103 protein-coding genes, 1 tRNA gene and 3 pseudogenes (1 of these 107 running past the window's edge) are annotated in these 115343 nt (G+C 60.3%); 49 read left to right on the top strand and 58 right to left on the bottom strand.

What is annotated here, in order from left to right:
• On the top strand, nt 1–792 hold the 3' portion of the coding sequence (gbcB, locus tag JMV15_RS05130) for a glycine-betaine demethylase subunit GbcB (protein WP_014720237.1). 309 nt of this gene lie to the left of the window's left edge; only the last 792 of its 1101 coding nucleotides appear in the window; the start codon falls outside the window, past its left edge; the stop codon is at nt 790–792.
• A 585-nt stretch (nt 793–1377) separates the two neighbouring features.
• Here the strand turns inward: gbcB and JMV15_RS05125 are convergent.
• Together JMV15_RS05125 and JMV15_RS05120 are read right to left on the bottom strand one after the other, a co-directional pair.
• On the bottom strand, nt 1378–1578 hold the full coding sequence (locus JMV15_RS05125; protein WP_014720236.1) for a hypothetical protein: 201 nt from the start codon (nt 1576–1578) through the stop codon (nt 1378–1380).
• A gap of 193 nt (nt 1579–1771) precedes the next feature.
• Nucleotides 1772–2812, bottom strand: a complete 1041-nt coding sequence (locus tag JMV15_RS05120; RefSeq protein ID WP_014720235.1) for a threonine aldolase family protein — start codon at nt 2810–2812, stop codon at nt 1772–1774.
• A 90-nt stretch (nt 2813–2902) separates the two neighbouring features.
• Here JMV15_RS05120 and JMV15_RS05115 point away from each other — a divergent pair, with 90 nt between their 5' ends.
• The 8 genes from JMV15_RS05115 (at nt 2903) to fdhA (ending at nt 12861) form a co-directional block, all read left to right on the top strand.
• Nucleotides 2903–3631: a TraX family protein gene (locus JMV15_RS05115; RefSeq protein WP_038451785.1), complete on the top strand. Its 729-nt coding sequence runs from the start codon at nt 2903–2905 to the stop codon at nt 3629–3631.
• Nucleotides 3632–3867: 236 nt separating this feature from the next.
• Nucleotides 3868–5121, top strand: a complete 1254-nt coding sequence (gene glyA, locus JMV15_RS05110) for a serine hydroxymethyltransferase (protein ID WP_017738444.1) — start codon at nt 3868–3870, stop codon at nt 5119–5121.
• A gap of 22 nt (nt 5122–5143) precedes the next feature.
• A complete protein-coding gene (locus JMV15_RS05105) occupies nt 5144–6394 on the top strand; it encodes a sarcosine oxidase subunit beta (protein ID WP_003176546.1) in 1251 nt (416 codons plus the stop codon).
• Between the two features lie 15 nt (nt 6395–6409).
• Complete coding sequence (locus JMV15_RS05100) at nt 6410–6712, top strand: sarcosine oxidase subunit delta (protein ID WP_003194855.1); 303 nt, start codon at nt 6410–6412, stop codon at nt 6710–6712.
• A complete protein-coding gene (locus JMV15_RS05095) occupies nt 6709–9726 on the top strand; it encodes a sarcosine oxidase subunit alpha (protein ID WP_019817431.1) in 3018 nt (1005 codons plus the stop codon). The genes JMV15_RS05100 and JMV15_RS05095 overlap by 4 nt, the downstream gene beginning before the upstream one ends.
• Nucleotides 9727–9862: 136 nt before the next feature.
• On the top strand, nt 9863–10495 hold the full coding sequence (locus JMV15_RS05090) for a sarcosine oxidase subunit gamma (protein ID WP_014720232.1): 633 nt from the start codon (nt 9863–9865) through the stop codon (nt 10493–10495).
• 125 nt (nt 10496–10620) lie between these two features.
• Complete coding sequence (gene purU / locus JMV15_RS05085) at nt 10621–11478, top strand: formyltetrahydrofolate deformylase (protein ID WP_014720231.1); 858 nt, start codon at nt 10621–10623, stop codon at nt 11476–11478.
• 183 nt (nt 11479–11661) lie between these two features.
• Nucleotides 11662–12861 (top strand): formaldehyde dehydrogenase, glutathione-independent, encoded by a 1200-nt coding sequence (gene fdhA / locus JMV15_RS05080; protein ID WP_014720230.1) that lies wholly within the window; start codon nt 11662–11664, stop codon nt 12859–12861.
• A 195-nt stretch (nt 12862–13056) separates the two neighbouring features.
• Here the strand turns inward: fdhA and JMV15_RS05075 are convergent, their stop codons facing one another.
• The gene (locus tag JMV15_RS05075; protein ID WP_019817428.1) at nt 13057–13515 is read right to left on the bottom strand and encodes an anti-sigma factor domain-containing protein; all 459 of its coding nucleotides are present in this window, start codon (nt 13513–13515) and stop codon (nt 13057–13059) included.
• A 136-nt stretch (nt 13516–13651) separates the two neighbouring features.
• Here JMV15_RS05075 and JMV15_RS05070 point away from each other — a divergent pair, with 136 nt between their 5' ends.
• Nucleotides 13652–14224: a DUF2780 domain-containing protein gene (locus tag JMV15_RS05070; RefSeq protein ID WP_020302147.1), complete on the top strand. Its 573-nt coding sequence runs from the start codon at nt 13652–13654 to the stop codon at nt 14222–14224.
• A 173-nt stretch (nt 14225–14397) separates the two neighbouring features.
• Nucleotides 14398–14676, top strand: a complete 279-nt coding sequence (locus tag JMV15_RS05065; protein ID WP_133633502.1) for a hypothetical protein — start codon at nt 14398–14400, stop codon at nt 14674–14676.
• Nucleotides 14677–14709: 33 nt separating this feature from the next.
• Here JMV15_RS05065 and JMV15_RS05060 read toward each other — a convergent pair whose 3' ends face one another.
• On the bottom strand, nt 14710–15606 hold the full coding sequence (locus JMV15_RS05060) for an acyltransferase (protein WP_020302148.1): 897 nt from the start codon (nt 15604–15606) through the stop codon (nt 14710–14712).
• A gap of 171 nt (nt 15607–15777) precedes the next feature.
• On the opposite strand from JMV15_RS05060, the gene rloA2 reads away from it, so the two are divergent.
• From rloA2 to creD, 4 genes are read left to right on the top strand one after another with little or no spacing between them, the layout of a single operon-like run.
• The gene (gene rloA2, locus JMV15_RS05055) at nt 15778–16278 is read left to right on the top strand and encodes a retropepsin-like aspartic peptidase RloA2 (protein ID WP_038451777.1); all 501 of its coding nucleotides are present in this window, start codon (nt 15778–15780) and stop codon (nt 16276–16278) included.
• Between the two features lie 8 nt (nt 16279–16286).
• Nucleotides 16287–16955: a two-component system response regulator CreB gene (gene creB / locus JMV15_RS05050; protein WP_038451774.1), complete on the top strand. Its 669-nt coding sequence runs from the start codon at nt 16287–16289 to the stop codon at nt 16953–16955.
• The gene (gene creC, locus JMV15_RS05045) at nt 16955–18394 is read left to right on the top strand and encodes a two-component system sensor histidine kinase CreC (RefSeq protein WP_038451771.1); all 1440 of its coding nucleotides are present in this window, start codon (nt 16955–16957) and stop codon (nt 18392–18394) included. The genes creB and creC overlap by 1 nt, the downstream gene beginning before the upstream one ends.
• A 51-nt stretch (nt 18395–18445) precedes the next feature.
• Nucleotides 18446–19795, top strand: coding sequence for a cell envelope integrity protein CreD (creD, locus tag JMV15_RS05040; protein WP_014720223.1), 1350 nt, complete (start codon nt 18446–18448; stop codon nt 19793–19795).
• A 65-nt stretch (nt 19796–19860) separates the two neighbouring features.
• Here the strand turns inward: creD and JMV15_RS28265 are convergent.
• From JMV15_RS28265 to JMV15_RS05000, 9 genes and pseudogenes are all read right to left on the bottom strand, one after another.
• Nucleotides 19861–19950 (bottom strand): annotated as a pseudogene (locus JMV15_RS28265) (outer membrane lipoprotein carrier protein LolA); the annotation flags it as partial.
• Between the two features lie 22 nt (nt 19951–19972).
• Nucleotides 19973–20583: pseudogene (locus JMV15_RS05035) on the bottom strand (glutathione S-transferase).
• Nucleotides 20584–20744: 161 nt separating this feature from the next.
• Nucleotides 20745–20927: a hypothetical protein gene (locus JMV15_RS05030; RefSeq protein WP_014720221.1), complete on the bottom strand. Its 183-nt coding sequence runs from the start codon at nt 20925–20927 to the stop codon at nt 20745–20747.
• A complete protein-coding gene (locus JMV15_RS05025; protein WP_038451768.1) occupies nt 20924–22027 on the bottom strand; it encodes a PepSY-associated TM helix domain-containing protein in 1104 nt (367 codons plus the stop codon). The genes JMV15_RS05030 and JMV15_RS05025 overlap by 4 nt, the downstream gene beginning before the upstream one ends.
• A gap of 61 nt (nt 22028–22088) precedes the next feature.
• Nucleotides 22089–24518, bottom strand: coding sequence for a TonB-dependent siderophore receptor (locus JMV15_RS05020; RefSeq protein WP_014720219.1), 2430 nt, complete (start codon nt 24516–24518; stop codon nt 22089–22091).
• A gap of 207 nt (nt 24519–24725) precedes the next feature.
• Nucleotides 24726–25694 carry a FecR domain-containing protein gene (locus JMV15_RS05015; RefSeq protein WP_038451762.1) on the bottom strand — a complete coding sequence of 323 codons (969 nt, stop codon included), beginning with the start codon at nt 25692–25694 and terminating at the stop codon, nt 24726–24728.
• Entirely contained in the window at nt 25691–26209 is a 519-nt protein-coding gene (locus JMV15_RS05010) for an RNA polymerase sigma factor (RefSeq protein ID WP_019817419.1), read from the bottom strand. The genes JMV15_RS05015 and JMV15_RS05010 overlap by 4 nt, the downstream gene beginning before the upstream one ends.
• 154 nt (nt 26210–26363) lie before the next feature.
• On the bottom strand, nt 26364–27071 hold the full coding sequence (locus JMV15_RS05005; RefSeq protein ID WP_014720216.1) for a 3'-5' exonuclease: 708 nt from the start codon (nt 27069–27071) through the stop codon (nt 26364–26366).
• On the bottom strand, nt 27068–28990 hold the full coding sequence (locus JMV15_RS05000) for a putative nucleotidyltransferase substrate binding domain-containing protein (protein WP_038452263.1): 1923 nt from the start codon (nt 28988–28990) through the stop codon (nt 27068–27070). Before JMV15_RS05000 ends, JMV15_RS05005 begins: the two co-directional genes overlap by 4 nt.
• A 246-nt stretch (nt 28991–29236) precedes the next feature.
• On the opposite strand from JMV15_RS05000, the gene JMV15_RS04995 reads away from it, so the two are divergent.
• On the top strand, nt 29237–29683 hold the full coding sequence (locus JMV15_RS04995; RefSeq protein ID WP_019817416.1) for a response regulator: 447 nt from the start codon (nt 29237–29239) through the stop codon (nt 29681–29683).
• A gap of 159 nt (nt 29684–29842) precedes the next feature.
• On the opposite strand, the gene JMV15_RS04990 is transcribed toward JMV15_RS04995, so the two are convergent.
• On the bottom strand, nt 29843–32020 hold the full coding sequence (locus JMV15_RS04990; RefSeq protein ID WP_019817415.1) for a malate synthase G: 2178 nt from the start codon (nt 32018–32020) through the stop codon (nt 29843–29845).
• A 320-nt stretch (nt 32021–32340) separates the two neighbouring features.
• On the opposite strand from JMV15_RS04990, the gene JMV15_RS04985 reads away from it, so the two are divergent.
• A complete protein-coding gene (locus JMV15_RS04985) occupies nt 32341–32853 on the top strand; it encodes a glycine cleavage system protein R (protein ID WP_038451758.1) in 513 nt (170 codons plus the stop codon).
• 222 nt (nt 32854–33075) lie between these two features.
• On the opposite strand, the gene rarD is transcribed toward JMV15_RS04985, so the two are convergent.
• From rarD to JMV15_RS04960, 5 genes are all read right to left on the bottom strand, one after another.
• Nucleotides 33076–33960 (bottom strand): EamA family transporter RarD, encoded by an 885-nt coding sequence (gene rarD, locus JMV15_RS04980; RefSeq protein WP_032902317.1) that lies wholly within the window; start codon nt 33958–33960, stop codon nt 33076–33078.
• A 201-nt stretch (nt 33961–34161) separates the two neighbouring features.
• Complete coding sequence (locus tag JMV15_RS04975) at nt 34162–35136, bottom strand: serine/threonine protein kinase (RefSeq protein WP_003194811.1); 975 nt, start codon at nt 35134–35136, stop codon at nt 34162–34164.
• A gap of 161 nt (nt 35137–35297) precedes the next feature.
• On the bottom strand, nt 35298–37196 hold the full coding sequence (locus tag JMV15_RS04970; protein ID WP_038451756.1) for a PhoX family protein: 1899 nt from the start codon (nt 37194–37196) through the stop codon (nt 35298–35300).
• Nucleotides 37197–37275: 79 nt separating this feature from the next.
• Nucleotides 37276–38040: a TOBE domain-containing protein gene (locus JMV15_RS04965; RefSeq protein ID WP_038451753.1), complete on the bottom strand. Its 765-nt coding sequence runs from the start codon at nt 38038–38040 to the stop codon at nt 37276–37278.
• Between the two features lie 58 nt (nt 38041–38098).
• A complete protein-coding gene (locus JMV15_RS04960; protein WP_014720210.1) occupies nt 38099–38836 on the bottom strand; it encodes a ComF family protein in 738 nt (245 codons plus the stop codon).
• A gap of 92 nt (nt 38837–38928) precedes the next feature.
• Here JMV15_RS04960 and bioB point away from each other — a divergent pair, with 92 nt between their 5' ends.
• The 10 genes from bioB to JMV15_RS04910 all read left to right on the top strand — a co-directional run bounded on the left by bioB (nt 38929) and on the right by JMV15_RS04910 (nt 51355).
• Entirely contained in the window at nt 38929–39984 is a 1056-nt protein-coding gene (bioB, locus tag JMV15_RS04955) for a biotin synthase BioB (protein WP_014720209.1), read from the top strand.
• A 65-nt stretch (nt 39985–40049) separates the two neighbouring features.
• Complete coding sequence (gene bioF, locus JMV15_RS04950; RefSeq protein ID WP_014720208.1) at nt 40050–41231, top strand: 8-amino-7-oxononanoate synthase; 1182 nt, start codon at nt 40050–40052, stop codon at nt 41229–41231.
• Nucleotides 41224–41955, top strand: a complete 732-nt coding sequence (locus JMV15_RS04945; protein WP_014720207.1) for an alpha/beta fold hydrolase — start codon at nt 41224–41226, stop codon at nt 41953–41955. Before bioF ends, JMV15_RS04945 begins: the two co-directional genes overlap by 8 nt.
• A complete protein-coding gene (gene bioC, locus JMV15_RS04940; RefSeq protein ID WP_032902320.1) occupies nt 41948–42760 on the top strand; it encodes a malonyl-ACP O-methyltransferase BioC in 813 nt (270 codons plus the stop codon). Before JMV15_RS04945 ends, bioC begins: the two co-directional genes overlap by 8 nt.
• Nucleotides 42757–43437 carry a dethiobiotin synthase gene (bioD, locus tag JMV15_RS04935; protein ID WP_014720205.1) on the top strand — a complete coding sequence of 227 codons (681 nt, stop codon included), beginning with the start codon at nt 42757–42759 and terminating at the stop codon, nt 43435–43437. The genes bioC and bioD overlap by 4 nt, the downstream gene beginning before the upstream one ends.
• Before the next feature lie 106 nt (nt 43438–43543).
• On the top strand, nt 43544–43825 hold the full coding sequence (locus tag JMV15_RS04930; RefSeq protein WP_020302162.1) for a hypothetical protein: 282 nt from the start codon (nt 43544–43546) through the stop codon (nt 43823–43825).
• Between the two features lie 326 nt (nt 43826–44151).
• On the top strand, nt 44152–45957 hold the full coding sequence (locus JMV15_RS04925) for a phenylacyl-CoA dehydrogenase (protein WP_020302163.1): 1806 nt from the start codon (nt 44152–44154) through the stop codon (nt 45955–45957).
• Between the two features lie 220 nt (nt 45958–46177).
• Nucleotides 46178–47467 (top strand): GGDEF domain-containing protein, encoded by a 1290-nt coding sequence (locus tag JMV15_RS04920; protein WP_014720203.1) that lies wholly within the window; start codon nt 46178–46180, stop codon nt 47465–47467.
• A 90-nt stretch (nt 47468–47557) separates the two neighbouring features.
• Nucleotides 47558–49327 carry an acyl-CoA dehydrogenase C-terminal domain-containing protein gene (locus JMV15_RS04915; protein ID WP_014720202.1) on the top strand — a complete coding sequence of 590 codons (1770 nt, stop codon included), beginning with the start codon at nt 47558–47560 and terminating at the stop codon, nt 49325–49327.
• 249 nt (nt 49328–49576) lie between these two features.
• A complete protein-coding gene (locus JMV15_RS04910) occupies nt 49577–51355 on the top strand; it encodes an acyl-CoA dehydrogenase C-terminal domain-containing protein (RefSeq protein WP_014720201.1) in 1779 nt (592 codons plus the stop codon).
• A gap of 226 nt (nt 51356–51581) precedes the next feature.
• Here JMV15_RS04910 and JMV15_RS04905 read toward each other — a convergent pair whose 3' ends face one another.
• The gene (locus JMV15_RS04905) at nt 51582–52481 is read right to left on the bottom strand and encodes a LysR family transcriptional regulator (protein ID WP_014720200.1); all 900 of its coding nucleotides are present in this window, start codon (nt 52479–52481) and stop codon (nt 51582–51584) included.
• A 209-nt stretch (nt 52482–52690) separates the two neighbouring features.
• Between JMV15_RS04905 and JMV15_RS04900 the strand changes: the two genes are divergently transcribed.
• The 4 genes and pseudogenes from JMV15_RS04900 (at nt 52691) to JMV15_RS04885 (ending at nt 55097) form a co-directional block, all read left to right on the top strand.
• Nucleotides 52691–53953, top strand: coding sequence for an aspartate aminotransferase family protein (locus JMV15_RS04900; protein WP_014720199.1), 1263 nt, complete (start codon nt 52691–52693; stop codon nt 53951–53953).
• Between the two features lie 225 nt (nt 53954–54178).
• A pseudogene (locus JMV15_RS04895) lies at nt 54179–54544 on the top strand (type II toxin-antitoxin system RelE/ParE family toxin).
• Entirely contained in the window at nt 54528–54845 is a 318-nt protein-coding gene (locus JMV15_RS04890; protein WP_014720197.1) for a helix-turn-helix domain-containing protein, read from the top strand. Before JMV15_RS04895 ends, JMV15_RS04890 begins: the two are co-directional and overlap by 17 nt.
• Before the next feature lie 93 nt (nt 54846–54938).
• Entirely contained in the window at nt 54939–55097 is a 159-nt protein-coding gene (locus tag JMV15_RS04885) for a YqaE/Pmp3 family membrane protein (protein WP_003194776.1), read from the top strand.
• A 5-nt stretch (nt 55098–55102) separates the two neighbouring features.
• Here the strand turns inward: JMV15_RS04885 and pqqE are convergent, their stop codons facing one another.
• The 14 genes from pqqE to rpsU all read right to left on the bottom strand — a co-directional run bounded on the left by pqqE (nt 55103) and on the right by rpsU (nt 72629).
• A complete protein-coding gene (pqqE, locus tag JMV15_RS04880) occupies nt 55103–56233 on the bottom strand; it encodes a pyrroloquinoline quinone biosynthesis protein PqqE (protein ID WP_019817403.1) in 1131 nt (376 codons plus the stop codon).
• Nucleotides 56226–56501, bottom strand: coding sequence for a pyrroloquinoline quinone biosynthesis peptide chaperone PqqD (pqqD, locus tag JMV15_RS04875; protein WP_003194772.1), 276 nt, complete (start codon nt 56499–56501; stop codon nt 56226–56228). The genes pqqE and pqqD overlap by 8 nt, the downstream gene beginning before the upstream one ends.
• Nucleotides 56498–57250 carry a pyrroloquinoline-quinone synthase PqqC gene (gene pqqC / locus JMV15_RS04870; RefSeq protein ID WP_019817401.1) on the bottom strand — a complete coding sequence of 251 codons (753 nt, stop codon included), beginning with the start codon at nt 57248–57250 and terminating at the stop codon, nt 56498–56500. Before pqqC ends, pqqD begins: the two co-directional genes overlap by 4 nt.
• A gap of 11 nt (nt 57251–57261) precedes the next feature.
• Nucleotides 57262–58173, bottom strand: a complete 912-nt coding sequence (gene pqqB / locus JMV15_RS04865; protein WP_014720194.1) for a pyrroloquinoline quinone biosynthesis protein PqqB — start codon at nt 58171–58173, stop codon at nt 57262–57264.
• A gap of 71 nt (nt 58174–58244) precedes the next feature.
• Nucleotides 58245–58319, bottom strand: coding sequence for a pyrroloquinoline quinone precursor peptide PqqA (pqqA, locus tag JMV15_RS04860; RefSeq protein WP_003194766.1), 75 nt, complete (start codon nt 58317–58319; stop codon nt 58245–58247).
• A gap of 158 nt (nt 58320–58477) precedes the next feature.
• Nucleotides 58478–60853 carry a pyrroloquinoline quinone biosynthesis protein PqqF gene (pqqF, locus tag JMV15_RS04855; protein WP_081088267.1) on the bottom strand — a complete coding sequence of 792 codons (2376 nt, stop codon included), beginning with the start codon at nt 60851–60853 and terminating at the stop codon, nt 58478–58480.
• Between the two features lie 48 nt (nt 60854–60901).
• Nucleotides 60902–61696: a carbon-nitrogen hydrolase family protein gene (locus tag JMV15_RS04850; RefSeq protein WP_038451746.1), complete on the bottom strand. Its 795-nt coding sequence runs from the start codon at nt 61694–61696 to the stop codon at nt 60902–60904.
• 10 nt (nt 61697–61706) lie between these two features.
• Nucleotides 61707–63410: a flavin monoamine oxidase family protein gene (locus JMV15_RS04845; protein WP_014720191.1), complete on the bottom strand. Its 1704-nt coding sequence runs from the start codon at nt 63408–63410 to the stop codon at nt 61707–61709.
• A 147-nt stretch (nt 63411–63557) separates the two neighbouring features.
• Nucleotides 63558–64004: an Lrp/AsnC family transcriptional regulator gene (locus JMV15_RS04840; RefSeq protein WP_003194755.1), complete on the bottom strand. Its 447-nt coding sequence runs from the start codon at nt 64002–64004 to the stop codon at nt 63558–63560.
• 111 nt (nt 64005–64115) lie between these two features.
• Nucleotides 64116–64192, bottom strand: a tRNA-Ile gene (locus tag JMV15_RS04835).
• A 15-nt stretch (nt 64193–64207) separates the two neighbouring features.
• Nucleotides 64208–67951, bottom strand: coding sequence for a bifunctional diguanylate cyclase/phosphodiesterase (locus JMV15_RS04830; RefSeq protein WP_073454076.1), 3744 nt, complete (start codon nt 67949–67951; stop codon nt 64208–64210).
• 134 nt (nt 67952–68085) lie between these two features.
• Nucleotides 68086–69933, bottom strand: a complete 1848-nt coding sequence (gene rpoD, locus JMV15_RS04825) for an RNA polymerase sigma factor RpoD (protein ID WP_020302171.1) — start codon at nt 69931–69933, stop codon at nt 68086–68088.
• 67 nt (nt 69934–70000) lie between these two features.
• Nucleotides 70001–71971, bottom strand: coding sequence for a DNA primase (dnaG, locus tag JMV15_RS04820; protein WP_014720188.1), 1971 nt, complete (start codon nt 71969–71971; stop codon nt 70001–70003).
• 442 nt (nt 71972–72413) lie between these two features.
• A complete protein-coding gene (rpsU, locus tag JMV15_RS04815) occupies nt 72414–72629 on the bottom strand; it encodes a 30S ribosomal protein S21 (protein WP_002551877.1) in 216 nt (71 codons plus the stop codon).
• 203 nt (nt 72630–72832) lie between these two features.
• On the opposite strand from rpsU, the gene tsaD reads away from it, so the two are divergent.
• Complete coding sequence (gene tsaD, locus JMV15_RS04810; RefSeq protein ID WP_003194748.1) at nt 72833–73858, top strand: tRNA (adenosine(37)-N6)-threonylcarbamoyltransferase complex transferase subunit TsaD; 1026 nt, start codon at nt 72833–72835, stop codon at nt 73856–73858.
• Between the two features lie 31 nt (nt 73859–73889).
• Here tsaD and plsY read toward each other — a convergent pair whose 3' ends face one another.
• Nucleotides 73890–74459, bottom strand: a complete 570-nt coding sequence (gene plsY / locus JMV15_RS04805) for a glycerol-3-phosphate 1-O-acyltransferase PlsY (protein ID WP_014720187.1) — start codon at nt 74457–74459, stop codon at nt 73890–73892.
• Between the two features lie 74 nt (nt 74460–74533).
• Between plsY and folB the strand changes: the two genes are divergently transcribed.
• The gene (gene folB, locus JMV15_RS04800; RefSeq protein WP_014720186.1) at nt 74534–74887 is read left to right on the top strand and encodes a dihydroneopterin aldolase; all 354 of its coding nucleotides are present in this window, start codon (nt 74534–74536) and stop codon (nt 74885–74887) included.
• Nucleotides 74878–75396 (top strand): 2-amino-4-hydroxy-6-hydroxymethyldihydropteridine diphosphokinase, encoded by a 519-nt coding sequence (gene folK / locus JMV15_RS04795; protein ID WP_014720185.1) that lies wholly within the window; start codon nt 74878–74880, stop codon nt 75394–75396. The genes folB and folK overlap by 10 nt, the downstream gene beginning before the upstream one ends.
• A 72-nt stretch (nt 75397–75468) precedes the next feature.
• Here the strand turns inward: folK and JMV15_RS04790 are convergent, their stop codons facing one another.
• The 11 genes from JMV15_RS04790 to JMV15_RS04740 all read right to left on the bottom strand — a co-directional run bounded on the left by JMV15_RS04790 (nt 75469) and on the right by JMV15_RS04740 (nt 89678).
• A complete protein-coding gene (locus JMV15_RS04790) occupies nt 75469–76701 on the bottom strand; it encodes a multifunctional CCA addition/repair protein (protein ID WP_201491310.1) in 1233 nt (410 codons plus the stop codon).
• Between the two features lie 63 nt (nt 76702–76764).
• Nucleotides 76765–78330, bottom strand: a complete 1566-nt coding sequence (locus JMV15_RS04785; RefSeq protein WP_003194736.1) for a SpoVR family protein — start codon at nt 78328–78330, stop codon at nt 76765–76767.
• On the bottom strand, nt 78327–79598 hold the full coding sequence (locus JMV15_RS04780; RefSeq protein ID WP_003194735.1) for a YeaH/YhbH family protein: 1272 nt from the start codon (nt 79596–79598) through the stop codon (nt 78327–78329). The genes JMV15_RS04785 and JMV15_RS04780 overlap by 4 nt, the downstream gene beginning before the upstream one ends.
• Before the next feature lie 113 nt (nt 79599–79711).
• Complete coding sequence (locus JMV15_RS04775; RefSeq protein WP_003194732.1) at nt 79712–81634, bottom strand: PrkA family serine protein kinase; 1923 nt, start codon at nt 81632–81634, stop codon at nt 79712–79714.
• Between the two features lie 285 nt (nt 81635–81919).
• Nucleotides 81920–82249: a thiosulfate sulfurtransferase GlpE gene (glpE, locus tag JMV15_RS04770; protein WP_103451806.1), complete on the bottom strand. Its 330-nt coding sequence runs from the start codon at nt 82247–82249 to the stop codon at nt 81920–81922.
• 9 nt (nt 82250–82258) lie between these two features.
• Nucleotides 82259–83110, bottom strand: coding sequence for a symmetrical bis(5'-nucleosyl)-tetraphosphatase (locus JMV15_RS04765; protein ID WP_060766704.1), 852 nt, complete (start codon nt 83108–83110; stop codon nt 82259–82261).
• Complete coding sequence (gene apaG / locus JMV15_RS04760; RefSeq protein ID WP_003194726.1) at nt 83110–83490, bottom strand: Co2+/Mg2+ efflux protein ApaG; 381 nt, start codon at nt 83488–83490, stop codon at nt 83110–83112. The genes JMV15_RS04765 and apaG overlap by 1 nt, the downstream gene beginning before the upstream one ends.
• A gap of 237 nt (nt 83491–83727) precedes the next feature.
• Complete coding sequence (gene rsmA, locus JMV15_RS04755; RefSeq protein WP_020302176.1) at nt 83728–84540, bottom strand: 16S rRNA (adenine(1518)-N(6)/adenine(1519)-N(6))-dimethyltransferase RsmA; 813 nt, start codon at nt 84538–84540, stop codon at nt 83728–83730.
• On the bottom strand, nt 84537–85526 hold the full coding sequence (pdxA, locus tag JMV15_RS04750; protein WP_003194722.1) for a 4-hydroxythreonine-4-phosphate dehydrogenase PdxA: 990 nt from the start codon (nt 85524–85526) through the stop codon (nt 84537–84539). Before pdxA ends, rsmA begins: the two co-directional genes overlap by 4 nt.
• Entirely contained in the window at nt 85523–86857 is a 1335-nt protein-coding gene (locus JMV15_RS04745) for a peptidylprolyl isomerase (RefSeq protein ID WP_137271085.1), read from the bottom strand. Before JMV15_RS04745 ends, pdxA begins: the two co-directional genes overlap by 4 nt.
• A complete protein-coding gene (locus tag JMV15_RS04740; protein WP_014720178.1) occupies nt 86838–89678 on the bottom strand; it encodes an LPS-assembly protein LptD in 2841 nt (946 codons plus the stop codon). Before JMV15_RS04740 ends, JMV15_RS04745 begins: the two co-directional genes overlap by 20 nt.
• A gap of 130 nt (nt 89679–89808) precedes the next feature.
• Here JMV15_RS04740 and JMV15_RS04735 point away from each other — a divergent pair, with 130 nt between their 5' ends.
• Genes JMV15_RS04735 through JMV15_RS04725 form a run of 3 tightly spaced genes read left to right on the top strand, consistent with a single transcriptional unit; the run spans nt 89809 to nt 92274 of the window.
• On the top strand, nt 89809–90834 hold the full coding sequence (locus tag JMV15_RS04735; protein ID WP_014720177.1) for an aminoglycoside phosphotransferase family protein: 1026 nt from the start codon (nt 89809–89811) through the stop codon (nt 90832–90834).
• Nucleotides 90831–91505 carry an N-acetylmuramate alpha-1-phosphate uridylyltransferase MurU gene (gene murU, locus JMV15_RS04730; protein WP_034128818.1) on the top strand — a complete coding sequence of 225 codons (675 nt, stop codon included), beginning with the start codon at nt 90831–90833 and terminating at the stop codon, nt 91503–91505. Before JMV15_RS04735 ends, murU begins: the two co-directional genes overlap by 4 nt.
• A 1-nt stretch (nt 91506) precedes the next feature.
• A complete protein-coding gene (locus JMV15_RS04725) occupies nt 91507–92274 on the top strand; it encodes a TerB family tellurite resistance protein (protein ID WP_014720175.1) in 768 nt (255 codons plus the stop codon).
• Nucleotides 92275–92350: 76 nt separating this feature from the next.
• Here the strand turns inward: JMV15_RS04725 and JMV15_RS04720 are convergent, their stop codons facing one another.
• Nucleotides 92351–93322 (bottom strand): alpha/beta hydrolase family protein, encoded by a 972-nt coding sequence (locus tag JMV15_RS04720; protein ID WP_038451730.1) that lies wholly within the window; start codon nt 93320–93322, stop codon nt 92351–92353.
• A 213-nt stretch (nt 93323–93535) separates the two neighbouring features.
• Here JMV15_RS04720 and JMV15_RS04715 point away from each other — a divergent pair, with 213 nt between their 5' ends.
• The 4 genes from JMV15_RS04715 (at nt 93536) to trpE (ending at nt 97806) form a co-directional block, all read left to right on the top strand.
• The gene (locus JMV15_RS04715; protein ID WP_014720173.1) at nt 93536–94684 is read left to right on the top strand and encodes an iron-containing alcohol dehydrogenase; all 1149 of its coding nucleotides are present in this window, start codon (nt 93536–93538) and stop codon (nt 94682–94684) included.
• 84 nt (nt 94685–94768) lie between these two features.
• A complete protein-coding gene (rpe, locus tag JMV15_RS04710) occupies nt 94769–95443 on the top strand; it encodes a ribulose-phosphate 3-epimerase (RefSeq protein WP_003194703.1) in 675 nt (224 codons plus the stop codon).
• Nucleotides 95440–96258, top strand: a complete 819-nt coding sequence (locus JMV15_RS04705) for a phosphoglycolate phosphatase (protein ID WP_014720172.1) — start codon at nt 95440–95442, stop codon at nt 96256–96258. The genes rpe and JMV15_RS04705 overlap by 4 nt, the downstream gene beginning before the upstream one ends.
• A gap of 66 nt (nt 96259–96324) precedes the next feature.
• Nucleotides 96325–97806, top strand: a complete 1482-nt coding sequence (gene trpE, locus JMV15_RS04700; protein ID WP_019817793.1) for an anthranilate synthase component I — start codon at nt 96325–96327, stop codon at nt 97804–97806.
• A gap of 132 nt (nt 97807–97938) precedes the next feature.
• Here the strand turns inward: trpE and estP are convergent, their stop codons facing one another.
• Nucleotides 97939–99861: an esterase EstP gene (estP, locus tag JMV15_RS04695; RefSeq protein ID WP_069868794.1), complete on the bottom strand. Its 1923-nt coding sequence runs from the start codon at nt 99859–99861 to the stop codon at nt 97939–97941.
• 412 nt (nt 99862–100273) lie between these two features.
• Here estP and JMV15_RS04690 point away from each other — a divergent pair, with 412 nt between their 5' ends.
• The 4 genes from JMV15_RS04690 (at nt 100274) to JMV15_RS04675 (ending at nt 103598) form a co-directional block, all read left to right on the top strand.
• A complete protein-coding gene (locus tag JMV15_RS04690; RefSeq protein WP_014720169.1) occupies nt 100274–100867 on the top strand; it encodes an aminodeoxychorismate/anthranilate synthase component II in 594 nt (197 codons plus the stop codon).
• Nucleotides 100868–100876: 9 nt separating this feature from the next.
• A complete protein-coding gene (gene trpD / locus JMV15_RS04685) occupies nt 100877–101926 on the top strand; it encodes an anthranilate phosphoribosyltransferase (protein WP_003194694.1) in 1050 nt (349 codons plus the stop codon).
• The gene (trpC, locus tag JMV15_RS04680; RefSeq protein WP_201491309.1) at nt 101923–102759 is read left to right on the top strand and encodes an indole-3-glycerol phosphate synthase TrpC; all 837 of its coding nucleotides are present in this window, start codon (nt 101923–101925) and stop codon (nt 102757–102759) included. The genes trpD and trpC overlap by 4 nt, the downstream gene beginning before the upstream one ends.
• Before the next feature lie 143 nt (nt 102760–102902).
• Nucleotides 102903–103598, top strand: a complete 696-nt coding sequence (locus JMV15_RS04675; RefSeq protein ID WP_014720167.1) for a lipoate--protein ligase family protein — start codon at nt 102903–102905, stop codon at nt 103596–103598.
• On the opposite strand, the gene crp is transcribed toward JMV15_RS04675, so the two are convergent.
• On the bottom strand, nt 103595–104239 hold the full coding sequence (gene crp / locus JMV15_RS04670; protein WP_014720166.1) for a cAMP-activated global transcriptional regulator CRP: 645 nt from the start codon (nt 104237–104239) through the stop codon (nt 103595–103597). The two genes, JMV15_RS04675 and crp, sit on opposite strands and share 4 nt — an antisense overlap.
• A gap of 245 nt (nt 104240–104484) precedes the next feature.
• On the opposite strand from crp, the gene JMV15_RS04665 reads away from it, so the two are divergent.
• Nucleotides 104485–104907 (top strand): OsmC family protein, encoded by a 423-nt coding sequence (locus JMV15_RS04665; RefSeq protein ID WP_003194686.1) that lies wholly within the window; start codon nt 104485–104487, stop codon nt 104905–104907.
• A 46-nt stretch (nt 104908–104953) separates the two neighbouring features.
• On the opposite strand, the gene coq7 is transcribed toward JMV15_RS04665, so the two are convergent.
• The 6 genes from coq7 to hemJ all read right to left on the bottom strand — a co-directional run bounded on the left by coq7 (nt 104954) and on the right by hemJ (nt 109361).
• Nucleotides 104954–105601: a 2-polyprenyl-3-methyl-6-methoxy-1,4-benzoquinone monooxygenase gene (gene coq7 / locus JMV15_RS04660; RefSeq protein ID WP_014720165.1), complete on the bottom strand. Its 648-nt coding sequence runs from the start codon at nt 105599–105601 to the stop codon at nt 104954–104956.
• Nucleotides 105602–105686: 85 nt separating this feature from the next.
• Nucleotides 105687–106025, bottom strand: a complete 339-nt coding sequence (locus JMV15_RS04655) for a histidine triad nucleotide-binding protein (protein ID WP_003194682.1) — start codon at nt 106023–106025, stop codon at nt 105687–105689.
• A gap of 45 nt (nt 106026–106070) precedes the next feature.
• Nucleotides 106071–106859, bottom strand: a complete 789-nt coding sequence (locus tag JMV15_RS04650) for an SDR family NAD(P)-dependent oxidoreductase (RefSeq protein WP_003194680.1) — start codon at nt 106857–106859, stop codon at nt 106071–106073.
• A 61-nt stretch (nt 106860–106920) separates the two neighbouring features.
• The gene (locus JMV15_RS04645) at nt 106921–107877 is read right to left on the bottom strand and encodes a DUF805 domain-containing protein (RefSeq protein WP_032903899.1); all 957 of its coding nucleotides are present in this window, start codon (nt 107875–107877) and stop codon (nt 106921–106923) included.
• Nucleotides 107878–107945: 68 nt separating this feature from the next.
• Entirely contained in the window at nt 107946–108908 is a 963-nt protein-coding gene (locus JMV15_RS04640; protein ID WP_038451719.1) for an NAD(P)H-dependent flavin oxidoreductase, read from the bottom strand.
• A 24-nt stretch (nt 108909–108932) separates the two neighbouring features.
• Complete coding sequence (hemJ, locus tag JMV15_RS04635; RefSeq protein ID WP_003194674.1) at nt 108933–109361, bottom strand: protoporphyrinogen oxidase HemJ; 429 nt, start codon at nt 109359–109361, stop codon at nt 108933–108935.
• 134 nt (nt 109362–109495) lie between these two features.
• On the opposite strand from hemJ, the gene argC reads away from it, so the two are divergent.
• Entirely contained in the window at nt 109496–110530 is a 1035-nt protein-coding gene (argC, locus tag JMV15_RS04630) for an N-acetyl-gamma-glutamyl-phosphate reductase (protein WP_014720162.1), read from the top strand.
• Between the two features lie 165 nt (nt 110531–110695).
• A complete protein-coding gene (gene erpA, locus JMV15_RS04625) occupies nt 110696–111046 on the top strand; it encodes an iron-sulfur cluster insertion protein ErpA (RefSeq protein WP_003176443.1) in 351 nt (116 codons plus the stop codon).
• 65 nt (nt 111047–111111) lie between these two features.
• Here the strand turns inward: erpA and JMV15_RS04620 are convergent, their stop codons facing one another.
• Together JMV15_RS04620 and JMV15_RS04615 are read right to left on the bottom strand one after the other, a co-directional pair.
• Nucleotides 111112–112203 carry an anhydro-N-acetylmuramic acid kinase gene (locus JMV15_RS04620; protein ID WP_014720160.1) on the bottom strand — a complete coding sequence of 364 codons (1092 nt, stop codon included), beginning with the start codon at nt 112201–112203 and terminating at the stop codon, nt 111112–111114.
• Between the two features lie 3 nt (nt 112204–112206).
• On the bottom strand, nt 112207–113619 hold the full coding sequence (locus JMV15_RS04615; protein ID WP_014720159.1) for a peptidoglycan DD-metalloendopeptidase family protein: 1413 nt from the start codon (nt 113617–113619) through the stop codon (nt 112207–112209).
• Between the two features lie 209 nt (nt 113620–113828).
• Between JMV15_RS04615 and tyrS the strand changes: the two genes are divergently transcribed.
• Entirely contained in the window at nt 113829–115028 is a 1200-nt protein-coding gene (gene tyrS / locus JMV15_RS04610; RefSeq protein WP_058410095.1) for a tyrosine--tRNA ligase, read from the top strand.
• Between the two features lie 35 nt (nt 115029–115063).
• Here the strand turns inward: tyrS and JMV15_RS28260 are convergent.
• On the bottom strand, nt 115064–115343 hold a 280-nt coding region (locus JMV15_RS28260), incomplete at its 5' end, for a hypothetical protein (protein ID WP_235991931.1).

Genomic DNA, 115343 nt, shown 5'->3' with positions numbered 1-115343 from the left:
GGCCAGGAGTTGGCGGTGCACGGCCCGGTCGGGCTGTTCAATGCCATCGACTTCCCAAGCCCGAAAGTGCTGTACCTCAGCGGTGGCGTTGGGATCACGCCGGTGATGTCCATGGCGCGCTGGTTTTACGACACCAACGCGAACGTCGACATGACGTTTATCCACAGCGCCCGCTCGCCCAAGGACATCATCTATCACCGCGAGCTGGAGCACATGGCGTCGCGGATCGACAACTTCAGCCTGCACCTGATTTGCGAAAAACACGGCCTGGGCGAACCCTGGGCCGGGTATCGCGGCTATCTGAACCACAAGATGCTGGAGCTGATGGTGCCGGACTTCCTTGAGCGCGAAGTGTTCTGCTGCGGCCCTACGCCGTACATGAACGCGGTGAAGCGTTTGCTGGAAGTTGCCGGTTTCGACATGACCCGTTATCACGAGGAATCGTTTGGCGCGACGCCGCCCGAAGCCCGTGCCGATGCGGTGGAGCAGGCCGAGCAAGCGGCGGATGCGCCGGAGATCGACCTGGCAGACCTGCATCAAGTGGAATTTATCGCGTCCGGCAAAAGCATTCGCGTGGCACCGGGGGAAACGGTGCATGCCGCGGCGGCCAAGCTCGGCCTGCTGATCCCCAAGGCCTGCGGCATGGGCATCTGCGGTACGTGCAAGGTGATGAAACTGGGCGGCGAAGTGGAGATGGAGCACAACGGCGGGATTACCGAAGAAGACGAGGCTGAAGGCTACATCCTGTCGTGCTGCAGTGTGCCGAAGGGTGATGTACGCATCGAATTCTGATCTGCTCGTTCCCAACGCTCTGCGTGGTAACGCCGCCCAGGACGCTCCGCGTCCGGCCGCGTTGAGGGTGTGACGCGGAGCGTCACGGGGCTGCATTCCCACGCGGAGCGCGGGAACGATCTTCCCGGCAGCAGGCACATGCTCGTTCCCATGCTCTGCGTGGTAACGCCGCCCAGGACGCTCCGCGTCCCGCCGCATTGAGGGTGTGACGCGGAGCGTCACGGGCTGCATTCCCACGCGGAGCGCGGGAACGATCTTTCCGGCAGCAGGCACATGCTCGTTCCCACGCTCTGCGTGGTAACGCCACCTGGGACGCTCCGCGTCCCGCCGCAGTTGAGGGGTGACGCGGAGCGTCACGGGCTGCATTCCCACGCGGAGCGCGGGAACGATCTTCCCGGCAGCAGGCACATGCTCGTTCCCACGCTCTGCGTGGTAACGCCGCCCAGGACGCTCCGCGTCCGGCCGCACTGAGGGTGTGACGCGGAGCGTCACGGGCTGCATTCCCACGCGGAGCGCGGGAACGATCATGATTCAGCGTCGCGTCGCAGGCCATGAATCTGCGACGCGGCGCTTAGGCGTTAACAGTTATTGGGCATAGATATGAACAACGAAGTGCTGGCCTGAGTTTGTCAATTCGTAGGCTTTGTCGTAGATGGTCAACGTCCTTGAGGGCTCCTGAATGGTGTCCCCGATCTTGGCGTGTTTCCTGAACTCGTCCCAGTCTATGACCGTGGTGCTAGTGCCGCCGCCGCTTTGCAGTGTGTTGCCATTACTTTGATATTCCATGATAAAACTCTCCATTGATGTGCCTTTGCGGCCGATTATTCGGCTGGCGATGAAACCCGAAAGGCGGCAGTTATCGCTGCGTTTTCCTTGCGGGTAACAAGAGGCTAGACAATGAAAGCGAGCTACGTAGCGGTCGGAAATATCAAAAAACAGTCTCGGCAATCGGCCAGTACCAACTGGCCGAATTCGTACGTTAAGCGTTCATTACTTCCCGAATATCGGCAGCCAATTCCCTCACACGCTCTTCCTCGGTATCCCACGCACACATGAAGCGCGCACCGCCTTTGCCGATGAAGGTGTAGAAGCGCCAGCCCTTGGCGGTCAGCGCTGCAATCGCGGGTTCCGAGAGTTGCAGGAACACGCCGTTGGCCTGTACCGGGAACATCAATTCCACGCCGGGAATATCCGACACCAGGCTGCTGAGCAATTGCGCGCAATGGTTGGCGTGGCGTGCATGCTTGAGCCACGCGTCATTTTCCAGCAGGCCCACCCATGGCGCAGAAAGGAAGCGCATTTTCGACGCCAACTGACCGGCCTGTTTGCAGCGGTAGTCAAAGTCTTCAGCCAGTTTGTGATTGAAGAACAGGATGGCTTCACCTACCGCCATGCCGTTTTTGGTACCACCAAAGCACAGCACGTCGACGCCGGCTTTCCAGGTCAGGTCGGCCGGTGAGCAGCCCAGGAATGCACAGGCATTGGCGAAGCGTGCGCCGTCCATGTGCAGGTTCAGTCCCAGTTCCTTGCAGGTGGCGCTGATGGCGCGGATTTCTTCCGGGGTGTACACGCTGCCGACTTCGGTGGCCTGGGTCAGGGTCACGACGCGCGGCTTGGGATAATGGATATCCTGGCGCTTGAGGGCGATTTCGCGGATCGACTCCGGGGTCAGCTTGCCGTTCTCGGTACGGGCAACCAGCAGTTTGGAGCCGTTGGAGAAAAACTCCGGCGCGCCGCATTCGTCGGTTTCGACGTGGGCGGTTTCCGAGCAAATCACGCTATGGTAGCTCTGGCACAACGAGGACAGCGCCAGGGAGTTGGCAGCCGTACCGTTGAAGGCGAAGAACACCTCGCAGTCGGTCTCGAACAGATTGCGGAAACCGTCGGCGGCGCGGTGGGTCCATTCATCATCGCCGTAGGCGCGTTGATGGCCCTGGTTGGCTTGTTCCATGGCGGCCCAGGCTTCCGGGCAGATGCCGGAATAGTTGTCGCTGGCAAATTGTTGGCTCTTGTCGGTCATGGCCCGTTCCTGTGGTCGATGTTGGTGCGCACTTTACCCAAGATTGCCGGGGGCACGCACGCACTGTAAATGCAAAGTCGTTGGGGAATTATGCACGGTACTCACACCTTGCCTGTCGGACCTGTCCGAGATGGCGCTTTGGATCTGCTCAAGTGGCTGGCGCTGTTGAGTATGGTGCTCGATCATCTGCGCTATGTGGGGCTGAGCCTGGATGGGCTATACGTGCCGGGGCGTCTGGCGTTTCCATGGTTTTGCCTGGCGATTGCGGCCAATGTGCATCGTGTCCGTTACGTCCCAGTGACCGGCCATTGGCGCTACCTGGGTTGGTTGCTGTTGTTCAGCGTGATCAGCGAAGTGCCGTATCGGCTATTTATCGAGGACGCCGATACGTTGAATGTGCTGCCGACTTTGGTGTTAGGTTTGCTGGTTGCCCGAGGTTGGCAGCAAAAGGCGCTTTTTGATCGAGGATTAGCGCTGTTAGCGCTCAGTATCGCGGGGGCGTTTGCGACACATTTGATGTTCGGTTTTTTCGGTGTGTTGCTGCCTGTGGCGATGTTGCTGGTGTTCAGTCGCCCTTGGTATTTCAGTGTGCTTCCAGGCTTGGTTTGTGTTGCCGCCAACCAATGGCAGATTTTGCTGAATAGCGGCACACCGGTGGCGCTGTTGGGGTTGGCAACATGCCTGATTGCGCCATGGGTGGGTTTGGTCTTGTTGCGACATGCCAAAAATGTCTCGCCACCAGCGATGCGGCGTTGGGCCTATGCTTTATATCCACTGCATTTCTTGCTGCTGCTACTCATCCGCCTGATCATCGCCTAACCCCTGTGGGAGCTGGCTTGCCTGCGATGCACACACCTTGGTCTGCCAGTTGCACCGCAGCGATGCCATCGCAGGCAAGCCAGCTCCCACACAAGCGTTTGCACATTCTTGAGTCCATGTCGTAAACGCACCTTTGCGTGGCGTGCGCAGGCATTTGGCCCGCACGCGCCAGCCCTACCATCGCATCAAAGGGCCCTGCGAGGGCCTCAACAATACGAAAGGCTGGGAGAGACGCGATGTTCAGCAAACAAGACCAGATCCAGGGATATGACGACGCACTGCTGGCGGCGATGAATGCCGAGGAGCAGCGCCAGGAAGATCATATCGAGCTGATCGCGTCGGAGAACTACACCAGCAAGCGCGTGATGGAAGCTCAAGGCAGTGGCCTTACCAACAAATACGCCGAAGGCTACCCGGGCAAGCGCTACTACGGCGGCTGCGAACATGTGGACAAGGTCGAAGCCCTGGCCATCGAACGCGCCAAGCAGCTGTTCGGCGCCGATTACGCCAACGTGCAACCGCACTCCGGTTCCTCCGCCAACAGCGCCGTGTACCTGGCGCTGATCAATGCCGGCGACACCATCCTGGGCATGAGCCTGGCCCACGGCGGTCACCTGACCCACGGCGCCAAAGTGTCGTCCTCGGGCAAGCTGTACAACGCGGTGCAATACGGCATCAATACCGACACGGGCCTGATCGACTACGACGAAGTCGAGCGCCTGGCGGTCGAACACAAGCCGAAGATGGTCGTGGCAGGGTTCTCGGCCTACTCCAAGACCCTGGATTTCCCACGCTTCCGTCAGATCGCCGACAAGGTTGGCGCGCTGCTGTTCGTCGACATGGCCCACGTCGCCGGCCTGGTTGCCGCTGGCCTGTACCCGAACCCGCTGCCTTACGCCGACGTGGTCACCACCACCACCCACAAAACCCTGCGCGGTCCACGGGGCGGCCTGATCCTGGCCAAGGCCAACGAAGAAATCGAAAAGAAACTCAACGCTGCGGTATTCCCCGGCGCCCAGGGCGGCCCGCTGATGCACGTGATCGCCGGCAAGGCCGTGTGCTTCAAGGAAGCGCTCGAGCCCGGCTTCAAGGCGTACCAGCAGCAAGTGATCGATAACGCTCAGGCCATGGCCGAAGTGTTCATCAAGCGTGGCTACGATGTGGTCTCCGGCGGCACCGACAACCACCTGTTCCTGGTCAGCCTGATCCGCCAAGGCCTCACCGGCAAAGAGGCGGATGCCGCTCTGGGTCGCGCCCACATCACCGTCAACAAAAATGCGGTGCCCAATGACCCGCAGTCGCCGTTCGTGACCTCGGGCCTGCGCATCGGCACCCCGGCGGTGACCACCCGTGGCTTCAAAGTGCCGCAATGCATCGAGCTGGCCGGCTGGATCTGCGACATCCTCGACAACCTCGGCGACGCCGATGTCGAGGCCAACGTGGCCAAGCACGTGTCTGCCCTGTGCGCTGATTTCCCGGTTTATCGCTGAGCGCGGTTTTGGAGTAATGACTATGCAACGCTACTCAGGCTTCGGCCTCTTCAAGCACTCCCTCAGCCATCACGAAAACTGGCAGAAGATGTGGCGCACGCCGACCCCGAAAAAGGTCTACGACGTGGTCATCGTCGGCGGCGGCGGGCATGGTCTGGCGACCGCTTACTACCTGGCCAAGGAACACGGCATCACCAACGTGGCGGTGGTCGAGAAAGGCTGGCTGGGCGGCGGTAACACCGCGCGCAACACCACCATCGTGCGTTCCAACTACCTGTGGGACGAGTCGGCGCACCTGTACGAACACGCCATGAAACTCTGGGAAGGTTTGTCCCAGGACCTGAACTACAACGTGATGTTCTCCCAGCGTGGCGTGTACAACCTGTGCCACACCCTGCAGGACATCCGTGACTCCGAACGCCGCGTGAGCGCCAACCGCCTCAACGGTGTGGACGGCGAGCTGCTGAATGCCCAGCAAGTAGCCGACGAAATCCCGTATCTGGATTGCTCCAAGAACACCCGTTACCCCGTGCTCGGCGCCACCGTGCAACGTCGCGGCGGCGTGGCCCGTCACGATGCCGTGGCCTGGGGCTTTGCCCGTGCTGCCGATGCCTTGGGCGTGGACCTGATCCAGCAGACCGAAGTGATCGGGTTCCGCAAGGAAAACGGCGTGTGCATCGGCGTGGAAACCAACAAGGGCTTTATCGGCGCCAAGCGTGTCGGTGTGGTGACTGCCGGTAATTCCGGGCACATGGCTTCGCTGGCGGGCTTCCGCCTGCCGATCGAATCCCACCCGCTGCAAGCCCTGGTGTCGGAGCCGATCAAGCCGATTATCGACAGCGTGATCATGTCCAACGCCGTGCACGGTTACATCAGCCAATCCGACAAGGGCGACCTGGTGATCGGCGCCGGTATCGACGGCTACAACGGTTACGGCCAGCGCGGTTCGTACCCGGTGATCGAGCACACCATCCAGGCCATCGTCGAGATGTTCCCGGTGCTGTCACGGGTGCGCATGAACCGCCAGTGGGGCGGCATCGTCGACACCACGCCGGATGCCTGCCCGATCATCTCCAAGACCCCGGTACCGAACATGTTCTTCAACTGCGGTTGGGGTACGGGCGGCTTCAAGGCCACCCCAGGCTCAGGCAACGTGTTTGCCGCCAGCCTGGCCAAGGGTGAAATGCACCCACTGGCCGCACCTTTTTCCATCGACCGTTTCCACAACGGTGCGTTGATCGACGAACACGGCGCTGCGGCCGTCGCCCACTAACAGGAGAAATTCCCTATGTTGCATATCTTCTGTCCTCACTGTGGCGAACTGCGCTCCGAAGAGGAATTCCACGCGTCCGGCCAAGCGCACATCCCGCGCCCGCTAGACCCGAATGCCTGCACCGACGAGCAGTGGGGCGACTACATGTTCTTTCGCGATAACCCGCGCGGCCTGCACCACGAACTGTGGATCCATGCCGCCGGTTGCCGCCAGTATTTCAACGCCACCCGCGACACTGTGACCTACGAAATTCTTGAAACCTACAAGATCGGTGAGAAGCCTCAGTTCACCGCCAAGGCCTCTGGAGAGAAGGTATGAGCCAGATCAATCGCCTGTCCAACGGTGGCCGCATCGACCGTAATAAAGTCCTGACGTTTACGTTCAACGGTCAGAGCTACAAGGGCTTTGAAGGCGACACCCTGGCTGCCGCCCTGCTGGCCAACGGTGTCGACATCATTGGCCGCAGCTTCAAATATTCGCGCCCACGGGGCATCTTTGCCGCGGGCGCCGAAGAGCCGAACGCGGTGCTGCAGATCGGCGCCACCGAAGCCACGCAGATCCCCAACGTGCGCGCCACCCAACAGGCGCTGTACCAGGGCTTGGTTGCTACCAGCACCAACGGCTGGCCGAGCGTGAACAACGACATGATGGGGATTCTCGGCAAGGTCGGCGGCAAGCTGATGCCGCCGGGTTTCTACTACAAAACCTTCATGTACCCGCAATCGTTCTGGATGACCTACGAGAAGTACATCCGCAAGGCGGCGGGCCTTGGCCGCTCGCCCACCGAGAACGACCCGGACACCTACGACAACTTCAACCGTCATTGCGACGTGCTGGTCGTGGGCGCAGGCCCTGCGGGCCTTGCGGCTGCGCTGGCCGCTGCGCGCAGCGGTGCTCGGGTGATCATCGCCGACGAGCAGGAAGAGTTCGGTGGTTCGCTGCTCGATTCCCGCGAAAGCCTCGACGGCAAGCCCGCCACTGAATGGGTTGCCGGCGTCATTGCCGAATTGAAAGCCCTGCCGGACGTGGTGCTGCTGCCCCGCGCCACCGTCAACGGTTACCACGACCATAACTTCCTGACCATTCACGAGCGTCTCACCGACCATCTCGGTGACCGTGCGCCGATTGGCGTGGTGCGTCAGCGTATTCACCGCGTACGCGCCAAGCGTGTGGTGCTGGCCACCGGTGCGTGCGAGCGTCCGCTGGTGTACGGCAACAACGATGTGCCGGGCAATATGCTCGCGGGTGCGGTGTCTACCTACGTGCGTCGCTACGGCGTGGCACCGGGTAAAAAGCTGCTGCTGTCGACCAACAACGATCATGCCTACCGCGTTGCGCTGGATTGGTTCGATGCGGGCCTCACCGTTGTCGCGGTGGCCGATGCGCGCCACAACCCACGCGGGGCACTGGTTGAAGAAGCTCGCGCCAAAGGCATTCGCATCCTCACCGGCAGCGCCGTGATCGAGGCCCGTGGCAGTAAGCACGTGACCGGTGCCCGCGTGGCAGCCATCGACGTCAAGGCGCATAAAGTCACCAGCCCCGGCGAGTGGCTGGACTGCGACCTGGTCGCCAGCTCCGGCGGTTACAGCCCGGTGGTGCACCTGGCCTCGCACCTGGGCGGCAAACCGACCTGGCGTGAAGATATCCTCGGGTTTGTACCCGGCGAAGCACCGCAAAAACGCGTGTGCGTGGGCGGCATCAACGGTGTCTACGGCCTTGGCGATTCCCTCGCCGATGGCTTTGAAGGCGGCGTGCGTGCAGCCAGCGAAGCCGGTTTTGCCCCGGTTGAAGGCACGCTGCCAAAAGCCTTGAGCCGTCTGGAAGAACCGACCCTGGCGCTGTTCCAGGTGCCCCACGAAAAAGCTACCGCACGGGCGCCAAAGCAATTTGTCGACCTGCAAAACGACGTGACCGCCGCCGCCATCGAACTGGCCACCCGCGAAGGTTTCGAGTCGGTGGAGCACGTCAAACGCTACACCGCGCTGGGCTTCGGCACTGACCAGGGCAAGCTGGGTAACGTCAACGGCCTGGCCATCGCCGCCCGTTCGTTGAACGTGACCATCCCGCAGATGGGCACCACCATGTTCCGTCCCAACTACACGCCGGTGACGTTCGGCGCCGTAGCGGGCCGTCACTGTGGGCATATCTTCGAGCCGGTGCGCTACACCGCCCTGCAGGCCTGGCACGTGAAGAACGGCGCCGAGTTTGAGGACGTCGGCCAGTGGAAACGCCCATGGTATTTCCCACGCAACGGTGAAGACCTGCACGCCGCGGTGAAGCGCGAATGCCTGGCGGTGCGTGACAGCGTCGGCCTGCTGGACGCGTCCACCCTCGGCAAGATTGACATTCAGGGCCCGGATGCCCGCGAGTTCCTCAACCGTATCTACACCAACGCCTGGACCAAGCTCGACGTGGGCAAGGCGCGCTACGGCCTGATGTGCAAGGAAGACGGCATGGTGTTCGATGACGGCGTCACTGCCTGTCTGGCCGACAACCACTTCCTGATGACCACCACCACCGGCGGCGCCGCCCGCGTGCTGCAGTGGCTGGAAATCTACCAGCAGACCGAATGGCCGGACCTCAAGGTGTACTTCACCTCGGTCACCGACCATTGGGCAACCATGACCCTGTCGGGCCCCAACAGCCGCAAGCTGCTCAGTGAAGTCACCGACATCGACCTGGACAAGGACGGCTTCCCGTTCATGACTTGGAAGGAAGGCCTGGTGGGTGGCGTGCCGGCACGGGTGTTCCGTATCTCGTTTACCGGTGAGTTGTCGTATGAGGTCAACGTGCAGGCCGACTACGCCATGGGCGTGCTGGAAAAAATCGTCGAGGCCGGCAAACAGTACAACCTGACCCCGTACGGCACCGAGACCATGCACGTACTGCGCGCCGAGAAGGGCTTCATCATCGTCGGGCAAGACACCGACGGCTCGATGACCCCGGACGACCTGAACATGGGCTGGTGCGTTGGCCGGACCAAGCCGTTCTCGTGGATCGGCTGGCGCGGGATGAACCGTGAAGACTGCGTGCGTGAAGAGCGCAAGCAGTTGGTGGGGCTCAAGCCGATCGACCCGAACGTGTGGCTGCCGGAAGGCGCGCAGTTGGTGTTCGATCCGAAGCAGACGATTCCGATGAAGATGGTGGGTCACGTTACCTCAAGTTATGCGCATAACTCCCTGGGCTATTCGTTTGCCATGGGTGTGGTGAAGGGCGGCTTGAAGCGCATCGGTGAGCGAGTGTTCTCGCCGCAAGCGGATGGCAGCGTGATCGAAGCCGAGATTGTGTCTTCGGTGTTCTTTGACCCGAAAGGTGATCGGCAGAACGTCTGACACCTGATCGTTCCCACGCTCTGCGTGGGAATGCATTCCGGGGCGCTCTGCGCCCCAAGGGCGGACGCAGAGCGTCCATGGCGGCATTCCCACGCAGAGCGTGGGAACGATCAACAGAATTCAGGACAGGTGCTTTATGACAGCAGCCAATGTTTACCAACAACGCCCCACCACCGGCGCCAAGGCCGAGTCGTCGCTGCACCATGCCGACCTCGCCAGCCTGGTCGGCAAGGGCCGCAAGAATGCCGGCGTGACCGTGCGTGAAAAAAAACTCCTCGGCCATCTGACTATCCGTGGCGATGGCCACGACGCCGCCTTCGCCGCTGGCGTACACAAGGCCGTCGGCATTGAACTGCCCGGCCCGCTGAGTGTGGTCTTCAAAGGTGAAACCAGCCTTCAGTGGCTCGGCCCGGACGAGTGGCTGTTGATCGTGCCGAGCGGTGAAGAATTCGCCGCCGAACAGAACCTGCGTGCCGCCCTGGGCGACCTGCATATCCAGATCGTCAACGTCAGCGGCGGCCAGCAGATTCTTGAACTGAGCGGCCCTAACGTGCGCGATGTGCTGATGAAGTCCACCAGCTACGACGTACACCCCAACAACTTTCCGGTTGGCAAAGCCGTGGGTACGGTGTTCGCCAAGTCGCAACTGGTGATCCGTCATACGGCTGAAGACACCTGGGAACTGCTGATCCGCCGCAGCTTCTCGGATTACTGGTGGTTGTGGTTGCAGGATGCCTCGGCTGAGTTCGGCCTGAGCGTTGTCGCATGATGATCATTCCCACGCTCCGCGTGGGAATGCATACCGGGACGCCCCGCGTCCCAAAAGCGGACGCAGAGCGTCCATGGCGGCATTCCCACGCAAAGCGTGGGAACGATCAGCCTGAGGAGTGACCCATGAGCCGCGCACCCGATACATGGATTTTGACCGCCGACTGCCCAAGCGTGCTCGGCACGGTGGACGCGGTCACCCGCTACCTGTTCGAGCAGGGCTGTTACGTCACCGAGCACCATTCGTTCGATGACCGCCTTTCTGGCCGGTTTTTCATTCGTGTGGAGTTCCGCCAGCCCGACGGTTTCGACGAGCAAGCCTTTCGCGCAGGTCTGGCGACCCGTGGTGAAGCGTTTGGCATGATCTTCGAACTGACGGCGCCGAACTACCGGCCCAAAGTGGTGATCATGGTCTCCAAGGCCGATCACTGCCTGAACGACCTGCTGTATCGCCAGAGGATCGGCCAATTGTCGATGGACGTGGTCGCGGTGGTGTCCAACCACCCTGATCTCAAACCGTTGGCCGACTGGCACCAGATTCCCTACTACCATTTCCCACTGGACCCCAACGATAAACCGTCCCAGGAACGTCAGGTGTGGCAGGTGATTGAAGACACCGGCGCCGAATTGGTCATCCTTGCGCGCTACATGCAAGTGCTGTCACCAGAGCTGTGCCGCAAGCTGGACGGCAAGGCCATCAACATTCACCACTCGTTGCTGCCGGGCTTCAAGGGCGCCAAGCCCTATCACCAGGCGTACAACAAGGGCGTGAAATTGGTGGGCGCAACGGCGCATTACATCAACAACGATCTGGATGAAGGGCCGATCATCGCCCAAGGCGTGGAGGTGGTAGATCACAGCCACTATCCCGAAGATTTGATTGCCAAGGGGCGGGATATCGAAGGGCTCACATTGGCGCGAGCGGTGGGGTATCACATCGAGCGGCGGGTGTTCCTGAATGCCAATCGCACCGTCGTTCTCTAGATCGCTGTCGCAGGCAAGCCAGCTCCCACATTCCTGGATGTGTGAACCCGATCCACGGTGGGAGCTGGCTTGCCTGCGATGAGGCCCTTACAAGCAACACAAGAAACAGCATCTGTACCCGAGCACTTAACGCGCTGCCCCAAGGGCAACGCAGTTCCATAAAAACAACAGCGAGGTGAAAGCATGTCTGGTAATCGTGGTGTCGTGTATCTCGGCAACGGCAAGGTCGAAGTACAGAAAATCGACTATCCCAAAATGCAGGACCCGCGCGGCAGGAAGATTGAGCACGGCGTCATCCTGCGCGTGGTCTCCACCAACATCTGCGGCTCCGACCAACACATGGTGCGCGGCCGCACCACGGCCCAGACCGGCCTGGTGCTGGGGCATGAAATCACCGGTGAAGTGATCGAGAAGGGCAGCGACGTAGAGAACCTGAAAATCGGTGACCTGGTCTCCGTGCCGTTCAACGTTGCTTGCGGGCGCTGCCGCTCGTGCAAGGAACAACACACCGGCGTGTGCCTGACCGTCAACCCGGCCCGTGCCGGTGGTGCCTATGGCTACGTCGACATGGGCGACTGGACCGGTGGCCAGGCCGAGTACGTGCTGGTGCCGTACGCCGACTTCAACCTGCTGAAACTGCCGGATCGCGACAAGGCCATGGAGAAAATCCGTGACCTGACCTGCCTCTCCGACATCCTGCCCACCGGCTACCACGGCGCTGTTACTGCCGGCGTCGGCCCAGGCAGCACTGTCTATATCGCCGGTGCCGGCCCGGTGGGTCTGGCGGCTGCCGCCTCCGCTCGCTTGCTGGGTGCAGCGGTGGTGATCATCGGCGACGTCAACTCGATCCGTCTGGCCCACGCCAAGGCCCAGGGTTTTGAAGTGGTCGACCTGTCCACTGACACCCCGCTGCACGAACAGATCGCCGCGTTGCTCGGCGAGCCGGAGGTGGACTGCGCCGTGGACTGCGTGGGCTTTGAAGCACGCGGCCACGGCCACGACGGCGTCAAGGCCGAAGCCCCGGCCACGGTGCTCAACTCGCTGATGGGCGTGGTGCGCGTGGCGGGCAAGATCGGTATCCCAGGTCTGTACGTGACTGAAGATCCAGGTGCGGTCGATGCCGCCGCGAAAATGGGCAGCCTGAGCATCCGCTTTGGTCTGGGCTGGGCCAAATCCCACAGCTTCCATACCGGGCAGACGCCCGTGATGAAGTACAACCGTCAACTGATGCAGGCGATCATGTGGGACCGTATCAACATCGCCGAAATCGTCGGTGTGCAGGTGATCAGCCTGGATGATGCGCCACGCGGGTATGGCGAGTTCGATGCGGGTGTGCCGAAGAAGTTTGTGATTGATCCGCACAAGTTGTTCAGCGCTGCATAAGCATTGGCCAAATGAAAAGGGCGACCCATGGGTCGCCCTTATTCGTTGCCTGGAGCCAATTTTCAACGCACTGATGAGCCAATGTGGGAGCGGACTTGCCCGCGATAGCGGCTAATCAGTCGACATCTATGTCGCTGACCCACCGCAATCGCGGGCAAGCCCGCTCCCACAGTTTGAAACGAGTGTGCGGCCCGATCAGCGAGTGGCCAATGCACCCTGGTAGACGGTCGGGCCTGTTGGCTGCTTGCTCACCGAACCACCCTTGGTTTCCGAGCTCACCATCAATTCCACCGGCTTGCTGATGGTTTCCTGTTGGCGTGGGTTCAGGCCGATGATGCCTTTGCCATCCTCCGGCAACAGTCCAAGGGACACCGGTGTGCCGTCTTTGGGAATCGCCCAGAGTTCAAGGCTCTGGTCCGGTGCTGGTGCCGTGGAGGCAATCGGTTCTACTTCCAGGTAGTCCTTGTGGGCCATGATCTGTGCGGCCGGCTGTTGGGTCGTGGTCACCAATGTCGCCGCGGATTTGACGCTGTCCTGGGTGTAGAGCGCGCCGCCGATACCGGCAACCACCACCACGCAGGCGCCGATGAACAGGCGAGGGCGGCTCCAGAACGCAGGCTTGTGCTCAATCACTGGGGGTTGGATCGCAGTCATAAGTCTCTTCTCGACAAATTCTATAGTCAGTTCATGGACCCGCTTATCCTCGATGGGTTCCTGAGGGGCTCCGGAACAACCGACGGGTTACCCAGTCCAACGCCTGCTTTTACCCCTATACCCAGAGGTTGTTTCGATGAAGATTTCACGCGGTTTTGCCCTGTCCTGCCTGTTGACCGTGGCCGCTGGCCCGGTGTTCGCAGCAGGTTTCAGCCTTGGCGATGCAGCCAACGCCATTTCCGGCATGCAGGGTGGCAACAACAAGGCCGCTGCCGCCGCGCCTACGTCGGAGACGGCCGACCTGCTGACGGCCTTGACCTCGCAACTGAACATCACCCCCGAGCAAGCGGTGGGCGGCACGGGCGCCATGCTGGGCCTGGCCAAGAACAAACTCAGCGGCAACGACTTCTCGCAGTTGAGCAGCACTGTGCCGGGTCTCGACAAGTTGTCAGGTAATAACGCATTGGGCAGCCTCGGTGCCCTGAGCGGGATGCTCGGCCAAACCGGCGGCAGCAAGACCAGCGGCCTGGACGGCCTATTGGGCAATGTGAAAAGCACCAATGACTTGAACACCGCCTTCAGCGCCTTGGGCATGGACAGCGGCATGATCGGCCAGTTTGCCCCGGTAATCCTGAAATACCTCGGCGGCGAGGGCGCCAGCAGCTCCGTATTGGGCAAATTGGCTCAAGCCTGGGGAACCGGTAGCTAGTTACCTGCGCAAAGGTCGTTTTTATAACGAGCAAGACTGAAATGTCATACCGGTAAATATCACAAGGTTGTAGGGAACCGTAAGAAGCAAGACACCACAATAAAGGTACCTTCCAAGGTCTCGTTTACGACGATCTTGGAAGGTTTCATTAATGACCTATGAGTGGTGGCGTTTTGAATATCAACGGGACACAAACTCCAGACATCAAAAACTATTTCAGTCCGCCTCCTCTTTCACGCAGTGGCGCTGATGATCAAGCGTTGCGCTCGCGCCTGGAAGAGATGGGGATTCACTCTGACAGCTACACAGCATCGGCGAGTCGCTTCAAAAAAAATGTCGAAGATCTGTCGCCTGGGCTTCGTTCTATTGTGCTGGGTGGAATTGATAATGCTTGGTCAGCGACAGCTCTGTTCAACGGCCTTGCCCGAAAGCACGCTTTCCGCTGTCTATAGTCAGGTTTCGTAGCATCTTGCGGGGCCAGGCGGTCATCGTTGCTCCCCACTGTTTTCCAGCAGTTCGTGAATTCGACGGTCCTTTTCCCTCCAGAGCTGGTTGACCCAGTTCTGGAGGGTCTGGCGAAACGCCGGATCGTTCTCGTAATCCCCTTGCCACAACGCCGGGTCCAGCTCGCGGGTGCGGATATCCACGATCACCTTCGGCACCGCGCCGCTGATCAGGTCCCAGAACCCTGGAATCTTTTGTTGTGGGTAGGCCACGGTCACGTCGAGTACCGCGTCCAGCTGTTCACCCATTGCTGCCAGCACAAACGCCACGCCGCCTGCCTTGGGCTTGAGTAGTCGAGTAAAGGGTGAACTTTGCTGCGCACGCTTGGCCTCGCTGAACCGCGTGCCTTCCAGGTAATTGACCACCGTCACCGGCTGACGCTTGAACAGCTCGCAGGCCTCTTTGGTGATTTTCAGATCCTGCCCCGCCAGCTCCGGGTGCTTGGCCAGGAATGCCTTGGTGTAGCGCTTCATGAAGGGGTAATCCAGCGCCCACCAGGCCAGGCCGAGGAAGGGCACCCAGATCAGTTCTTTTTTCAGGAAGAACTTGAAGAACGGCGTGCGCCGGTTCAGCGCCTGGATCAGCGCCGGGATATCCACCCAGGATTGATGGTTGCTGATGACGAGGTAGGAGGTGTCCCTGCGCAGGTCCTCACCGCCGCGAATATCCCATTGGGTTGGAATGCACAGCGAGAAGATCAGCTTGTCGATCTCGGCCCAGGTCTCGGCGATCCACATCACCGCCCAGGACGCATAGTCACGCGAGCGGCCCGGCGCCACCAGCTTGAGCAAGGCGAAGACCATCAAGGGGCCGATCAGGATCAGCGTGTTGAGTAACAGCAGCAGTGTAACCAGACAGCCGGTGAGCAGGCGGCGCATAAGCAACTCTTGGAATTCTGTGGGCGGGCCATGATAAGCAAGGTGAGTCTAGAGGCCAAATCGCAAAATGCCGCACGAATGTTTCACACTGTGCGCGATATGCTCGCTCAGCCAACTAAGTGCCGTGTTTGCGGTCTAGACTCCGCCCACTTCTTTCGAGGAAATCCTGCCGTGAAATTACTCCTTGCTGCGTTCGCTCTGGTTGCCGTCCCTGTCATGGCGGCCGAGCCCACGCTCTACGGTCGCTACGAATACATCCAGTTGCCGGAGATCGGCGAAACCTTCAAGGCCAAGATGGACACCGGCGCGCTGACCGCCTCGCTGTCGGCCCGTGACATCGAAACCTTCACCCGTGATGGCGACGACTGGGTGCGCTTCCGCCTCGGCGGCAAGGACGCTGGCAACAAGGTCTACGAGCACAAGGTATCGCGCATCAGCAAGATCAAGAGCCGCGCCGACGAAGACGATGACAAGGACGAAGCCAGCGTGGCCAAGCGCCCGGTGATCGACCTTGAGATGTGCCTGGGCGACGTCAAGCGCACCGTCGAGGTCAACCTCACCGACCGCAGCAGCTTCAACTACCCGCTGCTGATCGGCGCCAAGGCCTTGCGTGAATTTGGCGCTGCGGTAAACCCGGCACGTCGCTACACTGCCGACAAACCGGACTGCTGATCGAACCCATGCCGCACATCCTGATTGTCGAAGACGAAGCGGCGATAGCCGACACGCTGATCTTTGCCCTGCAAGGCGAGGGCTTCACCACCACTTGGCTGACGCTCGGCCTGGCGGCGCTGGAGCATCAGCGCCAGACCCCGGCCGACCTGATCATTCTCGACATCGGCCTGCCGGACATCACCGGCTTTGAAACCTGCAAGCAATTGCGCCGCTTCAGTGAAGTGCCGGTGATGTTCCTCAGTGCGCGGGATGCGGAGATCGACCGGGTGGTGGGGTTGGAGATCGGTGCCGACGATTATGTGGTCAAGCCTTTCAGCCCGCGGGAAGTGGCGGCGCGGGTCAGGGCGATTCTCAAGCGGGTCGGCCCGGGTGTGGCGCCAACCCTGTTCCAAGTGGATCTGGAACGCATGCAGATTCTCTATCGCGGCCAACCCTTGAGCCTCACGCGGCATGAGTTCCGCCTGCTGCAAAGTCTGCTGGACCAACCCGAGCGCGTGTTCAGCCGCGAACAACTGCTGGATGCGGTGGGCGTACCCTTTGATGCCGGTTATGAGCGCAATATCGATAGCCATATCAAGAGTGTGCGCAGCAAACTCAGGAGCGTGGCGGCGGATGCCGAGCCGATCCAGACCCATCGTGGCCTTGGCTATAGCTACAGCCCGAGCCACAGCTGATGCGCCTTGGGCTGCGGATTTTCCTGGTGTATGCGCTGTTTATCGGCCTGACCGGCTACTTCGTGCTCAACACCGTGATGAAGGAAATCCGCCCCGGCGTGCGCCAGTCCACCGAAGAAACATTAGTGGACACCGCCAACCTGCTGGCTGAAATCCTGCGTGCAGACGTTAAAAACGGCACCCTCGGCCAGAGCCATTGGCCCGAATTGCTCAAGGCTTATGGCAGTCGCCAGCCAGGAGCGACGATCTGGGGCCTGCCGAAAAACCAGGTCAACCATCGCATCTACGTGACCGACGCCACAGGCAGGGTATTGCTCGACTCCAGCGGTGAAGCAGTCGGCCAGGACTATTCGAAATGGAACGACGTGTACCTGACCCTGCGCGGCGAATACGGTGCGCGCTCCACCCGCAGCGACGCAGACGACCCCACCTCATCGGTGATGCACGTGGGGGCGCCGATTCGTGACAACGGGCAGATCATCGGCGTGGTCACCGTAGCCAAGCCCAACAGCTCGTTGCAACCCTACGTGGATCGCACCGAGCGGCGCCTGCTGTGGTACGGCGCCGGGCTGGTCACCCTCGGGCTGCTGTTGGGCGCGCTATTGTCGTGGTGGCTGACGGCGGCCCTCAGACGCCTTACCGCCTATGCCGAAGCCGTGAGCGAGGGCCGCCGCGCCGAGTTGCCGCATTATCGCGGCGGCGAGCTCAAGCAGTTATCCACCGCCGTGGAACACATGCGCACGCAGCTGGAAGGCAAGGCTTACGTAGAGCGCTACGTGCATACGCTGACCCATGAATTGAAGAGCCCGCTGGCGGCGATTCGAGGTGCGGCGGAGCTGTTGCAGGGCGACATGAGCCGTGAGCAGCAGCAGCGGTTTGTCGGCAATATCGACAGCGAAAGTGCGCGCCTGCAACAGCTGATCGAGCGCCTGTTGAACCTGGCCCAGGTGGAACAGCGCCAAGGTCTGGAAGAGCAGTCGAGCATTTCTTTGGCAGCCCTGGTTGAGGATGTGTTGAAGGCTCAATGTGCGCGGGTCGAAGGCGCCGGCTTGCACGTCGAGCAGGCCATCGCTCCCGATGTGCGGGTATTTGGCGAACCTTTCCTGCTGCGCCAGGCCCTGGGCAACCTGCTCGACAACGCTCTGGATTTCACCCCACCCGGCGGCACGCTGAGGTTCAGCGCGCTGGTGCGGCATCACGAGGTGCAGGTCAGCCTGTTCAACCAGGCGCAGGCGATTCCCGACTACGCCTTGCCGCGCCTGAGCGAGCGTTTCTACTCGCTGCCGCGCCCGGCCAGCGGGCGCAAAAGTACGGGCCTGGGGCTCAACTTTGTCGAGGAGGTGATGAAGCTGCACGGCGGCTCGTTGCAGATCGGCAACGTACCGGGCGGCGTGCAAGCGGTACTGCATCTCCACACAGTCTCCACATTGCCCACATAAATCCCCCATACCGACTGGGCAGACTCTCCCCTTCAAAACAGGGAGAGACCCATGAACCGCAACCTGCTTTTCAAATTGGGCGCGATTGCGCTGCTGATCCTGCTGTTGCTGATTCCATTGTTGATGATCAACGGCATCATCAGCGACCGTCAGCAACTGCGCGACGGCGTACTGATGGACATTGCCCGCAGCTCAAGCTTTGCCCAGCGCCTCACCGGGCCGGTGATGGTGGTGCCGTTTCGCAAGACGGTGCGCGAGTGGAAGCTCAATGAGAAGCTCAACAAGCGCTACGAAGAAACCCGTGAAGAACGCGGTCGTCTGTATTTCCTGCCGGACCGTTTTGAGCTCGACGGCAAAGTGCAAACCGAACTGCGTGCGCGCGGCATTTACCAGGCGCGGCTGTTCCATGCCGACAACCGTATCAGCGGGCGTTTCGAGTTGCCGGCGCAGTTGGGGATCACCGAAGACTTTGCCGACTACCGCTTTGAGCCGGCGTTTCTGGCGGTGGGGATCAGCGATATTCGTGGTATTGAAAACGCGTTGAAGCTGGAACTGGGCGATCAGCGCCTGGAGTTCTCGCCGGGTTCGCAAGTGGACTGGCTGGGTGAGGGCGTACATGTGACGTTGCCTGCGCAAGACGGCAAGAAAGCGGCCGTGCTGGACTTCGCCTTCGACCTGCGCCTGCAAGGCACCGAACAACTGCAAGTGGTGCCCGTGGGCAAGACCAGCCAGGTATCACTGGCGTCCAACTGGCCGCACCCGAGTTTTATCGGCAACTTCCTGCCAGCTCAGCGTGAAGTTACCGACCAAGGCTTCAGCGCCAACTGGCAGACGTCCTTCTTCTCCACCAACCTGGAACAAGCCCTGCAGAACTGCCTGGACGGGCAGGGTTGTGACGACTTCAACAACCGCAGCTTCGGGGTGAATTTCATCGACCCGGTAGACCAATACCTCAAGAGCGACCGGGCGATCAAATACGCGCTGTTGTTTATCGCGCTGACCTTCGCTGGTTTCTTTCTGTTCGAAGTGCTCAAGAGTCTGGCGGTGCACCCGATTCAGTACGCCTTGGTGGGCGTGGCGCTGGCGTTCTTCTATCTGTTGCTGTTGTCGTTGTCCGAGCATCTGGGCTTTGCCCTGGCCTATCTGATATCGGCCAGCGCCTGTGTGGTGTTGATCGGCTTCTACGTGTGCCATGTGCTGCGCAGCGTCGCCCACGGCCTGGGGTTTTCGGCAGGGTTGGCGGCGTTGTATGGCTTGCTGTACGGCTTGCTCAGTGCCGAGGATTACGCACTGTTGATGGGCTCGCTGCTGCTGTTTGGCCTGCTGGGTACGGTGATGGTGCTGACGCGCAAACTGGATTGGTATGGGGTGGGCAAGCGTAAGGTGGGGGAAGTGCAATGATCGGGCTGCGCGAAGATCAGCGGATGAAAGCGAGGATGGTCAACTTCCTCAATCACACCGCCTCTCACTGTAGGAGCGAGCTTGCTCGCGAAGAACGCAAGGACCCCGCGTTTAACCAGATGACCTGCGTTATCGTTGACGATTTTCGCGAGCAAGCTCGCTCCTACAGGGGGCTGGTCAAACCGGGGGTTGGGTCTGCTGCATCGAAGCCCGCTGGCTGACTTCGGCGTACCAGGCGGCGAGCTTGGGAGTGTCCGAGCGCCACTGAATATCCGGGTGGCGAAAGTCGATATAGCCCAGGGCACAGGCCACGCTGATGGCGGCGACGTCGAAGTGGCTGGCCAGTTCGGCAATGGCGTCCCGCTCCAGCTCGGCGAGGGCGCGGCGGATCTTGTTGCGCTGCTCATCCAGCCAGGGAGCCCAGTGTTTTTCTGGCGGACGCATGGCAGTCTCGTAACGTAGCAGCACGGCGGCATCCATGATGCCGTCAGCCATCGAGGCCAGGGTCAGGCGCCGCGGGGGATCAGCGGGTTGCCGACATGCTGGTGGTCGAGGTAGTCGAGAATCACCCGGCTGTCGTGCAATACCGAACCGTCGGCCAGGCGCAGGGCCGGGATCTTGCCCACGGGGTTGCCTTGCAGCACTTCGGCATCCGGGTTGACCGGAGTGGGCAGGCACGCGTGCAGGGCCACACGATCCTGCTGGCCGGTCTCGATCAGCAGCACGCGCACTTTACGCACGAAGGGCGAAGCGGGGTTGTGGAACAAGGTCATGCTGGGGGCGGACATGGGCATTCCTCGAGGTGAAGTGTGGCTAGCCTAGAGGGTTGTGCGGTGCCTGGCGAGGGGCCGCGTTGTTTCTGCGGGCCTCATCGCAGGCAAGCCAGCTCCCACAATGGACTGTGTTCACAGGTCAAAATGTGGGAGCTGGCCTGCCTGCGATAGCGACCTCAGGCGCGCCGCTTAACCAACCCCCATACCCCCATCATTGCCGGTATCCCGAGCCCGATCCAACTCAACGAATCCCACCACCCATCGCCCAGCAACGCCGCAAACAACCCGGCGGCACTGAGCAGGCCGATCCCCAGCGGGATGGCAAAGACCTTCCAGACATTCGACTGCCGCGGCTTCATACCTTGGCCGCCTTGCGGCGTACGATCCATAAGTAAATGCCGCTCACCAGCACGATGATGGTCAACACATCCAGCACCGCCCACAGGACCTTCATTGGCATGCCGCCGTAATCACCGAAATGCAGGGGTTGGGACATGCCCATGGCATCCATGTACCACGGCCGTTCGGCGATGGCGGTGACGGCCAGGGTGCTGGCGTCGATCAGCACCGGGGTCAGCAAATGGGAGGTCAGGTGGGTGCTGCCCTTCATGAACACGGCGTAGTGATGTTCGCTGGAAAAACGCGTGCCGGGGAAGGCGATAAAGTCCGGTTCCATACCGGGCGCGGCCTTGGCCGCAATGTTCAACAGCTCCGTGGCGGGCGCGCGTTGGGTCAGCGGCGGGGCGTTCTTGTAAGGTTCGATCATGGCGCTGAGGCTGTCCTGGCGCCAGGCGGCGATGATCAGGTCGGCGCAGGCGCTGATCACGCCGGTTACCCCCACCACCAACGCCCAGGTCAAAGTGACCACGCCGATCAGGTTGTGCAGGTCGAGCCAGCGCAGGCGAGTGGACTTGTCCTGGCGCACCGTGGCGAACTTCAAGCGACGCATGAACGGCAGGTACAACACCGTGCCCGAGATAATCGCCAGCACAAACAGAAGGCCCATGAACGCCAGCAACAACTTGCCCGGCAACCCGGCAAACATATCCACATGCAGGCGCAGCAGGAACAGGGTCAGCCCGCCATTGGCTGCGGGGGTTTCCACTGCTTGGCCAGTGCGGGCGTCGAGCATGAAGGTGTGCGACGAATTCGGCTCAGTGCCGGCTGTGGCCGCCATGATCGCGATCACACCGTTCTTGTCGTCTTCGTCCCAGGCAAGGTACTGCATGGCCTCGCCGGGGCGATGGGCCTGGGCTTTAGCCACAAGCTGCTCAAGGTTGAGCCGGGGCGTATCGGCAGGCATCTGCGCCAGTTCGGGTTCATTGCCCAGCAGGTGGTCGATCTCGTGGTGAAACACCAACGGCAGGCCGGTGAGGGCGAGCAGCAGCAGGAATACGGTGCAGATCAGGCTGGTCCAGGTGTGGATGAAGGACCAGCGGCGGATGGTTTTGCTTTTCATTGTCGAGCCTTCAGATGCACCAAAGCCGCCCTTTGGGCGGCCTGGTGGTTAACTCAGCTGATTACCACTGGTAGGTGGCGCTGGCGACGACGCTGCGTTGGTCGCCGAAGTAGCAATAGGAGCCATCACAGGTGGAAATGTAGTCCTTGTTGAACAGGTTGGTCGCGTTCACTTTCACCGACGCGCCCTTGAGGCTGTTGTCCAGGCGGCCGAGGTCATAGTGCAGCGCGCCGTCGAAGACGGTGTAGGCGTTGGCCTTGCCGGCCCAGGTATTGGCCTGGTCGCCGTAGGTGTTGCCGGTGTAGCGGGCGCCGAAGCCGATACCGAAACCGTCGAGCGCGCCGGTGTGCCAGGTGTAGTCGGTCCACAAGGACGCTTGTTGGTTAGGCATCAGTTGCAGGCGGTTGCCTTTGAACTCGCCTTTTTGCACTTCGGATTTGGCCAACGTGTAGGCAGCGATCACTTTGAGGTTTTCGGTCACGTCAGATACGGCTTCCAGCTCCAGGCCTTTGACTTTCACTACGCCGGTCTGGTCGGTGACAGAAACACCACCGGACTGGAAGCTGCTGACCAGAACGTTCTTCTGGGTCAGGTCATACAGCGCGGCACTGAGTAGCGTGTTCGAACCCGGCGGTTGGTACTTGATCCCCAATTCCCACTGCTTGCCTTCGGTGGGCTTATAGGATTCTGTAGGAGAGGCGCTGGCGTTGCTCGCCGGCTGGAAAGATTCGGCGTAGGAGATATACGGTACGAAGCCCGAGTCGAACACATAGCTCAGTGCCGCGTTACCGCTGAAATTCTTGCTGCGGTCAGTATTGGTCGCGTCGTTTTTGTTGAGGTACGTAGTGCCTTGGTGCACCCAGTCTTCACGGCCACCCAGGGTCAAGCGCCAGTTATCAAGAGCCATCTGGTCTTGGACGTAGAGGCCGGTCTGGACGGTTTTCTGATTGTAGTCGTAGAAAGCGCCGGAGCGTGCGGGGCGTTCAACTGGCGTGGTGTTGACCGGGTTGAAGATGTTGACTCGTCCGGCCTGCCCGTAAATCGACAGGTACGAGGTATCGGTACGCTGGTGGTCAAGCCCGAGTAGAAGGGTGTGGGTGACGTCGCCGGTGGAGAAGTCGGCCTGAAAGTTGTTATCTACCGCCAATTGTCCGATGTTCTCGTCCACGTTGGTCGAAGAACGGTCCATATTGCCTTCGGCGTCGACCGGTGCCCAGGCAAAGGCGCCCACGGTCAATTGTTGGAACGACAATTCTGATTTGGTGTAACGCAGATTCTGTTTGAACTGCCAGGTATCGTTGAAGCGGTGCTCGAATGCGTAGCCGAGTGCGTAATAGGTACGGTCGTAGAACTCGTAGTCCGGATCGCCCAGGTTTTTATGATGCGAAACGTCACCCAGTGGCGACTTGATCTTGGTGCCGACTATCGGCAGGAACTGGCTGGTCGCCCCGGTATCGTCGCGGGTGAACTGCGACAGCAAGGTCAACTTGGTATCGGTGTCGATATTCCAGGTCAAGCTCGGTGCGATGTTGTACCGCTTGTTGTCAATGTGATCGACCTGGGTACCGGCATCGCGCACCACGCCGCCAACGCTGTAGAGAAACTGGCCCTCATCATCGATCTTGCCAGTGCTTTCGAAATTGATCTGGCGGTGGTTGTCACTGCCGTATTGCACCTGGATAGCACTGCTCTGTTCGGCGCTGGGACGGCGGCTGACCATGTCCAGCAAGCCACCAGGTGGAGTTTGACCATAAACCGATGAAGCCGGACCGCGCAGCAGGGCGAGGCGGTCGAGGTTCCAGGTTTCGGCTTTCGGGTTGGCGTACACGCCACGGGGCAGTGGCAGGCCATCGAGGAATTGCGTCGGCTCGAAGCCGCGTACGCGCATCCAGTCGTAACGGGTGTCGCTGCCGTAGCTGGCAGACACGATACCGGGCATGTATTTGACCGCATCGTCGAGGTTCTGCACGTTACGGTCCTGCATTTGCTCGCGGGTGGCTACCGAGATCGAGCGTGGTGCCTCGACCAGCGCAGTATCGGTTTTGGTGCCGGCGGCGGTGCGCTTTGCAACATATCCCTCCACCGGCCCCCAAGCGCTTTCATAGCTGCCTTGGCCGGTGATGTTGGTGGTCGGCAAGGCAACGACGCCCTCCGGGACCGGCATCAGGGTGTAAGTGCCCGCACTGCTCTGCTCCAACTGCAACCCCGTCCCCCGCAAGGCTTCCCGCAACGCGCCCTGCGCATCGAACTGGCCTTTGACCGGTGCCGAGGTCTTGCCGGCGGCGAGTGCGGGGTTGAGGGTCAGCGCCAGGCCGGCCTGGCTGGCGATCTGGTTCAGGGTGGTGGCCAGGGGCGCAGCGGGCAGGTTATAGGCGCGCACGCTGGAGGCTTGTTCGGCGGCGATCAGCGGGGTGCTGGCGAGCGGGGCGCTGAGGGCGATCGCCATGGCTAACAGGCTGGGGCGCAACAAGGTGTCTAGCGTGCGGGACATAAGGGCGGCTCCTGAATGGAAATATTTCTCAATTGCCTAGGTGCCGAGCGAGAATCGAAAAGTGATAGGGGTGAGTGAAAATATTTTTCGCAGGTGTGCTTGAGGGCCTCATCGCAGGCAAGCCAGCTCCTACAGTTGAAGGTGTTCGCAATTCGAAATGTGGGAGCTGGCTTGCCTGCGATAGCAATCGCCCAGGCGCTGCAGGACCTAAGGCTTACCCTTGACGGTCACCCACCACGGCGTGTGCTGCTCGATCTGCACCGGCAAAGTCGGCAACAGCGCATTCAATGCCAACGTGGTGTCATGCAGCGGGAAACTGCCGGTGATGCGCAGGTCGGCCACGTTGTTATCCACCCCCAGGTAGCCGGTGCGATAGCGCGCCAACTCCTCGATCACATCCCCCAGCCGAGCGTTGTCCACTACCAGCATGCCGCGCGTCCAGGCATCGGTGGCCGGGGTGACGGCCAGCAACGGGCCAAGGCCGTCGCTGCGCATCAGCACCTGCTGGCCCGCCTTGAACACCTGTTCGTGGTGCAACGCCTCGGGCTGGGCGGCCACGGCTGACTGCAACACACTCAGGCGCGTAGCGTCGTCTTCGCGCTTGACGATAAACCGAGTACCCAGCGCCCGCAGGCTGCCGTCGCGGGTTTGCACGTAGAAAGGGCGTGAATCGTCGTGGCCGGTTTCGACGAGAATTTCGCCTGCCTGCAACACGATCAAGCGGCGTGTTTCGTCGAAGCGCACATCAATGGCGCTGTGGGTGTTGAGGTTGATCCGCGTGCCGTCCGCCAGCTTCAGCGTGCGCTGTTCACCGGTGGCGGTGCGCTGGTCGGCCAGCCAATAGTGAATAGGCACGTAACGCTCACCGGCAAACAGCGCCAGGCCGCACATCAGCACGATACTGGCCAAGCCCCGGCCCAGTTTGCGCACGCGCTGGCGAATGCCGTGGCGCGACTGCAGCAGCGCCGCCCGAGCCGGGCCCGAGGCCACACTGAAACGCTGGTCGAGCATGCCCAACTGGCGCCAGGCGCGGGCGTGTTCCTCATCACTGGCCAGCCACTTGCTGAACTCTTCCTGTTCCACCGCGCTGCCGTCGCCCGAGTCGAGGGACAGCTGCCAGGCAATCGCGGCATCCAGCACGCGCGACGACACCGGTTTGGAGCCGATCGCGGTCACGACGGCTCGCCATACAGTGCGATGTAGCACTGGCGAATGCCCTGGGCCAGGTATTGGCGCACGCGGGGCACCGACACGCCCAGGCGCTGGGCGATTTCGGCATGGCCCAGGCCGTCGAGGCGGTTATAGAGGAACGCGGCGCGGGCCTTGCTCGACAGTTTGCCGAGCAGGCGGTCGATGGCCTTGAGGTCTTCGAGGATCAGTTGCTGGGCTTCCGGCGAAGGCTGTTCGCTTTCCGGGATCAGCATCAATTCGGTGAGGTAGGCCTGTTCCAGGGCCGCACGTCGGAAATAGTCGAACAGCAAACCCTTGGCGATGGCCACCAGGAACGCCCGCGGTTCGCGGGGCTCGCGCAACTCGTCACGGCCCAGCAGGCGCATGAAGGTGTCCTGGCTCAGGTCTTCGGCGCGGCTTGGGCACCCCACGTTGCGTCGCAGCCAAGCCAACAGCCAGCCACGGTGGTCGCGATATAACGCACCAACAAGCTCACTGCGTGGGGTCTGGACCGACGACAAGGCATCACCGAATAAACAAGAGGTTTAAACTAACGAGAATTATTCGCGATTGTCGCAGAGGCGTGGGGTGGGCGCAATTGGCGTCTGTCGGGTGATCGTTCCCACGCTCGGCGTGGGAATGCATCCCGCGATGCTCCGCGTCGGGCGCGAAGCGTTAAAGGGAAGGGGACTGTTTGCGCCGTTTCCATTGGGCCAAACGCTCTTGCAGCGTCTGGGGCGTGTCTATCTGTTGCTGCCGCGCACGGCTGAACAGGATCAGCATCAGCTCTGCCGTCGCCAGTGCATCGGCGCTGGCATGGTGGCGTTCGCCAGCCTGTAGCCTGAAGTGGTTGAGCCAATCATCCAGCCCGGCCTCGCGGATATGCGCCTCAGGGCACAACAGCGGAGCCAGGTCTGCCACATCCAGGAATGGATGGGCCAGGCGATACCCCAGGCTGTCCTTGAGCGCCCGGCACAGCATGTGTTGATCAAACGGCGCATGAAAAGCCAGCAGAGGGCTGTCGCCCACGAACGCCATGAAATCCAGCAACGCCTCGGCCGGGTCGCTGCCGGCGGCAATTGCACTGGGCCCCAACCCGTGGATCAGCACACTGGGGCTGAGCTTGGTGTCGGTGCGCTGCAGGGTGCGTTCGAACAGTTGGGAGAAATCCACCGCACCGTCTTCGATGACCACGGCGCCGATGGACAGCACCTGGTCGCGGTGAAGGTTCAGGCCGCTGGTTTCCAGGTCCACCACTACCCAGCGCTGGCTGCGCAATGGGCCGTTGCCCAGTTCGGCGGGCTTGGGTAAATGCTCCAGGCGCTGCTGTTGCGCAGCGTTGAGCCCGGGCTTTTTCGCGCGCAGCCAGCCAAACAAACTCATAGCTGATACCGCAAGCTCAGGCTGCTTTGCAGGCGTTGGGCCTGGCGCAGGGACTCACGCAGGATGCGCCGGTCCAGGTGGTTGAGGCTGTCGGGGTCGACGCGGTTGGAATAGGGCAGGTTCTCGCGGGTCTGCAATTGGTGCTGCTGCATGCGGGTCTGCTGGATAAAGTGGTAGGCCTCTTCATAGGCGGCGCCATCCAGGGGTTCGATCACGGCCTTATCCACCAACTGGCGCAGGCGTTCCAGGGTGTTGTTGGCGTGGATGCCATTGGCCAGGGCCAACAGGCGCGCGCCATCTACAAAAGGCGTAAGGCCCTGCACCTTGAGGTCGAGGGTGGCCTTTTCGCCATTTTTGCGGGTCAGCACGAACTCGCGAAAACGCCCTACCGGCGGGCGTCGTAGTAGCGCGTTTTCGGCCAGCATGCGTTGGAACAAGCGGTTATCCGCCACCTGATCGAGAATGCCCTGGCGCAGTTGCTCGCAACCGCGCTCTTCGCCCCACACCACGCGCAAGTCAAAATAGATGCTTGAGCCCAGCAGGTTTTCCGGCGTCGCCTCACGAATGAACGCGCCGAAGCGCCGCGCCCACTCCACGCGGGACAAGCACAGCTCGGGGTTGCCGGCCATGATATTGCCCTTGCACAGGCTGAAGCCGCACAGCGCCAGGCTTTGGTTGATGTGCTGCGCCAGCGGTAGCAAGAGCTCACGCCTGTCGGCGGCTTCGACGGCGTCCTTGGCCTCGAACAGGATGCCGTTGTCCTGGTCGGTGTACAGCGTTTGTTCGCGGCGGCCTTCGCTGCCAAAACACAGCCAACTGAAGGGCACGCCGGGGTCGCCTTTTTCCGCGAGGGTCAGCTCGATCACCCGGCACACGGTGTGGTCGTTGAGCAGCGTAATGATGTGGGTGATCTGGGTGGATGAGGCGCCATGGGCGAGCATGCGCTCCACCAACTGGCCGATTTCACCGCGAATCGCCACCAGGTTTTCCACCCGGGGCGCGTTGCGGATGGTGCGGGCCAGGTGCACCAGGTCCACACGCTGCAAGGAAAACAAGTCACGCTCGGAGACCACGCCACACAGGCGCTGGTCTTGCACCAGGCACACATGGGCGATATGCCGTTCGGTCATGGCGATGGCCGCGTCGAACGCGCTGTGCTCCGGGCTCAAGTAAAACGGCGCCTGGGTCATGTGCCCGGCAATGCTCTGGCTGAAGTCGCTGGTGCCATCGGCGACCACCTGGCGCAGATCGCGCAGGGTGAAGATGCCCAGGGGCGCCTTGTGTTCGTTGACGATCACAATGCTGCCGACTTGCTGTTCGTGCATCAAGGTCACCGCTTCGCGCAACGGTGTGTGCGGGCTGCAGGTGACCGGGTGGCGCATGGCCAATTCACCCAGGCGGGTATTCAAGGAATATTGGGTGCCGAGGGTTTCCACGGCTTTTTGCTGTACCTGCTGGTTGACCTGGTCGAGCAGGCTGCTGACCCCGCGCAAGGCGAAATCACGAAACGGGCTGGACAGGGCGAACAGCTTGATAAAGGCCGGTTTGTTCAATTGCAGGCAAAAGGTGTCTTCAGCGGCTTTGTGTTCTGTACGGGTCGCGCGCTCACCCAGCAAGGCGGCGAGGGGGAAGCATTCGCCGGTGGCGATTTCAAAGGTGGTGTCTGCCGAGTCTGGCCGCTCACCCACGACCCGCCCCTGCTTGACGATATAAAAGTGCTCGACCGGGCCGCCCGACGGTTTGAGGATGCTGTCGCCGGGGCCGTAGAAACGCAGTTGGCACTGTTCCACCAGGAAAGCCAGGTGCGCCTGTTCCATCTGGTTGAACGGCGGGAAGCGTTGCAGGAATTGCAGGGTGCCGTGGATGTTCTGCAACACAGCGGTTTTACCCGCCTGTGCGAATGCATCAGCTTTACTCATAACAGTGACCGCAGTGTTTTTGTCGTTATCGTGCTGCATGGTCGACTCCTGCGCAGTGGGTGCCCATTGGACGTAAGTCTAGGTCGAGGAATACCGCGCAAAACTAGGGAAAAACCTTACATGACAATCGTCCAAAACCCGTAGAAAGCCCACTAGGCAAACTTTCCGACGAAGTGCACATTGTTCGCCCTTCCGCAGATGTCTGACGAGTGTGCTGGGAGATTGATGAGAACTGCTGAGAAACGTATGTCCGACCACGATATTTTGAGTGATGCCGAGCGCGAGGCGCTGAGCGCCGTGATGCTGGAGCCCGATTTACCCCCCCAACGCGTTTTGATCGTGGACGACGACAAGGACGCGCGTGAATTGCTGGCGGAAATCCTTGGGCTCGATGGTATTCGCTGCATGACTGCCGAAAGTGGCGAGGCTGCGTGGGATTTGTTGAAGACGAGCAGTTCCATCGGTTTGCTGATCACCGACCTGCGCATGGCGCCCAGCAATGGCCTGGAATTGATCCGCCAGGTGCGTGAGTCCACCCGTGCGGCGTTGCCGATCATCATCATGTCTGGAGACGCGGAAGCGCCGGATGTGATTGATGCGATGCATTTGAGCGTGGTGGATTTCTTGCTCAAGCCGATTGATAGCGTGAAGTTGGCGAAGTTGGTAAAGCGGGAGTTGGGGATGGTGCCCTGAGTGTGGGGTGACTGGCCTGGCCTCTTCGCGGGTAAGCCCGGCTCCCACATTTGAAATGCATCCCCCTGTGGGAGCTGGCTTGCCTGCGATTCAGGCAACGCGGTCTAACTGACACACCTGATAAAAAAGCCCCGATCTTTCGATCAGGGCTTTTTTCCATTACAGGCCGTTCTTGGCCTTGAACTCCCGACGCCTGCGATGCAACACCGGCTCGGTATAGCCATTGGGCTGCTTGGTCCCTTCAATCACCAACTCCACCGCTGCCTGGAACGCGATGTTGCTGTCGAAGTCCGGAGCCAGTGGGCGGTACAACGCATCCCCGGCATTCTGGCGGTCCACCACCGGCGCCATGCGCTTGAGGCTGTCCATCACTTGAGCTTCGTTGACGATGCCGTGGCGCAGCCAGTTGGCGATGTGCTGGCTGGAAATGCGCAGGGTGGCGCGGTCTTCCATCAGGCCGACATCGTTGATGTCCGGCACCTTGGAGCAGCCCACACCCTGGTCGATCCAACGCACCACATAGCCGAGGATGCCCTGGGCGTTGTTGTCCAGTTCGTTGCGGATCTCTTCTTCGGACCAATCGGTGTTGCTGGCCAGAGGAATGGTGAGGATATCGTCCACCGAAGCGCGCTCGCGCTTGGCCAGTTCGGCCTGGCGGGCAAACACATCAACCTTGTGGTAGTGCAACGCATGCAGGGCCGCAGCGGTCGGCGACGGTACCCAGGCGGTGTTGGCACCGGCCAACGGGTGGGCGATTTTCTGCTCAAGCATCAAAGCCATCAGGTCGGGCATGGCCCACATGCCTTTACCGATTTGTGCACGCCCTTGCAGGCCGGTGCTCAGGCCGATATCGACGTTCCAGTTCTCATAGGCGCCGATCCATTTTTCCGCCTTCATGGCCGCCTTGCGCACCATCGCGCCGGCTTCCATGGAGGTGTGGATTTCATCACCAGTGCGGTCGAGGAAACCGGTGTTGATAAACACCACGCGCTCGCTGGCCGCCTTGATGCAGGCCTTGAGGTTGACCGTGGTGCGGCGCTCCTCGTCCATGATCCCGACCTTGAGGGTATTGCGCGCCAGGTTCAGCACCTCTTCGATGCGACCGAACAGTTCGTTGGTGAACGCGGCTTCTTCCGGGCCGTGCATCTTCGGTTTCACGATGTACACAGAACCGGTGCGGCTGTTCTTGCGGGTGTTGTTGCCGTTGAGGCTGTGGATCGCCGCCAGGCTGGTGATCAGGCCGTCGAGGATGCCTTCGGGTACTTCGTTGCCGTCTTTATCGAGGATCGCGTCGATGGTCATCAAGTGGCCAACGTTGCGCACGAACAACAGCGAACGGCCGTGCAGGGTCACGTCGCTGCCATCCACGCCGGTGTAGACGCGGTCAGGGTTCATGGTGCGGGTGAAGGTCTGGCCGCCCTTGGCCACTTCTTCGGCCAGGTCGCCCTTCATCAGGCCGAGCCAGTTGCGGTAGATCACCACTTTGTCATCGGCGTCGACGGCGGCCACAGAGTCTTCGCAGTCCATGATGGTGGTCAGCGCGGCTTCCATCAGCACGTCTTTGACGCCTGCGGCGTCGGTTTGGCCGACTGGGGTGCTGGCGTCGATCTGGATTTCGAAGTGCAGGCCATTGTGCTTGAGCAGGATCGCAATCGGCTCGGCCGCAGGGCCCTGGAAACCGATCAACTGGGCATCGTCACGCAGGCCGCTGTTGCTGCCGCCTTTGAGGCTGACGATCAGCTTGCCATCGACGATTTTGTAGCCGGTGGAATCGACATGGCTGCCGGCGCTGAGCGGTGCGGCCTCGTCGAGGAAAGCGCGGGCGAAGGCAATCACCTTGTCGCCACGCACTTTGTTATAGCCCTTGCCCTTCTCGGCGCCGTTGGCTTCGCTGATGGCGTCGGTGCCATAGAGCGCGTCGTACAGCGAGCCCCAGCGCGCATTCGAGGCATTGAGGGCGAAGCGGGCGTTCATCACCGGCACGACCAGCTGTGGGCCGGCCATGCGTGCGATCTCATCATCGACGTTTTGGGTCGAGGCCTCAAAGTCTGCGGCTTCTGGCAACAGGTAGCCGATGTCTTGCAGGAAGGCTTTGTAGGCCACCGGGTCATGGGCCTGGCCGGCGTGGGTCTGGTGCCAGGTATCGATCCGCGCCTGGAAGTCGTCGCGTTTGGCGAGTAGGGCTTTGTTCTTCGGGGCCAGGTCATGGATGACCTTGTCGGCACCGGCCCAGAACTGGTCGGCAGTGATGCCGGTACCGGGAATGGCTTCGTTGTTCACGAAGTCGAACAGGACTTTGGCGACCTGCAGGCCACCGACTTGAACGTGTTCAGTCATTGCTTGCCTCACTCTGCGGAGCTTATGCGCTTTATCAGATTTTCATTATGTAGTGCACGGTTTGGCATACTACATGATGACTTGCGGTTGTGAAAATTAGACTAAATACGTCGTTTAGCGACCCACTTTGGTCGTACGGTCACAGCGGAGAACCGGATGTTCTCAAAAAACTATTGGATTGTTCCAGATAAATATAAAAATGGTACACGATTTGTCTGGCGGAGCTGGCTTGCCTGCCATGGACGTTAACGATCACGCGTCCCTTCTGGATAAACGCGGCATGTCTATAATCGAGGATCAACCAACCGAGGGACTACGCCATGGACCATCTTGTACTCACTATTATCGCCGCCGACAAACCCGGCCTGGTTGAACGCATCGCGCAGAACATTGCCAGTCATGGTGGTAACTGGCTGGAAAGCCGCATGGCGCACATGGCCGGGCAGTTTGCCGGGATCCTGCGGGTGAGCGTGCCGAGCGAGCAGCGCCAGGCATTGGTGGGGGCATTGGAGGATTTATCCATCCATGGCATTCGCGTGTTGGTGGGTGAGGGCAGCAGCGGCCAGGCATCGGCGTCCAAGCCGATCCTGATGACCCTGGTGGGCAATGACCGCTCGGGCATCGTGCGTGAGATCACCGCGCTGCTGAGCCAGCAGGGCGTCAACCTGGAACGCCTGAGCACCGATGTGCGCCCGGCGCCCATGAGCGGTGATCCGCTGTTCAACGCCGAGGCGTTGTTGCAAGTGCCGGCCACGCTATCGCTGGAAACCCTGCAAGAGGCTTTGGAAACCTTGGCCGATGACTTGATGGTGGAGTTACGTCAGGAGGAATAACGATCCACAAGGTTATGCAGGGAAATCTTGCATGGGCCTGTGGATAACCTGTAGAGACCCGACGCCAGGCCACGCCCGCCGGCCTTCTGCGCAAGTTGAGCAAAAAACGAGCAGTTTCAAGGGCTTGTGCACAAATGGCGGGGATCAGGCTGTGGATAACCTTTGGGTGGAACGCTGCAAGCCACGAAAGCCGTGGCTTGCAGAGGTTTGTACGTTATTTGATCAGCGTTTACGCACGGTCAGCCAGGCATCCAGGCTGTACACCACCAACCCGGCCCAGATAAAGGCGAAGGCGACCAAGGTGCTCGGCGCCAGGTGTTCACCGAACAACAGCACGGCTTCGAGCAACACCAGCGTCGGCGCCACATACTGCAAAAAGCCCAGGGCGGTGTAGGGCAAGTGCCGTGCAGCGGCGTTGAAGCACACCAGGGGAATCAGCGTCACCGGGCCTGCGGCCACCAGCCACCAGGCCTCGGAGGTGCTCCAGAACGCCAGTTGCGCGCTGTGGGCGGTCGGGTTGAACAACAACCAGGCGACGGCAATGGGTACCAGCATCCAGGTTTCCACCACCAGCCCTGGCAGCGCCTTGACCGGCGCCTGCTTGCGGATCAAACCGTAGAAGCCGAACGTCAGCGCCAGCGCCAGCGACACCCACGGCAGGCTACCGACTTGCCACACCTGCTGCGCCACACCTATCGCTGCCAACCCCACCGCTACCCATTGCAAACGGCGCAAGCGCTCGCCGAGGATCAGCATGCCCAGCAGCACATTCACCAGCGGGTTGATGTAGTAACCCAGGCTCGCTTCAAGCATGCGCCCGGTGTTCACCGACCACACATAGGTCAGCCAGTTAGCGGCGATCAACGAACCGCTGAGGGCCAGGATCGCCAGGCGCTTGGGGTTGTCGCGCAGTTCGCGAAACCAGCCGGGATGTTTCCACACCATCAGCAACAGCCCACCGAACAGGGCCGACCACAACACGCGGTGCACGATGATCTCGGCGGCGGGCACGCTGGCGATGGCTTTGAAGTAGAGCGGGAACAGACCCCAGATGACATAGGCGCTCAGGCCCAGGATGTACCCCTTGCGGGGGTTGGCGGCTTGCATTGCAGAATCCTTGCTTAGGCAGCTAACAAAGCGCAATTGTAAGGATATTTGTCAGACAACGCTCGTTCCCACGCTCTGCGTGGTAACGCCGCCTTGGACGCTCTGCGTCTGCTCTTAAATCGTGACGCGGAGCGTCACAGCGCCCACGCAGAGCGTGGGGGCGAGCATGGACAGCCAGCTCCCACAGGAGGCAGGGCCAGGTCAGAAGAGCTTCAGCGGTTCTTCATTGAGCGCCGACAGTTGCTCGCGCAACGCCAGCACCTGGTCACCCCAATACCGTTCGCTGCCAAACCACGGAAAGCTATGGGGAAACGCCGGGTCGTCCCAGCGTCGTGCGAGCCAGGCACTGTAGTGCATCAAGCGCAGGGCGCGCAGCGGCTCGATCAGCGCCAGTTCGCGCGGGTCGAAGTCGTGGAATTCCTGATAGCCGTCCATCAGCTCCGAGAGCTGGCCGAGGCATTCCTGGCGGTCACCAGCCAGCATCATCCACAGGTCTTGCACCGCTGGGCCCATGCGGCAGTCATCCAGGTCGACGATATGGAACATCTCGTCGCGGCACATCATGTTGCCGGGGTGGCAGTCACCGTGCATACGGATGTTCTTGTGCGGCGTGGCCTTGTAAACCTCTTCCACACGCTTGAGCAGGTCGCGGGCCACGGACTCGTAGGCCGGCAACAGGCTTTTGGGAATGAAGTTGCCTTCAAGCAAGGTGGTGAGGGAGTCGTGACCGAAATTCTTCACCCCCAGGGCTTCGCGGTGTTCGAACGGGCGGGTGGAGCCCACCGCGTGCAAACGCCCCAGCAGTTGCCCGAGCCGGTAAAGCTGATCGAGGTTGCCTGGCTCCGGCGCGCGGCCGCCACGGCGGGGGAACAGGGTGAAGCGGAAACCTGCATGTTCGAACAGGCTCTCGCCGTTGTGGACCAAGGGGGCGACCACCGGTACATCGCACTCGGCCAGTTCGAAGGTGAAGCGGTGTTCTTCCAGGATCGCCTCGTTGGTCCAGCGCTGGGGGCGATAGAACTTGGCGATCAGCGGTTCGGCGTCTTCGATGCCCACTTGGTACACGCGGTTTTCGTAGCTGTTGAGCGCCAGAACCCGCGCGTCGCTGAGGAAACCGATGCTTTCGACGGCGTCGAGCACCAGGTCTGGGGTGAGTGTTTCAAACGGGTGGGCCATGCGAACTCCTGCGCGCAGCAGGGCGCCGCGTCCGGCCGGGTATGGTAACAGCATAGATAGCCGGTGGCTGTGCGGACGCCTTCGCAGGCAAGCCAGCTCCCACACTGGCATGTATTTACACATCGAAATGTGGGTGCTGGCTTGCCTGCGATAGCGGTCTATCAGGCGCCTACGATCCCGCCATCATCCCGCCGAATCGCCATCACCGAAGACCGGGGTTTGCCATTGGGCAGGTGTTCCGGCCAGGTCGAACCACCGGTTTCCCCTGGGTGCTGAATGCCCACGAACAAGGTTTTCTGGTCCGGCGAAAAGCTGATCCCCGTCACTTCACACGCCACCGGCCCCACCATGAAGCGACGGATTTCACCCGTGCTCGGGTCGGCGCACAGCATCTGGTTATTGCCCATGCCCGCAAAGTCGCCGGCGTTGCTGTAGTCGCCATCGGTCAGGATCCACAGGCGCCCGGCTTTGTCGAAGCCCAGGCCGTCGGGGCTGTTGAACATGTTTTGCGGGTTGATGTTGGACGAGCCGCCCTTGGGGTTACCGGCATGCACGCCGGGGTTGCCGGCCACCACGAACAGGTCCCAGGTGAAGTCCGTGGCACCGTGGTTATCGGCTTCGGCTTTCCAGCGCAGGATCTGGCCGTAGACGTTTTTCTCCCGTGGGTTGGGGCCGCCCACCGGCTGGCCCTCTTCGCCGCGCTTGGCGTTGTTGGTCAGGGTGCAATAGACCTGGCCATCGGTAGGGCTGACCACGATCCATTCCGGGCGGTCCATGCGTGTGGCTTTCACCACGCTGGCGGCCAGGCGCGCATGAATCAGCACCTCGGCCTGGTTAGCGAAACCGCTGCTGGCGTCAATGCCGTTTTTGCCATGGGTGAGTTCGACCCACTGGCCTTTGCCCTTGGGATGGTCGGCGTTGCCGTCGCCCGCGTCGAAGATCGCCACGTACAAGGTGCCGTGGTCGAGCAGGTCTTTGTTGGCCTTCGGGTTGTTGTGGTTGATCTGATCGCGGCTGACGAACTTGTAGATGAATTCACCGCGTTCATCGTCGCCCATGTACACCACGGCGCGGCCGTCACGGGTTTCGGCGAGGGCCGCGTTCTCGTGCTTGAAGCGGCCCAAGGCCGTGCGTTTTACCGGGGTGGATTGCGGATCGAACGGGTCGATTTCCACCACCCAACCATGGCGATTGAGTTCGTTGGGGTTCTTGGCCATATCAAAGCGCGGGTCGTGCTGATGCCAGTTAATGTCCTTGCTGGCGGCCACCACGCCGTAGCGCTTCTGCCCTGCGTCGAAGGTTTGCTGCGGGTTGCTGCTGCCGAAGCAGTCGGTGAAGTTTTCTTCGCAGGTCAGGTAGGTGCCCCACGGGGTCTTGCCGTTGGCGCAGTTCTGGAACGTGCCGAGGACTTTTTTGCCGGTCTTGTCGGCGGTGGTTTTCAGCCAGTCATGGCCGGCGGCAGGGCCACTCAAACGGATCGGCGAATTGCCGTGGATGCGCCGGTTGTAGCGTGAATCCTGGACGAATTGCCAGGTGTCGCCCTTGCGGCGTACTTCGATCACCGACACGCCTTCGCTGGCCAGCGCCTTGCGCACGTCTTCGGCCGATTGTGGCGCGCCGCCGTGGGCGTAGAGGTAGCGATAGTTGGTGTATTCGTTGTTGATCGCCATCAGCGCGCGGTTGTCGTCACCGGGGAATGGAAACAGGCTCATGCCGTCGTTGTTGTCGCCGAACTGTTGTTCCTGAGCCTTGGCGGTGCCATGGCCGGACGGGTCGAAAGCCGGGGCGTTCTTGTGCAGGGGCTGGCCCCAACTGATCAACACAGAAGCACTGTAGCCCGGTGGCAGGGTGATGGTGTCGCTGGTGGCGGCGGCGATGCTGGTGAACCCCAGCAACGGGCTGGCGGTAGCGGCATTCACGGCCAGGGCGCTGCGGCTCAGCAGGTTGCCGCCGAGGAACATCGCGGCGCCGCACAGGGCGCCTGCGCCGATAAAGCGACGGCGGGTCAGGCCCACCATCTGTTCAAGGTCGGTGGCTTGGTTTTCTTCTAATAGGCTCATCACAGGCTCCTTAAGGTTTTTGCAGACACCTTAAGCAGCGCTTGTGACCGAATTGTTGCAGCTTGAAGACGCGCGCCCGTTACACCGGGGTGCCAAGCAATACATGGCTGGGTGCAAACTGCACGCGGATCGGCTGGCCTTGCGCTGCATCAATGGCCTTGAGCGCGACGGGCGGCGCCAGCGCGCACAACACTTGGCCGTTGGGCAGGGCAATACGCACCTCGCTGGGGCCGTCTTCGGCGGCGAGAATGGTCTCGATCCTGCCTTGCAGGCAATTGTGTTCAAGTGTTTCAGCTTGCCCGTCCACCAGTAATTCAAGCCACCCGGCCTTGATCAGGGCCACTACTTCCACGCCGGTCTGCAGTTCCAGGCGCAGGGTGCTGTCGTGGGTGATCTGTGCGTCGAGGTGCAGGCCGCCGGCCAATTGCAGGCGGATCATGTCGTTGTGGCCATGGCTCTCTATGGTACTGACCTGGCCGTGCAATTGGTTGCGCGCGCTGGTGCGCAGCATCAAGCGGCCCAGCAGGTTGAAGTCGCTGGCCGCTTCGTCCGAGCCAAGGATCTCGGCCTGAAGCAATTGCAGGCGCTGATAAAGGCGCAGGACCCGTTCCCCTTCCTGCGTCAGTTTGGCGCCGCCACCGCCCTTGCCACCGACGCTGCGTTGCACCAGCGGTTTTTGCGCCAGGTTGTTCAGCTCATCAATGGCGTCCCAGGCGGCCTTGTAACTCAACCCGGCACTCTTGGCCGCACGGGTGATGGAGCCCTGCTCGGCGATATGCCCCAGCAAGGCAATACGCTGGGGGCGGCGGATGATGTGTTGGCTGAGAGGGCTGGGCACAGACATGGCAGATACGCTTGGGTGAGATGCGCCGACGTTGCCGCGCTGGCGCAGGGGAGTCAAGTCAGCTGCCGGGTTTGGGCGTACGGGCCAGGCAATACACGTCCACCTGGCGCGCGCCGGCGTTTATCAACAAGCGCGCCAGGCTGTGGGCGGTGGCGCCGGTGGTGAGGACGTCGTCTACCAGCGCCAGATGTTGCCCGGCAACCTGAATGCCGGGGGCCAGTGCGAAGGCGTTGAGCAGGTTGCGTTTGCGGGTCTTGGCATCGAGGTCTTGCTGCGCCACGGTTTCATGGGGGCGTAATAGCGCGTATTCATCAAAGGGAATGTCAAGGGCGTGACTGAGCCAGCGGGCCAGCATCAACGCTTGATTGAAGCCGCGTTCGCGCAGGCGTTTACGCGCCATGGGCACGGGCAGCAGGCAGTCGGGGCGCTCCAGTTCGGCGTTATCGAAGCGATGCTGCAAATGCTGCCCCAGCAGGCGCGCCAACAGATGCCCCAGCGGCCAACGCGCCTGATGCTTGAAGCGGCTGATCAGGGTGTCCACTGGAAAGCTATAGGTCCATGGCGCGATCACTTGGTGAAAGGCCGGAGGCTGTTTTTGGCACTGGCCGCAGATCAACCCATCCATGGGCAAGGGCAGTGCGCAGCGCTCGCATTGTTCCATCAGCCATGGCAATTCTGTTTCGCAGGCGTTGCACACGTCCTCGGCCGAGTCGGTGCACTCATCGCAAATCAAACAGGTCTGTATGCTTTTTAACCAGATGTAAACTTGGTGTTTGTGCTCAGGTTGACAGTGCATGAATCTTCCTTAAATATGCCGAGCATCCGTGTCGTGCCTGTGGGTATTGCCCTTCCCACAGCGCTTGCCAAAGCATAATCAAGGAATCGCCCATGAGCGCCAGCACCTCTGCCACCCTGCGTCACGATTGGTCTTTAGCTGAAGTCAAAGCCCTGTTCGTGCAGCCCTTCAACGACCTGTTGTTCCAGGCGCAGACCGTGCACCGCGCGCATTTCGACGCCAACCGCGTGCAGGTCTCGACCCTGCTGTCGATCAAGACCGGCGCCTGCCCGGAAGATTGCAAATATTGTCCGCAGTCGGGCCACTACAACACTGGCCTGGAAAAAGAGAAGTTGATGGAGGTGCAGAAGGTCCTCGAGGAGGCCGCTCGTGCCAAGGCCATCGGTTCGACGCGTTTCTGCATGGGCGCGGCATGGAAACATCCGTCGGCCAAAGACATGCCCTACGTGCTGGAAATGGTCAAAGGCGTGAAGGCCATGGGCCTGGAAACCTGCATGACCCTCGGACGCCTCGACCAGGACCAGACCGAAGCCCTGGCCCAGGCCGGCCTGGACTACTACAACCACAACCTCGACACCTCGCCGGAGTTCTACGGCTCGATCATCACCACCCGCACCTACAGCGAGCGCCTGCAAACCCTGGCCTATGTGCGTGATTCGGGGATGAAGATCTGCTCGGGCGGTATCCTCGGCATGGGCGAGTCCCTCGACGACCGTGCCAACTTGCTGATCCAACTGGCCAACCTGCCGGAGCATCCGGAGTCGGTGCCGATCAACATGCTGGTGAAGGTAGCGGGCACGCCGTTGGAAAACGCCGATGACATCGACCCCTTCGATTTCATCCGTATGCTGGCGGTGGCGCGCATCCTGATGCCGCAGTCCCATGTGCGCCTGTCGGCCGGCCGCGAAGCCATGAACGAGCAGATGCAGGCCCTGGCGTTTTTTGCCGGCGCCAACTCGATCTTCTACGGCGACAAACTGCTGACCACCGCTAACCCCCAGGCTGACAAGGACATGCAACTCTTCGCACGCCTGGGCATCCTGCCCGAAGCCCGTGAAGAGCATGCCGATGAAGTGCACCAGGCGGCGATCGAGCAGGCGTTGGTGGAGCAAAAGAGCAGCGAGCAGTTCTACAACGCTGTGGTGTAACCACCTTTGGAATGCATTCCAGCTCCTCCAGTGGATTGAGTTGAACCTGTTAAATCGAGGCCAGCATGTCTTTCGATCTCGCCGCGCGCCTCGCTGTTCGCCGTGCCGACCATCTTTACCGCCAGCGCCCCTTGCTGCAGAGCCCCCAAGGCCCGCATGTGGTGGTGGACGGGCAACCGTTGTTGGCCTTCTGCAATAACGATTACCTGGGCCTTGCCAATCACCCGCAAGTGATCGAAGCCTGGCGCGCCGGTGCGTCCCGCTGGGGCGTGGGCGGTGGCGCTTCGCATTTGGTGGTGGGCCACGCCACACCGCACCATGAGCTGGAAGAAGCTCTGGCTGACTTGACCGGTCGCCCGCGTGCCTTGCTGTTCACCACCGGCTACATGGCCAACCTTGGCGCGGTCACGGCGCTGGTGGGGCAGGGCGATACGGTATTGGAAGACCGGCTTAACCACGCGTCCTTGCTGGATGCTGGTTTGCTGTCCGGTGCGCGTTTCAACCGCTACCTGCATAACGACGCAGGCAGCCTGGCCAAGCGCCTGGAGAAAGCCACCGGCAATACCTTGGTGGTCACCGACGGTGTGTTCAGCATGGATGGCGACCTCGCCGACCTGCCCGCGCTGGCCCGTGAAACCCGGGCCAAAGGTGCCTGGCTGATGGTGGATGACGCCCATGGCTTCGGCCCGCTGGGCGCCAATGGCGGCGGTATCGTCGAGCATTTCGGCTTGAGCCAGGACGACGTGCCCGTGCTGGTTGGCACCTTGGGCAAAGCGTTCGGCACCGCCGGGGCCTTCGTGGCCGGCAGTGAGGACTTGATCGAGAGCCTGATCCAATTCGCCCGCCCGTATATCTACACCACCAGCCAACCACCGGCACTGGCCTGCGCCACCCTCAAAAGCCTGGAACTGCTGCGCAGCGAACATTGGCGACGCGAGCACCTCAACGCGTTGATCCGCCAGTTCCGTCATGGCGCCGAGCAGATCGGCCTGGGCTTGATGGACAGCTTTACGCCGATCCAACCGATCCTGATTGGCGACAGCGCCCGGGCACTGCGCCTGTCGCAGATGCTGCGCGAGCGTGGCTTGATGGTGACAGCCATTCGCCCACCGACCGTGCCCGCCGGCAGTGCCCGTCTACGGGTGACATTGACGGCGGCCCACAGCGAGGCGCAGGTGCAGCTATTGTTAGATGGGTTGCAAGCGTGTTTTCGCTTGTTAGACGCCTCGGAGCCCGGCCATGCGTAATCGACTGATATTGCTACCGGGCTGGGGCCTGGGTGTGTCCCCGCTGGAGCCGTTGGCCGCTGCGCTGCACGGCCTGAACGAGCATTTGCAGGTACAGATCGAACCCTTGCCGGCGCTGCAAGCCAGCGAACTCGGTGAATGGCTCGATGAACTCGATGCGACGCTGCCGGACAATGCCTGGCTCGGGGGCTGGTCGCTGGGCGGCATGCTCGCGTCCGAGTTGGCGGCGCGCCGTGGCGAGCGGTGCTGCGGCTTGCTGACCCTGGCGAGCAACCCGTGTTTCGTCGCCCATGACGGCTGGCCCCATGGGATGCCTGCTGAAACCTTCGATGCATTTCTGGCCGGCTGCCACGCCGACTCCCAGGTCACGCTCAAGCGTTTTGGGCTGTTGTGCGCCAAGGGTGCCGAAGACCCGCGCGGCTTGTCGCGGTTGTTGGTCAGCGGTGCGCCGAATACCTCCCCCAGCGTCTTGATGCCCGGCCTGGAGCTGCTGGCCCAACTGGATACGCGGGCGGCCTTGCAGGCTTTTCGCGGGCCGCAGTTGCACCTGTTTGCCGGCCTGGACGGGTTGGTGCCTGCCGAAGCCGCCAGTGATCTGCTGGCCTTGCTCCCCGATGTAGAAATCGGCCTGATTGAACAGGCCGGTCACGCGTTTCTTCTGGAAGACCCTCACGGAGTAGCCGGGGCTATCCAGGCTTTTTTGCATGAGTGTGTCGATGACTGACCTATCCCACCCGCCCTTGCCTGGGGGCTTGCCGGACAAGCGCCAGGTCGCAGCCTCGTTCTCCCGTGCGGCGGCCAGTTACGACAGCGTGGCCGAGTTGCAGCGTGCGGTCGGGCATGAACTGCTCAGCCGCTTGCCGCACGGCCTGGTGCCCCGGCGTTGGCTGGACATGGGCTGTGGCACGGGTTACTTCAGCCGCGTATTGGGCAAGCGTTTGCCCGGCAGCCAAGGTGTGGCGTTGGACATTGCCGAGGGCATGCTCAACCACGCGCGTCCGCTGGGCGGCGCCGCGCACTTTATAGCCGGTGATGCAGAACGCTTGCCGCTTGCAGCTGACAGCGTTGAGCTGCTCTTCTCCAGCCTCGCGGTACAGTGGTGTGCCCATTTTGATGCGGTGCTCAGCGAAGCCCGGCGCGTGCTGCGACCAGGTGGCGTGCTGGCCTTTGCCAGCCTGTGCGTAGGCACCCTGGATGAGTTGCGCGAGAGTTGGCGGGCGGCGGATGGCCTGGTCCACGTCAATCGCTTCCGCACCTTCGAGGCTTATCAGCAACTGTGTGCGGCCAGTGGTTTGCGCGTGATCAGCCTGGAGCGAAAGCCCCATGTGTTGCATTACCCGGATGTGCGCAGCCTGACCCATGAACTCAAGGCACTGGGCGCCCATAACCTCAACCCAGGCCGCCCGGGAGGGTTGACGGGCCGTGCGCGGATTGTCGCGCTGGTAGAGGCCTACGAGCAGTTCCGCCAGGCCCAGGGCCTGCCCGCCACGTACCAGGTGGTGTATGCCGTACTGGAGAAACCGTTATGAGCGCCGCTTACTTCATCACCGGTACAGACACCGATGTTGGCAAGACCACCATCGCCGCCGGCCTGTTGCATGCGGCCAGGCTTTGCGGCAAAAGCACGGCCGCCGGAAAGCCGGTGGCGTCGGGCTGCCAACTGACGGCCCAGGGCCTGCGCAATGCCGATGCGTTGGCGTTGCTGGCCGAGTGTTCCGTGCCGCTCAGTTATGCCGAGGTCAACCCGGTGGCCTTCGAGCCAGCTATCGCGCCGCATCTGGCGGCGCGCGAGGCGGGCGTCGGGCTCACGGTGCAATCGCTGCTCAAACCGATGCAGCAGATCTTGGCACGGGGCGCGGACTTCACCTTGATCGAAGGGGCAGGCGGTTGGCGCGTGCCCTTGGCCGACCAGGCCAACCTGTCGGACCTGGCCATGGCGCTCAAGCTGCCGGTGATCCTGGTGGTAGGCGTGCGCCTTGGGTGCATCAGCCACGCGTTGCTCACCGCCGAAGCCATCGCACGGGATGGCTTGCCGCTGGCGGGCTGGGTGGCAAATATCATCGACCCCAAGACCTCTCGTCTGGAAGAAAACCTCGCCACCCTGGCTGAGCGCCTGCCCGCGCCTTGCCTGGGGCGAGTGCCTAAACTCAAGCACGCCGGGGCTGCCGCTGTGGCGGAGTACTTGGAACTGGACCTGCTTGACTGATTTTGGCTATCACTAAGGCAATATGCCATTAGTGTTTTTGACGGGCCTTTTGCCAGGATGTCTGGTTCAATCGGGCTTCACGATTCTCTAAAGGCAGGCTTACGCCATGGACATCTCTGGAAGCAGCGCGTTTTATTCGGGCCTGAGCACTATTCAGACCGGGCAGAACCGCGTCGACCAGGCGGCCGGCAAGATTGCCAGCGCCGCGACCACCCAGCCTTCGGCCGCGCAAAGCGACCGTCTGCAAGCCAATGACCGCGCCCAAGCGTCCAACTCGGCGAGCAACATGGTGGAAATGGCCCAGGGCAAGTTTCAAGTCGAGCTGGGGGCGAAAGTCGCCAAGGCTTCGGACGAAATGCTCGGTACCTTGATCGATACCTACGCTTAACTTCTCTATCGCTTGCCCGCTCCTCTCTGTGGGAGCTGGCTTGCCTGCGATAGCATCAACGCATACTGCCTGATAGATACACCCTGGCGTCTGCATCGCAGGCAAGCCAGCTCCCACAGTCGTTCCGCGACATTCTGCTTTCCTTAAATCATGAGGCATCCCGCCGCAGGCCTCGCCGTGCCTGGCTGACCCGCGTCAAGACAAACGGCATCGGGCCGACGCTTGACAACCCTGGGTGGTAAACGTATGTTTCAAACACCTGTTTGACCGCCATAACAAATCCACGCGGTTGTTCATCCCAGTTACATCAGCAGAGGTTTATCGCTATGCCTGACTACAAGGCCCCCTTGCGTGATATTCGCTTCGTTCGTGACGAACTGCTCGGTTATGAAGCGCACTATCAGAGCCTGCCGGCTTGCCAGGACGCTACCCCGGACATGGTCGACGCCATCCTCGAAGAAGGCGCCAAGTTCTGTGAGCAAGTACTGGCACCGTTGAACCGCGTGGGCGACATCGAAGGGTGTACCTGGAGTGAGTCAGGCGTTAAGACCCCTGCGGGTTTCAAAGAGGCCTACAAACAATTCGTCGAAGGCGGCTGGCCAAGCCTGGCCCACGACGTGGAGCACGGTGGCCAAGGCCTGCCGGAATCCCTGGGCCTGGCTGTGAGTGAAATGGTCGGCGAAGCCAACTGGTCGTGGGGCATGTACCCTGGCCTGTCCCATGGCGCGATGAATACCATTTCCGAGCACGGCACTCCCGAGCAGCAAGACGCTTACCTGACCAAGCTGGTGTCGGGCGAATGGACCGGCACCATGTGCCTGACCGAGCCACACTGCGGCACCGACCTGGGCATGCTGCGCACCAAGGCCGAGCCTCAGGCTGACGGTTCCTACAAAGTCTCCGGTACCAAGATATTCATCTCGGCCGGCGAACACGACATGGCCGACAACATCGTCCACATCGTACTGGCCCGCCTGCCGGATGCACCGGCTGGCACCAAAGGCATCTCGCTGTTTATCGTGCCCAAGTTCCTGCCCAACGCCGATGGCTCGGTGGGCGAGCGCAACGCGGTCACCTGTGGTTCCCTGGAACACAAGATGGGCATCCACGGCAACGCCACCTGCGTGATGAACTTCGACGCGGCCACCGGTTTCCTGATCGGCCCGGCGAACAAAGGCCTGAACTGCATGTTCACCTTTATGAACACCGCTCGGCTGGGCACCGCGCTGCAAGGCCTGGCTCACGCCGAGATCGGCTTCCAGGGCGGCTTGAAATATGCGCGTGATCGCCTGCAAATGCGCTCCCTGACCGGCCCGAAAGCGCCAGATAAAGCCGCTGACCCGATCATCGTGCACCCTGACGTACGCCGCATGCTGCTGACCATGAAGGCCTTCGCCGAAGGTAACCGTGCGATGGTGTACTTCACTGCCAAGCAAGTGGACATCGTCAAGTACGGTACCGACGACGAAGCCAAGAAACAGGCGGATGCCCTGCTGGCCTTCATGACTCCGATCGCCAAGGCGTTCATGACCGAAGTCGGTTTTGAATCGGCCAACCATGGCGTGCAGATCTACGGTGGCCACGGCTTTATCGCTGAGTGGGGCATGGAGCAGAACGTTCGCGACAGCCGCATTTCGATGCTGTACGAGGGCACCACCGGTATCCAGGCGCTGGACTTGCTCGGCCGTAAAGTGCTGATGACCCAAGGCGAAGCGCTCAAGGGTTTCACCAAGATCGTGCACAAGTTCTGCCAGGCCAACGAAGGCAACGAAGCGGTTAAGGAGTTCGTGGCACCGCTGGCGGCACTGAATAAAGAGTGGGGCGAGTTGACCATGAAGGTCGGCATGGCCGCGATGAAAGACCGTGAAGAAGTCGGTGCTGCTTCGGTGGACTACCTGATGTACTCCGGCTACGCGTGCCTGGCGTACTTCTGGGCCGACATGGCACGCCTGGCCGCCGAGAAACTGGCCGCTGGCACCAGCGAAGAGGCGTTCTACACCGCCAAGTTGCAGACTGCGCGCTTCTACTTCCAGCGCATCCTGCCGCGTACCCGCACCCACGTGGCAACCATGCTGTCGGGCGCCAACAACCTGATGGACATGAAAGAAGAAGATTTCGGCCTGGCTTACTAAGCCTTACCGGATCCTTCTGAAAACCGCCGCCTCCTTCGGGACGCGGCGGTTTTTTTGTACGTGTGTAGGCGCGAGTCTAAAAAACCACAGCAATGCACTCAGGGATTGCGATGAGCTGCCGTTACAGTGATGGCAATGTGATACATGCCCGGTCGGTTGTGCTTAACTGACCGCCTAGAAGCACAGCGCCATTATTTGTTTGCGGGTCGGAGTTTTACCCTTGTCACGCGTGTCCGCTGTACGTTTCAGCCATTTCCTACCGTCGCTGCTGCTGTTGCTGGCCGGGCTCTCGGCTGCGTACGTCAAGGACCTCAGCGTCTTCTTCACCTCGCTGTTCAACGTACTGCCCACCCTGGTTCTGCTGCTCGGTGGCGCTTACTGCGCGGTGTATCGACGCCAACGTGAACTGTTCCTGATGGTCACGGTGTACGTCGCCTATTTCCTGCTGGACACCCAGACCGACTTCTACCGCGACAATGGCCGCGTGCGTGAAGACGCTGCGGTGGTGTTCCACCTGTGTTGCCTGCTGTTGCCCTTGCTGTTCAGCATTTATGCGCTGTGGCAGGAAAAAACCCATCTGTTTCGTGACTTCGTCGCCCGCTGCGCGGTGCTGCTGGCGGTGGGCAGTGTGGCGCTGGCCCTGGAACAAAGCTTCCCCCAGGCCTTGCTGGGCTGGCTAGCGGAGATTCGCTGGCCGATGCTGCATGGCGCCTGGATGAGCCTGATCCAACTCTCGTACCCAATGTTCCTGATCGGCTTTCTCACCCTGGCCGCTCAATACTGGTACCAGCCGCGCCCGCTACACGCCGCACAACTGGTGGGGCTGCTGGGCATGTTCTGGATGTTGCCGCAAACTTTCATCCTGCCGTTCACCCTCAACATCATGTGCAGCCAAGTGATGCTGATGATCGCTGCGGGCGTGGCGCACGAGGCGTATCAAATGGCGTTCCGTGATGAACTCACCGGCTTGCCGGGGCGCCGTGCCCTCAACGAGCGCATGCAGCGGCTAGGTCGCAACTATGTGCTGGCGATGAGCGACGTCGATCACTTCAAGCGTTTCAATGACACCCACGGCCACGACGTGGGCGACCAGGTGCTGCGCCTGGTGGCGAGCAAGTTGTCCAAGGTCAATGGAGGCGGGCGGGCCTACCGTTACGGCGGTGAAGAGTTTGCCGTGGTGTTTGCCGGCAAGACCCTGGATGAGTGCATGCCGCACCTGGAGGAGATCCGCGAGATCATCGCCAGCTACGACATCAAGTTGCGCAACCCGGACCGCCCCCAGGACGATCATCAAGGCCGCCAGCGCCGTGCGGGCAGCGGCGCGTCCAGTGTGTCGGTGACGGTAAGCATCGGCGTGGCCGAGCGCCAGGCCGAGCAACGCAGCCCCGACGAGGTGCTCAAATCCGCCGACCAGGCGCTTTACACCGCCAAGGGCGCGGGGCGTAACTGTGTGGTCGCAGCCGGGCAAACCCGCCGTGGCGCGGTGCGCATGGAGAGTGCTGCCGGTTGAGTAATGGCGCTGTATTCAGCAGCGCTACAGTGATTGTCCACGGCCATGGCCGGCAGTAGGTTAACCCTATCTGCTGCCGGAGACATTGCCATGCCTGAGTACAAAGCTCCCCTGCGCGACATGCGCTTTCTGATCGACAACGTATTCGATTTCCACGGCCACTACGCGGCCCTGGGCGCCACGGATGCCAGCCCGGACATGGTCAGTGCGATCCTCGAAGAAGGCGCCAAATTCTGCGAAAACGTACTCGCGCCGCTCAATCGCAGCGGCGATGAAGAGGGCTGCCATTTCGATAATGGCGTGGTGACCACGCCCAAAGGCTTCAAGCAAGCCTTTGCCCAGTATGTGGAAGGCGGCTGGCACGGCGTGGCGGCAGACCCAGCCTACGGTGGCCAGGGCCTGCCCCATTCCCTGGGCCTGGTGCTGAGCGAGATGATCGGTTCCAGCAACACCTCCTGGGGCATGTACCCTGGCCTGACCCACGGTGCCATGTCCGCCATCCACGCCCACGGCACCGACGAACAGAAAGCCACTTACCTGAGCAAACTCACCGCCGGCGAATGGACCGGCACCATGTGCCTGACCGAAGCCCACTGCGGCACCGACCTAGGCTTGATCAAGACCCGCGCCGTACCGCAGGCAGACGGCAGTTACGCGGTCACCGGCAGCAAGATCTTCATCTCGGCCGGCGAGCACGACATGAGCGCCAATATCATCCACCTGGTGCTGGCCAAACTGCCGGATGCGCCGGCGGGCACCAAGGGCATTTCGTTGTTTATCGTGCCCAAGTTCCATGCCGACTCCGGCGAGCGCAATGCGGTGCACTGCGGCTCCATCGAACACAAGATGGGCATCAAGGCCTCGGCCACCTGCGTGTTGAACTTCGATGGCGCCAAAGGCTATTTGATTGGCGAGGCGAACAAGGGCCTCAACTGCATGTTCACCATGATGAACCACGCACGCCTGGGCACCGGCATGCAGGGCCTGTGCAACGGCGAGGCGAGCTTCCAGGGCGCGATCAAATATGCCAACGACCGCCTGCAAATGCGTTCGCTCACCGGCGCCAAGGCTCCGGAGAAAGCTGCCGACCCGATCATCGTGCACGCCGATGTACGCCGCATGCTGCTGACCATGAAAGCCTTCAACGAGGGCAACCGCGCGTTGACCTATTTCACCGCGCAACTGCTCGATACCGCGCACCTGGGCCGCGACGCTGGCCAACGCCAGGAAGCCGAGGACCTGTTAGCCTTCCTCACGCCGATCTGTAAAGCCTTCATGACCGAAACCGGCCTGGAGGTGACCAACCACGGCATGCAGGTATTCGGTGGCCATGGCTATATTCGAGAGTGGGGCATGGAGCAACTGGCCCGTGACGCACGGATTGCGCCGATCTATGAAGGCACCAACGGCATCCAGGCCCTCGACCTGCTTGGGCGCAAGGTCCTGGGCAGCCAGGGCAAGTTGCTGCGTGGGTTTACCAAGATTGTGCATAAGTTCTGCGCGGTCAATGCCGAGCATGCGCAACTCAAGGCCCATGTGGCGCAACTCAATGAACTGAACCAGCAATGGGGCGAACTGACCCTGAAGGTCGGCACGGCAGCGATGAAAAACCCTGACGAAGTGGGCGCGGCGGCCATGGATTACCTGATGTACAGCGGTTACATCATCCTCGCCTACCTGTGGTTGCGTATGGCGATCGCGGCGCACGGCCACGACGACCAAGAGTTTGCCCAGGCGAAGCGTGCGACCTGCGACTTTTATTTCAAGCGCTTGTTGCCGCGTACGGCCATGCACCGTGCTGCGGTAGAGGCAGGGAGCGAATGCCTGATGAAATTACCAGCGCAGGCCTTCGCACTTTAGAGGTCACTGATTGCTCGGGGTCAAAATGTGGGAGCGGGCTTGCTCGCGAATGCGCTAGTACAGTCAAAGATGTAGCGACTGACACGCCGCATTCGCGAGCAAGCCCGTTCCCACAATGGTTTGTATGTGACTTATAAATACTTAATGGTCACGAATGGACCCTATGTGTCTGAAAAGTTGTTCGGGTACACTCGGGGTCTGTAAAACCGATCCTATCGAATTACTTTTCACGTTCTCACGAGGTTTGCCATGGCTGATTACAAAGCGCCGTTGCGTGATATGCGCTTCGTCCTCAACGAAGTGTTTGAGGTCGCTGATACTTGGGCCCAGTTACCGGCATTGGCAGACAGCGTTGACGCCGAAACCGTCGAAGCGATCCTGGAAGAGGCCGGCAAAGTCACCGCCAAATCCATTGCCCCGCTCAGCCGCGGCGGCGATGAGCAAGGCTGCCACTGGGCGGGCGGCGCCGTGACGACTCCCGACGGTTTTCCCCAGGCCTACAGCACCTACGCCGAAGGCGGCTGGGTAGGCGTGGGCGGCGACCCGACCTACGGCGGCATGGGCATGCCCAAGGCGGTGTCGGCGCAGGTTGAAGAGATGATCAACTCGTCGAGCCTGGCTTTCGGCCTGTACCCGATGTTGACCTCCGGTGCCTGTGTATCGATCAACACCCACGCCAGTGAAGAACTCAAGGCCACCTACCTGCCGAAGATGTATTCCGGTGAGTGGGCCGGTTCCATGTGCCTGACGGAAGCCCATGCCGGTACCGACCTGGGCATGATCCGCACCAAGGCCGAGCCTCAGGCGGACGGCTCCTACAAGGTCAGCGGCACCAAGATCTTCATCACCGGTGGCGAGCACGACCTCACCGAAAATATCATCCACCTGGTGCTGGCCAAACTGCCGGACGCACCGGCCGGGCCCAAGGGCATCTCGCTGTTCCTGGTGCCGAAGTTCCTGGTAAATGCCGATGGCAGCCTGGGCGCGCGTAACCCGGTGAATTGCGGCTCCATTGAACACAAGATGGGCATCCAGGCCTCCGCTACCTGTGTGATGAACTTCGACGAAGCCGTGGGTTACCTGGTCGGTGAGCCCAACCGTGGCTTGGCTGCGATGTTCACCATGATGAACTATGAGCGCCTGGGCGTCGGTATCCAGGGCTTGGCTTCTGGTGAGCGGTCCTATCAGAACGCGATTGAATATGCCCGCGACCGTCTGCAGAGCCGTTCCCCGCTGGGCGCGCAGGCCAAGGACAAGCCGGCAGACCCGATCATCGTGCATCCGGATGTCCGCCGCATGTTGCTGACCATGAAGGCGGCGAACGAAGGCGGCCGGGCGTTCTCCACCTACGTGGCGACGCAGTTGGACATCGCCAAGTTCAGCGACGATGCCCAGGCGCGCGAGCGTGCCGATAACCTGGTGGCGTTGCTGACGCCGGTGGCCAAGGCGTTCCTCACCGACCTGGGCCTGGAAACCACCGTACTTGGCCAGCAGGTGTTTGGTGGCCACGGTTACATCCGCGAGTGGGGCCAGGAGCAATTGGTGCGTGACGTGCGCATCACTCAGATCTACGAAGGCACCAACGGCATTCAGGCCCTGGATCTGATGGGCCGCAAGATCGTTGGCAGCGGCGGTGCGTTCTATACCTTGTTCGCTGATGAGATCCGCCAGTTCATCGCCGCATCGGGCCCTGAGTTGGCCGAATTCACCAAACCGCTAAGTGCGGCAGTGGATAACCTGGATGAGTTGACGGCCTGGGTGCTGGACCGCGCCAAGAGCAATGCCAATGAAATCGGTGCGGCCTCGGTGGAATACCTGCATGCGTTCGGCTACATGGCCTATGCCTATATGTGGGCGCGCATGGCCAAGGCGGCGTTGGGCAAAGAAGGCGAAGAGGATTTCTACGCCAGCAAACTGGGAACTGCGCGTTTCTACTTTGCCCGACTGTTGCCGCGTATCCACTCGTTGAGTGCATCGGTAAAAGCCGGCAGCGAATCACTGTTCCTGATGGATGAAGCCCTGTTTTAAGGGCGAGGAGGGCGTGTAAGCATTCTCTTACATGACGTGCTGCTAATCGTCCTCTATCGCCACATTGGATCCACGGCTAATCTACTTCACATGGACGTCGCGCAGGAAGCGCAAAGCAACAACACGGACACGTAGGATTCTGCCAGGACGGCGGAGTGAAATGGATGTCAGGGAAACAGTCTGCAAAGCCCCGCTTCGGCGGGGTTTTCTTTTGCCCGCGAAAAAGTCAGGCGGTTGTCGACGGGGCATTCATCACGTCTTCCAGCAGGGTGCGCAGCAACGCCACCGTCGCCTGCTGGCGTTGCACATCGCGGCATACCAATCCTACTTTCAGCGGTACCCTGGGCTCGCTCAAGGGTTTCCACAGCAGCGCCTTGCTGTTGTGTTCATCCTGGGACCGCCCAGGCAGCACGGTCGCCAAACGGGTGTGAGGCAGGCTGTCGAGAATGCCCACCATGGTATTGAGTTCCGCCTGCACTTGCGGACGCCGCCCGAGGTTGGACAGTTGGCCTTGCCAGATCTGCCGAACCTGAAACTCTTCCCCCAGCAGCAACATCGGTAATTCGGCGGCTTGTTTGAGCGAGACTTTCTTGAACTCGCGCAACGGATGATCTTCGGGTATCACCACCTTCAACTCGTCTTCATACAGCAACACGCCGTGCAGGCCCGGCTGACGGGGTGGCAGATAGCTGATGCCGATATCGAGTGAGCCATTGAGCAACCGCCGCTCAATCTCAAGCCCGGTCAGCTCGTAGATCTGCACCACCAGATGGGGCTGGGCCTTGCGCACGCGCTCAAGCATCTGCGGTACCAGGCTGGTGTGCACGGTTTGCAGCACGCCGATGGCCAGGGTGCGCATGGCCTGGCCCTTGAAGTTGCGCAGTGCCTCCACGGCTTGCTGCATCCCATCAATGAGCGGCAACGCGTGGTTGTATAAAGTGTGCGCCGCCAGCGTTGGCAGCAGACGCTTGCTGCTACGTTCGAACAGACTTACATCAAGGTTCTGTTCCAGTTGGCGAATCTGTTGCGACAACGCTGGCTGGGAGATCGACAGACGCTCCGCGGCACGGCCTACATGGCCTTCCTCATACACCGCGACGAAATAACGCAGTTGCTTGAAATCCATAAGGTTTGCTTATCGAAAAAGCTGGAAAATCGAAATGGCCGCTGGCCCCCGAGGCGCCTAGTCTAGCGCCTATTCGCAGGGCTTACAGGGCCGGATCGGACAATGAACAGCGTTTTTGTTGATAGCGTTTACATAGGCAACGCAAAAAATCTGAAGGCCTTATTGGCAGGCGGCATCGACCAAGGTCAGGTTGCCAACGGAGGTGAAGTGTGAACTTGTTCCGTCGCTTCGCGCCGAGTCTGGATGACCTGCTTGTGCATGCCCCGCGTGCAGAGGTTTCCAGCCAGTGCCTGATGCCCACTGTGGCGCGCCCGCCCCAGGTGTTTGTGCAGGGGCAGGGCTCCTGGCTTTCGGACGCTGACGACCGCGCCTATCTGGATTTCAGTCAAGGCGGTGGCGCCAACAGCCTGGGCCACAGTCCTCAGGCCGTGCGCGACGCCATTGCCGAACAGATGCATACCGTGATCAACCCTGGCCTGGGTTTGCACAACCGCGCGCAACTGGACCTCGTCGACCGTCTGTGCCACCACACCGGCAGTGATCAGGCCTACTTGCTCAACACGGGTGCCGAAGCCTGTGAAGCGGCCATCAAGTTGGCACGCAAGTGGGGCCAGCTGCATCGTGGCGGCGCTTACCACATCCTCACGGTAAGCAATGGCTGCCACGGCCGGAGCCTTGGGGCGATGTCGGCGTCGGCCATGGCCTGCGAAAACCGGTTCGAACCGCAGCTGCCAGGTTTCAGCCAGGTGCCGTTTAACGATCTGCCGGCCCTGCATGCAGCGGTCGATGCGCAGACCGTCGCCATCATGCTGGAGCCGATACAAAGCGGCGGCGGTGTCGTCCCTGCGACAGAACATTACCTCAAAGGCGTCGAACGCCTGTGCCGTGAGCTCGGGATCCTGCTGATCTTCGACGAAGTGCAAACCGGTATCGGCCGCTGCGGCAGCCTGCTCGCCGAACAGCAATACGGCGTGCGCGCCGACATCATTGCCCTGGGCAAAGGCCTGGGCGGCGGTGTGCCCTTGGCGGCGCTGGTGGCGCGTGGTAATGCCTGTTGCTTCGAACCGGGCGAGCTGGACGGTACACATCACGGCAATGCACTGATGGCATCTGCGGGTATCGCCGTACTCGACGCTCTATTGGAGAACGGCTTTCTCGAGCACCTACGTGAATCTGGCTTGTACCTGGCAGAAGGCCTTGCCCGGCTGGCCTACCGTTACGACCATGGGCCCTTGCGCGGCAACGGGCTGCTTTGGGGCCTGACACTGTCGGACGATTGCGCCGCAGCAGTGGTCAAGGCCGCGCTGCACGAAGGCCTGATTCTCACTGCCTCACAACCTGACTGCCTGCGCTTTACCCCTGCGCTGAACATCAGCAAAACCCACATCGACGAAATGCTGCTGCGGCTTGCCCGCGCCTTTTCTCGGGTGCGCACCGCTCAAGTGCAATGCCGCAAGGGCATCGCCGTTTGACCCCAGTTTCCTGAACCGTCTCGCGGCATACGCGGCGCCTCCAGCCTGATTCTTTTGGCTGGGGGCGTTTTTTTGTCTGGGTAATTTCTGGTGTGAAAACGTTGATTGAGCCTCCCTGGGAACAGTGGTTTCTTAGCGGACGTCGGCAAGGACCGTCGATGGGGCACAGCGTGCTCGACTTTTAATCTATACCACTGGGTGGTATGTTCTTGGGAAGGGACCTCCATGAAGCTCAGGTTGTTTAAAACACGGCGATTTGCCGAGGCGGCCAACAAAGCCTGGATCTGCGATTCGGAGTTGAGGGAGGCGTTTGGCGAAATGCTGAGGGGGCAGGCAGATAATCTGGGCGGTGGTGTCTGGAAAAAACGCCTCAATCAAAATCGACATCGTTCAATCATATTGGCCTAGGGTAGGCACTATTGGGTTTATCAGTTGCTGTTCGCGAAGAAGGATCAAGGCAACATTACGCAGAGCGAACTTGTTTGGTTTCGATCACTGGCCAAAACTTATGAAAGGTTAAACGAAGCACAGATTCAGCAAATGCTGGATCTCAAGGAGTTTGTGGAGATACATCATGACCAAGAAGTATAAAAGCGAGGCGTTTGAGTCCATTCACCAGTCAGCCAAGGCACTTCATGCTGTCGGCGCCATCAGCAAAACCACTCTGCGAGAATATGATGAGGCGTGCTTATCCATGCCAGACCAAATACCTGCCGAACAGATCAAGCAACTACGTGAAAGCAGCCATGTCAGCCAACCTGTGTTCGCCCGCTACCTGAACACCAGCGCGTCCACCGTCAAAAAATGGGAGTCGGGAGAGAAACGGCCTAGCGGCATGGCGCTCAAATTATTGAGCATCGTGCAAAAGCATGGCCTGCAGATTCTGGCCTGAGATGGCCCAATGCCAGAATCCACTGAACCCTCACGAACCGCCAAGGTCGATTAGCTACACGGCTCACACGAGCCGATTTTCTGGAGCTGACCCATGGACATCATTCGTATCATCATCGCCATTCTGCTGCCGCCATTGGGTGTGTTCCTACAAGTAGGTTTCGGCGGTGCCTTCTGGCTGAATATCCTGCTGACCCTGTGCGGTTACTTCCCGGGCATCATCCACGCGGTGTACATCATCGCCAAGCGTTGAGGCGCTCAGCCTTTTGCAATGAGCCTTGAGTTGCGCTCATTGCGAAAGGCCAGTTGCTCGATGGTCTGGGTGGCCTGTTCGGCTTCTTCCCGCGCCTGAAGGATGATGCCGTGCTGCTCGGATTTGCTGCATACCGGGTCGGCGTTGCTGGCGTCACCGGTGAGCATGAAGGCCTGGCAACGGCAGCCGCCGAAATCCTTTTCTTTTTCGTCGCATGATCGGCACGGCTCGGGCATCCAGTCGTAGCCACGAAAGCGATTGAAGCCAAACGAGTCGTACCAGATGTGCTGCATGCTGTGGTCGCGCACATTGGGAAACTGCACGGGCATTTGCCTCGCGCCGTGACAGGGCAGTGCGGTGCCGTCGGGTGTGACTGTCAGGAAGATGCTGCCCCAGCCATTCATGCAGGCTTTGGGGCGCTCCTCGTAATAATCCGGTGTCACGAAGATCAGCTTGCAGGGGTGGCCTTCGGCTTCCAGTTTGGCGCGGTATTCATTGGTGATCCGTTCGGCGCGCACCAACTGCTCGCGTGTGGGCAGCAAACCCACGCGATTGAGCTGTGCCCAGCCGTAGAACTGGCAAGTGGCGAGCTCGACGAAATCTGCTTCCAGCGCAATGCACAGCTCGATGATGCGGTCGATCTTGTCGATATTGTGCCGATGGGTGACGAAGTTCAGCACCATCGGGTAGCCGTGGGCTTTCACGGCTCGGGCCATTTCCAGTTTTTGCGCGAAGGCTTTTTTGGAGCCGGCCAGCAGGTTGTTCACCTGTTCGTCACTGGCCTGGAAGCTGATCTGGATATGGTCCAGGCCGGCTTTCTTGAAGTCGCTGATTTTTTGTTCGGTGAGGCCGATGCCAGAGGTGATCAGGTTGGTGTAGAAACCCAGCTTGCGAGCCTCGCCGATCAGTTCGGCCAAGTCCTGGCGCACCAGCGGCTCACCGCCGGAAAACCCCAGCTGCGCAGCACCCATTTCACGGGCTTCGCGAAATACCTTGATCCATTGTTCGGTGCTCAACTCCTTGCCCTGCTCGGCGAAATCCAGCGGGTTGGAGCAATACGGGCACTGCAACGGGCAGCGATAGGTCAGCTCGGCCAGCAGCCACAGCGGTAGGCCGATGGCTGGCTTTTCAGGCAAGGGTGATCCAGTGCTCAGCACGGGCGACCTCCATGAATTGCTCGATGTCGTCACCCAGCTCCGGTACGCCGGGGAACTGCTTGTCCAGCTCGGCAATGATGGCCGCCACGTCGCGCTCGCCGTCGATCAGGCCGCCGATCAATGCGGCGCTGTCGTTGAGCTTGATCATGCCTTCGGGGTAGAGCAACACGTGGCCTTTCTGTGCAGGCTCGTACTGGTAGCGATAGCCCTGGCGCCAGGTCGGTTTTTTGCTGCGATCAAAGCTCATAGGGTAATCCCTTTATGCCATACCCGCTGTTCGGTCACGCTGTGATACGGCGGGCGTTTGAGTTCGTAGGCCATGCTCATGGCGTCCAGCATGCTCCAGAGGATGTCCAGTTTGAACTGGAGAATGTCCAGCATGCGCTCCTGCCCCTCGCGGGTGGTGTAGTGCTGCAGGGTGATCGCCAAGCCGTGTTCCACATCGCGCCGGGCCTGGCCCAGGCGGGTGCGGAAGTACTCGTAACCGGCCGGGTCGATCCACGGGTAGTGCTGCGGCCAACTATCGAGGCGCGACTGGTGGATTTGCGGCGCGAACAGCTCGGTCAGCGAGCTGCTGGCGGCTTCCTGCCAGCTGGCGCGGCGGGCGAAGTTGACATAGGCGTCCACGGCGAAGCGTACGCCGGGCAGCACCAACTCTTGGGAGCGCAGTTGGTCGGGGTCCAGGCCCACAGCCTGGCCCAGGCGCAGCCAGGCTTCGATACCGCCGTCTTCACCGGGCGCGCCGTCGTGGTCGAGCAGGCGCTGGATCCATTCGCGACGGATTTCACGGTCTGGGCAGTTGGCCAGGATCGCCGCGTCTTTCAGCGGGATATTCACTTGATAGTAGAAGCGATTGGCGACCCAGCCCTGGATCTGCTCACGGCTGGCGCGGCCTTCGTACATCGCCACATGGTAGGGGTGATGGATATGGTAGAAGGCGCCCTTGGCGCGCAGGGCGGCTTCGAACTCAGCCTTGCTCAACGGTGTGTCGGTCATTTCGATCGCTCCTACAATTCAATGCTCATGCCGTCGTAAGCCACTTCGACATTGCGCCGCACCAGCTCCGCTCGCTCGGGGGAGTCTTCATCGAGGATCGGGTTGGTGTTGTTGATGTGGATAAGCACTTTGCGCTGTTTGGGCAGTTGCTCGAGCACTTCAAGCATGCCGCCGGGGCCGTTCTGTGCCAGGTGGCCCATCTCACGCCCGGTGCGGGTGCCGACGCCACGGCGCTGCATTTCATCGTCGTCCCACATCGTGCCGTCCACCAGCAGGCAGTCACTGCCGGCCATGATGTCCAGCAGCGGTGCGTCGACCTTGCCCAGGCCCGGGGCGTAGAACAATTTGCCGCCGGTGCGCAGGTCTTCGACGATCAGGCCAATGTTGTCACCGGGGTGCGGGTCGAAACGGTGCGGCGAATAGGGCGGTGCGGCGCTGCGCAACGGCAGCGGGGTGAAGCGCAGGTTGGGGCAGGCCGGGATGGTGAAGCTGGCGTCCAACTCGATGCGGTTCCAGGCCAGGCCACCGTTCCAGTGGGTCAGCATGGTGAACAACGGGAAACCGGTGCTCAGGTCTTCGTGGACCATGTCGGTGCACCACACCTGATGCGGGCAGCCTTCGCGCAGGCTCAGCAGGCCAGTGGTGTGGTCGATCTGGCTGTCCATCAGGATGATTGCGCTGATGCCGGTATCGCGCAGGGCGCGGCCCGGTTGCATGGGCGCAAAGCCCTGGAGTTGCGCGCGGATATCCGGCGAGGCATTGCAGAGCACCCAATTCACGCCATCGTCGGAGATCGCGATGGACGACTGGGTACGCGCGTGGGCCCGCAGGCTGCCATCGCGAAAACCTGCGCAGTTCACGCAGTTGCAGTTCCACTGCGGGAAGCCACCGCCGGCGGCGGAACCTAGAATCTGGACAAACATGATCGCTCCATCAAGCACAGCTCAAAACAAAAACGCCCCGGGCGAACCGAGGCGTTGTATCACTCAGCCAATCAACGGCTGGCGAAGTACATGGTGACTTCGAAACCAATACGCAGATCAGTGTAAGCAGGTTTGGACCAGGTCATATTCTTACTCCTATCAAGGGATGGGACGTTCACTACCAAGTAATACATATAGTCCACCTCCTGTTGGAGATGTTCAGATATTGCTGCGCAATGTTACGCAATTTTATTCAAGTTAGCGCTGTCTCGGTGGAGAAAGCCTGTTGCAGGGTTGGCAATGATCACGGCGCTGCTTGCCAGTCGTCGCTGATACGCGGCCCGTTGGCCACGCATTGCCAGCCGCCTGCGGCGTCATTGAGTTGTTGCGCGGCGCGCTGCACATCCTCGCGTGTGCACGCTTGGATCAACTGTTGAAGCTGATCCAGATAACCCGACGAATGACCTGCCAGGTGCGCGTGCCACAGCAAGTCGGCAGCTTCGTTGATGGGCAGCGTCTGGGCCGCGAACTGCTGCGCGAGGGCCTGGTTACCCAAGTCGGGGCTGCGTTCGATCAACGACGGCAGTTGCCCCAGGAAGGCCTGCAACTGTTGGACGATGCCGTCCAGGGAGGCGCTCGGCGATTGCACCCCAAACAGCAGGCCGGTTTGGCCGTTGATCTGTCGGATGCCGCTGAACACGGCGTAGCCGATTTGCAGTTCGACTCTCAAACGCTGGTAGAACGGCCCCTGGAGCACGTGCCCGAGCAACCGCCAGTGGGCTTCATCGGCGAGGGATTGAGTCGGCGTTGGGCAAAATAGCAGTAGCGCTGCTTCGCTGGATTCGGTGCTGACTGCGTGCCAGCGCTTTCGTCCGTCAAGGGACTGAGGTGTAGAAGGCACGCTTGCCGGTTGCCCAGGCAGCCGGACCGCTGCGGCTTTGATCGCGGCTTCACAGGCGGGTGGCAGGCCTGCGCCCAGCGCCTGCCAGCGCGCGGTAGCCCATGATGCTGTCGTCTCCTGAGGCTGGGGCTGAACACCCGCGCAGCAAGCGGGCAACGCCTTGAGCAGTTCCCGGATGGCGATCATCGGCACGGGAGCGGTCGGTGGCAAAGGTTCATCCGAGTCACTCAGACACCGCGCCAACGCTTCGAGCACCGCCGGCATGGGCTCGTGGAGGCCGTGCATCTTCACCTGCCAATCCGTGGCGCAGGTTTCGCAAGACAACTCGACGCCGGCCTGGCGTGCCTGCTCGCGCAACGGCCGCAACAGACTTTCCAGCCCGCTGGGTACCGCCGAGTCAAACCGCCAGTGCAGGTACAGCGCGCCTTCGCCAGTGTCATCCGCCAACGCCTGGCTGAAGGTCAACGCTGACAGCTCCCGTCGGCCCCGTGAGCGATCCTGGGCAAAGGTGCGCAAGCCACGGTGGGCGCTGGTTTGGCCACGAATCAGGCCAGCGCGTTCTTCCTTGGCGGGCGCACGAAGCAAGGGGTTATTGGGCGGCAGTTGCCAAGGGTGCCGGGAGGCGGGCAGGTGCAGTGAATCGAGCATGGCCTTGAGGGCTACGACGCCTTGTTCCGACAGGTCTTGGGCATCGTTGCGCGCCAACGCCAGGGCGCCTTGGACCTGTTGCTGGCGAGCATTGAGCAAGGCGAACTCTTCGCGTAACGCTGTCCAGTCGCTGTGTGCGAAGAAACCCAGCCAGTCGTGCAGCAACTCTTCAATCTGCGTAGCCGGTTCGCGTTCGCTGGCGAGGGTGAAGTCTATATCCAGCACGGCTTGATCCGCGAATTGGTACAGCACGGACGCCTGCAGCGCGGTGGCCAGTCGTCGCGCTTGCAGTTCAGCGAGCAACCCGCCGGGGGCCGAGGCGTTGAGCCAGGTGCAGAGAAACGCCAGCGCTTCCCGTGGCGCGTTACACGTAATGACCTGATGCAGGTGTTGGCCGGCGACGTGCTGATAACGGCGCGCCGGGCCATGCATCAAGGCCGGTGGAGCGGCCTGCGGGTGCAATGGGCCGGGCGTCAGTTGGTCACTGAACTGCTGGGCCAAGGCCTGCAGGTCGGCCAGCGATTGTGGACCGGCGAGGCTCAGGGTCATCTGCCCGCTTTGATAAAAGCGTGCGTGGAACCCTCGCAAGGCGTGCTGAAACTCGTCGCTTTCCACCGGCAGGCTGTCGCGGTTGCCGGCATGAAAACCTCGTAGAGGATGATCCGCCGCCAAGCCTTGCAGCAGCGCCACTTGCTGTTGGGCCTTGGCATCCTGGGACCAGGCGATGAACTCCGCCTCCAGCACTTCGCGTTCACGTTGTTGATCGTCGAGGGCCAGGCGCGGGTGAGCCAGCATATCCGCCAAACGCGCCAGCCCGTCTGCAAAAGCCGGCACCGGCAGTTCAAAGAAGAACTCGGTGGTGCGCTCACGGGTGCTGGCGTTGACCTGCCCACCGTGGCGCTGCACGTAGGCCATCAGCCCTTCGCCGACTGGGAAACGTTCGGTACCGAGAAACAACAAGTGCTCAAGAAAATGCGCCAGGCCAGGCCAGGCCAATGGCACGTCATGGCTGCCGGCAGCCACGTGTAAAACGGCGGCGCAGCGCTTCAAGCGTGGTGCATGGCGCAGGCAAACCCGCAGGCCATTAGCGAGAGTCAGGTGAAGGGGATGAGGGTGAACCGGCGCAGGCATGGGCACTTCCGAGGCGTGGGAAGTGCCTATGCTAGCAAACCCAATGGGTCAGGGCTTGTGCAGTGCGCCGTAGAGTTCGGCGCGACGGTCTTGCAGGTAGTGGTTGGCGGCGCGGGCGTCGACGATAGATTGGCGATCCAGGGTGCCGACGATCAAGGCTTCATCCAGGCCGGCCTGGGCAATTCGCTGGCCCTCCGGCGCGGCAATGCTGCTTTGCCCGCAGTAGTGAATCTCGCCTTCGTGCCCGCAATAGTTGGCATAGGCCACGAAGCATTGGTTTTCAAAGGCTCGCGCCCGCACGGTGACGTCGGCAACGAAGTCGAACGGCACCATATTGGCGGTGGGCACCAGAATCAGTTCGGCACCGGCGAGGGCCAGGCGCCGGGTGTTTTCCGGAAACTCCAGGTCGTAGCAAATCAGCATGCCCACCTTCCACCCGTTCAATTCCACCACCGGGAAATCATCGGGGCCGGCGCTGAACATTGAGTGGTCAAGATCGCCAAACAAGTGGGTCTTGCGGTAGTTGCACAGGCGCTTGCCGTGGGCGTCGATCAACTGCACGGCGTTGTAGACCTGGCCGTCTTCGGCCCGCTCCGGGTAGCCATACAGGATCGCCAGCCCGGCACTTTGCGCCAGTTCGGCAATCGCCTGCGCCGATGGCCCATCCTGTGCCTCGGCCAGTGCGCCAACGGCTTCGGCGCCAATGTTATAGCCGCTGAGAAACATCTCTGGCAGCACCAGCACATCGGCGCCGTGTGCTTCATGGGCCAACTGGTGCAGGCGCTGCAGGTTAGCGGCCACATCCAGCGGCAGCGGCGGGCATTGGTACAGGGCGACACGCATGCTCAACTCCTTATTCTGCCAGGGCGATTGGCCCTATTTCATCGAATACGTCGCCTGGGCCTGGGTTCTCCGGGTGGGTGCTGCCACCGAAGTGATTCATGATGCCCCATACCGCGTTGAGCGAGGTTTGTACCGCGCCTTCGACCCAGGCGGGCGTCCACGATACATCATCACCCGCGATGAAGATCCCGCGTTGTTCGGCGGGCATATCCTTCTGCATGAAGTGCGCATACATCCGCTGGTTATAGCGATAGTGACCGGGCAAGGCGCCTTTGAAGGCCCCGAGGAAATGCGGATCGGCCTCCCAGGACACGGTGATCGGGTCGCCGATGATGCGCGCCTTGATATCAACGTTGGGGTAGATCTTCTTCAGCGCATCGAGGGCCAGTTTCACCCGCTTGTCGATAGGCTGGGGCAGCATCTTCAGTGCGTCGCTCATCCACGAGTAGGACAGGCAGATCACCCCCGGCTTGTCGTCACCGTTATCGAACAGGTAGGTGCCCCGGGTCAGGCGGTCGGTGAGGGTCATGCTCATCAGGTCGCGGCCGGTTTGCGGGTCTTTGTCTTTCCAGAATGGGCGATCAACCATCACGAAGGTTTTCGATGACTGCATGTAGCGAGTGCGATCCAGGGCCATCCACATTTTTTGTGAGAACAGGGTTTCGTCGCATTCGATCTGTGTGGTCAGCAGCCAACTCTGGCAGGTGGTCAGCACCGCCGCGTATTCGCGCGTGTCGCCATAGTTGTCGGTAACAGCAAAGCGGCCATCGGCGGCGTGGGCAATGCGCTTCACGCCTGCCCGTGGTGCGCCTCTATGCAACGAGCTCAGGCTGGTGCCGGCCGGCCAATGGGCGCAGCGCTCTGGCACATGGCGCCAGATGCCCATGGGCACTTGTGCCACGCCACCGACGATCAGGTGTTGATGATCATCGCAGTTGGTCATTACCACACGGAAGATTTCCAGCATGGAGTTGGGAAAGTCAGAGTCCCAACCGCCGGTGCCGAAACCGACCTGGCCAAACACCTCGCGGTGGTGGAAGGACAATTTGGCGAAGGCTTTGGAGGTGGCGACGAAGTCGTAGAAGGTACGGTCATCCCACAGCGGCACGAGCTTGTTCCACAGTTCCTTGAGCCGTGGCACGTCGCGGTCGCGGATTGCCTGCTGGATATCGCCGAACTGCGAACCGGCCTCCAAGGCGTCGGCCCAGGCATCGGCGACTTCCTGGAACAGTGCCGGTAAATCGGAGAGTTTTTGCGCATAGTGAGTCTGGCCTTCCAGATCGATCACGGTGCTGCCGGACGCCGGTGTCAGCGGGTTGGGAAAGGGCTTGGTCTCCAGTCCCAGTTTGTCCACGTAATGGTAGAACGCCGTGGACGATACCGGGAACCGCATGCCGCCCAACTCGGCGATGATGCCTTCGGCGCCTTCAAAGGCCTGCGAGCGCAAGCGGCCACCCATCTTCGAGGCTTCATACACAACGGGCTTGAGCCCGAGTTTCATCAGCTCGTAGGCCGCAACCAGGCCCGCGATCCCGGCGCCGACGATCGCCACTTCGGCGCCATGATTGGCCGCAGGAATACTGCCCAGCCCGGCGGGGTGTTCGATCCAGTCATCAAAGGCAAACGGGAAGTCCGGGCCGAAAATGGTGATGGGTTTCTTACCGTCGCCCGGGTGGCGATTGGGCTTGCTGAGGGTGCTGGACGGAATGCTCATGGCTGACCTTACTGACGGCTCGGCGGGAGGAGGGCCCGTTGAGTATAGGAAAAGATGGCAGCCAGTTTAGGGAGCGTTGCGCTCGTTAATAAGACGCAATGTGTCGTCGGATTGTACTGGTTTTAGTCAATATGACGAAGGTAGTGATCAGATTGGTTGTCCGCGATCCAATTTGTTACTGAGGATGATCGAGGTGGTGGTTTTTTCCACGCCGTCAACACTGCCGATCTGGTCCAGCAATTGGTCCAGTTGCTCTGGCGAATCGGTGCGCAGCCAAGCCACGTAATCGAACTCTCCACTTACCGCGCACAACTGCTGCACTTGCGCCATGGCGCTCAGCCTGCGCAACACCTCTTTGCCCGAACGGGGTTGCACGGTAATGCCCACATAAGCTTGCAACCCCCCATCCGCAACGCGCTGGCCCAGGCGCACGCCGTAACCGGTGATGACCTGGGTTTTCTCCAGGCGGGCCAGACGCGACGTGACGGTGGTGCGCGCGATGCCCAACTGCCTGGCGAGCATGGCCACGCTTTCACGGGCGTTGAGCTGCAGGGCGGCGATCAGTTGGCGGTCGATTTCGTCTAGGGCGGGCAAGGGGGGGCTCCAGTGCGGGGGCAATGAGCAAGCATGGTACAGGCTTGGCCTGGCTGAAAGAACCGTGATGCCAGATACGCAAAAGCCGCGCAATGCGCGGCTTTTTTTGTGTGGTGGGCCCAGTAGGACTCGAACCTACGACCAAGGGATTATGAGTCCCCTGCTCTAACCAACTGAGCTATAGGCCCTCAGTAGGTCGCGGATTATAGCGATGGTTTGTTCACTGTGCCATCCGAAAAATCCTTGTGCCGTGTACGAAGGAAGCTGGCGGCAAAAAGCTCCGGCGGGAGGGGCAGGCTGACGATGTAGCCTTGCATCTGTTCACACCCCTCGCTTGCGAGGAATGCTTGTTGCGCCGGAGTCTCCACGCCTTCGGCGATGATGGTGAATTGCATGCTGTGGCCGAGGGCGATGATGGCGCGCACGATGGCTGCATCGTGAGGGTCGTCGGGCAAGCCGCGCACGAAGGATTGGTCGATTTTGAGGAAGTCCAGGGGCAGGCGCTTGAGGTAGCTGAGGGACGAGTAGCCGGTGCCGAAATCATCGATCGCCAATTGGACGCCCAGGCGCTTGAGTTGGTGCAACACCGCGAGCGCTTCTTCGGCTTGGCTCATGATGAAGTTTTCGGTGATTTCCAGTTGCAGGCAGCCGGGTTCGAGGCGGTAATCGTGCAGCAGTTGTTCGATGCGTGACAGCAGGTTGGGGTGACGCAGTTGCGCGCCTGCGAGGTTGACCGACAGGGGGCCGAAATCCTCGAAAGCCGCTTGCCAGGCGTGCAGTTGCCGGCAGGCCTGTTCCAGTACCCAGTCGCCGATTTGCAGGATCATGCCGTTCTCTTCGGCCAAGGCGATAAAGTGTTCGGGCGGGACGTCGCCCAGAGTCGGGTGGTGCCAGCGGATCAAGGCTTCGGCGCCGATCAGTTGTTGGGTGACCAGGTTGCGCTTGGGTTGGTAATACAGGCTCAATTCTTCACGTTCGATGGCGCGGCGCAGTTCGTGCTCCAGCGCTACGCGTTCATTGGCTTGGGCAGTCAGGTCGCGGGTATAGCGCTCGACCCGGTTACGCCCCTTGGCCTTGGAGCGATACATTGCGGCGTCGGCATTTTTGACCAGGGTGGCGACGTCGGTACCGTCTTGCGGATACAGGCTGGTGCCGATACTGGCGCTGATAAAAAACTCATGCTCGCCGGCTTGGAATGGCGGGGTAAAACAGTCGAGCAGTTTGTTCGCCAAGTGCTGGGCGTCGCTGGCCTGTTGCAAGCCGGGCAACAGGATAATGAATTCGTCGCCGCCCAAGCGAGCAACGGTGTCCACGTCCCGCAACTGCTCCTTGAGGCGTACGGCGATGTCTTTGAGCAGCAGGTCGCCGACCGGGTGGCCGAGGCTGTCGTTGATGTGTTTGAAGCGATCAAGGTCGAGAAACAACACCGCGCCCTGTTTACCACTTTCCTGCTGGCCGTTGAGGGCGGCCTGCAGCCGGTTTTCAAACAGGGTGCGGTTGGGCAGGCCGGTCAATGGGTCGTGGTGGGCCTGATAATCCAGGCGTGCCTGGGCCAGCTTGAGGCTGGAGATGTCGGCGAACACGGCAACGAAGTGCGTGACCAATTGCTCGCGGTTACGCACGGCGCTGATGGTCAGCCAGCTCGGATACACCTCGCCGTTCTTGCGGCGGTTGGAGATCTCTCCTTGCCAATGACCCTGGGCCGTCAACTGGTGCCACATCGCCGCATAGAACGCGCTGTCATGCAGGCCGGAGGCGAGCAGGCGCGGGGTATGACCAAGGGCTTCAACCTCGCTGTAGCCGGTTATCTCAGTGAAGGCGCGGTTGACGGCGCTGATGTTCTGCCGTGTGTCGGTGATCAAGACGCCTTCGGCGGTGCTTTCGAACACCGTGGCGGCCTGCTGCAGTTTTTCCTGCATCAACTGGCGTTCGGTGATGTCCCGGGCGATGGTCAGCATGCAATCTTCGTCGCCAATCGGCAGTGGGCGGCTGGACACTTCGCACAGGCGAATCTGGCCGTCGGCACGACGGATATGACAGATGAAATCGCGCACAAAACCGTCGCGCTGCATCAACTCCAGCATGTGTTTGCGTTCGTTGAGGTCGACCCAGATGCCTAGGTCCAGGGTTGATTGGTCAAGTGAGGAGGCGCTGGTGAAACCGGTCAGGTGGCTGAAACCTTCGTTCACTTCAATCAGCAGGCCATCTCTTTGGCGACTCAGTAGTAAACCGTCGGGGGAAGCATGGAATGCCTTGGCGAATTTCTCTTCGGAGGTTTGCAGCTGCTGTTGGGTTTCCTTGAGCTCGGTGATATCGCGCACCACCACCACCAGGGCTTCAGTGGTATCGAGTTGGAACGGCTCAGCTGAGATCAGCCCGGTAAATGCCTGACCATTGCTGCGCAGAAAGGACATTTCCAGGTTACGGATACTGGTGGTCTGTACCCGCTGCAGCAAATCCGGACCGACGCCCTGAATGCCCCATATATTCAGATCTGAGGCGGTTTTGCCTACCACCTCGTCGGCGCGCAGCCCAATCTGGTCCTCGAATGCCTTGTTGACCTCCAGCAGGCAGCCATCAGATAACTGGGCAATCACCAGGATGTCCGGGCACTGCTGAAACACCGAGGCAAATTTCTGCTCGGACAGTTGCAGGGCTTCTTCGGTGCGCTTGGCTTCGCTGATGTCGATCATCAGGCCGCGCAGCACTGGCTCGTGGCCGTGTTCGATCAGGCTGACAATGTCACGTACCCACAGGCAGCGGCCATCAGCGGTGATGACCCGGTAATCAATGCTGTGATCACGGTTAGCACGAGTTTCCCGATAGCAATAGGCCTCGGCGCGGGTCAGGTCGGCGGGGTGGATGATGTTGCGCCAGAAGCCTGGAATCAACCAGTGGGCGCGGGGATAGCCGAGCAGGTCTTCGGCATGGGGCGACACGTAGCTGTAGGTGAAATCGCTGATGCTTGCTTCCCAGGCGATGGCGGACAAGCTCTCCACCAAGCCGCGATAGTGGTACTCGCTGCTTCGCAGTTCTTGTTCAAGGGCGACCCGGCGAGAAATTTCCGAACTGAGCCGGCGATTGATCCGAATAACGATGGCCAGCACCGTACTCAATAGCAGCACCGCTGGCAGGCCGTACGTGAGCAAGTCAGCCCAGAAGGTGCGGTGATCGGTGAAGCTGCCGACCCAATGTTGCTGGATTGCATCCGTTTCGGCTGAGCTGAGGTCGGCGAGGACTTTGTCCAGGATGCCCACCAGGATTTTTTCATCCCGCGGGACACCCATCGCCAGTTGGTAGCGGTAGGGCGTTTCGCCGCTGACGTATAAACCGTCGAGCTTGAGTTGGCGCAGGCTCCAGACGCTGGAGGCGAGGTCGCCGACCACGGCATCCACTTCATCGGTGGCCAGGGCTTGCAGCGTCGAACTGACGTTGGGCAGGGCGACCAGATTCAGGTCCGGATGGTGGGTGCGGAGCAATTCATGGGGCGCGTAGTTTTCCACCACGGCAATTTTAAGCCCGTACAGATCCTTGAGGCTGCGTGGTTTCGCGCCGCCTTCATGGGCCAGGATGACGATGGGAAAGTCGAGATAGGGGCGTGTGAACGCCAGGAAGTTTTGGCGTTCGGGGGTGGACATGATGCCAGGCAGCAGGTCGAGCTGATTATTGCGGGCTTGTTCAAGCACCGCAGTCCAGTTAACCGGTTCGATCAGTTTGATACGCACACCCAGGCGGTCCTGGAGCAGGCGTACGTAATCGGCTGCCAAGCCCTGATATCGGCCATTTTCATCGCGATATTCAAAAGGTGGCCAAGACGCATCCACGCCTAGGCGCAGCTCCTGATGGTCCGCCAACCAGCTACGCTCATCATCCGTAAGAGTCAACGCGCCAGCCGTTGCGGTCCAGGTCAGCAGCGACAGCAGTATCACGGTCGGCAATCTGGGCATAACGGTCTCGTTATGGCACGGGGAATGTCTCGAGTGTAGACGGGCATTGCGAGGGCGGGGTGTGCGAGGCAGTTAATCTGTGCAAAGCAATCGGTAGAAAGCAAAACCCCCGGCCTGGGCCGGGGGTTCTGGTATCACTCGTCGAGGAAGGAGCGCAGATGCTCGCTTCGCGTCGGGTGGCGCAACTTGCGCAGCGCCTTGGCTTCGATCTGACGGATCCGCTCACGGGTCACGTCAAACTGCTTACCGACTTCCTCAAGGGTGTGGTCGGTATTCATGTCGATGCCGAAACGCATGCGCAGTACCTTGGCTTCACGGGCAGTGAGGCCGGACAGTACGTCGCGAGTCGCTTCTTTCAAGCTCTCAACAGTGGCGACATCGATTGGCGACTGCATGGTCGAGTCTTCGATGAAGTCACCCAGATGGGAGTCTTCGTCATCACCAATCGGCGTTTCCATGGAGATCGGCTCTTTAGCGATCTTCAATACCTTGCGGATTTTATCCTCAGGCATTTCCATGCGTTCGCCCAGCTCTTCCGGGGTCGGTTCGCGACCCATTTCCTGCAACATCTGCCGGGAAATGCGGTTGAGCTTGTTGATGGTCTCGATCATGTGCACCGGAATACGGATGGTGCGGGCCTGGTCGGCGATCGAGCGAGTGATCGCCTGACGGATCCACCAGGTGGCATAAGTCGAGAACTTGTAGCCGCGACGGTATTCGAACTTGTCCACCGCCTTCATCAAGCCGATGTTGCCTTCCTGGATCAGATCAAGGAATTGCAGGCCACGGTTGGTGTACTTCTTGGCGATGGAGATCACCAGACGCAAGTTCGCTTCAACCATCTCTTTCTTCGCGCGGCGGGCCTTGGCCTCACCGATCGACATGCGACGGTTGATGTCTTTGATTTCTGCAATGGTCAGGCCGGTTTCGGTCTCAAGCGCGGTCAGCTTCTGCTGGCAACGGATGATATCGGGCTGCAGGCGACCGATGGCTTCGGCGTATTTCGCCTTGCCCTTGGCCAGTGCGTCGCTCCAGCTTTCGTCAACTTCGTTGCCCGGGAACTGGCGCAGGAAATCGGTACGCGGCATGCGCGCATCACGCACACAGAGCTGCATGATCGCACGCTCTTGTGCACGCAGACGCTCAAGGGCGCTGCGAACACGCTCAACCAGGCCTTCGAATTGCTTGGGCACCAGCTTGATTGGCATGAACAGCTCAGCCAGGGCCACCAGCTCGGCAATCGCCTGCTTGTTGCCACGACCGTGCTTCTTCAGGGCCTTGCGGGTGATTTCCATTTGATCGGAAACCGCACCGAAGCGCTGGGCAGCGATGACCGGGTCTGGACCGCTTTCGGCTTCTTCTTCGTCGTCGCTGCTTTCAGCTTCGTCGTCGTCGGAGTCGTCGTCCGCTTTTGCGGCTTTCGCATCAACAGGCGGCGGTACTTCGGCGGCAGGCGGCGCAATGCCGTCGTCCGGGTCGATATAACCGCTCAGGACGTCAGACAGGCGGCCACCTTCGGTGGTGACGCGAGTGTACTCGGAGAGAATGTGGTCAACCGTGCCAGGGAAGTGCGCAATGGCGCCCATCACTTCACGGATGCCCTCTTCGATACGCTTGGCGATTTCGATCTCGCCTTCGCGTGTCAGCAGCTCGACGGTACCCATTTCGCGCATATACATGCGCACAGGGTCTGTCGTGCGGCCGATATCGGTCTCCACCGCAGCCAACGCGGCGGCAGCTTCTTCAGCGGCGGCTTCGTCGGTATCGGCGTCGGCCAGCATAAGGGAATCCTTATCTGGCGCAGTTTCGAATACGTTGATCCCCATGTCGTTAATCATGCGGATGATGTCTTCCACCTGCTCAGGATCTGAAATATCCTCAGGCAGGTGGTCGTTGACCTCCGCGTAAGTCAGGTAACCCTGCTCACGACCAAGAAGTATCAACTCTTTGATACGAGACTGCTGTTGCGCTTTTCCGGACATAACACCCTATCCACTGAAGGTCTTGGCGGGCAAAAAACAAGCCGAGGATTATACCCGAGCTATGACCTCACACGCCAGCTGAGGTCGGGTTTGATGCGTAAACATTCTGTTTTAAGAGGTCGCGCATCTGTTTTGCTATCTGAATTTGCTCTTCAGCCGATAATCCCGGCTGCCTTGCTCTCTTGATAAGTTCGTCGAGGGTCTGAGTGTGTTGACCCGCGGATAACCTATTAATGGTGTCTAAAAACTGTTGTTCAAGGTTGTCGCCGTCAATTAGCCACTCCTTTTCCGCCAGTGCCCGCAATAAACGGCCCTGTTCCGTGCCATGCCAGCGAGCCATCAACTGGATTGAGTTTAGCTTAGGGTTTTTCTGCACGGCTTCGATCAGTGCAATAAGCACCTGAGCATAGGTATTGCTCTCGTTGGCAAAGTGGTCGGCACTTTCAACCTTGCCGGCCAATTGCGGGTGGTGAATCAGTGTGCGCAGTGCAATCAGTGTGGGGGCTTCCACCGCTACGGGCGTGCGTGGCGCGTAGGCTTCATCGCGATCACCGCGCTTGCCGTTTTTGCTCCACGGCTTTTTATCCCACTTCTTGCCACCTGCGCCGGGCTTCTTTGGCGTCCATTCCTGCTGGGGCGCGAAGGCCTCCTGAGGTTGGTGAAAGTCAGCGTAGTCCGGCATGGCGTCGTAATCCATGCCGGGGTCGTAGGCTGGCGGCGCCTCTTGCGGGGCGCTGTGCACCAGCTGGCTGACGGCTTCACCGCTCAAACCGGTGATCTCCAGCAGGCGCTGGCGCATCAGTGTGCGCAAATTGGCGCCGGGGACTTTGTCGATCAGCGGCGCCGCAAGGGTGGCCATATGGGCCTTGCCCTCCAGGGAGCGCGGGTCGGCTTCTTCGGTCAGTTGCTGGAAAAAATAATCCGCCAGCGGCTGTGCATGTTGATTGATGCGTGCACGGAACGCATCGGTACCTTCCGAGCGCACCAGCGTGTCCGGGTCTTCGCCTTCGGGCAGGAACAGGAAGCGTGCGCGACGCCCATCCTGCAGGCTCGACAGCGTGGCTTCGAGCGCGCGCCAGGCGGCGTTGCGGCCAGCCTGGTCGCCGTCGAAGCAAAACAGCACGCTGGGCACGACACGGAACAGGCGCTTCAGATGTTCTTCGCTGGTGGCGGTGCCGAGGGTCGCGACCGCGTTGCGCAGGCCTTGTTGGGCCAGGGCGATCACGTCCATATAACCCTCAACCACGATGATTTCGTCGAGGTTGCGGTTGTTCTTGCGCGCTTCGAACAGGCCGTAGAGTTCCTGGCCTTTGTGAAACACCGGGGTCTCCGGGGAGTTCAGGTACTTGGGTTTGTCATCACCAAGCACGCGGCCGCCAAAGGCGATGATGCGGCCACGGCTGTCGCGGATCGGGAACATCACGCGGTCGCGGAAGCGGTCATAGCGCTTGCCGGTCTCGGCGTTTTCCACCAGCAGGCCGGCGTCGATCATGGCCTTTTGCTGGAGGGTGTCGCTGCTAAGGTGTTTATACAGATTGTCCCAGCCCGGCGGAGCGAAGCCGAGACCGAAATCCCGAGCGATTTCGCCGGTGAGGCCACGGCCTTTGAGGTAGTCGACAGCGGCCTTGCGCTGCGGATGGCTCTTGAGTGCCTGGCGGTAAAAATCGGCGGCAGCGGTAAGCAGCGGGTACAGCGGCGAATCGGTGGGTTGCCGGGGTTTGTGCGGGCGGCCACTTTCTTCGCGGGGCACTTCCATTCCTGCGGCTTTAGCCAAGTCCTCGACAGCCTGGGGGAAGTCCAGGTTGTCGTGGTCCATCAGGAAACCCAGGGCATTCCCGCCCGCCCCGCAACCGAAGCAGTAATAGAACTGCTTGTCGGGGCTGACGCTGAAGGATGGGGTTTTTTCTTTATGGAACGGGCAGCAGGCGGTGTAGTTTTTGCCGGCTTTTTTCAGCTGTACGCGTGAGCTGACAACATCGACGATGTCGGTGCGGTTCAGAAGGTCGTCAATAAAGCTCTGGGGAATCAGCCCGGCCATGGCGTTCTCGTCATCACTGCGTGTAAATGAGGACCCGTGAGGTGTTCAAGCGCACGTATAGGGGGCTCGATCATCATCGTCTGCATGGGTCATCAGGAAGTGTATCTGCCGAATATTCACTGAGGGTAGTTTCTGATCAGTCTTCGGCATGGAAATGTTGCCCGGGCGTCCGGTCTTGGCCAATGGCAGCCTCGGAAACGCATCGATGGGCACAGCCGACACGGTTGATCGTCTGTTTGAAGAATAGGTGTGCTCGTCAGTAGCCTTGTTAGGCTCGTCAGAAGAGACGTGCACCGCTGGCAAAAGAGCCAGCCCTGACGTGTGAAGCAGTGTCTCGGTCGCGTGTGCGGCGTCGACGGTGAAGCATCAAGCGATATCCGCAAATGCCAACAGCCCGGCTGAGGGCCGGGCTTGGCAGAAGCTTGCTACGAACGTCTGTGTATTAGTACAGACGAACGGCGCGGCGCTGTTCGCGCTGAACTTTCTTAGCGTGACGCTTAACAGCGGCTGCTGCTTTGCGCTTACGCTCAGAAGTTGGCTTCTCATAAAATTCGCGGCTACGAACTTCAGCCAGAACACCGGCTTTTTCGCAGGAGCGCTTGAAACGACGCAGAGCTACGTCGAAGGGTTCGTTCTCTTTTACTTTGACGGCTGGCATCCAGAGCTACCTTCTTTCATTACCGGGAATCAACGTTCTCGTCGCAAAAAATTCGCGGCTGAGGTCGTCGGTTTTTAAGGGTTGCGGATGTTAACCCCTCATTGCCCGGAATGCAAAGCCTCTGATCGAAAACCGCTAGTCGGGAGGGGGAGTGGCGACTATTATGCGCGCCTTCGAATTCAGCCTCTACAAGGCGCAAACCCATGCTAGTACTGGGACTTGAAACCTCCTGCGACGAAACCGGAGTCGCACTATACGACAGTGAACGCGGGCTTTTGGCCGATGCACTGTTCAGTCAGATCGACCTGCATCGCGCCTATGGCGGCGTGGTGCCGGAGCTTGCCAGCCGCGATCACGTCAAGCGCATGCTGCCATTGATCCGCCAGGTGCTGGATGAGGCCGGTTGTGTGGCAACCGAGATCGATGCCATTGCCTATACGGCAGGGCCCGGATTGGTCGGAGCCCTGCTGGTTGGGGCCTCTTGCGCCCAGGCGCTGGCCTTTGCCTGGGGTATTCCTGCTCTTGGTGTGCACCATATGGAAGGCCACTTATTGGCGCCCATGCTGGAAAAAACACCGCCGGAGTTCCCGTTCGTCGCTTTGTTGGTTTCGGGCGGGCATACGCAGCTGGTTCAGGTGGATGGGATCGGTCAATACACACTGTTGGGCGAGTCGCTGGACGATGCCGCCGGTGAAGCGTTCGACAAAACCGCGAAGATGATGGGGCTTAATTATCCGGGGGGGCCGGAAATCGCCCGCCTTGCCGAAAACGGCGTTGCCGGTCGCTACACCTTCCCGCGCCCGATGTGTGATCGTCCTGGCTTGATGTTCAGTTTCAGCGGTTTGAAAACCTCTGCCTTGAACACCTGGCAGCAGAGCGTCAGCGCCGGGGACGACGGCCAGCAAGCCCGTTGCGACATCGCGCTGGCGTTCCAGCAGGCTGTGGTGGAGACTTTGACCATCAAGTGCAAGCGCGCCCTGAAACAGGCGGGCATGAAGCGGCTGGTGATCGCAGGCGGCGTCAGCGCCAACAAGGCGTTGCGCAGTTCCCTGGAAAAAATGCTCGGCGACATGAATGGCAACGTGTTTTACGCACGCCCTGAGTTCTGCACTGACAACGGCGCGATGATTGCCTACGCCGGTTGCCAGCGCTTGCAGGCCGGGCAGCACGAAAGCCTGGCGATCAGCGTGCAGGCGCGCTGGCCGATGGAGCAATTGCCGCCGTTGTAAGGTTCAAGGGCACCGGGTCCAGGCGGGGTATTTAAAAATGCCGTTCGCGCCCGGCAAACAGGTCGCGTAGATTGCCGCGGTGGCGCCAGACGATCAGCAGTGTCAGCACGCTCATCGGTAGCAGCGCTTCTGGTTCCTGCCAGGCCAGCAGCGGCAGGGTCAGCGGCGTGGCAATCAGCGCGGCCAGCGAGCTGGTGCGGGTCAGGTAGAACGTCAGCAGCCAGGCGAGCATGGCCAGTAACGCCGCAGGGGGGTAAATGCCCAGCAGCATGCCGGCCGCCGTGGCGACGCCCTTGCCGCCGCGAAAGCGGAAGTACAACGGGAACAGGTGGCCCAGGACGGCACACAGGCCCACCCAGGCTTGCTGTTGCAAGCTAAGGCCGACGAGGCTGGCGATGAGCACGGGCAGCAGGCCCTTGCAGACGTCGCCCAGCAAGGTCAGGACGGCGAGTTTCTTGCCGGCCAGGCGCAACATATTGGTGGCGCCGGCATTGCCTGAGCCACTCATTCGCGGATCGGGATTTCCCGTCAAGCGGCTGAGCAAAATGGCGAAGGACAGCGAGCCGAGCAGGTAGGCGAAAATCGCCAGTGACCAAAACATGCTAACTATTCCGGGCGAGGACGCCCTGATTCTAACGGGGCATCGCGCCCTTGTCGTGCTGCGGAGAAAAGTGCTTGGACAGAGTGTTTATCGAAGGCCTGGAAGTCGACACCGTGATCGGGGCTTACGACTGGGAGCGCGGAATCCGGCAATGCCTGCGCCTGGACCTGAGCTTCGCCTGGGATAATCGCCCAGCTGCGGCAGGTGACGACCTGACCCTGGCACTGGATTACGCCAGGGTGTCTGCGCGTATCCAGGCCTTTGCCGAGCATTCCCAGTACCAACTGGTGGAAACCTTTGCCGAGCGTCTGGCCGAAGTGCTGATGAGTGAGTTCCAGATTCCCTGGCTGCACCTCAAGTTGACCAAGCCCGGCGCGGTACCGGCTGCCAAGGGCGTGGGCGTGGAGATCGAGCGCGGATGTCGTTGACTCAGGTTTACCTCGGGCTTGGCAGCAATATCGACCGCGAGGCTCGTCTATGCGCCGGCTTGGATGCGTTGGCGGGCTTCTTGACGGATATGCGCTGTTCGGCGGTGTTCGAAAGCCAGCCGGTGGGGATCAAAAGTGGGCCGTTTTTCAATCTGGTGGTGTCGGCTTATACCGACCTGCCGTTGATGGAACTCGATCGCCGGTTGAAATCCATCGAGGCCGACAACGGCCGCTACGCGCCCGACCGCAAAGGCCTGCCGCTGGATATCGATGTGTTGTTGTATGGCGATTGGGTGGGCAATTTCGATGGCTTGATCTTGCCGCGAGCCGAAATTCTGAAAAACGCCTTTGTGTTGTGGCCGCTGTCGATGATGGCGCCGGAGCGTCTGCACCCGGAGGCGGGCAAGACAATGGCCGAGTTGTGGCGAGACGCGCAAATTGATCAGGTATTGGCGCCTGTGGCGTTCGAGTGGCAGGGTCAGCCACTCACGCCACAAGCTCTTTTGTAGGAGCCGAGCGTGCTCGCGAAAAACCTGAGGGCGCTGCGTCATCGTTGAGGTTCTTCGCGAGCAAGCTCGCTCCTACAAGGGCTTTTGCTGTTCTTTGTAGGCTTTAAGCGCCTTGAGCCGTTCGCGCTTGAGCGCCTCGCCCAGTTCGGGGCCTTTGAAACCCTTTTCTAGCAGCGGCGCGACCGGCACTTCGCGTGCCACCTTTGCCGCTCCGCGCAAATAATCGGCCTGTGGATAACTGCGTTGCTCAAAACCCTCGCGGCCACGAGCGTCCATTTCGCAGGCCGCCACGAACTCTTCAAAGCGTTGCGGCCGACGGTACACGTCGAAGCTTTGCAGCAACTCCAGCAACGTCGAGGCCTTGAGTTCAAGCGCGCGATGCCCGTGAGTATGATATTGCCCCACCAGCAAGGCCAACTCCTGGCAATCCTTCGGCACCTTGAAACGCTCGTTCACCGCTTTGATCAGCTTCAAGCCGCGATGTTCGTGGGCAATGTGCTGCGGCAACTTATCCACAGGCGTCAGGCCTTTGCCCAGGTCGTGCAGCAGGCAGGCCCAGCGCACGCTCAGCGGTTGCTTGTGCAGGGCTGCTTGCTGCAGCACGCTCAAGGTATGCACGCCGGTGTCTATTTCCGGGTGGTGAGCTGCGGGCTGCGGCACGCCGAACAGCGCATCCACCTCCGGCATCAAGGTTTTCAGTGCGTCGCAGTCACGCAGTACTTGAATAAATACCTGGGGTTGATCTTCCATCAGCGCCCGTGAGATTTCCTTCCAACTGCGCTCGGGGGTAAGGGCCTCCAACTCGCCGGACTCACTGAGTTGGTGCATTAATTCGAGGGTCTCAGGGGCGACTTTGAAGCCGAGAGGCGCATAGCGCGCGGCGAAACGCGCAACGCGTAGTACGCGGAGGGGATCTTCGGCGAACGCGGGAGAAACATGCCGTAAAAGTCGCGCTTCAAGATCACGTTGTCCCTGATAAGGATCAGTCAGGTTACCCTCGTCATCCTCCGCCATGGCATTGATGGTCAGGTCACGCCGGATCAGGTCTTCTTCCAGCGTAACGTCGGGGCTCGCATGGAATATAAAGCCACCGTAACCCCGGCCATTCTTGCGTTCGGTGCGAGCGAGGGCGTATTCGTCACCGTTTTTCGGATCGAGAAACACCGGAAAATCGGCGCCCACCGGTTTATAACCCTTGGCGAGCATCTCTTCAGCCGTCGCGCCAACGACGACGCGGTCTATATCGGTGACCTCGATGCCCAGAAGGCGATCACGCACGGCGCCGCCGACTTTGTAGATTTTCATGAAAAAGCCTCCATTAGCGGCACAGGATAACGCCTGAGCCTGGCCAATGGAGGCTTTGCTGTTTCAGAGATGCACGACGGCCATGTCCAGGCGGCCATAGTCGTTGTCGTTATGATCGCTGCGCGGTGGTACATGGTGGGTCTTCATCACTTGGTCGCCCTGCAGGGTTTCCAAATGAATATCAAAACCCCAGAGCCGATGCAGGTGCTTGAGCACTTCCTCAGTGGATTCGCCCAAGGGTTTGCGGTCGTGTTGCTGGTGACGCAGGGTCAGCGAACGGTCGCCACGCACATCAATGCTGTAGATCTGAACGTTAGGCTCGCGGTTACCCAGGTTGTATTGCGCGGCCAGGGTTTCGCGAATGATGCGGTAGCCGGGTTCGTCGTGGATGGCAGGCACCACCAGGTCATCCTTGAGGTCGTCGTCCAGGATGCTGAACAACTTGAGGTCGCGGATCACCTGAGGCGACAGGTACTGCAGGATAAAACTCTCATCCTTGAAGCTGCTCATGGCGAACTTGATGGTCGATAGCCAGTCGCTGCCGGCGATTTCCGGGAACCAGCGGCGGTCTTCCTCCGTGGGGTGCTCGCACATGCGGCGGATATCGCGGTACATGGCAAAACCCAGTGCATAGGGGTTGATGCCGTTGTAGTACGGGCTGTCGAAGCCTGGCTGGAAGACCACGCTCGTATGGGACGTGAGGAACTCCATCATGAAGCCGTCAGTGACCAGGCCTTCGTCGTACAGGTCGTTCATCAGGGTGTAATGCCAGAAGGTTGCCCAGCCTTCGTTCATTACTTGGGTTTGGCGCTGGGGATAAAAATATTGCGCGATCTTGCGCACGATGCGCACGATTTCGCGCTGCCAGGGCTCCAGCAGCGGTGCGTGCTTTTCGAGGAAATACAGGATGTTTTCCTGCGGTTCGGCGGGGAAGCGGGCATTGTCCTTGTCGCTGTTCTTGTCGGCGCGCTTGGGGATGGTGCGCCACAGGTCGTTGATCTGTTTCTGCAGGTGCTCCTCGCGCTCCTTCTGGCGCAGGCGTTCCTCTTCGGCGGAAATAGGATAGGGACGCTTATAGCGATCGACCCCATAATTCATCAGCGCGTGGCAGGAGTCCAACAGGTCTTCCACCGCATCGATACCGTGGCGCTCCTCGCACTGCATGATGTATTGCTTGGCGAACACCAGGTAATCAATGATCGAACTGGCATCGGTCCAGGTGCGAAACAGGTAGTTGCCCTTGAAGAAACTGTTATGCCCATAGCAGGCATGGGCCACTACCAGCGCCTGCATGCAGATGGTGTTTTCTTCCATCAGGTACGCGATGCACGGGTCGGAGTTGATCACGATCTCGTAGGCCAGGCCCATCTGGCCGCGTGTGTAGGACTTCTCGGTACTGAGAAAGTGTTTCCCGTAGGACCAATGGTGATAGCCCAGGGGCATGCCCACCGAGGCATAGGCATCCATCATCTGTTCAGCGGTGATGACTTCTATCTGATTGGGATAGGTGTCCAAGGCATAACCCGCCGCGATACGGCTGATTTCCCGGTCATAGGCCTGGATCAGTTCGAAGGTCCACTCGGAACCGGTGGAAATGGGTTGGCGCTTGTTCTCTTTTTTGGCGGTCATGTCACTAACCTGCGCTGGAAGAGTTCACGGAAGACCGGGTAGATATCGCCGGCCGAGACCAGTTGCTGCTGGGCGAACGTGTCGGCAAAGGCTTCGCCGATGCGCTCGTATTCGAACCACAGGGCCTGGTGCTCACGGGGGGTAATTTCGACGTAAGTGTAGTACTGCACGAACGGCATGATCTGGTTGATCAAAATGTCCCGGCAGATCGGCGAGTCGTCGTTCCAGTTGTCGCCGTCAGAGGCTTGGGCGGCGTAGATGTTCCACTCGTTGGCGGGGTAGCGCTCGGCCATGATCTCCTGCATCAGCTTCAGTGCGCTGGAAACAATGGTGCCGCCAGTTTCCCGCGAGTAGAAAAACTCCTCTTCGTCCACCTCTCGCGCGCTGGTGTGATGGCGGATGAACACTACGTCAATCTTGTCGTAGTTCCGTTTCAGGAACAGGTACAGCAGGATAAAGAAGCGCTTGGCGATGTCCTTGGTGGCCTGGGTCATGGAGCCGGAAACGTCCATCAGGCAGAACATCACCGCCTTGGAGCTGGGGTTGGGTTGCTTGACCAGCAGGTTGTATTTCAAGTCAAAGGTATCGAGGAACGGCACGCGGTGGATGCGCGCGCTGAGTTTTTCAATTTCTGCCTCGATTTCCTGGATATCGCCGAAGTTGTCCGGTTCTTCGCGCTTCAAGCGTGCCAACTCTTCCTTGGCCTGCTTGAGTTTGGCGCGGCTGCTGCCGGACAGGGCGATACGCCGTGCGTGGGCTGAACGCAGGGTGCGGATGATGTTGATGCGCGACGGGTTGCCCTCGTTGCTGATCCCTGCACGTACGGTCTTGAAGGTATCGGTGCCGGTCAGGTTGCGTTTGACCAGGTTGGGCAGTTCGAGGTCTTCGAACATGAATTCGAGGAATTCTTCCTGAGTGATCTGGAATACGAATTCATCCATGCCTTCGCCAGAGTTGCCGGCTTTGCCCGGGCCTTTGCCGCCGCCACCGCCTTGTGGGCGCTGGATATGTTCGCCAGTGGTGAATTCCTTGTTACCCGGGTGCACCACGGTCTGTTTGCCGCCGCGGCCATGGTGAAGTACCGGTTCGTCGATGTCCCGTCCGGGAATGCTGATTTGTTCGCCATGCTCCATGTCGGTGATGGAGCGGCGGCTGACGGCCTCTTCTACCGCCTTTTTGATGTGGTCACGGTAACGCCGCAGGAAACGCTGGCGGTTTACCGTGCTCTTGTTCTTGCCATTGAGGCGTCGGTCGATCACATAGCTCATGGGGAGCCCTCCGGGCAGCTTCACGTTACAAGCTTCAAGCCGCGGGCTGGAAGCTTAGAGACAAGCGGTCAACTGCCAGGCCGGATGCCTGGCAGTGCGCGCTTGCCGCTGCCTTACTGCGATTTGCGAACCCGCAGGTACCACTCGGAGAGCAGTCGTACCTGTTTGTCGGTGTAGCCTCGCTCGACCATGCGTGTGACGAAGTCGTTGTGTTTTTGCTGATCCTCCTTGCTGGCCTTGGCGTTGAAGCTGATGACGGGCAGCAGGTCCTCGGTGTTGGAAAACATTTTCTTCTCGATGACCACCCGCAGCTTCTCGTAGCTGAGCCAAGTGGGGTTCTTGCCGTTGTTGTTGGCACGGGCGCGCAGTACGAAATTGACGATTTCGTTGCGGAAGTCCTTCGGATTGCTGATGCCGGCGGGTTTCTCGATTTTTTCCAACTCTTCGTTGAGGGCCACGCGATTGAGGATTTCGCCGGTTTCCGGGTCGCGGTATTCCTGATCCTGGATCCAGAAATCGGCGTACAGGACGTAGCGGTCGAAAATGTTCTGGCCGTATTCGCTGTAGGACTCCAGGTAAGCGGTCTGGATTTCCTTGCCGATGAACTCGATGTAGCGCGGCGCCAGGTATTCCTTGAGGAAGCGCAGGTAGCGCTCACGAGTTTCGGCCTGGAATTGCTCCTGTTCAATCTGTTGTTCCAGCACATAGAGCAAGTGCACCGGGTTGGCGGCAATCTCGTGGGGATCGAAGTTGAAGACCTTGGACAGGATCTTGAACGCAAAGCGCGTCGACAGACCGTTCATGCCCTCGTCCACACCGGCTGTATCACGGTATTCCTGGATCGACTTAGCCTTGGGATCGGTGTCCTTGAGGTTTTCGCCGTCGTAGACGCGCATCTTCGAATAGATATTGGAGTTCTCCGGCTCCTTGAGGCGCGACAGTACGGTGAACTGGGCAAGCATTTTCAGGGTGTCGGGGGCGCAATGGGCCTTGGCCAGGGAGCTGTTGAACAGCAGTTTGTCGTAAATCTTGATTTCGTCGCTGACCCGGAGGCAGTACGGCACCTTGACGATATAGATCCGGTCGATGAAGGCTTCGTTGTTCTTGTTATTGCGGAAGGTATGCCATTCCGATTCGTTGGAGTGAGCCAGCAAGATCCCGGTAAATGGAATCGCCCCCAGGCCTTCGGTACTGTTGTAGTTACCTTCCTGGGTAGCGGTGAGCAGTGGGTGCAGCACCTTGATCGGTGCCTTGAACATCTCCACGAACTCCATCAGGCCCTGGTTGGCCCGGCACAATGCGCCCGAATAGCTGTAGGCATCGGCATCGTTCTGCGGAAACTCTTCCAGTTTGCGGATATCGACCTTGCCCACCAGTGCCGAAATGTCCTGATTGTTTTCATCGCCGGGTTCGGTCTTGGCCACGCCGATCTGGTTGAGGATCGACGGGTAGAGTTTCACCACCCGGAACTGGCTGATATCACCGCCGAACTCGGCCAGGCGCTTGGTGGCCCAGGGCGACATGATGGTGTTGAGGTAGCGCCGCGGGATACCGAAGTCTTCCTCGAGGATCGCGCCATCTTCCGTGGCGTTGAACAGGCCCAAGGGGGACTCGAAGACGGGCGAGCCCTTGATCGCATAGAAGGGCACCTTCTCGATCAATTGCTTGAGCTTTTCCGCCAGGGACGATTTGCCGCCGCCGACCGGGCCGAGCAAATAGAGGATCTGCTTCTTCTCTTCCAGGCCTTGGGCGGCATGGCGGAAGTAGGAAACGATCTGGTCGATGCATTCTTCCATCCCATGGAAGTCTTCAAAGGCCGGATAGCGGCGGATCACCTTGTTGGAAAATATCCGCGACAGGCGCGAATTATTGGCGGTTTCCACCAGTTCTGGCTCGCCAATCGCCAATAGCAAGCGTTCGGCGGCAGAAGCGTAGGTGCTGCGGTCCTGTTTGCACAGCTCGAGATACTCCTGAAGCGTGAGTTCTTCCTGCTGTGTGGACGCGAAGCGTTGTTGGAAGTGGCTAAAGATACTCATGACGTCGTCACCTCGCTCGATACGTGGAGCCGACGCCGGATCAATCAGTCGATGCTGGCAGTCATTGACGCACGCCAATGGCTGTTTTCCCCCCAGAACACCCTGAAACGCTACCGATGACCCGTACGCCGGTGTACCGGCTCTCCCCTGATTCGGATGGCCTGCGCTTAAGGATAGTTCGGAATCCGGGAGGTCAAGGCGCGATGCGCAATTAGTTTAGCCGCGCCGTTCGTCAGAAACGGCGCAAGCCCAAGCGTCACGCGGGGTAGCGGGGTGTGAAAAAAATTATTGCGAATCGCCCGAGGAAATTTCCGCGGGATAGGTCGTACGCCACAGCTCAAACCCGCCGTCCAGGCTGTAGACGTCAGAGAAACCCTGGCTGATCAGATACGCGGCTGCACTCTGGCTGGAATTGCCGTGGTAGCAGGCGACGATCAGCGGTGCATCGAGGTCGGCGGCGCGGATGAAGTCGGCGATGTTGACGTTGTCCAAGTGCTGGGCGCCGGAGATGTGAGCGGCGGCATAAGTAGGCTGGTCGCGGATGTCGACGACTACGGCACCTTGCTCGCGCAGGGTCTGTGCTTCTTGGGGAGGGATACGTTTGAATTCGGTCATGGCGGGCTCCTATTGCTTGGCGGTGGCCGGCAGGGTAATGGAAAGGGGCGATTCGCACTGGCAGTCGAGGCGCTTGCCCGTGTCGATGTTCATCAGGGTCATGGCACCGCCCCACACGCAACCGGTGTCGAGGGCGAACACGCCGGGTTCATCGCACTTGCCTTCCAGCGCGGCCCAGTGGCCAAAGATGATCTTTGTGTCTCGGGTCTTGCGTTCCTTGTAGGCGAACCAGGGCTTGTAGCCGGGCAGGGCGGTGTCGGCGCCTTCCTTGCTCTTGAGGTCCAGTTTGCCTTCGGCCGTGCAGAAGCGCATCCGCGTGAAGTAGTTGGTGATGACTCGCAGGCGGGCCACGCCGGTGAGGTCGTTGTCCCACTTCACTGGGTCGTTGCCGTACATGCCGTCGAGGTAAGCGGTGTACAGGTTGTCATCAGCCAATGCACTTTCAACTTCGGCGGCGCACTTGAGGGCTTTTTTCAGCGTCCACTGCGGCGGGATACCGGCATGCACCAAGGCCATGTTGCGATCCTCGTCGTAGTGCATGAGTTTTTGCCGGCGCAGCCAGTCGAGCAGTTGAGCGCGGTCTGGGGCTTCGAGAATTTCCCGCAGGGTGTCGCCTTTTTTGAGGCGCTCGATAGTGTTGCCGGCCGCAAGCAGATGCAGGTCATGGTTGCCCAGCACGCATACCAAGGAATCACGCAGGCCATAGAGGTAGCGCAGGGTTTCCAGGGACTGTGGGCCCCGGTTAACCAAGTCTCCCACCAACCACAAGCGATCATTTGCCGGGTCGAAGGCTACGCGCTCCAGCAGGCGCTTGAGAGGGTCCAGGCAACCTTGCAGGTCGCCGACCGCGTACGTCGCCATCAGTGCAGGGCTCCTGGCACAGCCAGGCGGAAGGGCTTGATGATTGCATCGAACAGTTGGCCGTCGGTGGCCTTCATTTGATACGAGCCTTGCATGGTGCCGACCTTGGAGGTCATTACCGTGCCGCTGCTATAAGTGTGGCTGGCGCCGCTGTCGATCAACGGTTGCTGGCCGACAACGCCTGCCCCGCGCACTTCCTCGACCTGGCCGTCGCCATCGGTGATGACCCAGTGGCGCGACAGCAGCTTGGCCGGCACCAGCCCGTTGTTCTTCACTGTAATGGTGTAGGCAAAGGCGAAGCGGTTATGTTCGGGTTGCGATTGGTCCGCCAGGAAGCGGGTGACGACGCTGACGTCTATCTGATAGCGAGGATCGGACATGCAAGAGGCCTTAAAAGCGAAGGACAGCAGATGCGGGTCAGTCTAGGCCAAGAGGTGGGCACTAGGCCAGACATGCTGTCTGGGCTCTTGAACTTGATGAAACGACTCTATCAACGTAACGCGGTTAAACCTGTGGGAGCGGGCTTGCTCGCGAATGCGGTGCGTCAGTCAACTGATCTATAACTGATCCACCGCATTCGCGAGCAAGCCCGCTCCCACATTGGAGGGTGTTGAACCCTATTGCGCTGTTGGCGCTGGCTGGATGGCAAGCTGGTCAGCCAGGCGCACGAACGCGGCCAGGTCCAGTTGCTCGGGGCGCAGGCCGCCGTCGACGCCGGCGGCTTCGATTTCAGCATTGCTCAGCAGGGCTTTGAGTGTGTTACGCAAGGTCTTGCGGCGTTGGTTGAACGCTTCGCGTACCACACGTTCCAGCAGTTTGTGATCCTTGGCCGGGTGCGGCAGTACGGCATGCGGCACCAGGCGCACGATGGCTGAATCGACCTTCGGTGGCGGGTTGAACGCGCCCGGGCCGACGTTGAACAGGTGCTCTACGCGGCAGTGATACTGGACCATGATCGACAAGCGGCCCCAGTCACCACCGCCAGGGCCTGCGGCCAGGCGCTCCACCACTTCCTTTTGCAGCATGAAGTGCATGTCGCGGATGATCCCGGCGTTGTTCAGCAGGTGAAAAATCAGCGGCGTGGAGATGTTGTACGGCAGGTTACCCACCACCCGCAGGCTGTTGGGCGCAGCGCCAAGGCTGTTGAAGTCGAACTTCAGCGCGTCGCCCTGGTGCAGGTTGAAGTTGGTTTTGCCGGCGAACTGCTGGTTGAGGATCGGGATCAGGTCCTTGTCCAGTTCCACGACGTCCAGTTGCCCGCCGCTGGCCAGCAGGCCCTGGGTCAGCGCGCCCTGGCCTGGGCCGATTTCCAGCAGGCGGTCTTCTGGCTTGGCATGGATGGAGCGCAGGATGCGATCGATTACGCCAGCGTCATGCAGGAAGTTCTGCCCGAAGCGCTTGCGCGCCCGGTGTTGGTAATGCTCAGTCATATACGGGTCTCGGCCATCTGATAGGCGGTTTCCAGGGCCACGTGCAGGCTGCCGGTATCGATCTTGCCGCTGCCTGCGAGGTCCAGGGCGGTGCCATGGTCGACGGAAGTGCGGATGATCGGCAGGCCCAGTGTCACGTTGACTGCGGCGCCGAAGCCTTTGTATTTCAGCACGGGCAGCCCCTGGTCGTGGTACATCGCCAGCACTGCGTCGCAGTGCTCCAGATATTTGGGGGTGAACAGAGTGTCTGCAGGCAATGGGCCGCGTAGGTCCATGCCTTCTTGGCGCAGGCGCTCTAATGTCGGTTCAATGATGTCGATTTCTTCATGGCCCAAGTGGCCGCCTTCACCGGCGTGGGGGTTAAGCCCACAGACCAGGATACGCGGTTGGGCAATGCCGAATTTGTGTTGCAGGTCGCTGTGCAGGATGCGCGTGACACGCTCCACACGCTCGGCAGTGATGGCATCGGCGATTTCACGCAGCGGCAAGTGGGTGGTCACCAGCGCCACACGCAGGCCGCGGGTGGCGAGCATCATCACCACTTGAGCGGTATGGGTTAGTTCCGCGAGGAATTCGGTATGGCCGGAAAAGGCGATACCGGATTCGTTGATCACACCTTTGTGCACCGGTGCGGTAATCATGCCGGCGAAGTCGCCGTCGATGCAGCCTTGGCCCGCACGGGTCAACGTCTCCAGCACAAATGCCGCGTTGGCCGTATTCAACTGCCCTGCAACCACTTTGGCTTGCAGCGGGGTGTCCCACACATACAGGCTGCCGGCGGGGGCCGGCAGGTCGGGCCAGTTGCCCGGCGCCACGTCCAGCAGGTTGACGGCCACACCCAGTTGCGCGGCCCGCTCAAGGAGCAGGTCGCGGCTGGTAATGGCAATCAGGGGGTGTGGCTGGGGTTGCGAGGCGAGCAGCAGGCACAGGTCTGGACCAATGCCGGCTGGCTCGCCGGGTGTCACCGCGAAACGCTGGGGTTTCACTGGGGTGCCTGGTCGGTGCCTGTTTGCTCGGCGCCTGGCAGCTTGTTCTCTACATACGCTTCGTCACGGATCTGACGCAGCCAGGTTTGCAGCTCTTCGTCGTATTTGCGGTTACGCAGTACGCTCAGGGCTTGCTGCTCGCGGGCCTGGGTGGTGTTGTCCGTGGCGCGACGGCCAAGCACTTCCAGCACATGCCAGCCGTACTGAGTCTTGAACGGCTTGGACAATACGCCTTGCGGTGTCTCGGCCATAACCTGCTGGAACTCAGGCACCAGAGCTTTCGGGTCGATCCAGTTCAGGTCGCCGCCGTTAAGGGCAGAACCTGGGTCTTCCGAGAAGCTTTTAGCCAGGGTGGCGAAGTCTTCACCGCTTTCAATGCGGTCGTAGATCTTCTGGGCCAGTTCCTTGGTTTGTGCCTCAGTGCGGATTTCGCTCGGTTTGACCAGGATGTGACGAACATGGACTTCGTCTTTCAGCGAAGTCTCGCCACCGCGACGTTCCAGCAGCTTCAGGATGATGAAGCCACCCGGGGTGCGGGCTGGCTGGGTAATGCCACCGACTTCCATGGCGCTCAATTCGCGATCAAACGGAGGTGGCAATTGAGCGGCTTTACGCCAGCCCATGTCACCGCCTTCGAGGGCGTTGTCGCTGCCGGACTGAGCAATGGCCATCTGGGCAAAATCTGCACCCGCTTTCAGGCGCTCATAGATCGCCTGGGTTTTAGCGGCGGCGGCATTAAGCTGCTCAGAGTTGGCTCCGTCCGGGGTTGGGATCAGGATATTGGCCAAGTGCAACTCTTCGGAGAGCTGCATCTTGCCCAGGTCCGAGGCCAGGAAGTTCTTCACTTCCTGCTCGGACACCTGAACCCGCTCGGCCACACGGCGCTGGCGCACACGGCTGATGATCATTTCGCGCTTGATCTGGTCACGGGCGTCCTCGTAGGACAAACCATCGCGAGCCAGGGCGGCGCGGAACTGATCAATGCTCATGTTGTTACGCTGGGCGATGGTGCCAACGGCCTGGTTCAATTCTTCGTCTGAAATACGGATGCCAGAACGGTCGCCAATCTGCAATTGCAGGTTCTCGACGATCAGACGCTCCAGCACCTGGGGTTCCAGGACGCTGCTCGGTGGCACACCACCGCCACGCTTGGCGATGGTTTGCTGAACTTCCTTGACCCGTTGGTCCAGCTGGCTCTGCATGATCACGTCGTTGTCGACGATGGCCGCTACTTTATCCAGCTGTTGAACCGCGGCGTGTGCCGAAACAGTACCCAGGAACAGCGCGCCCAGCACTAGCGGGCGCAAACACTCAGAAAGCTTTGTCTTCACGTTCACGATAACCTTCAATGCCTTTGTCGAGGAAGCTCTCTACCTTGGCGCCGGTCAGGCCGCCGAGTCCTTTAAGGACGATCTGGAAGAAGAGCCCGTGGTCACCCTTTTCGTTCTGAGGGGCGATCTGCGTGTATTCGTCGTTGGAAACCCAGTAACGGTTGATGACGCGCAGTTTCCAGCAGCAGTTGTCGTACTCGAAACCACCAAAGGCTTCCAGGGTACGGTTGCGAGCATAGTCATACTGCCAGCGCGTGATCAGGTTCCACTGGGGAATGATCGGCCACATCATCGAGAAGTCGTGTTGTTGGATTTTGTAGTAATCCTTCACGAAGCCAGGCTTGCCTTCTTCGCCGAAGTCACCACCGAATTGCCATTTGCCGGTCAGCTGGTTGTAGACGATCTGATCGTTGCGATAGCGATAGCCGAGGTTGACCACCTTGTTCGGGTTATCTTCCGGCTGGTAGTGGAACATGGCGCTGCCCGAACGAGGGGTGTGGCTTTCAGTGTCCCAGTTATAGTCGGCCGTGGCACGCCAGTCACGGTTGAAGCGGAACTCATACTCAAGAGCTACCGGGGATACATCACTCTGGGCGTCGGCGCGGTCTGCTGCCAATACGCCCGGCAGTTGAACTTCACGATCTTTGAAGTACAAGGCCTGGCCGATGGCAACACGCTGGCGTTCGAAGCCGTTTTCTTCAATCCAGCGGCTGGTTAAGCCCAGGGACAGTTTGTTTTCATCGCCTATCCGGTCATTACCAACGAAGCGGTTGTCACGGAAGAGCGACGCGTAGCTGAACGAGTATTCACCGGAGTCGAAAACCGGGATATCGCTCTGGTCTTTATTGGGAACATAAAGGTAGAACGCGCGCGGTTCGAGGGTCTGACGATAGTCTTTGCCGAACCAGTTGGTATTGCGATCGAAGAACAGACCACTGTCGATGCTGGCAATTGGCACTGCACGATCTTGCGAGCTTTTGAATACACCGCCAGCGTATGGAGCTGCACCAGGCACCGTGGCAGCTAGCTGCCCGTCGACAATGTCTTTCTTGCCTTTACTGTCCAGGTCAAGGTCATACTTGGTGTAGACGTATTTGAGCCTTGGCGTAATAAAGCCGTAGCTTGACGTCATCGGGTACTCGATCGCAGGCGCTATGTTCAAGCGCGTACCGTTTGCGCGGGTCAGGCCGTTGACGTAGTTATCCAGGCGTCGCTCACCAATGGAACCATCGGGATTGAACGGCCCGCCATCTTCGTTAACTACATTGCCGCTTCTGAGGTTGCGGTCAAATCTTACGGCTTCTGTCTCATAGGAAAGATTGACGCCCCCCGGATGGTACGGCAGCAAGCCATTAAAGGTGATTTGCGGGAGTCGATCATACGGCGTGATTTGTGAAATCGTGGCCAATTGCATCGCCTGGACATTCAGGCGAGCCTGATAAGAATCCCCGCGATAGGTCAAAGCACCTTGTTGGTTCAGGAAGTCCTGGCTTTGAACGCCTTCCTGATAGGCCTTCAAATCCTGGAAGTAGAACGGATCACTGATCTTGGTGTAGTCAACCAGTGTCGACAAGCGCGAATCCAGACCACCCCTATGCTGCCAATTGAGCATATAGCGGGTTTTTTCGTAATCAGTCTGCTTCTTGCGCTCGTCATTGTCGTCGTTGAGGTACGCCCCACCAAACTGCCCTTCACTCGACTTAGTCAGATAGCGGAACTCGCCCTCCATCAACATGCCGCGCTTGGTCATGTACTGCGGGTACAACGTGGCATCGTAGTTCGGCGCCAGGTTGAAGTAGTACGGTGTTACCAGCGTAAAGCCAGTTTCCCCACCGGTGCTGAAGCTCGGCGGCAGGAAGCCGGATTGGCGACGGTCGTCGATCGGGAAGTAGATGTACGGGGTGTACAGGATCGGGATGTTCTTGACCCGCAACGTCGCGTTGGTCGCCGTACCGAAACCGGTGGCCGGGTTCAACGTGATGTTGTTGCCCTTGAGCTGCCAGGCGTTGCTGTCCGGCTCGCAGGTGGTGTACGTACCGTCCTTGAGACGGATGATCGCATTCTCTGCACGCTTGGCGTACAGCGCGTTACCGCGGATGCGTGACTTGTGCATCACGTATTCGGCGTTATCGATCTGGGCGGCGCCGGTGTCGAGCTGGACTTGAGCGTGGTCACCCACGATCAGGGCGCCGTTGTCGCGCAGGCGCACCTTGCCATTTAGTTCGCCACGGTTCTCAGCCTGGTACAGGCTGGCTTCGTCCGCTTCCAGTTGCATGCTGCCCTGGCGCATGACCACGTCACCGGCCAGGGTAGCGACCTGCTGCTCCTGCTCGTAACGCGAGGCCTTGGCGCCGATGAAGGTCGGCGCATCGCTCTTGTTCGTCTTGTCGTTCATGCCAGGACGAGTCGGCTCGATGTACGCGCCGCCGCAGTAAGGGCCGGTTTCGGCCAACTGTGCTGCGGTCAGCTTGTCGCGAGGTACCCAGTCCAGGTGGCTGTAGTCGGCGCTGCGCGAGCGCAGGCCACGGCCCTTGGCTTCGGTGACCAGCATGGTCTTGGGCTCGGCGTCGACGCTGCCGCCAGCTTTGCCTTGCGGCGTGCTGTTGGCCGAGCTGACGGCAGCACCGTCATGCACCGGGCGCGGTGGCAATGGGGCGGCGGCCGTCTTCGGCGCACAATCCCAGGCACCCGAAGCAGAGACTGAGCAGTCATACTGTTCCGCGGCGACCACGAATGAGGTGGCGAAAGGTTGCAAGGCCAGCAGACTGCCGGTTACCAGCAACGGAAATTTTCTACGAAACGCGGGGGATTTCAATGCCATCTTATTAGTCCGGGCTTCCTGCGTGCCATCTGCCCGCGGTTTGGGCCGCACGCCTCTCGATGGTCTGAAAAAGATGCGTGATAATAAAGCATGCCCCGCTTGACGGCTAGCGCCGTCGGAGACCCTTGTAATGCCCGAGCACGATCTACGTTTACAACAGCTGGAAGTCTGGCTGGATGAGCAGTTGCCGATTCTTTTCAACGCTCAGGACTGGGGCCCCGTGCCCCCGGCCACATTGACCGCGGCCAGCAGCGACGCGAGTTTCAGGCGTTACTTCCGATGGGAGGGCGGTGCCCATACGTTCGTCGTCATGGACGCGCCACCCCCCCAGGAAAACTGCAAACCTTTCGTCGATATTGCGCATTTGCTCGCGAAATCGGGAATAAATGTGCCAAAAATTTATGCAGAAGATTTGCCCCGTGGCTTTCTTTTGCTCAATGACCTGGGCACAAAAACCTATCTGGACGTGATTGACGGTGAAAATGCCGACCAATTATTTGCCGATGCCATCGACGCGCTGCTGGCTTTCCAGCAATTGCCGATGGATGCACCGTTGCCCAGCTATGACGTGGCTTTATTGCGTCGCGAGCTGGAGCTGTTCCCGGAATGGTATGTGCGCCGTCACTTGGGCATCGACCTCGACCCTGAGCAACAAGCCCTCTGGCAACGTGCCAGCCAGCAGTTGATCGACAGCGCCCTGGCCCAGCCCAAGGTGCTGGTGCACCGCGACTACATGCCGCGCAACCTGATGATCAGTGAGCCAAGCCCTGGCGTGCTGGATTTCCAGGACGCGGTCTACGGCCCGGTGACCTATGACATCACCTGCCTGTTCAAGGACGCCTTCCTCAGTTGGCCCCAGGCCCGCGTGCGCGAATGGCAGCGTGGCTATTGGCAGCGTGCCGGACAGTTGGGGATTCCAGTACAGGACGACTTTGAGGAGTTCCTGCGTGCCAGCGACCTGATGGGCGTGCAGCGTCACCTCAAGGTTATCGGCATCTTTTCGCGTATCTGCCACCGCGACGGCAAACCACGCTACCTGGCCGACGTGCCGCGTTTCTTTGCTTATATAGAAGCGGTGCTGGCCGACCGACCCGAGTTGAGTGACCTGGGCGAGTTACTCGCCAGCCTGCGCGAACCTGCTGAGGCCAGCGTATGAAGGCGATGATCCTGGCGGCGGGCAAGGGCGAGCGCATGCGCCCGCTCACCCTGCATACGCCCAAGCCGCTGGTGCAAGCCGGCGGCAAGCGGCTGATCGAGTATCACCTTGAAGCCTTGGCGAAGGCCGGTTTTACCGAGATCGTGATCAACCACGCCTGGCTCGGCGAGCAGATCGAAAGCTACCTGGGCGACGGTGCCCAGTTCGGTCTGCGCATCCGCTACTCCCCGGAGGGTGAACCGCTGGAAACGGGGGGCGGCATATTCCAGGCATTGCCGCTGCTGGGCGACGAACCGTTTCTCGTGGTCAATGGCGATATCTGGACTGACTACGATTTCACCCAGCTCAAGCAGCCGATCCGGGGCCTGGCGCACTTGGTGATGGTCGACAACCCTGCGCACCACCCGTCGGGCGGGGATTTCTACCTGGATCACGGTGTGCTTCATGATGCCGCGCCCGGTGCCGATAACCTGACCTTCAGTGGCATTTCAGTGCTCGACCCCAAGTTGTTCGCGGGTTGCAGCGCCGGTGCCTTCAAGCTGGCCCCGCTTTTGCGCGAGGCCATGGCCAAAGGTTTGGTAACGGGGGAGCACATGGCAGGACGCTGGGTGGATGTGGGGACGCTGGAGCGACTGGCGCAGGTCGAAACCTTGCTGACAGCGGGGCAGTAGGATGTTGTGGCCAGGGACGCTGATCGGCGCCGGGGCTGGCTTTGCCATTGCCAGTATTCCGGGGGCTCTGTTGGGGGCATTGCTGGGGCAGGCGCTGGATCGCCGTCTGCAACTGCACAGCTGGGCGCAGTTACGTGAACGCTTGGGTGGGCGCCCGGCCTTGCGCAACGACGAACTGTTGTTTGTGCTGCTGGGACGCCTGGCCAAGAGTAATGGCCGGGTTGTCGATGGGCATATCCAGCAAGCGCGCCAGGAGATGCGCGCACTGGACATGAGTGAGCCGGCCCAGCGCCGCGCGATCAGCGCCTTCAACCGGGGCAAGTCCGGCAGCGACCGGGTTCGCCGTTACCTGCGGGTGCTCAAGACGCAGCCCCATGCGGCGGAAGGCGTGCTGCGCGCCTGTTGGCGCATGGCGTGGGCGGACGGTCGAGCGGATGCTGCCGAGCGCGACCTGATCGACCAGTGGGGCAAGTGGTTGGGCTGGACGCCACAGCAGCTTCAGGCATTGGCGACCGATTACGCGCCGGAGCGCAAGCCATTGGCCAATCGTGGCGGTGCCTATCAGGAGGCGTTGCGTATCCTGGGGGTGACGGCAACCACTGAGCCTTCGGTGATCAAGCGCGCCTACCGCCGCCTGCTCAGCCGTCACCATCCGGACAAGATCGCCGGCACGGGTGCCAGCCCCGCGCAAGTGCGGGAGGCGACCGAACGAACCCGAGAGTTGCATAACGCCTATGCGCTGATTCGCGAGCGGCGGGATTTTCGTTGAGACTATCGCCACTCAACGCCATGTGGGAGGGGGCTTGCCCCTGCCACATCGTTGTGCGACATGGTCGACTATGTGATCAGTCTGCGCTGCCCTTCGGGCTCAGCCACCCGCGAACCCTGCGGTACAACTGCTCTTGCTCCGCCGCGCTATTGCCGGGTAACGCCGTGAGCGACACCTGCTTATAGCTGTCATTCTTCGAGCGCTTGGCCGCCTGGAGTCGCTCCAGGGCGTTCTTGCGATCCTGGGCGCCTTGATAGAACACATCCGCCGTGGGCACCTTCAAGGCCGGCGCCAGTTGTTGCAGGTCCGGTTGGCGAGCCGCAGGCGTCTTGCCGGCCACCATCACCAACCTCTGCACCTGGGAGGGTTGTTTCTCGCTGAGGTAGCGTGCCGCCCACCAGGCCCCGGTGCCATGGCCGAGCAACACCACGCTGCGGGCGCTTTGGGTCTGGGCGAAGGCGACGGCGGCGTCGATACGGTCGAAGATGCGCTTGGCGTCGGTCTTGTCCTGTTCATCCGCCCCCGGCACCACCGCCGGGTCTGTGCCCTCGGCCTCGGCACTGGCGGCCTGTTCGACCGGCTTGGCAGCGGTGCTGCCTTCCTTGCTGCTGGTATCGACCGCCGCTTTCGGCGGTTCGATGAGCCGTGGCGGCAGGGTGTCCACACTGACGTCAGGCAATGACAGGCTGAGGGTGCCCCAGGCAGCGTCCGGCAACTTGCGCCGCAGAGGCGCGATGGCCTGCGGCCAGTCCGCGTTCTCTCCGGCACCTGGTATGAGAATCACCACACCCTCGGCTTCGGCGCTGTTGGCGGGTTTCCATAGCGCCAGGAACGAATCGCTACCAGCTTGCAATTGCTGTTGCTCCTGCTGCGGCACCTGCCGTTCGAGCGCACTGGCTTCTTGCTGGCTACGCTCGGGCAAGGCCTGGCGTTCAGCCGGTTTTTCGACGGCAGGCGAGGGTGCATCCTCGGCCTGAACAGGCAAGACGCTGGTAAACAGCAGTGACAGGCACAATGCTGGCAGTGCCGAACGGTGAAGAAAAAGCATCGTTGATTCCCGGCCAGAAGTGATTCCAGCAGCCTAATGGGTTGGTCGGTATTTGTCAGGGGTATGAGGCGCGGTTCTCGCTATCGACAGGCTATCGGCGGTTTGTTAGCTGTCTTGATGGTCGCGGCGCGGCCATTCAACCAATGAATGGCAGACAACACGCCAGGGGCAGCTATTCTTGTGCCAGCCCATCATTCATAAGAGGCCGCGCACATGAGTACTTCCTCATTCAAGATCGCCCACAAACTGCTGACCGGTGCAGGTGCCATCGAACAACTGGCTGCCGAACTCACGCGCCTGGATGTGGATAACCCACTGATCGTCACTGACGCCGCGCTGGTCCAGTCCGGTACCGTGGCGCTGGCCTTGGAGCATCTGGGTGATCGAGCCTACGAAATCTTCGACCGCGTGCTGCCCGATCCGGAAATTGCCATCGTCGAAGACTGCATGCGTGCGTACCGCGAAGGGGGGCATGACGGCCTGATCGGTGTGGGCGGCGGCAGTGCCATCGACATCGCCAAGAGCGTGGCGGCCTATGCCGGTTATCACGGCGCGCTGGCGGACTTGTTTGGCGTCGATCAGGTGCCGCGCAAAGGCCCGCCGTTGATCGCCATCCCCACCACGGCCGGTACCGGCTCGGAGGTGACCAATGTGGCGATACTGTCCGACAAGGCTGCACAGCTGAAAAAAGGCATCGTCAGCGATTACTTGCTGCCGGATGTCGCGCTGATCAGCCCGCAAATGACCTTGACCTGCCCGCGAGGTGTCACGGCCGCCAGTGGCGTGGACGCCTTGGTGCATGCCATCGAGTCCTACCTGTCGCTGCATGCCTCGCCGATTACCGACGCCCTGGCCATCGGTGCGATCAGATTGATTGCCAGCGCGTTGCCCAAGGCTTACGCCAACCCGGCCAACCTGCAGGCCCGTGACGACATGGCCACCGCCAGCCTGATGGCCGGCATGGCCTTTGGCAACGCGGGCGTCGGTGCCGTGCATGCGCTGGCGTACCCGTTGGGTGGGCGCTTCAATATTGCCCATGGCGTCAGTAATGCGCTGTTGCTGCCGTATGTCATGCACTGGAACAAATTGGCCTGCGTCGAGCGTATGCAGGACATCGCCCAGGCCATGGGCGTCAATATCGCCGGGCTGAGTGTGAATGACGCTGCCGACCAGGCTGTAGAGGCGATGACGCGGTTATGTGCGGCAGTGGAGATCCCGTCCGGCCTGCGCAGTTTCGGCGTGCCCGAGGACGCCATCCCGGCCATGGCCAGCGAAGCTGCAGGCATTGAACGCTTGATGCGTAACAACCCGCGCAAGCTCAGCGCCGCCGATATCGAAAAAATCTACCGGGCAGCTTACTAACCGTTGAGATAGGTCACGGTGCGCGCAGCAAAGCATGAGGTATACAATGCGCGCCATCGTGATTTAGCTCAAAAAAGGTGCGTCATGCAGCCCTTCGTCATTGCTCCATCGATTCTCTCTGCCGACTTCGCCCGCCTGGGTGAGGAAGTGGACAAGGTGTTGGCCGCCGGTGCCGACTTCGTGCACTTCGATGTCATGGACAACCACTACGTACCCAACCTGACCATCGGCCCGATGGTGTGCGCCGCGTTGCGCAAGTACGGCATCACCGCGCCGATTGATGCGCACCTGATGGTCAGTCCGGTAGACCGTATCGTCGGTGACTTCATCGAGGCGGGTGCGACTTACATCACCTTCCACCCGGAAGCTACATTGCACGTTGACCGCACCTTGCAACTGATCCGCGAAGGCGGCTGCAAGGCGGGCCTGGTATTCAACCCGGCCACTCCGCTGAGCGTGCTTGAGTACGTGATGGACAAGGTCGACATGGTCTTGCTGATGAGCGTCAACCCAGGCTTCGGCGGGCAGAAGTTCATCCCTGGCACCTTGAACAAGCTGCGTGAGGCCCGTGCGCTGATTGATGCGTCGGGGCGTGACATTCGCCTGGAGATTGACGGCGGCGTTAACGTCAACAATATCCGTGAGATCGCCGCAGCGGGTGCCGATACCTTCGTGGCCGGCTCGGCGATTTTCAATGCCCCGGACTACCAGGCCGTCATTGACAAGATGCGTGCCGAACTGGCGCTGGCGCGTCCATGAGCGGTTTTGAGCAGTTGTTCCCCGGCAAATTGCCACGGCTGGTGATGTTCGATCTGGACGGTACCTTGATCGACTCGGTGCCCGACCTGGCGGCCGCGGTGGACCAGATGCTGCTCAAGCTGGGGCGCAAACCGGCAGGCATCGAGTCAGTGCGCAAGTGGGTCGGCAATGGCGCGCCGATGTTGGTGCGCCGGGCCCTGGCCAACGACATCGATGCCACGGGCGTGGATGAGGTCGAGGCAGAACATGCCTTGGAGCTGTTCAATGCCGCTTACGAAAGCAGCCACGAACTGACCGTGGTTTACCCCGGCGTGCGTGACACCCTCAAGTGGTTGAGCAAGCAGGGCGTGGAAATGGCCCTGATCACCAACAAGCCGGAGCGCTTCGTTGCGCCGTTGTTGGACCAGATGAAAATCGGGCGCTACTTCCGCTGGATCATCGGCGGCGATACCTTGCCGCAGAAAAAACCAGACCCTGCGGCCCTGTTTTTCGTAATGAAAATGGCCAATATTCCGGCGTCTCAGTCGCTGTTTGTCGGCGATTCGCGCAGTGATGTGTTGGCGGCTAAAGCGGCGGGCGTGCAGTGCGTGGCCTTGAGTTATGGTTACAACCATGGCCGGCCGATTGCGGAGGAGTCCCCCGCTCTGGTCATTGATGACCTGCGACTGCTAATCCCCGGTTGCTTGGGCGCGGGCGCTGAGATAACGTTGCCCGACATTGATTCGTCCCCTTCTGGAAATTCCATCGTGGTGGTCACTCGCAAACTCTGGATGAAAGTCATCAAGGCCCTGGCCCGCTGGCGTTGGCGCGCCTGACTGATCCAGGCCGCGTGTGCGGCACGTTTGCCTACCTGACTTGACCCTCACACCACGAGGCACCTCATGACCCGCGAAGAATTCCTGCGTTTGGCCGCTGCCGGCTACAACCGTATCCCCATGGCTTGCGAAACCCTGGCCGACTTCGATACGCCGCTGTCGATCTACCTGAAGCTGGCCGATGAGCCCAACTCTTACCTGCTTGAGTCGGTACAAGGCGGCGAGAAGTGGGGCCGTTACTCGATCATTGGCCTGCCATGCCGCACGGTGCTGCGGGTGCACGACCATCATGTGAGCATCACCCATGACGGCGTGGAGATCGAAAGCCATGACGTAGAAGACCCGCTGGCCTTTGTCGAAACCTTCAAGGCGCGCTACAACGTGCCGACCATTGCTGGCCTGCCGCGCTTCAATGGCGGCCTGGTGGGGTACTTCGGGTATGACTGCGTGCGCTATGTGGAAAAACGCCTGGGCAAATGCCCGAACCCGGACCCGCTGGGGGTGCCGGACATTTTGCTGATGGTGTCCGACGCGGTGGTGGTGTTCGACAACCTCGCCGGCAAGATGCATGCGATTGTCCTCGCCGACCCCGCCCAGGCTGATGCCTTCGAACAAGGCCAGGCCAACCTGGAAGCGTTGCTGGAAAAACTTCGCCAGCCGATCACCCCGCGTCGCGGCCTGGACCTCAGCCGCCCCCCGGCGGCCGACCCGGTGTTCCGCTCAAGCTTTACCCAGGATGACTACGAGCGCGCCGTCGATACCATCAAGGAATACATCCTTGCCGGTGACTGCATGCAAGTGGTGCCGTCGCAACGCATGTCCATCGACTTCAAGGCGGCGCCGATTGACCTGTACCGCGCACTGCGTTGCTTCAACCCGACGCCGTATATGTACTTCTTCAACTTCGGCGACTTCCACGTCGTGGGCAGTTCGCCGGAAGTGCTGGTGCGGGTTGAAGACAACCTGATCACCGTGCGCCCGATTGCCGGCACGCGCCCCCGAGGGGCGACCGAAGAAGCCGACGTGGCGCTGGAAGAAGACCTGCTCAGCGACGAAAAGGAAATTGCCGAACACCTGATGCTGATCGACCTGGGGCGCAATGACACCGGGCGTGTCTCGGAAATCGGCTCGGTGAAACTGACCGAGAAGATGGTCATCGAACGGTATTCCAATGTGATGCATATCGTGTCCAACGTTACCGGCGAGCTGAAGGCCGGGCTGACGGCGATGGACGCCCTGCGAGCGATTTTGCCGGCGGGCACATTGTCGGGGGCGCCGAAGATCCGTGCGATGGAAATTATCGACGAACTGGAGCCGGTCAAGCGCGGTGTCTACGGCGGCGCCGTCGGGTATTTTGCTTGGAACGGCAATATGGACACCGCCATTGCGATCCGCACGGCGGTGATCAAGGACGGCGAACTGCATGTGCAGGCGGGCGGCGGGATTGTGGCGGACTCGGTGCCGGCCCTTGAATGGGAAGAAACCCTCAACAAGCGTCGGGCGATGTTCCGTGCCGTGGCATTGGCAGAGCAAACTCCACAAGACTGAAGCTGGAATAAAAAATGTGGGAGCGGGCTTGCTCGCGAATACAGAGTGTCAGTCGATACATGTGTGACTGATACACCGTATTCGCGAGCAAGCCCGCTCCCACATTAGTTTTTCACCGGTCTTGGGATTTGTTTAGAAATCCAGACTGAGTCCGACATTGATGCCTTGCTGGGTCAAGTTGTCATCCTTTCTCACGTTATACGCCGCCCGCAACGCCAGGTCCTGAGTCAACTTGTGGCTGACACCCAGGCTCAAGCGGTCAGAATTACTGCGAGGCGTATACCCGTCGAGCTTGAAGTCGATCCCCTGCACGCTGTTGAGCGAAATGTTCACCTTCTGGGTGTCATTTTCAAACTCATGCTCGTGGGCCACTTCGCCAAAAACCTGGGTTTGCGGCGTGATGCGGTAGCTGCCTTGCAGGCCGACGCCCAGGCGTCTGGAGTCGCGTTGTTGATCGTCAAAGGTCAGGGCGGTGGAGCGGCTGCTTTTCTCCGAGTAACCATTGACTTCAACCCGCGCGTAATCGGCGCTGATGAACGGCGAGAGGTGCCAGTCGCTGCCCGGCGCGGCGATGTCATACCCCACGCGGCCGCTCAGGGCCCAGAGCCAGCCATCGGTGTCACCTTTCTCCGAGCCTTCGCTGACACCCAGCGCAAACTTGCGTTTGAGGCTGTCAAAGTCCAGCTTGCCGCCGGTCAATGCGGCATCGGCCCACCAGTGGTTCTGCTGATACTGAGCGAATGCCGTGCCCATATAGCTGTTGAGCTTGTAGTCCGAATCATTGGCGCCGGCTTCGAGAGTCTGCCGATACAGGCCGGCGGCAACGCCCACGCGCCAGTTTTCATCGAGCCGGTAGCTGCCACCGATATTCAGGTTATAGCCGCTGCCGTCGCCACTGGCCGAGCTGCTCTGATCATCGAAATCCAGGCGTTGGCCGCCGCCGGCCACTATGGCGCGCCATTGGCCGACGGCTTGCCAGCTGCCGTTGTCTGCTTGCCATTGGTTACGCAGCTCGTCCTGGTGGGCGCGCAATGTGCCTTGGGCCATTTCCGGCAGCAAGGTCAGTTCCCACGGCGCGGCGAGTAGCGAATAGGCGTAGTCGGCAATCAAGCGTTGCCCGGCCACGGTAGGGTGGACCGAGTCGTTGTAGATCAGCTTGGTTGGGTCCGGGTTGGTGCCGCCGATGCCATAGGTTGGGTTGGCGGTGCAACTGTTACCGCTGAAGCAGGTGCCCGTCAGGTTCTGCCCGGTGGCTAGGCCGAAGCGCGCTGGATCGGCGAAGGCCTCGTTCAACAGCAGCGGGATGTTCAGCGGGATAACCTGTGCATCCACTTGTGACAGACGCTGTACCAGGGACTGGTTGAAAATAGTGCTCAGGGCCGAAGTCGCTGCTTGCTGTGGGGTGCCGTTGATGGCCGGCGTCAGGCCCAGGTCGGGTAGCATCCACACCATAATGTAACGCGCGCCGGCTTGTTGCAGGGCCTGGGCGCTGTCCGCCAGCCTGCCACCGGCGGCGACCGCTTGAGCGGGGCTGAGTACCCGGCCTTGCAGGAAGTCATTGCCGCCACCGGAAAGGAAGTAAAGTGCGTTCGGGTCGGCTCTCCCACCATTAGCCGGCAGATAGCCCTGCCGACTGCGCAACACAGTGCCGCCCCCGGGGTTGCCTGGGGGAATCGCAGCATTGGAGACTGAGGTAATGGAGTCGAGGATATTGTCGGTACGGTAGCCACCCACTGCCCAGTTGTTGCCGTCTGGCAAACCCTGGGCTGCGCGAACCGGTGAGGTGGAAGCATTCAGGTCGTTGGGAGCGACGCCCAGTTTCGTGCCCAGCAGGGTCGATGAGACCAGGCCGTATTCACCCTGGAAGGTCGGCCCGGTTCGGTTGGTAAAGCGCAATGTGGCGCCGGCCGAACCGTCGGGAAACTGGCCTGCATCCGCCAGGCTGTCGCCGAAAACCACCATGGTTGAATAAGGTGACGGGGCTGCGAACGCCTGGGCGCAGGCCAATGATAGGAGGCAGCCGGCAAGGGGCGCGAAAAACGCTGGTCTGAGCATGCAAGATTCCATTGGGTTGTTTTTATGTCGGAAGTGAAACACTAGCAAAATTTCTGGCATTTTCTGTAGGGAAATCCGGAATCCACCTACGTTGCGTCCCCGTATTTGCGGCTCCATATTGCACCGCTGGCGAGCCTACGTTACTGTGCCTGAACGTATGAATGAGACCCTCCCCGTGTTGATCATCAGCAAACTCTTGATGCGAGTAGTCAAGGCACACGCCCGTTGGCGTTGGCGCGCCTGACATTTTTCTCTGCCGGCCTGGCCGGACCTGTACCGATTTGCCTTCTTCACCCGTTGTCTGACGCCCCTTGCCAACTCACCCTGGCAACCGGAACGTGCGTCTGGCAGCGGGTCACACGCTTGGAAGGCGGTCATTTGAAATCAGTGAATTCAAGAGGTTTGAACCCACATGTTGCTGATGATTGATAACTACGACTCCTTTACCTACAACGTTGTGCAGTACCTGGGCGAACTGGGTGCCGAGGTCAAGGTGGTGCGCAACGATGAACTTACCGTTGCTGAAATCGCTGCGCTGAACCCCGAGCGCATCGTGGTTTCGCCTGGCCCGTGCACGCCGACCGAGGCGGGCATCTCTCTGGAAGCTATCCAGTATTTCGCCGGCAAGCTGCCGATCCTGGGCGTCTGCCTGGGCCATCAGTCCATCGGCCAGGCGTTTGGCGGTGATGTGGTGCGCGCGCGCGAGGTCATGCACGGCAAGACCAGCCCGGTGTTCCATCGGGATTTGGGTGTATTCCATGGCTTGAACCTGCCGGTGACCGTGACCCGTTACCACTCTCTGGTGGTCAAGCGTGAAACCTTGCCCGAATGCCTGGAACTGACCGCCTGGACCCAATTGGAAGACGGCTCGGTCGACGAGATCATGGGCCTGCGCCACAAGACATTGAACGTCGAAGGGGTGCAATTTCACCCTGAATCAATCCTGACCGAGCAGGGCTACGAGCTGTTCGCCAACTTTCTCAAGCAGAGCGGCGGCACGCGCTAAGGACTTTTCATGGATATCAAGACTGCCCTGAGCCGTATCGTCGGCCATCTGGACCTGAGCACCGCGGAAATGAGCGATGTGATGCGCGAGATCATGACCGGTCAATGCACCGATGCTCAGATCGGCGCTTTTATGATGGCGATGCGCATGAAGAGCGAAAGCATCGACGAAATCGTCGGTGCGGTGTCGGTGATGCGTGAGCTGGCGGATAAGGTCGAACTCAAGACCCTCGACGGCGTCGTCGATGTAGTGGGCACCGGCGGTGACGGTGCGAATATTTTCAACGTGTCGACCGCCTCATCCTTCGTGGTGGCCGCCGCTGGTTGCACCGTCGCCAAGCACGGGAACCGCGCAGTGTCTGGCAAGAGTGGCAGTGCCGACTTGCTGGAAGCTGCCGGTATTTACCTGAACCTCACGCCGGTGCAAGTAGCGCGCTGCATCGACAGCGTTGGCATTGGCTTCATGTTTGCTCAGTCCCATCACGGCGCGATGAAGCACGCTGCCGGCCCGCGCAAGGACCTTGGCCTGCGTACCCTGTTCAACATGCTCGGCCCGCTTACGAATCCGGCCGGTGTGAAGCATCAGGTGGTGGGCGTGTTCAGCCAGGCGCTGTGCCGGCCGCTGGCCGAAGTATTACAACGCTTGGGCAGCAAGCATGTGCTGGTGGTGCACTCCAAGGATGGCCTCGACGAATTCAGCCTGGCGGCGCCGACCTTCGTGGCGGAGCTGAAGAACGACGAGGTCACCGAATATTGGGTCGAGCCCGAAGACCTGGGTATGAAAAGCCAGAGCTTGCACGGCCTGGCGGTGGAAAGCCCGGCCGCTTCACTGGAGCTGATTCGTGACGCCTTGGGGCGTCGCAAGACCGAAAACGGTCAGAAAGCTGCGGAAATGATTGTGCTCAATGCTGGCGCAGCCCTTTACGCCGCCGACCATGCCTATAGTCTCAAGGAAGGTGTCGCCTTGGCCCACGATGCGCTGCACACCGGCCTGGCTCGTGAGAAGCTCGAAGAGCTGGGAGCATTCACCGCCGTATTCAAGATGGAGAATGAAGGATGAGTGTGCCAACTGTTCTGGAAAAGATCCTGGCCCGCAAGGCTGAAGAAGTGGCCGAGCGCCGCGCCCGCGTGAGCCTGGCCGAGTTGGAAGCGCAGGCGAAAAGCGCCGAGGCACCACGCGGCTTTGCCAATGCCTTGATCGCCCAGGCCAAGCTCAAGCAGCCGGCCGTGATCGCCGAGGTCAAGAAGGCCTCGCCGAGCAAAGGCGTGATTCGCGAACACTTCGTACCCGCTGAGATCGCCGTCAGTTACGAGAAGGGTGGGGCGACTTGCCTGTCCGTACTGACGGATATCGACTACTTCCAAGGTTCAGACCTGTTTCTGCAACAGGCGCGCGCCGCGTGCAAGTTGCCGGTGATCCGCAAGGATTTCATGGTGGACCCGTACCAGATCGTTGAAGCCCGAGCCTTGGGTGCCGACTGCGTGTTGCTGATTGTCTCCGCATTGGATGACGTGAAGATGGCCGAGCTGGCGGCCGTGGCCAAAAGCGTCGGCCTGGACGTGCTGGTCGAAGTACACGACGGCGACGAGCTGGAGCGCGCATTGAAGACCCTCGATACTCCGCTGGTGGGCGTCAACAACCGTAACCTGCATACCTTCGACGTCAGCCTCGAAACCACCCTCGACCTGCTGCCGCGTATCCCGCGCGATCGTCTGGTGATTACCGAGAGTGGCATCGTCAACCGCGCCGATGTGGAACTGATGGAAATCAGTGGCGTGTACTCGTTCCTGGTGGGCGAGACGTTTATGCGCGCAGAGAACCCGGGGGCGGAGCTGCAGCGCTTGTTCTTCCCGGAGCGCGGTACGACGATCAGCGGTTCGACACTAGACTGATTTGAAATACGCTCGGAACTGTAGGAGCTGGCTTGCCTGCGATAGCGGCGGGTCAGCCAACCTCTGTGTAGCTGACACACCGCTATCGCAGGCAAGCCAGCTCCCACATTGGTTTTGTGTTTATTCAGGTAGGTAGGTGTTCGATGCTCCAGCCCGTGATCATGACTGTCGAAGCAGGCCTTGCCGCCGAGCAAGACCTATTGGCAGCCGTTTGCGCGGGTGAGCAGGCATTCGGATTGCTGTTCTGGCAGCCCAGTGACCAAGCACTGGTCATGCCGCGCCGTTTGAGCCGGCTGCCGGCATTCGCGGTGGCGAGCCAGGTTTCGGCCGATGCGGGTTGGCCGGTATTGCTGCGTGAAACCGGTGGTGAGCCGGTGCCGCAGTCCGGCGCCACGGTCAATATCGCCCTGGTCTATGCCCCACCGCGCAGTGAAAGCGACCAGGGGCGCATCGAAACCGGCTATCAGCGCTTGTGCCAACCAATTTGTGATCTGTTGATCGAGTTGGGTGGCGATGCGTCCGTCGGCGAAATTGACGGTGCCTTTTGCGACGGCCGTTACAACGTCAACCTCAATGGCCGCAAAATGGTGGGCACTGCCCAGCGTTGGCGACAAAGCGGTGGCCGCCCGGTCGGGTTGGTGCACGGGGCGATGTTGCTGGAGAATGATCGTGAGCAATTGATTGCGGCGGTCAACCGCTTCAATCAAGCCTGCGGTTTGGAGCAGCGGGTTCGCGCCGATAGCCATATCGCACTGCACGAAGCGTTTACGGCGCCGGATGCGATCCGTCGGCTCGACACGTTGTACCGTCAGATGCTGGCTGGCTTCCTGCCGGTTTAACGGGTACCGAACACCACCATCGTCTTGCCTTTGACGTGCACCAAGTTGCGTTCTTCCAAGTCCTTGAGCACGCGGCCGACCATTTCTCGTGAACACCCGACAATACGTCCGATCTCCTGGCGCGTGACTTTGATCTGCATGCCGTCGGGATGGGTCATGGCATCGGGTTGCTTGCATAGGTCCAACAGGCAGCGAGCGACGCGGCCGGTGACATCAAAGAACGCCAGGTCGCCGACTTTGCGGGTGGTGTCGCGCAGGCGCTGGGCTATCTGACCGCTCAGGGCGTACAAGATGTCCGGATCATGCTGGGCCAATTCGCGAAATTTTGCATAGCTGATTTCGGCCACTTCGCACTCAACTTTGGCTCGTACCCAAGCACTGCGTTCCTGCTCTTTGCCTGCTTGTTCAAACAAACCCAGCTCCCCGAAGAAGTCTCCGGCGTTGAGATAGGCAATGATCATCTCACGGCCATCCTCATCCTCGATCAGGATGGTGACTGAGCCCTTGATGATGAAAAACAGGGTTTCTGAGCGCTCGCCGGCGCAGATGATGTTGTGCTTGGCCGGATGACGTCGGCGCTGGCAATGCAGCAACAGCTTGTCGAGGTTCTTGATCTTGGGTGTGGGAGTAAGAGCAACCATGGTTGTATCCCGAAAAGACTGCGCGGTGTAGTTGGCGTTGTTTTTATCCAGCGGCATCTCATTGATATACGCTGTACAAGTCATGGCAATGCGCCATTCATTTGGCGCCAGCTTACCAGACACCTTCTGTCGCGATTAGCCAATTTAGCGGCAAACGCTGTCATTTATCGAATTTATGCAGAGCGCTGTTGTTTCAAGGCCCTGTGCTAAGCTGGCGACCCTTTTTTAGCAGTGGAGTCTGGGCGATGAAGGCACGCATCCAATGGGCGGGCGAAGCCATGTTCCTCGGTGAGTCGGGCAGCGGCCATGTGGTGGTCATGGACGGTCCGCCGGAAGCCGGCGGTCGTAACCTGGGTGTACGCCCCATGGAAATGTTGCTGCTGGGTGTGGGCGGTTGCAGCAATTTTGACGTGGTCAGCATCTTGAAGAAGTCCCGCCAGGCCGTGGAAAGCTGTGAAGCCTTCCTGGAAGCTGAACGCGCCACTGAAGACCCCAAGGTTTTTACCAAGATCCATATGCATTTCGTGGTCAAGGGCCGGGCGCTGAAAGAAGCCCAGGTCAAGCGCGCCATCGAGCTGTCGGCAGAGAAGTACTGCTCAGCATCGATCATGCTGGGGGCTGCGGGCGTGGTCATTACCCACGACTACGAAATCATCGAGCTGGGTTGATTACAGCAGGCAAAAGAAAGGGCGCTTCGGGCGCCCTTTTTTCGGTTCAGATTCGATAAGTGCTTTTGGTCATGACCTTGGCCAACAGGCTCATGCCGAACCGTACCGGGGCTGGAAAGCGGAAGCCGCCCGCGTCCAGCGCGCTTTCTGCATGGTGCTCTTCGTCAATGCGCATCTGCTCAAGAATGGCCCGTGACTTTTCGTCTTCGGCCGGCAGTTGCTCCAGGTGTTCATCCAGGTGCTTGCACACCTGATGTTCTGTCGCGGCCACAAACCCCAGGCTGACTTTGTCACTGATCAGCCCGGCAGCCGCGCCGATACCAAACGACAAGCCATAAAACAGTGGGTTGAGCACGCTGGGATGGCTGCCCAACTGGCGGATGCGTTGTTCGCACCAGGCCAGGTGGTCGATCTCTTCCTCGGCCGCATGCTCCATCGCCACGCGCACTTGCGGCAACTTGGCGGTCAGCGCCTGGCCCTGGTACAGCGCCTGGGCACAGACTTCACCGGTATGGTTGATGCGCATCAGGCCTGCGACGTGACGGGTGTCGGTCTCGCTCAACTGTACATCCGGCTGCACGATGGCGGGCGATGGGCGGTAGGGCTGGCCACTGAACGGCAGCAGGGTGCGCATGGCCATGTCGGCTTGCAGCAACAGACGGTCAATCGGCGAGTAGTGACGTTGGGTAGTCATGCTGACCTCCGGGAAGAATCTCGGCGGCCAGTTTACCGCAAGAGAGCGTCCAGCGTTTGTGCTGAGTCAATTTGCCCTTGTGCACTCAGCCCGGTGGCCAGTTCATCTGGCGCTGACCCAGCACGTGCATATGGATGTGGTAAACGGTTTGCCCGCCGTCTTCATTGCAATTCATCACCACACGAAAGCCTTTTTCGCAGCCTTGTTCCACGGCCAGGCGTTGGGCGGTGAACAGGATATGGCCGGCCAGCGCCTTATCGTCCTCGGTCAGGTCGTTGAGGGTACGAATGGGTTTTTTCGGGATAACCAGGAAATGCACTGGTGCCTGGGGGGCGATATCGTGAAAAGCCAGGACTTGGTCATCTTCATAGATGATCTTCGCCGGTATTTCCCTGTTGATGATCTTGGTGAACAGAGTATCCACAGCTGTATCTCCATCGTGAAAAGTGAGGTAAGTGTACGTAGGCCGTCAGCGCGGGCAATAGGCCTTGTTGATGGCACCGGCAATTTTGCGGGTCAGCCAGCGGGGGCTCAGGCGTGGGCTGAACGTCAGCCAACGATTGCGGCGCCCGGGAATGATGATGGCCTTGTTCTTTTCCAGCGCCCGCACGGTGTAGAGCGCGACTTCTTCCGGGCTCATCAGTTGCTGGCTGCGGTCGAGTTTCGCCGTATCCATCTGCGCGGTGCCGAAGAATGCGGTGCGCGTAGGGCCAGGGCACAGCACTGAAACCTTGATGCCGCAGGTCTTCAATTCCTCGCGCAACCCTTCGGAGAAGTGCAGCACGTAGGCTTTGCTGGCGTAGTAGCTGCTCATCCACGGCCCAGGCTGGAAGGCCGCGACCGAAGCCACATTGAGGATTTGCCCGCCGCCATGCAGGGCCATGGCATTGCCCAGTGCGTGGCACATGCGGGTCAAGGCCAGGATGTTGACTTCGATGAGGTCCTGCTCGGTCATCCAGTCCTGGGCCAGGAACGGCCCGCTGGTGCCGATGCCGGCGCAGTTGACCAGCAGGTCGATCTGTCGCTCACCCTCTTCGAGCTCCAGCAAAAAGCCGGACAAGCGCAGCGGCTCGCCCAAATCACAGGCGCGAAACAGTACCTCGACGCCGAAGCGTTGGGTCAATTCCAATGCAATGCTTTCCAACTGATCACGCTGGCGGGCCACCAGAATCAAGCTACGGCCACGCCGTGCCAAGGCTTCGGCCAATGCCAGGCCGATGCCACTGGAGGCGCCGGTGATCAGAGCGTAACGGGTCATGCCTTTCTCCATCGCAACGCCGCCGGCCCATGACAGTGCGTCACAGGCGGCGGGCGTTTCTTCACTGTTCTGGAGAGTCTACAGGTTCGGCTGCATCGTCAGCACTTTGCGCTGCGGCTTCGTCAACGATAGCGCTTTGATCGGCGTCTGCATCGGAGGTGATGGAGCTGCTTTCGTAGCTGCTGTCCATGTTGGCTTCAAGCTGGTCCAGGTAGCCGTTCATGCCCAGGGTGACGACGATGATGAGCATCAAGGGAATGAACGCCAGCCACAGCGAGGCCAGGATTTTCACCGCAGTGGAGTTGCGTGGTGGTGGCGCGCCGTATTGGTTGGCGCCCGTGTTGCCTGGCAATACCAGCAACAGCAGCGGGAAAACACTGTTAACCAGCGGAACCAGGTTGAGCAGGTACAGCCAGCCAGACCAGCCCAGGTCATGCAGGCGCTGCACGCCGATTTGCACGCTCACCACTACCAGTGCCACAAACAGCGCGAAACCCAGCAGTGAGCCAATAATGATGGCGATGGTTGGCGAGGCTGTCGCCACCGCGAAGCCCACCGTACTGATGATGCCCGCTGCCACCAACATCGCGACGGTCAGTGCCAGCGTCCAGGCCAGGTAGCGCAGGCGCCCGATGCGCCCGTGGATGGTGAAGACCTTGAGGGTTGCGAACTCCGGCAGGTCGTCGCCAACGGCAGCGCGTGGGGGAGCATAAGGTGAGGCGGCGGCGCGGTCAGCGGTTGACGAGCTTGTTTCGTGGGTTTCTGCCAGGCTGAATGCCACAGGTTGTTCGGCCTCGATGCGAGCGTCGACCCCGGCGTTGTGCAGTGCCGTGAGGTAAGTTTGCGCGTCGGGGTGGGACAGGTCGCGCTTGAGCGCGACGGGGCGGCCGGTGAAGAGCTTTTCGATCGCTTCAACATCACTTTTGAATAACTCGGCGAGGTTCAGCTTGGCGGTGGTGCTTTCGACACCTGGGCGCAAGGCTCCGTCAAACACAATCTTGAAACGGCTGTCGCTCATGCGGGCATCCTTGTCACTTAATCAGGGAGAGTATGCAGGCCTGTCCAATCGGCAGGCCTGCCAGTGGGTCAGCGTGGCCAGCGCAGTTGCGCGGCGTGCTCGCGTGCTTTGCGGTATTCGGCATCCAGGCGGGCAACGAGGTCATCCACACTGGGTACATCATTGATCTCACCGACGCCTTGGCCAGCAGACCATACAGTTTTCCACGCTTTGGCCTCATCGCTCAATGGCTTGAGCTTGGAACCGAAGTTGACTTCACCTTTGCCTTGAAGCGCAGCGAGGTCAAAGCCGGCATTTTCCAGGCTCTGGCGCATGAAGCTGGCAGGTACGCCGGAGACTGCTGGAGTGTGCACGATGTCGGCGGCGCGCGATGTGAGCAGCATCTCCTTATACGCATCCGGTGCCTGGCTTTCGGTGGTGCCGATAAAGCGCGTGCCGAAATATGCCAGGTCTGCCCCCAGCACCTGGGCGGCGAGGATTTCGTGCCCATGGTTAAGGCAGCCCGCCAGCAGTAGGGTTTTGTCGAAGAACTGGCGAATTTCGGCAATCAGTGAAAAGGGGCTCCAGGTGCCAGCGTGGCCACCCGCACCAGCGGCGACGGCAATGAGGCCATCAACACCCGCTTCAGCGGCTTTCTCGGCATGGCGTCGGGTAGTGACGTCATGAAATACCAGGCCGCCGTAGCTATGAACCGCGTCCACCAACTCCTTTACCGCACCGAGACTGGTGATGACGATGGGCACCTTGTGCTCGACGCAGATCGCCAGGTCTGCCTCCAGGCGCGGGTTGCTGTTGTGCACGATCAGGTTCACGGCATAGGGCGCAGGGTTGTCCAACTGAGCCAGGCCCGCTTCGATTTCTTCCAGCCAGGCCTTGAAGCCACAGCTTTCGCGTTGGTTGAGCGCCGGGAAACTCCCAACTACCCCGTTGCGACAGCAGGCCAGGACCAGTTGCGGATTAGAGATCAGAAACATCGGCGCGGCCACCACGGGCAGGCGCAGACGTTGTTCCAGCAGAGCGGGCAGCGACATTGGAGGTTCCCCGAGTAATTGACGTTAGAACGGTTTGACCACGACCAAAATTACGATAGCCAGCAATATCAGAACCGGGACTTCATTGAACCAGCGATAAAAGACATGGCTGCGGGTGTTTTCGCCACGGGCGAAGCGCTTTACCTGTGCGCCGCACATGTGATGGTAGCCAATCAGCAGGACGACCAGGGTCAGCTTGGCGTGGATCCAGGCGCCCGACTGGAAAATGCCGGGGTTGAGGGCCAGCATCCAGATGCCGAAGACCAGTGTGGCAACCATCGCCGGGCCCATGATGCCCCGGTACAACTTGCGCTCCATGATGCTGAAGCGTTCCTTGCTGACGGTGTCTTCGCTTTGGGCGTGGTAGACGAACAGGCGCGGCAGGTAGAACAGCCCGGCAAACCAGCAAACGATGCTGACGATATGGAAGGCTTTGACCCATAGATAGAGCATTTTAGTTATTCCCAGGTTCACGGTAGCGAAGATAGTAGTGGCTCATGCGCCCGTACGTCACGTTGACGGTTGTCGCAGGACGATACGGCCCCTATTATCGACGGCTTTCCAGTGGGTTCGTTGAGGGCAGGTTTATGGTCAAGGTCGGTATCGTCGGCGGCACGGGTTACACCGGTGTCGAATTGCTGCGTCTGTTGGCTCAGCATCCGCAAGCTGAGGTGGTGGTCATCACTTCCCGATCCGAAGCCGGGCTGGCCGTGGCCGATATGTACCCGAACCTGCGAGGCCACTATGACGGTCTGGCGTTCAGTGTGCCGGACACCAAGACTCTGGGTGCCTGCGACGTGGTGTTCTTCGCCACGCCTCACGGTGTCGCCCATGCTCTGGCCGGTGAGTTGCTGGCGGCCGGTACCAAGGTTATCGACTTGTCGGCAGACTTCCGCCTGCAAGACGCCGATGAGTGGGCCAAGTGGTACGGCCAGCCCCATGGTGCGCCGCAGCTGTTGGAAGAGGCGGTTTACGGCCTGCCGGAAGTCAATCGCGAGCAGATCAAGCAAGCACGCCTGATTGCGGTGCCGGGTTGCTATCCGACGGCGACGCAATTGGGCTTCCTGCCATTGCTGGAAGCTGGCCTGGCGGATGCGTCGCGGCTGATCGCCGACTGTAAGTCGGGCGTCAGTGGTGCGGGCCGTGGCGCGGCGGTCGGTTCTCTATACTCCGAAACGTCGGAAAGCATGAAAGCCTATGCGGTAAAAGGTCATCGTCACTTGCCGGAAATTCGCCAGGGCCTGCGCCGCGCTGCCGGCCAGGATGTGGGTCTGACCTTCGTGCCGCACCTGACGCCGATGATCCGCGGGATTCACTCCACGCTGTATGCGACTGTCACTGATCGCTCGGTAGACCTGCAGGCGTTGTTTGAAAAACGTTATGCCAATGAGCCGTTCGTCGATGTGATGCCGGCCGGCAGCCATCCGGAAACGCGCAGCGTGCGTGGTGCCAATGTGTGCCGTATTGCGGTGCATCGTCCGCAGGATGGCGACCTGGTGGTGGTGTTGTCGGTGATCGACAATTTGGTCAAGGGCGCTTCGGGCCAGGCGGTGCAGAACATGAATATCCTGTTCGGCCTGGACGAGAAGTTGGGCCTGTCCCACGCGGGGATGTTGCCTTAGCGCGGGATCACCGTTGCGCAAAAGGCCCTTTGATCGGGCCTTTTGCATTTTTAATGGTCGCTGGGCGGATTGATATACCGTAACAATAGTTGACCGCTTTTCTAGGAGAAGCGGATAATACCCGCCATTACGCATATGGCGGCGCTACGCCGGGAGATTATCAGCATGAGCGTTGAGTCCTTCACCCCCACGGCTTTGCAATTCACCCACGGTGCTGCGCACAAGGTGAAGAGCCTGGTCGATGAAGAGGGTAATGATCGCTTGAAGCTGCGCGTATTCGTTACGGGCGGCGGTTGTTCAGGGTTTCAGTACGGTTTTACCTTCGATGAAGATGTGGCCGATGACGACACTATCGTTGAGCGCGAGGGTGTAAGCCTGGTCGTGGATCCGATGAGCTTCCAATACCTGGCAGGTGCCGAGGTGGATTATCAGGAAGGTCTGGAAGGCTCGCGTTTCGTGATCAAGAACCCTAATGCCACCACGACATGTGGTTGCGGGTCTTCGTTCTCGATCTGATCGGTAGCAGATACAAAAACGCCGCTTGGCTTTTACGGGCCAAGCGGCGTTTTGCTGTCTGGGATTCAGGCGGGGTAGATCGCGCCAAGCACTCGAAGCCCACGTGCGCCAGTGACGCTGGGGCGATTGGCGGCAATGCCTTCAAGGCAGCAATGGGCCAGCCAGGCGAAGGCCATTGCCTCTACCCAGTCAGGGTCTACGCCATAGGCCGCTGTAGTGCTGACATGGGTGGAAGGCAGCAACGTTGTCAGCCTGCCCATCAGTGCCCCGTTATGGGCGCCGCCGCCGCAGATCAGCAAGGTTGTTGTGTCAGTCTGGGCGCTTTGCAGGGACTCGACGATGGTCAGAGCCGTCAGCTCCAGCAGGGTGGCCTGTACGTCTTGGGGTTCAAAGGTGGGCAAACGGCCAAGGTGCTGCTGCAGCCAGGCCAGGTTGAACACCTCTCGGCCCGTGCTTTTCGGGCCTTTGGTCATGAAGAACGGATCGCTGAGCAGCGTATTGAGCAGCTGGGGCTGGACCTTGCCGCTGGCCGCCCATTGCCCGTCCCGATCAAAGTGTTCGCCGCGCTGCAGGTGAATCCAGGCATCGAGCAGCACGTTCCCCGGGCCGCAGTCGAAACCGGCGACAGGCTTGCCCGTCTCGATCAGGCTGAGGTTGCTGAACCCGCCTACATTCAATACCGCGCGATTGCCCGTCTGCTCGCCGAACAAGGCTTCATGAAAGGCTGGAACCAAAGGAGCGCCTTGGCCGCCGGCAGCGACATCGCGGCTGCGGAAGTCGCTGACGACGGTGATGCCTGTCAGTTCGGTGAGTAGGGCAGGGTTGCCGATCTGAACGGTGAAGCCTCGGGCGGGTTCATGGCGAATCGTCTGGCCATGACTACCAATCGCCCGAATGTCCTGAGGCTTGAGGTTTTGTTGCTCCAGCAAGGCGATGATCCCTTGTGCAGCGAGCGTCACCCATTGCTGCTGGGCAATTGCCGAGCGGGCGATTTCATCCGGGCCGCTGGCGCATAGGCTCAGCAGTTCTGTGCGCAAGGCGTCGGGCATTGGGATATAGCGAGTGGCGATCAGATTGATCGCCGCGCCTTGTTCGATAAGGGCGATATCCAGGCCGTCGAGGCTGGTCCCGGACATCACACCGATATAGAGCGGCATACCTTAACGCTTCGCCGAAGCCAGCAAGGTGGAGCGCTCTTGATCCATCCGTGCCATCAGCGGCTGGCTCTGCTGCATGAAGCGCGCGCGTTCGGCCTTGGCAATCGGGTCAGCCATTGGGAGCTTCTGGCCCAGTGGGTCGACGTGTACGCCGTTGACCTGGAACTCATAGTGCAAGTGCGGGCCGGTGGAGAGGCCGGTGGTACCGATGTAACCGATCACTTGGCCCTGTTTCACGTTGCCGCCAGTCTTGACGCCCTTGGCAAAACCTTGCATGTGGCCGTACAGCGTGCGGTACGTGTTGCCGTGCTGGATGATCACCGTATTGCCGTAACCACCACGACGCCCCGCCAACAAGACCTTGCCGTCGCCTGCCGCTTTGATTGGCGTGCCACGCGGCGCGGCATAGTCGACACCCTTGTGCGCGCGAATTTTGTTCAGAATTGGATGCTTGCGGCCCATGGAGAAACGCGAGCTAATACGGGCAAAGTCAACGGGGGTACGGATGAAGGCCTTGCGCATGCTGTTGCCATCAGCTGTGTAGTAGCTGCTGTTGCCCTGTTTGTTGGTGTAGCGCACGGCGGTGTAGGTTTTGCCACGGTTGGTGAAGCGTGCAGACAGAATGTTGCCAGTGCCGACCACTTTTCCGTTGGCTACTTTCTGCTCGTAGATCACGTCGAATTCGTCGCCTTGACGGATGTCCTGAGCGAAGTCGATGTCGTAGCCAAATACGCTGGCCATGTCCATGGTCATGCTATGCGAGAGGCCCGCACGCGCGGCCGATTGCGACAGGGAGCTGTTGATCACGCCGTGTACGTAGGCGGAACGCATGACGGGTTTGGTGGTGATTCGGTTGAATGCGAAGCCTTTGGCGCCTTTGCTCAGGCTGATACTTTCCAGGTCACTGATGCTGGTGTGCAGGTTGTTCAACTGGCCGTCTGGCGTCAGCTCAAATTCAAGCTTCTGGCCACGTTTGAGCTGAGTGAATTGCTTGGCTTGCTTATCGCTGGCGAGCACTTCATTTACAGCGGCGGCAGGCAACCCAACCTTTTCGAACAGGGTAGATAGTGTATCGCCTTTGCCCACGATGACTTCGCGATGCTGGGGATTCTTGGCTGCGGCTGCTGCAGGTGCTTCCTGGGCGGCTTGCTGGGTGTCTTCGGGAGTGCTTTCGATCTGTGCGAAAGGTGACTCAGTTGCAGTGTTTGTGGCTTGTTGAGCGTCGGAAGCGTCTTGATCTTGTGTCAGTTGTTCAACTGGGCTTTCCAGATCAAGGCTCAGGGATGTTCGTTTGGCTTCAACGTCACTGGAAGGGAATACCAACAGTGCCAGGCTGAGAAGGGCGGCGATACCACTTGCGGCGAGCAGGTGGGTCTTCGGGTAAAGCGGCGGCGCTTTAGACGGTTCAGTGGTCATAAGTAATTTTGACTTTGAAGATGAAATGGAAAAGATGAATGACATGATGAAGATGAAATAACTGTATAAAATATAACCAAATCATCTGTGGCGCAAGCTCGCGAACGCTGGGCTTGCTGAACGGTGTCCGTGCGCAGGGCAAAACTTGTAATTAGTCCCTGATCTTGTATGGTTGGTTCCCTTTTGAATCTGAGCCTTGCGGGTCTGTTATGAAGTCGGTTGAAGAGCAGCTAGCGCTGATAAAACGTGGTGCGGAAGAACTGTTGGTCGAGGCCGAGCTGATCGAAAAGCTCAAGCGTGGCCAACCCCTGCGTATCAAGGCTGGCTTTGATCCGACCGCGCCGGATCTGCACCTGGGTCATACCGTGCTTATTAATAAGCTGCGTCAGTTCCAGGAGTTGGGCCATCAGGTCATCTTCCTTATAGGTGACTTCACCGGGATGATCGGTGATCCAAGCGGCAAGAGCGCTACGCGCCCGCCGCTGACTCGCGAACAGGTGCTCGATAATGCCGAGACCTATAAGACCCAGGTATTCAAGATTCTTGACCCGGCCAAGACCGAGGTGGCGTTCAACTCCACCTGGATGGACAAAATGGGGCCGGCAGATTTCATTCGCCTGACGTCCCAGTACACTGTGGCGCGCATGCTCGAGCGCGATGACTTCGACAAGCGCTACTCGACCAATCAGCCAATCGCCATTCATGAGTTCCTTTACCCGCTGGTTCAAGGGTACGACTCGGTGGCGCTGCGTGCGGATGTCGAGCTGGGTGGCACCGATCAGAAGTTCAACCTGCTGATGGGGCGTGAATTGCAGCGCGCCTATGGTCAGGAGGTTCAGTGCATTCTGACCATGCCATTGCTGGAGGGCTTGGATGGCGTCAAGAAGATGTCCAAGTCCCTGGGTAACTATGTCGGTATCCAGGAAGCGCCGGGTGTGATGTACGGCAAGCTAGTATCTATTCCGGATGCGCTGATGTGGCGCTACTTCGAGCTGTTGAGCTTCCGCTCGATGGACGAGATCAATGGGCTGCGTGCGGATGTCGAGGCGGGCGCTAATCCTCGCGATGTGAAGATTAAGCTGGCTGAAGAAATCGTTGCGCGTTTCCATGGTGAGGAGGCTGCGGCCAGTGCTCACCGTGCGGCAGGTAATCGCATGAAAGATGGCGAGCTGCCTGACGATCTGCCCGAGATTGAGCTGACTGCTGCTGAGGCGATGCCGATTGCCGCTGTGCTTAATAAAGCTGGCCTGGTGAAGAATTCAGCGGTCGCGCGTGATCTTTTGGGGGCCGGCGGTGTGCGTATAGATGGTGAGGTGGTTGATCGCACCTTTATATACGAGCTGGGCGCCACTCACGTTTGCCAGGCGGGCAAGAAGGCATTTGCGCGAATTACGCTCAAATCCGAATAAGTCTGAAATAGGTGTTGACGGCGAATTATATCTGTCTATAATTCGCCCCACTTCCGGCGCAGTCGAAACGGAAAACTCCTTGGTAAACAATGAGTTACGCAGTTCTCGACAGCAAGTTGCTTCAGTTCATCGAAGCCAAAAGGAAGTTGAAAAAGAGGAGTTGACAGCAGCGTGTAACGCTGTAGAATTCGCCTCCCGCTTACGAGAGATCGCAAGCGCAAGTGGTTGAAGTTGTTGAAGAAATCTTCGAAATCTTCGAAAACTTCTGAAAATAACCACTTGACAGCAAATGAGGCTGCTGTAGAATGCGCGCCT

The sequence above is a fragment of the Pseudomonas paracarnis genome (assembly GCF_904063055.1).
GTDB lineage: Bacteria > Pseudomonadota > Gammaproteobacteria > Pseudomonadales > Pseudomonadaceae > Aquipseudomonas > Aquipseudomonas paracarnis.
Note: the sequence above shows the minus strand (reverse complement) of the source record. Positions and strands in the feature narration are given on the sequence as shown.

Bases quoted from the DNA above. Each gene is read 5' to 3' on its own strand.
- bioD (WP_014720205.1), top strand. From the start codon at position 42,757: ATGAGCGCCGCTTACTTCATCACCGGTACAGACACCGATGTTGGCAAG.
- trpC (WP_201491309.1), top strand. From the start codon at position 101,923: ATGAGTGTGCCAACTGTTCTGGAAAAGATCCTGGCCCGCAAGGCTGAA.
- JMV15_RS04990 (WP_019817415.1), bottom strand. From the start codon at position 32,020: ATGACTGAACACGTTCAAGTCGGTGGCCTGCAGGTCGCCAAAGTCCTG.
- glpE (WP_103451806.1), bottom strand. From the start codon at position 82,249: ATGACCGAATTCAAACGTATCCCTCCCCAAGAAGCACAGACCCTGCGC.
- plsY (WP_014720187.1), bottom strand. From the start codon at position 74,459: ATGTTTTGGTCACTGGCGATTTTCGCCTACCTGCTCGGCTCGCTGTCC.
- JMV15_RS05005 (WP_014720216.1), bottom strand. From the start codon at position 27,071: ATGAGTTTGTTTGGCTGGCTGCGCGCGAAAAAGCCCGGGCTCAACGCT.
- JMV15_RS04675 (WP_014720167.1), top strand. From the start codon at position 102,903: ATGCTCCAGCCCGTGATCATGACTGTCGAAGCAGGCCTTGCCGCCGAG.
- JMV15_RS05090 (WP_014720232.1), top strand. From the start codon at position 9,863: ATGACAGCAGCCAATGTTTACCAACAACGCCCCACCACCGGCGCCAAG.
- JMV15_RS05105 (WP_003176546.1), top strand. From the start codon at position 5,144: ATGCAACGCTACTCAGGCTTCGGCCTCTTCAAGCACTCCCTCAGCCAT.
- estP (WP_069868794.1), bottom strand. From the start codon at position 99,861: ATGCTCAGACCAGCGTTTTTCGCGCCCCTTGCCGGCTGCCTCCTATCA.
- purU (WP_014720231.1), top strand. From the start codon at position 10,621: ATGAGCCGCGCACCCGATACATGGATTTTGACCGCCGACTGCCCAAGC.
- creB (WP_038451774.1), top strand. From the start codon at position 16,287: ATGCCGCACATCCTGATTGTCGAAGACGAAGCGGCGATAGCCGACACG.
- JMV15_RS05030 (WP_014720221.1), bottom strand. From the start codon at position 20,927: ATGAAGCCGCGGCAGTCGAATGTCTGGAAGGTCTTTGCCATCCCGCTG.
- JMV15_RS04905 (WP_014720200.1), bottom strand. From the start codon at position 52,481: ATGGATTTCAAGCAACTGCGTTATTTCGTCGCGGTGTATGAGGAAGGC.
- JMV15_RS04615 (WP_014720159.1), bottom strand. From the start codon at position 113,619: ATGACCACTGAACCGTCTAAAGCGCCGCCGCTTTACCCGAAGACCCAC.
- rsmA (WP_020302176.1), bottom strand. From the start codon at position 84,540: ATGACTGAGCATTACCAACACCGGGCGCGCAAGCGCTTCGGGCAGAAC.
- JMV15_RS04975 (WP_003194811.1), bottom strand. From the start codon at position 35,136: ATGGCCCACCCGTTTGAAACACTCACCCCAGACCTGGTGCTCGACGCC.
- dnaG (WP_014720188.1), bottom strand. From the start codon at position 71,971: ATGGCCGGGCTGATTCCCCAGAGCTTTATTGACGACCTTCTGAACCGC.
- JMV15_RS04650 (WP_003194680.1), bottom strand. From the start codon at position 106,859: ATGACCCGTTACGCTCTGATCACCGGCGCCTCCAGTGGCATCGGCCTG.
- JMV15_RS04890 (WP_014720197.1), top strand. From the start codon at position 54,528: ATGACCAAGAAGTATAAAAGCGAGGCGTTTGAGTCCATTCACCAGTCA.
- rpoD (WP_020302171.1), bottom strand. From the start codon at position 69,933: ATGTCCGGAAAAGCGCAACAGCAGTCTCGTATCAAAGAGTTGATACTT.
- JMV15_RS05100 (WP_003194855.1), top strand. From the start codon at position 6,410: ATGTTGCATATCTTCTGTCCTCACTGTGGCGAACTGCGCTCCGAAGAG.
- coq7 (WP_014720165.1), bottom strand. From the start codon at position 105,601: ATGACTACCCAACGTCACTACTCGCCGATTGACCGTCTGTTGCTGCAA.
- JMV15_RS04705 (WP_014720172.1), top strand. From the start codon at position 95,440: ATGAGCGGTTTTGAGCAGTTGTTCCCCGGCAAATTGCCACGGCTGGTG.
- pqqD (WP_003194772.1), bottom strand. From the start codon at position 56,501: ATGAGCTTTGATCGCAGCAAAAAACCGACCTGGCGCCAGGGCTATCGC.
- pqqC (WP_019817401.1), bottom strand. From the start codon at position 57,250: ATGACCGACACACCGTTGAGCAAGGCTGAGTTCGAAGCCGCCCTGCGC.
- JMV15_RS04915 (WP_014720202.1), top strand. From the start codon at position 47,558: ATGCCTGAGTACAAAGCTCCCCTGCGCGACATGCGCTTTCTGATCGAC.
- creC (WP_038451771.1), top strand. From the start codon at position 16,955: ATGCGCCTTGGGCTGCGGATTTTCCTGGTGTATGCGCTGTTTATCGGC.
- JMV15_RS05120 (WP_014720235.1), bottom strand. From the start codon at position 2,812: ATGACCGACAAGAGCCAACAATTTGCCAGCGACAACTATTCCGGCATC.
- crp (WP_014720166.1), bottom strand. From the start codon at position 104,239: ATGGTTGCTCTTACTCCCACACCCAAGATCAAGAACCTCGACAAGCTG.
- JMV15_RS04735 (WP_014720177.1), top strand. From the start codon at position 89,809: ATGCCCGAGCACGATCTACGTTTACAACAGCTGGAAGTCTGGCTGGAT.
- JMV15_RS05115 (WP_038451785.1), top strand. From the start codon at position 2,903: ATGCACGGTACTCACACCTTGCCTGTCGGACCTGTCCGAGATGGCGCT.
- pqqF (WP_081088267.1), bottom strand. From the start codon at position 60,853: ATGCCTGCGCCGGTTCACCCTCATCCCCTTCACCTGACTCTCGCTAAT.
- tsaD (WP_003194748.1), top strand. From the start codon at position 72,833: ATGCTAGTACTGGGACTTGAAACCTCCTGCGACGAAACCGGAGTCGCA.
- fdhA (WP_014720230.1), top strand. From the start codon at position 11,662: ATGTCTGGTAATCGTGGTGTCGTGTATCTCGGCAACGGCAAGGTCGAA.
- rarD (WP_032902317.1), bottom strand. From the start codon at position 33,960: ATGCAAGCCGCCAACCCCCGCAAGGGGTACATCCTGGGCCTGAGCGCC.
- JMV15_RS04790 (WP_201491310.1), bottom strand. From the start codon at position 76,701: ATGAAAATCTACAAAGTCGGCGGCGCCGTGCGTGATCGCCTTCTGGGC.
- JMV15_RS04925 (WP_020302163.1), top strand. From the start codon at position 44,152: ATGCCTGACTACAAGGCCCCCTTGCGTGATATTCGCTTCGTTCGTGAC.
- hemJ (WP_003194674.1), bottom strand. From the start codon at position 109,361: ATGCTCTATCTATGGGTCAAAGCCTTCCATATCGTCAGCATCGTTTGC.
- JMV15_RS04720 (WP_038451730.1), bottom strand. From the start codon at position 93,322: ATGCTTTTTCTTCACCGTTCGGCACTGCCAGCATTGTGCCTGTCACTG.
- JMV15_RS04960 (WP_014720210.1), bottom strand. From the start codon at position 38,836: ATGCACTGTCAACCTGAGCACAAACACCAAGTTTACATCTGGTTAAAA.
- JMV15_RS04930 (WP_020302162.1), top strand. From the start codon at position 43,544: ATGGACATCTCTGGAAGCAGCGCGTTTTATTCGGGCCTGAGCACTATT.
- JMV15_RS04970 (WP_038451756.1), bottom strand. From the start codon at position 37,196: ATGAGCCTATTAGAAGAAAACCAAGCCACCGACCTTGAACAGATGGTG.
- JMV15_RS05070 (WP_020302147.1), top strand. From the start codon at position 13,652: ATGAAGATTTCACGCGGTTTTGCCCTGTCCTGCCTGTTGACCGTGGCC.
- apaG (WP_003194726.1), bottom strand. From the start codon at position 83,490: ATGTCCGATCCTCGCTATCAGATAGACGTCAGCGTCGTCACCCGCTTC.
- JMV15_RS04910 (WP_014720201.1), top strand. From the start codon at position 49,577: ATGGCTGATTACAAAGCGCCGTTGCGTGATATGCGCTTCGTCCTCAAC.
- JMV15_RS05020 (WP_014720219.1), bottom strand. From the start codon at position 24,518: ATGTCCCGCACGCTAGACACCTTGTTGCGCCCCAGCCTGTTAGCCATG.
- pqqB (WP_014720194.1), bottom strand. From the start codon at position 58,173: ATGTTTGTCCAGATTCTAGGTTCCGCCGCCGGCGGTGGCTTCCCGCAG.
- JMV15_RS04725 (WP_014720175.1), top strand. From the start codon at position 91,507: ATGTTGTGGCCAGGGACGCTGATCGGCGCCGGGGCTGGCTTTGCCATT.
- JMV15_RS04965 (WP_038451753.1), bottom strand. From the start codon at position 38,040: ATGTCTGTGCCCAGCCCTCTCAGCCAACACATCATCCGCCGCCCCCAG.
- tyrS (WP_058410095.1), top strand. From the start codon at position 113,829: ATGAAGTCGGTTGAAGAGCAGCTAGCGCTGATAAAACGTGGTGCGGAA.
- JMV15_RS04765 (WP_060766704.1), bottom strand. From the start codon at position 83,110: ATGGCGACGTACGCGGTCGGCGACCTGCAAGGTTGCCTGGACCCTCTC.
- JMV15_RS04740 (WP_014720178.1), bottom strand. From the start codon at position 89,678: ATGGCATTGAAATCCCCCGCGTTTCGTAGAAAATTTCCGTTGCTGGTA.
- bioB (WP_014720209.1), top strand. From the start codon at position 38,929: ATGAGCGCCAGCACCTCTGCCACCCTGCGTCACGATTGGTCTTTAGCT.
- creD (WP_014720223.1), top strand. From the start codon at position 18,446: ATGAACCGCAACCTGCTTTTCAAATTGGGCGCGATTGCGCTGCTGATC.
- trpE (WP_019817793.1), top strand. From the start codon at position 96,325: ATGACCCGCGAAGAATTCCTGCGTTTGGCCGCTGCCGGCTACAACCGT.
- JMV15_RS04780 (WP_003194735.1), bottom strand. From the start codon at position 79,598: ATGAGCTATGTGATCGACCGACGCCTCAATGGCAAGAACAAGAGCACG.
- JMV15_RS05060 (WP_020302148.1), bottom strand. From the start codon at position 15,606: ATGCGCCGCCTGCTCACCGGCTGTCTGGTTACACTGCTGCTGTTACTC.
- JMV15_RS04640 (WP_038451719.1), bottom strand. From the start codon at position 108,908: ATGTCGCTGCCCGCTCTGCTGGAACAACGTCTGCGCCTGCCCGTGGTG.
- JMV15_RS05000 (WP_038452263.1), bottom strand. From the start codon at position 28,990: ATGAGTAAAGCTGATGCATTCGCACAGGCGGGTAAAACCGCTGTGTTG.
- glyA (WP_017738444.1), top strand. From the start codon at position 3,868: ATGTTCAGCAAACAAGACCAGATCCAGGGATATGACGACGCACTGCTG.
- JMV15_RS04885 (WP_003194776.1), top strand. From the start codon at position 54,939: ATGGACATCATTCGTATCATCATCGCCATTCTGCTGCCGCCATTGGGT.
- JMV15_RS05025 (WP_038451768.1), bottom strand. From the start codon at position 22,027: ATGAAAAGCAAAACCATCCGCCGCTGGTCCTTCATCCACACCTGGACC.
- JMV15_RS05075 (WP_019817428.1), bottom strand. From the start codon at position 13,515: ATGACTGCGATCCAACCCCCAGTGATTGAGCACAAGCCTGCGTTCTGG.
- JMV15_RS05125 (WP_014720236.1), bottom strand. From the start codon at position 1,578: ATGGAATATCAAAGTAATGGCAACACACTGCAAAGCGGCGGCGGCACT.
- JMV15_RS04620 (WP_014720160.1), bottom strand. From the start codon at position 112,203: ATGCCGCTCTATATCGGTGTGATGTCCGGGACCAGCCTCGACGGCCTG.
- folK (WP_014720185.1), top strand. From the start codon at position 74,878: ATGTCGTTGACTCAGGTTTACCTCGGGCTTGGCAGCAATATCGACCGC.
- murU (WP_034128818.1), top strand. From the start codon at position 90,831: ATGAAGGCGATGATCCTGGCGGCGGGCAAGGGCGAGCGCATGCGCCCG.
- JMV15_RS04715 (WP_014720173.1), top strand. From the start codon at position 93,536: ATGAGTACTTCCTCATTCAAGATCGCCCACAAACTGCTGACCGGTGCA.
- trpD (WP_003194694.1), top strand. From the start codon at position 100,877: ATGGATATCAAGACTGCCCTGAGCCGTATCGTCGGCCATCTGGACCTG.
- JMV15_RS05095 (WP_019817431.1), top strand. From the start codon at position 6,709: ATGAGCCAGATCAATCGCCTGTCCAACGGTGGCCGCATCGACCGTAAT.
- bioF (WP_014720208.1), top strand. From the start codon at position 40,050: ATGTCTTTCGATCTCGCCGCGCGCCTCGCTGTTCGCCGTGCCGACCAT.
- JMV15_RS04850 (WP_038451746.1), bottom strand. From the start codon at position 61,696: ATGCGTGTCGCCCTGTACCAATGCCCGCCGCTGCCGCTGGATGTGGCC.
- JMV15_RS04830 (WP_073454076.1), bottom strand. From the start codon at position 67,951: ATGCCCAGATTGCCGACCGTGATACTGCTGTCGCTGCTGACCTGGACC.
- JMV15_RS04785 (WP_003194736.1), bottom strand. From the start codon at position 78,330: ATGACCGCCAAAAAAGAGAACAAGCGCCAACCCATTTCCACCGGTTCC.
- JMV15_RS04995 (WP_019817416.1), top strand. From the start codon at position 29,237: ATGTCCGACCACGATATTTTGAGTGATGCCGAGCGCGAGGCGCTGAGC.
- JMV15_RS04945 (WP_014720207.1), top strand. From the start codon at position 41,224: ATGCGTAATCGACTGATATTGCTACCGGGCTGGGGCCTGGGTGTGTCC.
- JMV15_RS04645 (WP_032903899.1), bottom strand. From the start codon at position 107,877: ATGAGCGACAGCCGTTTCAAGATTGTGTTTGACGGAGCCTTGCGCCCA.
- JMV15_RS04775 (WP_003194732.1), bottom strand. From the start codon at position 81,634: ATGAGTATCTTTAGCCACTTCCAACAACGCTTCGCGTCCACACAGCAG.
- JMV15_RS04665 (WP_003194686.1), top strand. From the start codon at position 104,485: ATGAAGGCACGCATCCAATGGGCGGGCGAAGCCATGTTCCTCGGTGAG.
- JMV15_RS04845 (WP_014720191.1), bottom strand. From the start codon at position 63,410: ATGAGCATTCCGTCCAGCACCCTCAGCAAGCCCAATCGCCACCCGGGC.
- erpA (WP_003176443.1), top strand. From the start codon at position 110,696: ATGAGCGTTGAGTCCTTCACCCCCACGGCTTTGCAATTCACCCACGGT.
- JMV15_RS04985 (WP_038451758.1), top strand. From the start codon at position 32,341: ATGGACCATCTTGTACTCACTATTATCGCCGCCGACAAACCCGGCCTG.
- JMV15_RS04690 (WP_014720169.1), top strand. From the start codon at position 100,274: ATGTTGCTGATGATTGATAACTACGACTCCTTTACCTACAACGTTGTG.
- bioC (WP_032902320.1), top strand. From the start codon at position 41,948: ATGACTGACCTATCCCACCCGCCCTTGCCTGGGGGCTTGCCGGACAAG.
- rpsU (WP_002551877.1), bottom strand. From the start codon at position 72,629: ATGCCAGCCGTCAAAGTAAAAGAGAACGAACCCTTCGACGTAGCTCTG.
- argC (WP_014720162.1), top strand. From the start codon at position 109,496: ATGGTCAAGGTCGGTATCGTCGGCGGCACGGGTTACACCGGTGTCGAA.
- rpe (WP_003194703.1), top strand. From the start codon at position 94,769: ATGCAGCCCTTCGTCATTGCTCCATCGATTCTCTCTGCCGACTTCGCC.